Genomic DNA, 115,343 nt, shown 5'->3' with positions numbered 1-115,343 from the left:
GGCGTTGGCGGCGGTGGTGTATTTCGGCGTGTGGCAGGAATCGCAGCCGGCCTGGAAAAACAGGTTCTTGCCGGCGATGACGTCAGCATCGTTAACGCCACGGCGTGCAGGCACGGCGAGGTTGCGGCTGTAGAACAGCACCAGACGCAGGATGTTATCGCTGACTTCCGGTTCGCCGTTCGGACCATTGCCGTTCGGCGCCTGCTTGCAGGCGGTTTGCGCGTCGGTGCAGTCATCGAAGGGTCTCAGGCTGGTGGTGAGGCCCATATCACCCGAAAACGCGTGAACATTCTGTTGATTGAGGTTCGGTTGCCCGGCTTTCCAGCCAAATCTGCCCATGACGGTTTTTTGCAGCGCGTCATCCCAGACCTGATTGGGCCGCCCATGGATGCCGTTTTTCGCTTTGGCTTGCGCAGCGGCGTTGGCGAGGATGGCTTCTTCGGGGATCGCTTCGAGCAGGCCCAGACCGATCATTGGCGGGGCTACTCGGGCTGAGAAACGCGTGTCCGGGTGCATCGGGCCGTAACCGAGTTGAGTGATCTGCAACAGCGGTTTGCGCAGTTCGACTTCGGTGCCGTCCTTGAAGCGCACGGGCACTGGTGTGTACTCCACGCGCACTTTTCCTTCCGGCGTGACACCGGGCACCGCCATGTCCTGGAACTGACCGCCGTACACCGGCTCCGGCACCACGCCGACCTGTTCAATGACTTTGGCAAACTCCGGCGCATCGGGAATCGACAGACGCACCAGCATCGACACGGCGTTGGGCGCATCCGGCGGTGGCGGATGACCGCGACCGTCCTTGATGTGGCAGCCCTGACAGGCGTTGGTGTTGAACAGCGGCCCGAGACCATCGCGTGCGGTAGTCGTCGACGGGGCGATCACCCACGGGCTGCGAAAGAAGCTGTTGCCGACGCTGAAATCCACCCGCCGCGATGGCGGCAGGTTGGCAGAGGGCAGGGAGAATGCATTCTGATCGGTCTTGCGCACGGTCGCCGCACCGCCGGAACGTGCTTCACCGGGCTCGGCCTTGGTGAAACGCGGGGCGTCATCGCAGGCACTCAGGCCCAAGGCCAGAAACAGTGCGGACAAGCGAAGAGGCAGCGAGGGCATCAGACATCCTGCGGACGGGCGAAAATAAAGGCGCAAAGTCTAACAGGGCGAGGGGGTTTGAATAAGAGGAATTATCGTTTGCTTGATACAGCGCAAATCTGAAGAGCAATGCAAAACCCCTGTAGGAGTGAGCCTGCTCGCGATAGCGGAGTGTCAGTCGACTAACTTCTGGCTGACACTCCGCTATCGCGAGCAGGCTCACTCCTACAAAGGGCTGTGTTTGGCAGGTATGAAAAAGGCGACCCGAAGGTCGCCTTTTTTAACGCGGACGCTGTGATCAGAACTCGTGATCAGCGTTGTCCGGGTTCAGGTCGCTGATGCCCAGTTTGCCGGCAGCGGCTTCGATCGAACCGGTCTGCTTGACCAAGGACGCGATCGCGTCGCGAACGATCTGGTTGCCAGCGGTGTTGCCGGCTGCGATCAACTGGTCGTAGTGCTCACCCTTGTTGGCGTGATCGACCATGACCTGGATCTTCGCTTCGGTGGCAGCCAGATCGGCTTTCAGCGCGGTGTCGGCAGCCGGGTCAGCCTTGGCCACCAGCGACGACAGGCTGGCGCCGGTCATCTTGGTGCCGTCAACACGGGTGTACTCGCCCAGGTAGACGTTACGAATGCCTTTGGCATCGTAGAAGTGCGAGTTGTGCGTGTTGTCGCTGAAGCAGTCCTGCTCGTCTTCAGGGGAGTTGGCTTCCAGGGAAACCTTCATGCGCTCGCCCGCCAGTTCGCCAAGGGACAGGCTGCCCATGCCGAAGAGCATTTTGCGCAGACCGGTTTCGCCCGGTTCGGCTTCCAGGGTGGCGCGGTAGTTGTCAGCCACGTTCGGCTTCCAGTTGCCGACCATTTCTTCCAGGTCGCTGACCAGCAGTTGGGTCACCGACTTCAGGTAGGCACGACGACGATCGTTGTGACCGCCAGTGGCGCCGGCGCCTTCGAGGTAGTCCGAAGCAGGACGGTTGCCAGCGCCAGGGCCGGTACCGTTGAGGTCCTGGCCCCAGAGCAGGAATTCGATGGCGTGGTAGCCGGTGGCGACGTTGGCTTCGGAACCGCCCAGCTCGTTGAGGCTGGCGAGTTTTTCCGGGGTGATGTCTTTGACGTCGACCTTGTCTTCGCCGACCTGAACTTCGGTGTTGGCGATGATGTTGGCGGTAGCGCCCGGGTTACCCAGTGCGTGCTCGTAGGATTTGTCGACGTAGTCGATCAGACCCTCGTCCAGTGGCCAGGCGTTAACCTGACCTTCCCAATCGTCGATGATGGTGTTGCCGAAGCGGAACACTTCACTCTGCAGGTACGGAACGCGCGCGGCGACCCAGGCAGCCTTGGCAGCTTTCAGGGTGTCGGCGTTCGGCTTGGCGAGGAATGCGTCGACGGCGGTCTGCAGGGTTTTCGCGGTGGATTCGGCATCGCTGTAAACCGCGAAGACGATGTCGGCGTAGTGCGCGACCACAGCCTTGGCGGCGGCTTCGTCGACTTTACCGGCAGCGGCAGGCGCCGCCGCTGGTGCGGTGGTGCTGGCGGCTGGCGTCGGTGCGGCCGGAGCGGCGGCCTTGTCTTTGCCTTCGCCGCAACCGGCGAGGGAAATAGCGATGGCCAGCAGACTGGCGGTAGCCAGAGGCATACGAATCATGGCGAACATCCTGCTTCGGTGGTTTATAGGACAGGCGCGGGGGTGCGCAAAACTGCGACATAATGCAAATCTTTCGCATTATGTGTAAAGGGTTGTGGCTGGAAATATTTCTTATTTACGCCGGTGTGATGGCACCGATCATAAGATCGCAGCCTCGTTGCACTCGACAGCTCCTACAGGGGAATGCGATTCATGTAGGAGCTGCCGCAGGCTGCGATCTTTTGACCTTCTAGAGAATGGCCGCGTTAGTGCGTTGCGCCTGCTTGAGATAGGCACTCAACTCGCGCGCCGGCAACGGCTTGCTGTAGTGGTAACCCTGACCTTCATGACAGCCCTCGGAGATGATGTAGCTTTCCTGCTCGGCGGTTTCCACCCCCTCGGCAATCACCTGCATGCCCAGGCTTTTACCCAGTTGAATGATCGCGCGAACGATGGTCGCATCGTCGTCGTCATCGAGCAGATCCTGAACGAAGCTCTTGTCGATCTTGATCTTGTCCAGCGGCAGGCTTTTCAGATAACTCAGCGACGAATAGCCCGTACCGAAGTCGTCGATGGCAATCAGTGCGCCGGAGCGACGCAGGCTCAGCAAGTGCTGGGCGGCGGTGCTGATGTCTTCCATCAGGCCGGTTTCGGTGACTTCCAGCTCCAGGCTGCGTGGCGGCAGGCGGTACATCTGCATCAGGTTGTTGACCACCCGTGGCAACTCGGCATGGTGCAGTTGTACGGTCGACAGGTTCACCGCCATGCGCAGATCGGCGAAGCCCTGATCGTGCCAGTCACGCAATTGCTTGCAGGCCTGATCGAGCACCCATTCGCCGATGGCGATGATCGTGCCGTTTTGTTCCGCCAGCGGGATGAACAGATCCGGCGGCACCAGACCGTGCTCCGGGTGTTGCCAGCGAATCAGCGCCTCGACGCCCACTACGCGGTGGTCGCGATAGCTGATCTGCGGCTGATAGACGAGGTAGAACTGGTCGCGCAGCAAGGCATCGCGCAAATCTTTTTCCAGTTCGCGGCGGCGACGCATCTCGCTGTCGACGCTGGCGATGTAGAACTGATAGCGGTTGCGCGAGCGAGTCTTGGCCAGAGTCATGGTCTGTTCGGCTTTCTGCAGCAACTTCTCGGTGCTGTCACCATCCTCCGGGAACAGGGTGATGCCGATGGTCGCACGCAGGCGGATTTCCTGATTCTCGAGGGCGAACGGCGCTTCCAGGTCATCGAGAATGCTTTGTGCCAGTTCTGCCGCTTCGTAAGGCTGTTCGATATCGGCCTGCACCAAGGCGAACTGGTCGCCACCCAGACGGGCGAGGGCACCGAGGCGGCCGCTATGGGCGCGCAGGCGATCAGCCAGCGCCAACAGCAACTGGTCGCCGGTCTGGTAGCTGAATTGTTCGTTGATGCCCTTGAAATCATCCAGCCCTACACATAACACCGCGACCCGGCGCTGCAGCTTGCCGGCGTCGACCAGAATCTTGTCCAGTTGTTGCTGCAATTGCTGGCGATTCGGCAGGCCGGTGAGGAAGTCGTACTGAGCCATGCGCAGCAGGCTGTTTTCCGCTTCGTGGCGTAGATGGGTGTTGCGTTCGATCGATTCGAGAAGCTGATTGGCGGTGTTGATCCAGATACCCAGTTCGTTTTTCTCGTGGCCCTTGAGCTGCGGAATCTTGTGTTCGCTGGGGCGATCGGGATTGATCTCGGTGAGATGTTCGATGATCCGCGACAGCGGTTTGGTCAGCAGCCAGTGATAGACCAGATACAACACCAGGCCCATGGCCAGTGCGCGCAATACGCCAGAAATGAAAATGATCACCGAACTGACGATAAAACCCTCGCCATAGGTGGCGGTGTCGAGGGTGATGCTCAAGTCACCGTAATATTCGCTGTACGGGCCGCGTCCCACCAATTGCGTGGTGAAAGTGCGCTCCTGGCCGAGGATCAGGTCGGTCAGCCAGCGGCTGTTGGAGTGCTGCAGGTCGCGGGATTTCTGCGCGAGCATGGCTTCGTTGGGGTGGCCGATGGAAGCCTGACGCACGGCGTCGTCCTGGAACAAGCCTTCAATCACCTGCATGCCCATCTCCCGGTCCAGGCTATACACGGCCTGGGTGGACGGATCGCGGAACATGTCGAGGATTCGTTCAGCGTCGCCGGCGACCGCCTGACGGGTTTTATAGGCATCGAAAACAATCTGCGCGCAGCTCAAGACCACACCGACGATCAATGCCGACAGGAGCACGACCCGGAGCAACTTCACCGACAAGCTGTTCTTGAGTTCCAGCTTCAAAGGGTTATTCCTTGTTCCGTGCGGGTAGCGTCAGTTTGCCATGAGTATTGGCAATCCCGAGTTGGCAGTCAAAGGGACAATCAGGCCCAGGATAATTTGCCTGTGGCTCTGGTCGAAATGCTGCTGTCTGGAGTATTAGCCCTAATTTGTACTATGTCGGTAGTTTCGCCCCTCAACTTGAGCGGTTCGCAGCATTTTTTCCGCTGTTTTGATGTTAGCCCTCCGCGCCAAGGCAGCAAGCCACATCAACAGGAAATCCCCCAATCCCATGTAGGAGCTGCCGCAGGCTGCGATCTTTTGATCCTGGCCTTGTAAAAACAAGATCAAAAGATCGCAGCCTGCGGCAGCTCCTACAGGAAATCAAAAGGGTTGAGCACACAAATCACAGGCATAAAAAAACCCGGCAAAAGCCGGGTTTTTTGACTGGCGCGCAGCTTAAGCGGTGAAGGTTTTGCCTTCGAACTGCTCAGCGACGAACTTCCAGTTGACCAGGTTCCAGAACGCTTCGACATACTTAGGACGAACGTTGCGGTAGTCGATGTAGTAAGCGTGTTCCCAGACGTCGCAGGTCAGCAGCGGGGTGTCGCCGCTGGTCAGCGGGTTGCCGGCGCCGATGGTGCTGGCCAGAGCCAGGGAACCGTCAGCCTTTTTCACCAGCCAGCCCCAGCCGGAACCGAAGGTGCCGATCGAGGTTTTGCTGAACTCTTCCTTGAACTTGTCGAACGAACCGAACGCTGCGTTGATGGCTTCAGCCAGCGCGCCGGTTGGTTGACCGCCGGCGTTTGGCGCCAGGCAGTTCCAATAGAAGGTGTGGTTCCAGACCTGAGCGGCGTTGTTGAAGATACCGCCCGAGGAAGTCTTGACGATTTCTTCCAGGGTCTTGCCTTCGAACTCGGTGCCTGGCACCAGGTTGTTCAGGTTCACGACATAGGTGTTGTGGTGCTTGTCGTGGTGGTATTCCAGGGTTTCCTTGGAAATGTGCGGCTGCAGGGCATCGTGTGCGTAAGGCAGCGGCGGCAATTCGAAAGCCATGATGATTCTCCTAATCAGGTCTGTTGCGGTGAGCGCAAGGCCGATCACGGGCGGCCAGAAATGCACCGGCGAGTTTTTACTCTTTGCGGCGCAGGGTTTCGATCATAGCACCGGGGTTGCGCCATAACCACGCAACAACTGTGTGGGATAGAGGTTCAAGGGGATGCCCTCACTAAATGACGGATCGCGTTGGAACTGTGATCGTGCCAAGCAAGGCGCGGGACGAAGAGGATGCTTTTTGCCTCTTCGAGTCCTGCAACGCCGCTTGGCACGATCACAGCTCCAACCCGAAGGGCCGCCGCCCCGTAAAGCGCAATCCGTCGTTGTTCGTCGCTCATTTGGCCCGCCAAACCACGCTCCTCACGCCTAGTCTTGCGCTTTACGGGGCGGCGGCGCGACCGTCATTTAGTGAGGGCATCCCCTTAGCTGTTTGGAATAAATCAGCTCGCGATTATCAACTGCCCCGCGACCGTGAACATCATCAACGCCACCACCAGATCAAGGATCCGCCAGGTACTTGGCCGTGCCAGCCACGGCGCCAACCAGGCAGCGCCCAACGCCAAGGTGAAAAACCACAACAGCGAAGCACTCGCAGCACCGACCACATAAGCGCCCGGTACCGATTGCTGCGCGCCGAGCGAACCGATGAGCAACACCGTATCCAGATAAACGTGCGGGTTGAGCAGTGTCACTGCCAGCGCACTGAGCATCACCGCGCGCAGCGAGCGCACGGTCTGGTTTTCACCTTGACCCATGCTTTGTTTCGAACAAGCTCGGCGCAGCGCCTGGCTGCCGTACCAGATCAAAAATGTCGCGCCGCCCCAGCGGGCAACCGCCAACAACGTCGGGTTCTGCGCCAGGATCGTCGCCAGCCCGAACACGCCAGCGGCGACCAGCAGCGCATCGCACACCACGCATAGCGCCGCTACCGGCAAATGGTGTTCACGGCGCAGGCTCTGTGCCAATACAAAGGCGTTCTGCGTGCCGATCGCCATGATCAGCCCGAACGCGACCAGCAAGCCGTTCACATAGCTTTGCCACATAAGAATTACTCCGCGTTGGCTGCCAGATCGCGCAGCACTTGCATGGCGCGTTCGGCGTCGGCCTGACCGACAAACAAATGGTCGTGGTAATAGCCGGCGATCACGTTGCAACTGATCCCGGCCTTGCCCAATGCCGTGGCGAAGGCGGCGGTGAGGCCAACGGCTTCCAGCGCCGAATGCACGTTGAGGGTGATCCACGCGGCCACGTAGTCGAAGCTGAAACCGGCCTGTTCGGCGTGGGAACGTTCGAGAATCACCGTCAAGCCTTCCTCTTCGCGGAAGCTGCCAATGATTTGCACACCGCTCGGCAATTGGCCGACGGGCAGGGTGCAGAACACATATTCACCAGCGTTGAGTTGCGGGCTCATGCTGCGCAACAGGGTCGTGAGTGAGGTTTCGCCAGCCATTGCAGTGTTCCTTGAGAAAGAGTGCTTGCTGGCTATTCTCCGATCGAAACCTGTATAAGAAAAACCAATATTGCTGATCGCTCATTAGGAAAACTGATGTTCGACTACAAATTGCTTTCCGCTCTGGCCGCCGTGGTCGAGCAGGCCGGATTCGAACGGGCCGCGCAGGTGCTGGGTTTGTCACAATCGGCGATTTCGCAGCGGATCAAACTGCTTGAAGCACGGGTCGGCCAACCGGTGCTGGTGCGCGGTACGCCGCCGTCGCCAACCGAGATTGGCCGGCGGCTGCTTAACCACGTGCAGCAGGTGCGTTTGCTTGAGCGCGACTTGCAGACCCTGGTCCCAGCCCTGGATGAAGAGGGTTTGCCGGAGCGCCTGCGCATTGCGCTTAACGCTGACAGCCTCGCCACATGGTGGGCACAAGCGGTGGGCGACTTCTGCGCCGAACAACATTTGTTGCTCGATCTGATCGTCGAAGACCAGACCGTCGGCCTCAAACGCATGCGCGCAGGAGAAGTGGCCGCGTGCCTTTGTGCCAGTGAACGACCGGTGGCCGGCGCGCGGAGTGTGCTGCTCGGCGCGATGCGTTATCGCGCACTGGCCAGCCCGGTATTCATCGAACGGCATTTCCCGAATGGCGTGCGTGCCGAGCAGTTGCCGCGCACCCCGGCGCTGGTGTTCGGCCCGGACGACTTCCTCCAGCATCGCTACCTCGCATCGCTAGGGGTCGATGGTGGTTTCGAACACCATTTATGCCCGTCCTCGGAAGGTTTTATCCGCCTGACCGAAGCCGGACTCGGCTGGGGCCTGGTCCCGGAACTGCAAGTGCGCGAGCAGTTGCAACGCGGCGAATTGCGCGAACTGTTGCCAGATAAACCGATCGACGTGCCGTTGTACTGGCATCATTGGCGCAATGGCGGTCAGTTGCTGGGCTTGCTGACCGAGCAATTGGTGCGCGCTTCAGCGCAATGGCTGGTGCCTTGGAAACAGCCATGAGCGTCAAGCTGCAGCGGCAAGTCTAGCGCCGCTCACCGTTTTAAACTTGCAGCTCGAAGCTTGAAGCTCGCAGCTGGTTTCATTGGAGCTTTACATGAAAATTCTGGTCACCGGCGCAAGCGGCTTCATTGGCGGACGCTTTGCGCGTTTCGCCCTGGAGCAGGGCCTGGATGTGCGGGTCAACGGTCGCCGGGCCGAAAGCGTCGAGCATCTGGTGCGCCGGGGTGCCGAGTTTGTACCTGGCGATCTGACCGATCCTGATTTAGTGCGCGAACTGTGTTCCGACGTCGAAGCCGTGGTGCATTGTGCTGGCGCCGTCGGACTGTGGGGCCGTTATCAGGACTTTCTTCAGGGCAACGTGCAGGTCACCGAAAACGTCGTTGAGGCCTGCCTCAAGCAGCGCGTCCGCCGCTTGGTGCATCTTTCGTCGCCATCGATCTACTTTGACGGCCGCGATCATTTGGGCCTGACCGAAGAGCAAGTGCCCAAGCGCTTCAAACATCACTACGCTGCGACCAAATACCTGGCTGAGCAAAAGGTCTTCGGCGCGCAGGAGTTCGGTCTTGAAACCATCGCCCTGCGCCCGCGCTTCGTCACCGGTGCCGGTGACATGAGCATCTTCCCGCGTCTGCTCAGGATGCAGCGCAAGGGCCGTCTGGCGATCATCGGCAATGGCCTCAACAAGGTCGATTTCACCAGTGTGCAGAACCTCAACGAAGCCATGCTCAGCAGTCTGCTGGCCGCCGGCTCCGCGTTGGGCAAGGCCTACAACATCAGCAACGGTGCGCCGGTGCCGCTGTGGGATGTGGTCAATTACGTGATGCGCAGGATGGAAGTCCCACAGGTCACCAAGTACCGTTCCTATGGTCTGGCCTACAGTGTCGCGGCGCTCAACGAAGGTGTATGCAAACTCTGGCCGGGCCGGCCGGAACCTACGCTGTCGCGCCTGGGCATGCAGGTGATGAAAAAAAATTTCACCCTCGACATCAGTCGCGCCCGGCATTATCTGGACTACGATCCGAAAGTCAGCCTGTGGTCGGCGCTGGATGAGTTCTGCGCCTGGTGGAAAGCGCAGGAGATTCACTGAAACTCGTTGAAACGAATCGGCCAGCCGGCAATGAACCGCACCGCAGGTTGAGGGTCAATGCCTGCGGCTGCGCCGGTTATACTTCGCAGCATTTAGCCATTACCGCGTTTCACAAAGGTTGCCTCAATGTCCATGCGTAATGATGCCCACGACGATTTCGATGATGTCCCGAGCCTGCGTGCCGATACCTTCGACGACGATGACATTCCGACCACCGCGCGCACTTCCGTGCATTCGCGTACACCGCCTGTGGTCAAGGTCAAGGCGGCGAGCACCGGGCCATTGTGGGCACTGGTCGGTGCCTTGTTTTTCGCCTTTATCGGCCTGGCATGGTGGAGTTTCCAGCAGATTTCACTGATGGAGCAGCAACTGGTTGCGACCCAGGAAAGTTTTGCCCGCATCAGCGAAGAGGCGGCCGGACGCCTGCAGGATATTTCCGGCAAGGTGGTGGCCAGTCAGAGCAACGTCACCAGCGACAGCGAAGCCTTGAAGCTGCAGATCAAACAACTTGAAGGCAAGTTGCTCGATCAGAGCAAGGAGCAGCAGGGCGTGGCCGGTCAGGCCAGCGATCTCGACAAGCGTCTGGCACAGATGAGCGCGCAGACCACCGAGCAGCAGAACGCCAATACCCAGTTGCAGGCGCAGGTCAAAGCCTTGACCGCAGAGCTGGCGACGGTGAAAAGCACCCCGGCCGATACCAGTAAGGTCGACGCCCAGCTCAAGGCTTTCGACGCGCAATTCAAGAGCCTCGGCGCTGACATTGCCGCACTGAAAAAACAGGGCAATCCAGGCGCGGCCATCGACCGTCTGGAGCAGGACATCGTTGTCCTCAAAAGCCAGCAGGACAATCGTCCGGCAACGCCTCAGGGGGGCGCCACCAATACTGCTGAGTTTGATGCGTTTCGCGCTCAGATGACTCGCAACCTCAACACCTTGCAGGCGCAGATCCAGAACCTGCAGCAGCAAATCAACGCGCGTCCCTGAACGTCGGCAGCGGTGGTGAAGGATTCTCTCGCCACCGCAACTCCCGACACTTTCAGAAACCCTCTGAATATCCATGCATCAGCCCAAGCCGTCTACGCTCTTGAAACACCAACAAGAACGAGGGATGCGTCATGGGGTTTGTGCATAAATTCGCCTGTCTCTGTTTGCTGTTATTGGCCAGCCTCGGCCAGGCCAGCGCCGCCACCAAAGACGACAGCCAGGCCGCCATCGCCCTGCTGGAAAAAGCGCTGGCCTATTACCACGACAACGGCGACAAGGCATTTGCCGCCTTCAGCCGCCAGGGCGAATTTGTCGACAAGGATCGTTATGTGTTCGTGGTCGACACCAAAGGTGTGATGCTCGCCAGCGGTGGGCCTTCTTCGGCCCTGATTGGCCGCGATGTCAGCGAAGTGCTCGGGCCGGATTTGCAGAAAGCGTTCAAGCAAGCCTTGATGGTGCCGGAAGGCAACGGTATTCAGCAGGCTGAATACCGTTGGCAGAACTGGGCCGATGGCAAGGTCGAGCGCAAGCACGTGTTCTATCAGCGCATCGGTCAGCGCATTCTGGCGGTCGGTTACTACTTGCCGCGGGCTTCGGCCGAGCAGGCCAAAAACCTGCTGGATAAGGCGTCGGCTGATCTGGGCAAAGACGAGAAAGGCACGCTCACGGCGATCAATTCGCTCAAGGGTGGCTACCTGCAGGACGACTTGTATGTATTCGTGGTCGACCTGAACACCCAGCGCTACGTCGCCCATGGTACCAACCTGCGCCTGATCAATACCGACTTCGGCAAGATCAGTGACCCGGAAGGCAAACCGGTGGGTGAGCCGATTCTGGCGCTGATCGGCAAGCAGGATGAGGGTGAATATGAATACCGCTGGAAGAACCCGGTGACCGGCAAGGTCGAAGACAAACATGCCTACTTGAAGAAGGTCGGCCATTTCCTCGTGGCGGTGGGTTACTACAGCCCTTGAATCCCAGCGCTGATCGTTCCCACGCTCCGCGTGGGAACGCCTCAATGGACGCTCTGCGTTCGGCTTTGGATGGGACGCAGAGCGTCCCGGGCTGCATTCCCACGCCGAGCGTGGGAACGATCGTGTGAAAGGATTATTTGGCGCCGTGCTCACGCCCGCGCAGCAAGTTGTTCGGCATCGCAATCGCCGCCGCCAACCCGAGCAACGACACCGCCGCGCTTACCCACAACAAATGCCGGAACGTGACCAGCAACTCCGCGCGCAAGGCGTTTTGCGCATCCCCCGGTGCCGCGTTCAGACCATCGAGCAACACATTGCCGCTATGCCCTTCGCTCATCAGCGAACTGCTCGCCAGATGGGCGAAATTCGAATCCTGCAGCAGCGCCAGCAGCAGCGCCGACATCAACGCCACGCCCACCGCGCCGCCCAGTGAGCGGAACAGGTTGGTGGTGCTGGTCGCTACGCCGATGTCGCGTTGTTCCACCGAATTCTGTGTGCCGACCAGCGAAGTCGGGAACTGCATGCCGCTGGAAATACCGCAGAACAACATGAACAAACCGCTGAGCAATGTCGCTTCTGGCGGGCTGAAGGCCATGCCGAGAATCGAGATCGGCATCAGCACCGCGCCAGTCAGGATTTGTGGCTTGTAACGCCCGGTGATCGAGGTGCGACGGCCCGCGAAGTAAGCGCCAATGGGCAGGCCCATGGCCAATGGCAGCAAGTGCAACGCTGCGCTGTCGGCGCCGGCACCGGTGACCGTCTGAAAGCGCAGCGGCATCAGCACGATCAGCGAAATCGCCTGGAAACTGGTGAAGAAAATCGTGCACCAGCACAGCAACGCATTGCGGTTGGCGAACAGATGCATCGGCAGCAATGGTTCCCGTGCCCGACGCTCATGCCAGACAAACACCGCCAGCACCACCACCGCGCAAGCGAACAAGCCGAGCACTTCGCTGCTGCGCCAGGAATGGCCTTGGCCGACTTGAGTAATGCCCAAGAGCAGCGCGGTCAGGCCGATGATCATCAACAGCGTGCCGAGGTAGTCGATGATCGGTTTGCGTTGCGGAATCGGCAGCCCGCGCAGGTTGCGCCGCGCCACCCACCAGGCACCGAGACCCAGTGGCAGGTTGATCAGAAACACCCAGCGCCACGACAGGTATTCGGTCATGTAACCACCCAGCACCGGGCCGGCGACGCTGGCCACCGCGTACATGCTGCTGAAGTAACCCTGATAACGGCCGCGCTCACGCGGCGGAACGATGTCGCCGATAATCGCCTGACTCACCGAAATCATCCCGCCAGCGCCGATGCCCTGAAGGATCCGCGCCAGCACCAGTTGCTCCATGCTTTGCGCCATGCCACAGAACAGCGAAGCGAGGGTGAACAGGCCCATGCCGAACAGCATCAGTTTGCGCCGTCCGTACAAGTCGCCGAGCTTGCCGTAGATCGGCACGGCCACGGTCATCGCCACCATGTACCCGGAAATCACCCAGGCCAGCAGGCTGACATCCTTGAACTGGGCGGAAATTGCCGGCATCGACACGGCGACGATGGTCTGATCCAGCGCACCGAGAAAGATCGCCATCATCAGCGCGACCAGCACGCTGCGAATGGCCGGTTTGGGCGTTTCGGGGTGATTGAGATTGGTCACGGGCAAAACCTGCGGGCAGTGAGAGTCCCGCAGATCGTCTGGCGAGCGGGGATGCTCGCCAGTGTAAGTCGGTAGCAGGCTATTCGATAGCCTCATAAGGAAGTCCGACGTAATTTTCTGCAATGGTTTTTCGCCCCGCTTCTGAACTGACAAAATAGTCCAGTTCCGAGGCGCTGATGCGCTGGCTGAACGCATCGTGATCGTCGAAGCGGTGCAGCATCGAGGTCATCCACCAGGAAAAGCGCTCGGCTTTCCACACTCGGCGCAGGCAGATTTCCGAGTACTTCTCCAGCAGATCGGTACGCCCGTCGCGGTAAACCTTCAGCAGAATATTGAACAGCGTGCTGACGTCACTCGCGGCCAGATTCAACCCCTTGGCGCCGGTGGGCGGCACGATGTGCGCGGCGTCGCCAACCAGAAACATCCGCCCGTACTGCATCGGCTCGACGACAAAACTGCGCAGCGGCGCGATGCTTTTTTCGATCGATGGCCCGGTGACCAATTTTTCCGCAAGCTGCGCAGGCAGGCGGTTTTTCAGCTCGTCCCAGAAACGCTGATCGCTCCAGTCATCGACGTTTTCATCCGCCGGCACTTGCAGGTAATAGCGGGTGCGCGTCGCCGAACGCATGCTGCACAAGGCAAAGCCGCGCTCATGTCGGGCGTAGACCAGCTCCTCATGCACCGGCGGCGTATCGGCCAGAATGCCCAGCCAGCCAAACGGATATACCCGCTCGAACACTTTCAGACAATCGTCCGGAATCGACTGGCGAGCCACACCGTGGAAACCGTCGCACCCGGCGATGTAGTCGCAATCGACGCGCCATGTTTCGCCGTCCTTTTCGAAGGTGACAAAAACTTCGTCGCTTTTCATGCCATGAGGAACGACATTGCTCGCTGAATAAATCGTTGTTGCTCCGGCCTCCCGACGAGCGGCCATCAGTTCGCGGGTGACTTCGGTCTGGCCGTAGATCATCACGGTCTTGCCGCCGGTCAGCCCGTGAAGGTCGATGTGCACCTGACGTCCGTTCAGCGCCAGATCGAAACCGCCATGCACCAGCCCTTCGGCGTCCATGCGCTGACTCACGCCAGCCTGACGCAACAGCTCTACCATGCCTTGTTCAAGCACGCCGGCACGGATGCGCCCGAGCACATAGTCAGGGGTTTGACGTTCGAGGATGAGGGTGTCGATGCCGGCGTTGTGCAGCAACTGGCCGAGCAGTAGACCGGACGGACCGGCGCCGATGATGACGACTTGGGTTTTCAGCGTTTTCATTGTTTTTATGACTCGCAAGCTTCACGCGGCAAATGCCGGCGAATGTTTTTATGGATCGAGTGCTTGCATTTTTCCCTCGCGGGTCTGTCAATTGAAGGTGAAAACTGAGCCGATACCTGTACATTCTGCCAATCGGTGCGATTATCGCCCCACAACCCCGAGGCTGGATTGAAGTGATGAACAAGCCTGAGCTGTCCTCGATTCCGGTGTTCAAGCTCTACGGTGAAAGCCTGGACTGGCCGACCCCTGACTTGCTGCACTGTGAAACCATTTCCTCACGCAGCCGCGAACATCAATGGGAAATCAAACCCCACCGCCACGCTGATTTGTGCCAGTTGCTCTTCGTCTTCAAAGGTCAGGCAGAGCTTGAGATCGAAGGTCAGCGCACGCAACTCCAAACACCCGCGATTCAAGTCCTGCCGCCGTTGTCGGTGCATGGCTTTCGTTTTTCCGAAGACGTTGAAGGCTTTATCGTTACCCTCGCCACGCCGCTGATCAGCCACTTGCAGGCGCAATTGGGCGAATCGGTGCAGGCACTGGCCTGCGCGGAAAGTTACCCGGCCGGACAGGACGGCGATTATCTGAACAGTCTGTTCATGGCGTTGCAGGCTGAATACAACGGCCATCAACCGGCGCGGGAAATGCTCATGCATTCGCTGGTCAGCGTGATCATGGTCTGGGTCAGTCGCCAAGCCATCGTGCGCCACAAGGCCAGTCAGCGCCCGCAGCGCCAGCGCGAATACCTCAACGGTTTTATACAGTTGGTAGAAGAGACTTATCGCCAGCATGTGAAGGTCGAGGATCTGGCGCATCGCCTGGGCATTTCGGTATCGCACCTCAACGGCACGTGCCGTGAACTGGCGGGGCAGCCGGCGTTGCAGATCATGCATGAACGTCAGTTACTGGAAGCCAAGCGTTTGCTGACCTACACCAGCATGACCATTTACGAGATGTCGGAGTTGTTGGGATTTTCCGATCCGACCAACTTCACGCGCCTGTTTCGGCGCCGGGTGGGGATATCGCCAAAGGCGTTCCGCGACCGCCTCAAGGCCGAACAGTAGTCCATTGACACCGCAGCCCCCTGTAGGAGTGAGCCTGCTCGCGATAGCGGTGTATCAGTCAAAATCTATCTGACTGACACACCGCTATCGCGAGCAGGCTCACTCCTGCAAGGTCAGCGCAACGCGTTAAGCGTGGCGTTATGCGGAATGCAGCGCTCGAAATTGCAGCTCGCGTATTCGCGGGGCAGCTGTCGCAGTTGTTCGACCCGCCAGGCAGCGGTGCCGTACAGCGCCAGCGTGGCGGCGCAGGTGATGAAAATCGCGAAGTACCTTCTTGTTTTGATGTTCATGGCGTAGACCTCTGAACGCATACCCTGCGGTATTACTTTCAGCATAGAACAAGATCAAAAGATCGCAGCCTTTGGCAGCTCCTACACCGATCCATGTAGGAGCTGCCAAAGGCTGCGATCTTTTGACTTTTAAAATCCCACGTCCCATTGCGGATTTTCAGGAAAGCGCTCTACCAGAAAATCCAGCATGCTGCGCAGCGCCGCCGGCATGTGTTTGCGCGAGGCGTAGACCGCGTAGATGTTCAACTGCCGCGGCTCGGCATGGGGTAGCAGGCGCACCAGTTCACCGCTGTGAATCTGCACCCCGGCCTGATAGGTCGGCAGCATTGCCACCCCGGCGCCAGCCAGCGTTGCACGCAACAACGTGCTGGCTTCGTTGGCGCTGATGTTGCCCTGCACCGGCACCGAAACCGGGTCGCCATCCTCTTCGAAATGCCACAGGCTTTTGCCGAAATACGAGTGAGTCAGACAGTTGTGTCGGCTCAGATCTTCTGCCCGTAAAGGCATCGGCTGTTCTTGCAGATAAGCCGGGGCAGCGCAGACAACTGAGCGACAAACGGTCAGGCGCCGGGCGATCAGGTTTGGATCGAGATCATTGCTGGTGCGAATCGCCAGATCGATGCGTTCATCCACCAGGTTCACCGTGCGATCGAGCATTTGCATATCGATGCTCACCCCCGGATAGCGTTTTACATAGGCGGCCATTGCATCGGCCAATTGTGCCTGACCGAACGAGGTGCTGACGCTGATGCGCAGAAGGCCGCGCGGCGTATCGTGGGGTTCGCTGACGGCAGCCTGCATGTCGCTCGACAGTTCGATCATCTGCCGGCAGCGCGGGAGAATTTCACTGCCGGCGGCGGTCAGGCTCAATTTACGCGTGGTGCGGTGCATCAACCGCGCGCCGACCCAGTCTTCCAGCTCCGCCAGATAACGCGAAACCACCGGTCGCGACAGGTCCAGGTGATCCGCTGCGGCTGACTGGCTGCCCAGATCCATCACGGTGACAAAGACCCGCATTGCTTGGAGACGATCCATGATTTGCCCGCTTTCAGAAACAAACTATGTTCAAGCATCGCATTTTTTGTACCGAGCCAGGCAACTAAGCTCTGTTCCATCGCCAAGCAGGCATTCGGACACCGGAGCAACAGATGATCGGCTTCACCTTGATCAAACGCGTTTTACTCGCCAGCACTGCACTGGGTTTTGCAGCACATGCCGCCGCAGCCAACCTGACCCTCGATGTCTACAACCCTGGCACTGATGCGATATTCCCGGTCACGTCGGTGCTGGTCAGCGGCGAGAAGGACGCAATCCTCGTCGATGCGCAGTTCGGCAAATCCCAGGCCGAGCAAGTCGTGGAAAAGATCCGCGCCAGCGGCAAGCATCTGACCACCATTTACATCAGCCATGGTGACCCGGATTACTACTTCGGCCTCGACACCCTGACCCAGGCGTTTCCTGACGCCAAGGTGCTGGCCTCGCAGCCAACGGTCGATCACATCAACAAAACCGTCGCCGGCAAACTGGCTTTCTGGGGCCCGAAAATGGGCGCCGACGTACCAGCAAAGACCATCGTGCCGGGTGTGCTCAAGGGCGACAGCCTGATGCTCGAAGGGCAGAAATTGCAGGTGGTCGGCCTTGACGGCAAGCAACCGGATCGCAGTTTCGTATGGATTCCTTCGCTCAAGGCTGTGGTCGGTGGCGTGGTGGTCGCCGAGAACATCCATGTGTGGATGGCCGACACCCAAACCGCGCAATCCCACGCCGACTGGCTGCAAACCCTGCACTCGATCGAAACCCTGAAGCCGAACACCGTGGTGCCAGGTCATTACCTCGGCAACAGCAGCCGTTCGCTGGCCAGCGTGAAATTCACCGCCGACTACATTAAGACGTTCGACGCTGAAACCGCCAAGGCCGAAGACTCTGCCGCACTGATTGCAGCGATGAAAAAACGCTACCCGAAACTGGGTGAGGAAAGCTCGCTGGAACTGAGCGCGAAAGTCGCCAAGGGCGAAATGCAGTGGTAAGCCGAACCTGAAATCGCAGCACTCTCAAGCCAACTGGAGAATGTCATGAGCAAGATCGCAATCATTGGGGCCACCGGTCGTGCCGGTAGCCAGTTGCTGGAAGAAGCTCTGCGTCGTGGTCATAGCGTTACCGCTATTGCCCGCGACACCTCAAAGATCGGCGCGCGTGCCGGTGTGGTCAGCAAGAATGTCGATGTGCTGGATTCGGCCGAATTGCAAGACGCGGTGGCCGGTCACGATGTGGTGATCACCGCCGCGCATTTCGCCACCGTGCCAGCGGCGGCGATTGTCGGGCCGGTGAAGCAGGCCGGGGTGAAGCGTTTGCTGGTGGTCGGCGGTGCCGGTTCGCTGTTGCTGCCGGACGATACGCGAGTGATCGACAGTGCGGGTTTCCCGGCGGAGTACAAAGCTGAAGCCAGTGCGGGTGCGGCGTTTCTTGAGGCGTTGCGTCAGGAGCAGGATCTGGACTGGACCTTTCTGTCGCCGTCGGCAGAGTTTGTTGAAGGGGAGCGCAGTGGCAAGTTTCGTGTCGGCCAGGATCACTTGCTGGTGAGCGCTGAAGGGCGTAGCTGGATTACCTTTGCCGATTACGCGATTGCGTTGATCGACGAAGTGGAAACGCCGAAGCATTCGCGTCAGCGGTTTACTGTTGGGTATTGAGTGAAACCTCGCCCCTCACCCCAGCCCTCTCCCGAAGGAGAGGGAGCCGACCGAGGTGTCTGGCGCTGTACATCGACATGAAAAATCCAGTCGATTATGGATTCAAAGGCAATCGTTCAGGTCGCTGAACCTCTTCAATATCCCCCGGTCAGTCCCCTCTCCCTCTGGGAGAGGGCTAGGGTGAGGGGAAAGGCCTCACCGCAAATGTGCCTGCTCAACCAACCAGATCATCAATTCTTCCAGCTGCGGCGAAGGCTCGGTTCCCGCAGGCAACACCACGTAATACGCCAGCCCCGTCTTCACCTTCAAATCAAACGGCATCACCAGCCGCCCCGCACGCAGGTCATCACCAATCAACGACCAATCGCCGATCGCCACCCCCGTTCCGTGGGACGCCATCGACATCGCCTGATCCAGCGTTTCGAAATGCTGGCCGCTGCCGATGTTGTTCAGCCGCAGCTCAGCGGCGTTGAGCCACACCGACCAATCCTGAATATCGTGAGTGGGGTGCAGCAGCAGATGCTGTTGTAGATCTGTCGGTGAATTCAGCGCTGGCGAACCCTTGAGCAGCAGCGGCGAGCAGACCGGCGTCAGTTGCTCGTCGAACAGGTGCAAGGCGCCCGGCGAGTTATCGGGTGGCGCGCCGTAGATCACCGCCGCATCGAACGGTTCGCGCTGAAAATCCACGCCGTGTTGCAGCGAAGCGGTGAGTTTCACCGGCACGTCCGGGCGTTCTTTCTGCCATTGCAGCAGGCGCGGCAGCAGCCAGCGCATCACGCAGCTCGGCGCTTTGAGTTGCAGGGTTTCACGCTGCAGGCCGATCTGCTCGGTCGCTTCGCCGATCAGGCCGAAGATTTTTTCCACGCGCGGTAGCCATTCCCGTCCCTCGGCGGTCAGTGCCAGGCCACGGGCCAGGCGGATGAACAGCGGATAACCGAGATGCTCTTCCAGCCCGGCGACCTGCCGGCTCACCGCGCCTTGGGTGATGTGCAACTGCTCGGCGGCGCGGGTGAAGTTGCAGCACTGCGCGGTGATCAGAAAGGTGTGCAGGGCGGGCAGGGGAGGTAGTCGTTTCATGGGGAACCAAGGTATGACGTGAGGACATGGCTAGTATGACTTTTAATCGATTGTTGCGGCTACCTGCCGACCGTTCAATGAAGCCATGAAGGGCCTTTATGTAGGAGTGAGCCTGCTCGCGATAGCGGTGAATCAGTCACCGCAATGGTGAATGAGAAGACGCCATCGCGAGCAGGCTCACTCCTACATAGGAGCCTTGTGTCTTCAGCGAACAAGAAGGGCAATCGACATGGCGACGTGTGGCGAAGTACTGGTCAAGTTACTCGAAGGTTATGGGGTCGAGCAGGTGTTCGGCATTCCCGGGGTGCACACCGTGGAGCTGTATCGCGGGCTGGCGCGTTCGAGCATTCGCCACGTCACGCCTCGGCATGAGCAGGGCGCCGGTTTCATGGCCGACGGCTACGCGCGCACCGCTGGCAAACCGGGCGTGTGTTTCATCATCACCGGCCCGGGCATGACCAACATCACCACCGCCATGGGCCAGGCGTACGCCGATTCGATCCCGATGCTGGTGATCTCCAGTGTGCAATCGCGCAGTCAGTTGGGCGGCGGGCGCGGCAAGCTGCATGAATTGCCGAACCAGAGCGCATTGGTTTCCGGTGTTGCGGCGTTCTCGCACACCTTGATGTCCGCCGCTGAATTGCCGGTGGTGCTGGCGCGTGCGTTTGCGTTGTTCCAGGCTGGCCGTCCACGTCCGGTGCACATCGAAATTCCGTTGGACGTACTGGTCGAAAACGCCGATGACCTGCTTGCCAGCGTGCCGGTCAATATCGACCGCGCCGGTGCGGCGCCAAGTGCGGTCAAACGCATGAGCGATTGGCTTGCCGGGGCCAAGCGCCCGCTGATTCTCGCCGGTGGCGGTGCCATCGACGCAGCGCCGGAACTGACCCGACTTGCCGAGTTGCTCGACGCGCCGGTAGCGCTGACGATCAATGCCAAAGGCATGCTGCCGGGCAATCATCCGCTGCTGATCGGTTCGACCCAGACGCTGGTCGCCACCCGCGCGCTGGTCGCCGATGCTGACGTGGTATTGGCCATCGGCACCGAACTGGCCGAGACCGATTACGACGTCACCTTCGCCGGTGGTTTCGAGATCCCCGGCAAACTGCTGCGCATCGATATCGACGCCGATCAGACCGTGCGCAATTATCCGCCACAGGTGGCGCTGGTGGCCGATGCGCGCAACGCTGCGCAAGCCTTGCTGAACGCGCTGTCGCAGGAAAAACTCGCCGAGCGCAGCAGCGATTGGGGCCACGCCCGTGCCGGCAAACTGCGCGCTGAACTGGCCGCGAGCTGGGATGCGCCGACCCTCGCGCAAACGCGTTTCCTCGACACCGTGCTCGATGAATTACCGAACGCGGTGTTCGTCGGCGACTCGACGCAACCGGTGTACACCGGCAACCTCACGTTCAACCCGGATCACCCGCGCCGCTGGTTCAATGCATCGACCGGTTACGGCACTCTCGGCTATGCCTTGCCGGCGGCGATTGGCGCCTGGCTCGGCGGCCAACTCGACCAAGGTGCGCGCCCTCCGGTGGTGTGCCTGATCGGCGATGGCGGCCTGCAATTCACCCTGCCGGAACTGGCCAGCGCCGTCGAAGCACGGGTGCCGGTGATCGTCCTGTTGTGGAATAACCAGGGCTACGAAGAGATCAAAAAGTACATGGTCAACCGCGCCATCGAGCCCGTCGGCGTGGACATCTACACCCCGGATTTCGTCGCTGTGGCCAAGGGGCTCGGCTGCGCGGCCGAAGCGATCAGCAGCATCGAACAATTGCGCAGCGCGTTGCGTAGTGCAAGCGATCGTCAGGGTCCGACCCTGATTGAAATCGATCAGACCCAATGGATGAAGGCGGTGGCGCAATGATCAGTTTCCCAACCACACTTGATGGTCTCTACATCAACGGCCAATGGTCCGCCGGCCGCGAACATCTGCGGGTGATCAACCCGGCCACCGAAGCGCTGCTGACCACGGTCAATGGCGGTGACGAGCACGCGGTCGATCAAGCCGTCGCCGCTGCCAGCGAAGCGTTCAAGAGCTGGTCGCAAACCACTGGGGCCGAGCGTGGCGCGATCCTGCGCAACATCGCCAACGGTGTGCGCAATGGTCGCGAGCACTTGATGAACCTGCAATCGAGCAACAACGGCAAACCGCAGTTCGAAGCGGCCATCGACGTCGATGACGTGATCGCCACGTTCGAGTATTACGCCGAACTCGCCGAAGGCCTCGACGCAAAACAGGACAGCGACGTGCCGCTGCCCAGCGATGATTTCAGCGCACGCCTGCGTCGCGAGCCGTGTGGTGTGGTCGGGTTGATCGTGCCGTGGAATTTCCCGATGGTCACCACGGCATGGAAGCTTGCACCTGCGCTGGCGGCCGGTTGCTGCGTGGTGCTCAAGCCTTCGGAAGTGACGCCGCTGCCGGAGCTGGAACTGGCGGCGATCATCGCGGAGTCGGGGCTGCCGAATGGCGTGTTCAATCTGGTTTGCGGCACGGGTTTGGCAGTCGGTGCGCCGTTGTCGGCGGATCCGCGCATTGCCAGGATTTCCTTTACCGGCAGCAATGCGGTCGGCGTGCAAGTGATGCAGCGTGCGGCGGAAACGGTGAAGGGTGTCAGCCTGGAACTGGGCGGCAAATCCTCGCTGCTGGTGTTGGCGGATGCTGATATCGACTTGGCGGTTGAACTGGCCTGTGGCGGTGCGTTTTTCAACGCCGGGCAGATGTGTTCGGCCACCAGTCGCGTGCTGGTTGCTGAGGAACTGGAGGAGCAATTCCTGACTCGTTTGCAGAAACGTGCGCAGGCCATTCGTGTGGCCGATCCGTTCGATGCAGAGGTGGAAATGGGCGCGCTGGTCAATCAGGCGCAGTATCAGCGAGTGCTTGGGCATATCGATCGTGGCTTGAGCGCGGGTGCGCGATTGATCTGCGGCGGCAATCGTCCGGCGGACCTGCCGCGCGGCTATTTCTTGCAGCCGACAGTGTTTACCGATGTGCCGCTGGACAGCGCGCTGTGGTGTGAAGAAATTTTTGGGCCGGTGCTGTGCGTGCGCAGTTTCAGCAGTGAAGCCGAGGCGGTTGCGCTGGCCAATGACACGCCGTTTGGTTTGGTAGCCAGTGTGGTGACGAACGATGCCGCAGCGGCGGACCGCGTGGCCAATGCCTTGCAGGCGGGGATGGTGTGGATCGATGCGCCGCAAGTAATTTTCCCGCAGGCGGCGTGGGGTGGGTACAAGCAGAGCAGCGTTGGCCGCGAATTGGGGCCATGGGGCCTGGCCGCGTTTCAGGAAATCAAGCATGTGATTCGGGCAGCCTGATCACAGAGGCGTATTGGCTGGCCTGGCCTCATCGCGGGCAAGCCCGCTCCCACAGGTTTATGGTTGTACACAAAATTTATGCACGGCATTGATTCCTGTGGGAGCGGGCTTGCCCGCGATGAGGCCAGCCGCCACACCGTGGCTTCCGAATCAGACCGAAAGCCGCAACCGCGCCAAATCCCTTAACGGCGGTGCACCGAACAATCGACTATATTCGCGGCTGAACTGCGACGGACTTTCATACCCCACCCGATACCCCGCCGCCGAAGCCTCCAGCCCTTCGGCCAGCATCAACCGCCGCGCCTCCTGCAAACGCAGCTGCTTCTGATACTGCAACGGGCTCATCGCCGTCATCGCTTTGAAGCGGTGATGCAAGGTCGAGACGCTGAGGTTCACTTCCTTGGCCAGATCATCAATGCGCAATGGCTGCTCGAAGTTGCCGTTCAACCATTTGATCGCCTGGCTGATGCGATGGCTCTGACTGTTGGCAATCGCAATCTCATACAAACGATGGCCCTGCGGGCTGCGCAACAGGCGATAGAGGATCTCCCGGCGAATCAGCGGCGCGAGCATGGCGATGTCTTTCGGCGCATCGAGCAAACGTGCCAGACGCAGCACCGCATCAAGCATCGAACTGTCGATCTGCTCGACATACAAACCACGCCCGGTCGGTCGGGTGGGTACGCCCATCGGGCCGGCGTCGGCGATCAGTGCGGTGATTTCTGTCGGGTCGATATCCAGGCGCACGGCGAGGATCGGATCCTCGGGCGAGACATTGACCACGCGCCCGCTCAGCGGCATCGAAACCGACACCACCAGGTAATTCAACGGGTCGTAATTGAAGAACTCGTCCGCCAGCCGCACCTCTTTACGTCCCTGCGCCATGATGCACAGCGCCGGTTGCGCGAGCACCGGGGCAAAGTCGTGGGATTTTGTGTGGCGCGACATGTACAGCGAACCGATGGCGGTCTCGTAGCTGCCATCGTCGGTGGTGTTGCGGCGGATGATCGCCGCCAGTTCCGCGCGCTGCTTTTCCATGTCAGCGGTGGGTTCGGCTTGAAAACGATCGAATGACGTCATGCACGGCATCCTCGGCAGGGGAGGTGGAATGGAGCAGAGCATATGTTTGTGCAAGCGACAGCGGTAGACACATCCTGCGAAATGCTTGCCTGATTCTGCACAGCGCTATTGCTCAACACCGACGCGACGCCGGACTGTAGGAGCTGCCGAAGGCTGCGATCTTTTGATTGTTGTCTTTAAGGTCAAAAGATCGCAGCCTGCGGCAGCTCCTACAGGGGATGTATGTGAACTCAGGTTCAGACAAGTCTCGCAGGATTGTGCAACGCGGCGGCAGGAATCGACTAACGGCGTCTGGGGCGTGGCCCTTAACCTTTGATCCTGTCGCAGCCCGCCCCCGGCTGCCACGCGACTCCCTGGGAGGGTTGAACATGTCCAAGCAGATTCCCGTCAGTCATATGGCCTTCGTTCGAGCGCGCGCCGGGCGTTCGGCGGAACTCGGTGTGCGCCTGAGCGCGTTGATCGAGCCATCCCGCGCCGCCCCCGGTTGCCTGAGCTTTGCCTTGCAGCATTCACAGTGTGATCCCCAGTTGTGGCTGGTCTGCGGGTTCTGGAGCAGTCAGCAAATGATGACCAACTATTTCAACAGCCCGTCGATGCAAATCTTCGCCGAGCTGGTGCAGGAGCTGGTGGTCAACAGCCTCGACTTCCATACCTTCAAGGACGTGTCGGCGGCGCAAGCCCTCGGTCAATGTCCGGCGCCGGTACACAAACTCGTCGGTTGAGGGTTTAATGTCCGGCTTATTTGTCTGAGCCGGGATGTGTGACATGGCACGTAAAGAGTTCGAACACTTCGAAGCAGTCTCCGCAGTCGTCCCCGTCGAATTGGGCGGCAACAAGGGCTATCACGCGGCAATCGCGGTCAAGGCCCTGGTCGATGGCGGTGCACCACGCTTTCATAAACTGCTGAATGATCAGGTCTTCCCCGGCGCCATTGCCGCCGACGAGGCCGCCATCAATGAGCTGGATAACCTCAAAGGCGTCACTGACGACGCCGAGTTGATCTGGTAGACGCGTTACTGGTTGGCGCCCGGACGCCACATCTTGAACAGGGCCTCAGGCCCCAACTGGAAGTAATCCGCCGGCCCGCCGCCGCGCAGAATCGGTTCTGCTGCGGCGGTGTCGTAGATGCCGTCCTTCAACAGCCACTTGGCGATATGCACGGCGACCACTTCGCCGAGGATCAGCCAGCTCGGCACGGTTTCGCCATCGGCACGCTGCAACTGAATGATCTGGGTGACCTTGCATTCGAAGGACACCGGGCTTTCGGCGACCCGTGGCACCGAAATCACTTTTGACGCCACGGTCGTCAACCCTGCCAATTCAAACTCGTTGACCTCGGGCGCAACCATCGCGCAGCTCTGGTTCATCTGCTCGGCCAGCGGGCGGGTAGCGAGGTTCCAGACGAACTCACCGGTCTGCTCGATGTTGTTCAGGCTGTCTTTGCGTCCGACGCTGGAAAAACCAATGATCGGCGGAATGTAGTTGAAGGCGTTGAAGAAGCTGTACGGAGCGAGGTTCAACTGGCCGTTGGCATCCTGCGAGGAAATCCAGCCGATGGGACGCGGGCCGACGATGGCGTTGAACGGATCGTGGGGCAGGCCGTGGCCGTTGGCGGGTTCGTAGAAGTGGATGTCATCGGGCATGGTGGGTGAATTCCTGAGGCTGCGTTTCGGATGCAGCCATAGTGCAAGGACGCCCCGCATATTTCCAGCCAGACGCAAAACCCCGTGTAGGAGTGAGCCTGCTCGCGAAAGCGGTGTGTCAGTTGATAGAAGTTTGACTGACCCACCGCTTTCGCGAGCAGGCTCACTCCTACAAGGGGGTTGTGTGGAACTAAGAAATCTTCATCCCCCAGAAATGACTAAGCCCGGCCAAGGCCGGGCTGTGGAGGAACTGCGCTGTGTTAGCTGATGGCAGCAGCAGTGCCGGTTTTATCGAAGCCGTCAGCAGCGACCGTTTTACCCAGATTGGTTTTATCAAAACCATCAGCAGCGTAAGTGCCGGTGTGGCTGGTTTCGATAGCAGCGCTGGCGCCGTTGATGAAGTCGGCGGATTTGGTTCTGTCCGAACCGTCGGCGGCGAAGGTGTTGGCGGCCAGTACGGACAAGGTCAGGGCGATGATCAGTTTGGTTTTCATGTCGGTTACTCCAGATTCGTTGGCGGGTATGTCTTGCATGGGTTTCATGCTACGCCAACTAAATTGATTAAAAAGCGCAAATTAATGCTAAAAACAATCGATTAACTTGATATTAAGGGCGGCGTGTTTAAATCGCTTTGGTCGTCGGAGCGAGCGTCGCGCAGGTCATCGATCAGGTGATTGCAGAGTGAGGGGGCAGGATTAATTAGTGATTAATCGCTTGGCGGCGGATGTGAGGAATTATTCATGCAGGGCTGGATAACGTGGTGACCCCAATCGCGAGCAGGCTCACTCCTACATTTGGAATGTTTTCCCCTGTAGGAGTGAGCCTGCTCGCGATTGGGCCAGAACAGCCACCATTGCAGTGGCTGTGAACACCTGATCAGTCAGTAACGATACGCGAATGCTTCTGGGTGTCCTTCATGGTCACATACACCAGCAGCGACACCGCGATGCACGCCGTCACATACCAGTAGTAACCGGTTTCCATGCCGATACTCTTGAACCACAGCGCGATGTATTCAGCGGTGCCGCCGAAGATCGATACGGTCAATGCATACGGCAGACCGACGCCCAGGGCGCGGATTTCAGTCGGGAACAGTTCGGCTTTCACCACGGCGTTGATCGAGGTGTAGCCGCTGACGATGATCAGCGCCGCCATGATCAGGAAGAACGCGCCCCACCAGGTTTGAATGGTGTGCAGGGTCATCAGGATCGGCACGGTGAAGATCGTCCCCAGCACGCCGAAGGCGATCAGGATCGGACGACGGCCGATCTTGTCCGAGAGGCCGCCGATGATCGGCTGCAGGCACATGAACAGGAACAGCGTGGCGGCGGAAATGGTGGTCGAGTCGGAGATGCTCATGCCGACGGTGTTCACCAGATACTTCTGCATGTAAGTGGTGTAGGTGTAGAACGCCAGGGTGCCGCCCATGGTCAGGCCGACCACGGTCAACAGCTCTTTCGGATGGCGCATCAAGGTGCGCATCGCGCTTTCCTTGGACTTCTCCTTCTTGGTGAACGACTCGGTTTCTTCCATGCCGCGACGCAGGTACAACGCAACCACTGCGCACAGTGCGCCGATGGCGAACGGAATACGCCAGCCCCACGCGTACAGCTGTTCGGTGGTCAGCACGTTTTGCAGGACGATCAGTACGCCCAGCGCGATGAGCTGACCGGAAATCAGCGTCACGTACTGGAAGCTGGAGAAGAAGCCGCGACGTTCCTTGGTCGCCATCTCCGAGAGATAGGTCGCCGAGGTGCCGTATTCGCCACCCACCGACAGGCCTTGCAGCAGTCGCGCAAACACCAGCAGGATCGGCGCGCCGATGCCGATGGTTTCGTAGTTCGGGCTGAGGGCGATCAAAAGCGAGCCGAAGCACATCAGGTAGACCGAGGCCATCAGGGCTTTCTTGCGTCCGACCTTGTCGGCGTACAGACCCATCAGCCAGCCACCGATCGGACGCATCAGAAAGCCGACGGCGAAGATCGCGGCAGTGTTCATCAATTGTGCGGTGGAGGAGCCGGCGGGGAAGAAGGTTTTCGCGAAGTACAGGGAGAAGGCGGCATACACGTACCAGTCGTACCACTCGACCATGTTGCCGACGGAACCGCTGAAGATCGATTTGATCCGGCTGGCGGTGGTTCTTTCTTTGGCGGGCGCGGCAGCCGACCCAAGAGGCAGGGCGTTGGAGTTATCCATTGAAGGATCCTTCATTTAATTGTTTTTGTGGAGCGCGTTGAAACGCAGCCTGCGGGGGCTATAGCAGGAGCTGTGCCAACGGGGAGAGGGCCGGTTTAGAGGGGGGGATGGGATTGGGTGAGCGAGATATCGCCGAAGGATTTGGTTTGATGAGCGGATTTCCGCTTATTGGGGCGAAGATCAAAAGCCCCTCACCCTAACCCTCTCCCGGGGGGAGAGGGGACTGACCGAGTGGATTGTTCGAGTTACACCGACCTGAAATACCGAGTCGAACTCAGGTTTTGAAAAGCATGGAGATCGGCTCCCTTCCCCCTCGCCCCCCTGGGGGGAGAGGGCTGGGGTGAGGGGGAAAGATCTCAGCCACACCGAAAATCCCAAGCCCGCCTCACTCGCTCAGAAACATCTCCCGACTCAACCCATGCCGCTGCAGCTTTTCATTGAACGTGCGGCGCGGCAGTTGCAGTTCTTCAAGCACCGCTTTCACATCACCCTTGTGCCGGGTCAGCGCGGCACGCAAACACTGCGCCTCAAACGCCTCCTGCTGCGCCGCCAGCGATTGTCCCGGATCAATCCCCGGTGCCGGCTCATCCAGCCCCAGCACCTGGCGTTCAGCAACGTTGGCCAGTTCGCGCACGTTGCCCGGCCAGTCGTGGCTGAGCAGATGACTCAACTGTGCGCCGTTGAGCGGCGGAAAGGTCCGGCCCAGGCGTTGGGCGGCACTCTGCGCAAAGGTTTCGAACAACAATGGAATGTCCTCGCGACGATCGCGCAACGGCGGCAAGCGCAGTTCGGCGACGTTCAGGCGATACGCCAGATCCTCGCGAAAACGTCCGGCCCGTGCTTCGTCGAGCAAGTCGGGTTTGGTTGCTGCAACGATGCGCAAGTCGACGCGAATGCTCTGGTTCGAACCCAGGCGTTCAAGCTTCTGCTCCTGCAACACCCGCAGCAATTTCACCTGCTGGGCGAGCGGCATGCTTTCGATTTCATCGAGAAACAGCGTGCCGCCATCGGCGTACTCAAGTTTGCCGATACGCTTGCCGGAGGCGCCGGTGAATGCACCACTCTCATGTCCGAACAACTCGGCCTCGAACAACTGCTCGGGGATCGCTGCACAGTTCAGCGCCACGAACGGCTTGTCGGCACGCGGGCCGAAATCGTGCAGGCAACGTGCAACCAGCTCTTTGCCGCTGCCGGTTTCGCCACGAATCAACACATTGACCGGCAGCGCCGCCAGATCCAGCACCTGCCGACGCAACGTCTGCAAGCCTCGAGACACGCCGAGCAGGGTCGCATCGAGCTTCGCACGGTGATCCGCCTGTTCGTGCAGCGCGCGATTTTCGAGGACCAGACGTCGTTTATCCAAGGCCCGGCGCAAACTGCCGAGCAGGCTTTCCGGGCTGAACGGCTTTTCGAGGAAGTCGTAGGCGCCGTCGCGCATCGCTTCGACCGCCATCGGTACATCGCCATGGCCGGTGAGGAGGATCACCGGCAGATCGGCATCACGTTTCTGCACTTCGGCCAATAACGCCAGGCCGCCCATGCCGGGCATGCGCACGTCGCTGAGGATCACTCCGGCAAAGTGTACGGGCAGGGCGGCAAGGCATTCTTCTGCGCGACTGAATAGCTGTACGTCGAACCCGGACAGGCTCAACCACTGTTCAACGGCGCTGCGAATGCTGCTTTCATCATCGACCAGCATTACCGAATTGAGCATCAGATGTGTGCCTCCAGATCGATCGGCAGAGTCAGGCTGAACACTGCGCCGCTGTCGTCATTCTCGGCGCTCAAACGACCGCCGGATTCATGCACGATGGCGAAGGATACTGCCAGCCCGAGGCCAAGGCCGTCACCCACAGGTTTGGTCGTGAAGAATGGATCGAAAACCTGGCCAAGATGTTCTTCGGCGATACCGCCGCCATTGTCGCTCACGCTCAGGTGCCACAATTGCTGATCGGCCTCCAGGCGGATTTGCAGACGCTTGCAGGGTTTGCCCTGCATCGCATCGAGGGCGTTGCGCAGCAGATTGATCAGTACCTGTTCGAGGCGAATCGCATCGCCACGCACCCAGGCCGGACGCGTCAGATGCAGCACCAGACTGACCTGTTCGTCGCGCAGTCGCGCATCCAGCAACTGCAGGGACTGATCGACCACCGTCGCCAGATCCAGCCGCTCACGCAAACCGCTGGGGCTTTTGCGCGCGAAGGTCTTGAGGTGGCCGGTCAGGGCCGCCATGCGCGTGAGCATTTCGTCGACCGGTTTCAAAGCTTTATAGGCATCGTCGACGCGACCATGGTCGAGCAGCAGGCGCAATGTCGCCAGTTGCATGCGCTGAGCGGTCAGTGGCTGATTGATTTCGTGAGCCAGCGCGGCCGACATCTGCCCGAGCGCGGCGAGTTTCGCCGACTGCACCAGACCATCCTGTGCCGTGCGCAGGTCGCGGGTACGTTCTTCCACCAACTGTTCCAGTTCTTCGCGGTTGCGCTGGCGGATCTTCGACAGGCGCCAGCGCTGGTTGAGAAACAGCAGCAGAAACACCAGCGCCAGCCACACTCCGGCGGCGGCAAGGCCGGCGTTGCGCAGATCTTCGAAGGCCACTTGCGGGTGGCGCAGCAGGTGCAGGGTCCAGCCTTCGGCGGTGAGCGGCATCGATTCCCATAGATAGTCTGCTGTGCCCTCGGGGCCCTCGACGCGGCGCAGATCGCTGTTGTCGTCGAAGCTGCGCAGCGACAAATGGGTCAAGGGTTGCAGTGATTGTTTGTCGTACTGTCGCGTGGCCTTGATCTCGGCCATGTCGCTGGCGCTCAGCGGCCGCAACGCGCGATAGCGCCAGCCGGGCTGGTTGGCGATGAAGATGATCCCGCGCGCATCGCTGACCAGCAGCGTGTCGTTACCCTGGCCCCACTCCCGTTCCAGTTCCGGGAACTCCAGCTTGACCACCATGGCTCCGAGGAACTCGTGGTTGTCGCCGAGTACCGCGCTGGACAAAAAGTAGCCGGGAATGCCACTGGTTACGCCCACCGCATAAAAACGGCCGGTGCCCTGGGTGCGAGTCTGGCTGAAGTAGGGACGGAAACCGTAGTTGTGGCCGACGTAGCTGCTGGGCAAGCGCCAGTTGCTCGCGGCCACGGCGAGGCCGGTGTTATCGAGCAGTTCAAGAGTCGACGACTGCGCCGCACCGTTGATCTTTTCCAGTTTCAGGTTAAGCGTGGTCTGTTCTTCTGCATCGACCGGGCCGGCCAGTGCCGAGCGCAATTGCGGATCCAGGGCCAGCACGGCGGGCAGCGCACGGTAGCGATCGATCAGGGTGTGCAGGGAATTGGCATACAACGCCAGTTGCTGGTTGGCGCGGGCCGCGTCTTCCTCCAACGCCTGACGTTCGGCGTGGCGGATCGCAAGCGTTGCGGCAAGCGCCGCACCGGCGACAATCAGCAGGGTATACAACGACAGACGCAGGGTACGGGAAGTCGGCAGCATGCTGGGCTAATGGATAAAGGGACGGGCCGGCACGATAGCATGGGGCCGGCGATCCTTCCCGAATGACTCGTTAGCCGATCAGACCTGAGCGAATTTTCGCGAGTGGGAACGCAGCATCGTTCGCGCGTAGGTCAGTTCGCTGATCACCGAGCGAGTCGCCTGGGTCAGGCTTTCGACCGAATCGCCAGCGCTCTCGCCGAAGAAACTGAAGGTGTTCATGGCGCTGACGCCTGTCGTGGCAAATTGCGAGGTAATCTCGGCCAGATTGCTATTCAACGCGCCGATCAGGTTTGTCAGGTTACGATCGCCCTTGGCGATTTTCTCTGCCGAAAGTTCACCACTGCCCCCTGCCATTTCATGGAATATTTCCACGGCGCCGAGCACGGTACTGGCAGTCGCGCTGATTTCACTCGCTGCGTTGGGCGCTAATGATTTGGCTGCCAGACCGATGGCCGTGCCGGTTGCTTCCTTGAGACCCTTCAATCCGCCTTTTCGAGTGTCGGGCAGCATTTTTGAATATTTCTGCTGGATGTAATCGATGGCTGACATGGTTTTGTATTCGGCTTTCAGGATGATTTTTTCCATCGACACGCGGCTGGCCTTGAACTTGATCGAGGCACTGGCTCCGGTGCGTTCCGCCGCATAATCCCATAGGGCACTGACGATTTTTTTCGCGCCGAATCCCATGGCGATCCCCACCACATTTCCCGCCCCCGGAGCGACAGCCCCCAAGGCCTGGGCGCCGATGCCGACGGCAATTCCGGCACCATAGGAAACGACTTGTCCGGTGAGGTGTACAGCGCCCCGACGCAAGGACGAAACCGCGAAGTCGGCGCTCGAGCGGTGATTGAGAATCTGCTGTTGCGCATCGACGCCACGCCGCAGCGAGATGGCGAGGATATTCAGGTGTCGATCGATCGCTTTTGAAAGTGATTGTCTGGCCCGGCCGGGGGCGTTGCGCTGGCGCCGGCGTTCATCGCCTTCGAGACTCGAGGCGGCCATTTTGCGCAGCCCTTCATCCAGTGCCGCCTTGCTTGGCCACCTGCTGGTTCCTTCAAGGTCAATGTTGCCGATCGGATCGTTGCCCACGAACGCATAAAAATTCAGTCCGTCGACATCTCCCGCCGGGTCGGCACTGATCCAGCGCTGCAGCCAGGGGGCGTAATAGCGCCTGCCGTAGTAATACAGGCCGCTGACGTCCATTTCCTTGCCGCTGTAGCGCACAGTCTTGTAGTCCACCAGCGTGCTTGAAACGGGTAGCCAAAGCGCCGTACCGCCGAACGGATAGTAGGTTTCGCGGCTGATGAGCCGGCCGAGTTGGTCAACCTCGATCATGCTTGAACCGAGATGATCGTCGAGGCTGTAACGCAGCTGATTGTTTTCGACACTGGCGGGGGGGTTTTTCCGCCCGTGCAGACAGCGCACGTTGCCGGGCAGGGAAATGACATGCAGTTCTTCGCCGTTATCGCGGGTACGAATTTCCAGGCCTGGCAGGTAACGCACCTGAAGATAATGCGTTGCACGGGCGGTATGGGTTTCGTGGCGTTTGCCGACGCGCTCGCCCTGACTGTAGACATAGACTTCACAATCATCCGCCAGTCCATTGGCATGTTCGAGCAGTGTCACCTGGCATAACTGGTCTTGCGTGTTCCAGAGCAGAGCAGCACCGTGCTGGAGTTTTCGCTGGTTGCCGTGGGCGTCGAAAAACGTGGCGAAATCGGGGGGTGGATCTGCTTCTTTCCAACGCAGGGCACGGTTGCTCGCAGGATCGATGAGCATCTGCCGCGTGTAGCCGCCGACTTCGCGCGCGTGCACCAGTCGAGTCAGGTTATTGCCTTGATCGTAATCAAAGTGCTGGGTGTAATTGCGCAGGTTTTGCGGGTCGCTTGGCAGCGGACGACCGGGCAGTTCGCTGGCCGGGGAGGCATCATGGCCGCTGGCGCGGATCAAGCGGTAGAGTGAGTCATATTCGAAATGCCGCTCGCCGTCGATGAGTTGGTTGGCGAAGTACACGGGCTGAAAGGTCAGATCCTTGATGTGCAATACGTTTCCGGCAGGGTCATAGGCATACGCCAGATGTTGCCGCGCAGCCTGTCCGGGAATCGAAGCGTGTGAGCGGTTCAGCCGTCCATCGCGCGGGTCGTAATGCCAGCAACTGAGCATGTCACTGGCGGCGCGCTGTTCGATGAGCTGTCCGGCCGCGTTGTACTGCATATCCAGCCAGACTGGCTGCAGCTCGCTTTCACCGTGGCGCAAAAGCGTCACCTGCCTGAGGTACCCGGCAAGGTCATAGTGCAGGTTTTGTCGATGACCACCGGCATCGGTTTGCGTCAGTGTCTGGTTCAGTGGGCCGTAAGTCTCTGCGCTGCAATACCCGATGCCATCGTCGAAGGTCCTGATCTGCACCTGCGGTTGGCCGAGCAGACTGAAACTCGGCCAGGTCGACAGGCCGCAAGGTTCCTGCAATGTCAGCAATTGCCCACGCAGATTATGTGCGGCGTTGGCGTTGTGATCGCCATAGGTGAATTGTTCACGTTGGATTTTTCCGTTCTCGATCACTTCAACCGGCCGCAGCAACGCGTCGTAGCGGTAGCGCCAGTGGTTGCCGCGCTGATCCCAGCTTTGCAGTACTTCATCTGCCAGCCCGGGAAGGCTCACGCGCCAGCCGGCATCGACGCTGTCGATTTTCAGCGGGCTGCCGGCCAGCCCATGAACGGTGTGGATGTTGGCTTTCGACGCGATGCCGAACAGACGCGGATCCCACTGTGCCGATATCCGTGAGTTGAGGTCATGCACTTGGCGAGTGATGAGCGATTGACTGGTTTTGCCTGCCGCAGTGCGCAAGTACTCCACGATACGCACTGGCAAGCCGCGGTTGTCGATGACGTGCAATCGCGGAGTACGCCAGTGGGGGCTGGCGCTCATGTCAGACGCCCCATGCCCGGCGGGCATCAGCACTGTGCAAGTCATTTGCCCCGATACCGATTACGAATGGCGGGGACTTTCGTCTGATACAGGCTCAGCAGATCTCGAGCGCCCCCAACGCTATCGCGGGCGTTTCCCGCAATCCGTGCCGCGTCAGACTGGCGTAATGTTCTCGCCTTTGCCGTGCCGATCCGGTTCAGTGCCAGATCGATCATGTAGTCGCGCATTGCGTGTTGTTCATCGTAAAACTCGTTGATCCCCAATTCGGCAAACGCGGTGTTGGTGGTTACGGTCAATCGCGTGACCATCGCATCGAGTTCATCAAGGGTGCTGCGGATTTTCGCCAGTTTCAGCGATGACAAGCCTTCCTCGGCCTCATTGAAGTTGAGCTGTCCGGCAACGTCGTAACGCAGTTGCGTGCTTCGCCAATGGTTGCCGCGCTCATCCCAACGCTCAAGTGCCTCACCGGCCAGCCCGGGCAATGTCAGGCGCCTGCCAGCATCGACGCTTCGGACATCGAGCGGTTCGCCATTCAAGTCATGCTGGCGACGCGAAACCAGCACTTCGGCCGTGTCACCGGCAAACGTACGCAAGTAAGCAATCTGTCGCACCGGCAAGCCGCAGCCATCACTGACGATGAGTGATGGCGTACGCCAGGCGACACTGGCGATCATGCGTCCGACCCGTCGGTGTCGTTGAAGTCTTCACTGGTCTGATACCAGGGATGATAGGTCTCACGGGAAAAATCGCCCTTGGCATTGATCAGTTTGACCGGCCGGCCCATGGGGTCGTAGAACTGCTGATCGAAATAGCCGTGCTCGCGCAGGGAAACATCGTTGACGTAGCCATGGGTATCGGCAAAGAACGGCCGGAATTGCCGCACTGCCAGGCCTTTGTTGTTGTATTCGACCCGTTCGCTGATGCGCCAGCGCGACTCGGCAAAGACCTCGCGCAGCTCACCGCGATCAAGTGTCAGCGCGCCCTCGTCGGTCACCTCATACGCCTGGCCAGGAGCGACAAGCTGCTGGGTTTGCAGCGCGCGGCCGAAACCGTCCACACAAGCCTTGATGATCTGTATCTGTGCCGGGACGTCGTCATGGGGATAGCGGTCGGCACTCAGCAAAACGCTGTGCACCGGTTCACGGCGAGCACTGGCAACGAGCTGGCTCAAGACTTGTTCTGCGCGGGAAAGGCCTGCGCCGTGTTGCAGGCGCTGGCGCGCGCTGGCACGAATATGTCCACTGGGCAGAATGTAACCTTGCGCAATCCATTGGCTTGCCTCTTCTGTATCAGGCGGGAGCTGGCCCATCCAGCTGAACAGATCCTTGCGCAAAGTGCTGGCGGCTTTTTGCACGGCCGCCGCCGGGTTCTCGATTGCTGCGTCCGGGCGATAATCCACCGGGCGCTGGTATTCGCTCAGGGAATGGAAACCAACGGCAATGCCGTTTTCGGTGCCGTGAAAACTGGTGGCCAGCGGTTGGCCGAACGGTTCGTAAAGCGCTTCCTGAAGGTTTTCATTGGCATCGACGATGCAGGTTGGCTGTAACGCGTGATAGTCATAGATGATCCGGGTCGTGCACTTGTCCGGCAGTTCGACGCGGTTGATTGCCAGGCAGTAGTCATCATATTGCGCCGTCGTCCAGCCGTGGCTGAGGGTTTCACGGTACTTGAGGACTTTATAGAAACTGTCGGGACCTGCGTATTGCGCGTAGCCGTAATGCGAGGACCAGAGATTCTCTTCTGCCTCCGGCAGGGGCGCAGGTTCGAACAGGGGCGTCATCGCCGTGTAGCCGATTTCCTTCAACGCCGCCCGAATGTCGAAGTCTGGCAGATCGCCGTAAGCGTCCAGGGCGGTCCTGTCCATCTGTGCCAGTTCCAGCGGCGCGACCAGCGCTTCGAAATCACTCTGCCCCTCGGGCAGCGGCGACATGTCTGCACTCTTGAGATAACGCTGTATTGACTGCATCGTCAGTACTCGCCCGGTATTCCAGTGGACTGAGTCCAGATGCGCGTTCAACGCCTCGTAACCGATCTGTTGCGGGTTCAGGCCTGTGGGGAGCTCCCCTTTGGGCAATACCAGGGCATTGTTGCGTTGCTGCCACGGCATCCCCAACCGCCATTGCTGCGGGTTTGCATCGAGGTCGATGTAGCGTGCGCGGGCCTCGCTCAGGTAGTAAGACTGCTGGGCCTGATCATGCGCATCGAGCCACCATTGCTGTTCATCCGGGTCAGTAAAGGGCGGCGTATCCGTCGGGTCGCGGCGGCGTGCATAACTGACCGTGAGAGCATGAGTCGGCAGGCCGTAACGGTTACGACGCAAGGTGATCTCGTGCCGGCATTGTGGGTCGTTGATGAAGCGATCGTAGGCATAACTGATGTGTTCCAGTGCCAGTGGCAACAGCACGGCTGCGGGATCATGCTCACCTCGGGGGCGTACTTCACGCACCAGATAGCGATGCTCTTGGACTGTATATGGCAGGAGCGAATCATCGTCGGCGGCATAGGTTTCGCTGCGGATGATCGACCCCGCCAGTGCCCGGGCAATTTCATATTCGGTATCGGCGTCGGGCGGGGTCACCGGCTCATCGTATTCATCGCCGTGGTGATAGCGGCTGTACAAGGTGCCACCCAGTGCCACGGCCTCGGAATCTTCCGTGAAGTAGCCTTCGCGGGGTGCGGTCATGGATTGCCCGGTGTGAAACCAGGTACACACCCGGACCGGTGCGGTGAAGCCGACCTCATCATTTCCCGTCGCGCTTTCGCTGTCGGTGTGCTGGATCCGGCCGAAGCCGCGAAACTCGCGCTCCCGACCGTCATAGACGCCGTGACGGTATTCGGTCATTTGCATTGTGCGGTTGCCGGTGACCTCGTCTTCCTGCAATTGCTGATTGACCACCTGCACGGGAAAAGGCAGGTAGCAGGCAGGAGCGACAAGCGGTTGTTTTGCCAGTCGTTCGCTTTTTTCATCAAGCCATGCCTGTGCGGAACTGCGATAGCTGACACGAGTGCTGCAGCCCATGTTGTTATTGGTGGCATTGAGCAGATAAGGCTTGGCTGCGACAAAGTCATAACGCCAGTGCTGCGGTTCAATGTGCGTAACGCTCAGAATCAGACTGGCGCAGCCCAGGCCCTGTGCATCAGCCAGCGTCACTCGGGACAACGGGTCGTAACGAATGCCTTCCGGCCACGGAACAATCACCGGTGTTTGCTCCAGGCCATTACCACCGTGATTGCGGTAAATCTCGAAAGCGTCGGATTTCAGGTAGATCAGAGCCGGTGCGCCAGACCCGTCGAGATCGGCTATTCGCACCTGCGCCGCATTGAACCCGGCATACGTAAAGGGCAGGGCGCTGATCACCTGGCCTTTGCCGAACTTGCCGTGTCCAAGGTTGGGCCAGCATTTGATTTCGTTGTAGCGAATCCGGCACAGCTCGCTCATGTCACTGCCGAGCATGTTGCCCAGAAACACCAGCTCCGTGGCTGAGTTACTGAACACTGGCAGACGGTCGTCATCGATTTCATGGGCGACGTCTTCGGCACGGGCAAAGCCGTCCTCACGTTGATTGGCATACAGGCGCACGGCGCGTGGGCCTATCAGCGCCAGTGAGCTGAGTCCGTCGCCGACCAGATCGCCCAACTGCGCAAGGGTATGGGTAAGCTCCACTGGCACCGTTGTGAATGTGCTGAACGGCGCCCATTTGCGCTCGGCGCTCAATGTGAAAAAGCCGCTGTTGCCCGGTTGCGCGCTGATCCAGTCCAGACGTCCATCACCGGTCAGATCGGTCAGCCATTGCTGCACCGGCTGCCTGCGATTGGCGACAGGCACTGCCGGCAGCGCTGTCCAAGGGCCATAATCGATGGCTTCCGGGCTTGACTCGCCGCGTTGTGGTTCGCGGTAGTACCAGCACTGGTCAAACCGTGCGAGAAACCCCGGAACGCCTTCGCCGTACAGGTCGACACATTGATAGTTAGCGCCATCATCGATGCCAGGCATGGTGTCCGTTGCAAACAGGCGTGTCGCGGTCTTGTTGATCTCGAACGCTGTGTAATCGAATTCGACCGGTGGGGTATTTTCCACTCTGCCATCGGCATCCCAGGCCTGATAGTGAGCGGCGCTGATCTGGCTGTAGGTCCATCCCGGTTCGACGTTGCGGTACTCCAGCAACAAGCGTCGGACGAGTGTCGGGGGGGAGCCGGTTTCTTGCGTGAAGTGATGAAACATCAAAACTTGTTGGCAAGTCCTGCGGGTGCCGATTTCAAATCCCTGGCCGTATGTCGAGAACGGATCACCGCGTTGCAGCCAGGGTTGCAATTCGATGCCGTCATACACGGGTTTTTCGCTCAGGTCGCGACTGCGCTCGCCGTAATCGAACAACAGGTGAAAATGCCAGTGCAAGTCAGCAGGATTGTCGTTGCTCCACGCGTACAAGTCTGCACTGGCGCTGGCGTTACCGTAGAACACCCGGTGCAGATAGCGCTGGGCGCGGTAGTCATGCACTGGGTCGGCGTTATCATCGTCGCTCAGGTATTCAAAGCAGATGTGCTCGCCGCGCGCATTCATGCTTTCGCAGAGTAACCAACTGCTGACTCGCAGTGCTTTGTCGGGGGCCGGGTCCGGGTCCGCACGGCGGCTGGCCGCGGTTTTTCCATAAACATGCAATGAGCCGTCAGCGCCGTGTATCAACCAGAACGGCGGCAGATCTGGATCCGCTTGCCAGCGTTCGCGCAGAGCGAAGTCGCTTTCGACCCGAGGCCAGTAACGCACGACCGTGTGCGGGCCGACGTCGACCCCGTTGTAACTCGACTCGGTGCGCGACTTCAGTTCGCCTGCAGCGTCCAGTTCGGGCATCCACACTTCGCCGTCGTGACCGATGATTTCGTCGTGATCGGTATAACGCGGCACACCTTTATGGGTGCGACGGCTGATCTGGCCAATGCCCAGATTCCAGCCGATACCGAAGGGTCCGTTACCGGCCTGGCTGCTGTAGGTCAATGACAGTTGTGGGTCCCAACCACGCCCGGCGGACGCAGGGATAGGCAGCTCAAACGACGCCGCACCGGTCGGACCTACCGCGCCCCAGCTTTTTCCGATGGTGGCGATCGTCGAACTCTTCTCGATCGATGGGGTAACGATGCTCAACTCTTGATCGGCCATGATCTGATCCAATGCACAATGCGGGGGCGCAGGTGGATAGACGCTATCAAGATAAGGGGAGTTGGTAACCTGTCAGATCTGACAGGTGCTTTATGCTGGGATCTATGAATTCCAGCAGCATTGATTGGCGGTTTTTTTGCCGATGCGAATACAAAAAAGGCCAGCCTGTCGCGTGACAGGCTGGCCTCTCAAAACGGCGAAACGCTTACTGCACTTCTACCGCCAGGCTTTCGCTGATCTTCTGTTGCCAGATCGCAGGACCGGTGATGTGCACCGACTCACCTTTGCTGTCCACCGCAACGGTGACCGGCATGTCCTTGACCTCGAACTCGTAGATCGCTTCCATGCCCAGTTCGGCAAACGCCAGCACTTGCGACTTCTTGATCGCTTGAGCCACCAGGTAAGCAGCGCCGCCGACAGCCATCAGGTACACGGCTTTGTTGTCCTTGATCGCTTCGATCGCGGTCGGGCCGCGCTCGGACTTGCCGATCATGCCCAACAGGCCGGTCTGCTCAAGGATCTGCCGGGTGAACTTGTCCATCCGCGTTGCGGTGGTCGGGCCAGCCGGGCCAACCACTTCGTCACCGACCGGATCAACCGGGCCGACGTAGTAGATGAAGCGGCCTTTCAGATCCACTGGCAGGGTTTCACCCTTGTTGAGCATCTCGACCATGCGCTTGTGCGCGGCGTCGCGACCGGTGAGCATTTTGCCGTTGAGCAGGACGGTTTCGCCCGGCTTCCAGCTCTGCACGTCTTCCGGGGTCAGGGTGTCGAGATTAACGCGACGGGCCGAAGGGCCGGCTTCCCAGACGATTTCCGGGTAGGCGTTCAGCGGTGGCGCTTCCAGCGAGGCTGGACCTGTACCGTCGAGCACGAAGTGCGCGTGACGGGTGGCAGCGCAGTTCGGGATCATGCACACCGGCAGCGAGGCGGCGTGGGTCGGGTAGTCCATGATTTTCACGTCGAGCACGGTGGTCAGGCCACCGAGGCCCTGGGCGCCGATGCCCAACTGGTTGACCTTCTCGAACAGCTCCAGACGCATTTCTTCGATGCGGTTCTGTGGGCCACGGGCTTTCAGCTCGTGGATGTCGATGGATTCCATCAACACTTCCTTGGCCATCACAGCGGCTTTCTCGGCGGTGCCGCCGATGCCGATGCCGAGCATGCCCGGTGGGCACCAGCCGGCGCCCATGGTCGGAACGGTCTTCAATACCCAGTCAACGATCGAGTCGGACGGGTTGAGCATGGCCATTTTCGACTTGTTCTCGGAACCGCCGCCCTTGGCCGCCACGTCCACTTCCACGGTGTTGCCCGGGACGATGGAGTAGTGAATCACGGCAGGGGTGTTGTCCTTGGTGTTTTTCCGAGCGCCCGCCGGGTCGGCGAGGATCGAGGCACGCAGGACGTTTTCCGGCAGTTTGTAGGCGCGACGTACGCCTTCGTTGATCATGTCGTCCAGGCCCATGGTGGCGCCATCCCAACGCACGTCCATGCCGACGCGCACGAACACAGTGACGATACCGGTGTCCTGGCAGATCGGGCGGTGGCCGGTGGCGCACATGCGCGAGTTGATCAGGATTTGCGCCATCGAGTCACGGGCCGCTGGCGATTCTTCGCGCAGGTAGGCTTCGTGCATCGCCTGGATGAAATCCACGGGGTGGTAATAGGAAATGAACTGCAGGGCGTCGGCAACGCTCTGAATCAGGTCGTCTTGCTTGATCACGGTCATGAGTCGCGCTCCTCTAAAAGACGGGAACATTCAATAAGGTGCCTGCGGCTTGGGTACATCGGTCGGTCGCAAGCACCTTTCAAGGCACGCCGGGGCTGCTGGCGCGACGCTAAAAAGGCGCGGCAGTATACCCCGCCTCGATGGGGCGTACACGCGCCGGCAGTCATTCGTTGGTCGCATGGGTGGGCGAATATCGGACAGCGGGTTTGCACTTCAAGATCTACCCCCTCACCCCAACCCTCTCCCCCAAAGGGGGCGAGGGGGAAAGGGAGCCGATCTTCATGTTGTTCAAACTTGAGTTCGACTCGAGAAAGGGAGCTGATCTTCGTGCTGTTCAAACCTGAGTTCAGCTCGGGAAAGGGAGCCGATCTTATGTTGTTCTAACCTGAGTTCGGCTCGGTATTTCAGGTCGGCGTATTGCCAGCAAACAACTCGGTCAGTCCCCTCTCTCTCTGGGAGAGGGCTAGGGTGAGGGGCTTTTGGCGGTATACGCAGGCCACACTTTTGACGTCAAATTTCGAGCCCGAAAATCGGTGGTCATTTATCGACTACGCCTCTAAAGTGGCAGCCGGTCTGTAGAGTAGGACACTCAGTCAGCCTCCTATCGCACGGTGAGTCAACGATTGACCCATAACGCCATTCAACGTCTTTTACTAAAACGTTTTGCCCTCGCTGCAGCCACCTACGGATTGGCTTTGCTGCTGCTGTGGCTGGCGTTTTTTACCGGGCATTACGACCAGACCCTCAGTTCCGTGGCCATTGGCAGCGCCTTGGTGGTGAGCAGCCAGGCGACCCTGTTCGTGCTGTTCTGGACCGGACGTAACCAACGCTTCGCCGACCCCAGCCTGACCGAAGTGCAAGTCCTCCTCGGGCTTGGCTGGCAGACCTGGCTGATCGCCCATCTGGATGAAGCGCGCGGGGCGTTTCTGGTCTTCTATGTTTTGATTCTGCTGTTCGGCCTGTTCCACCTCACTCGGCGTGCATTCATTCGCTGTGCGCTGCTGGTGTTCTTCAGCTTTTGCGCGATCACCCTGTGGGACGGTTATCACTTTCTGTTGCCGGAGCCTGCGCTCGCGGCGTTGCAGGTGTGCATTCTGGCGATGGTGCTGGCATGGCTGGTGCTTTATGCGCGCTTCGTGCAGGTCTCGCGGCAACGCCAGCGCCAGCGTCGTTTTGCCTTGCAGGCGCATCAGGACACCCTGCGCGGAATGATGCGCCAACTCGAAGACCTGGTGGCCACCGACGAGTTGACCGGGCTGTTCAACCGTCGGCATTTCCTGCGTCTGGCTTCACGCGAACTGAATGCGATGGACAACGGTGTGGCTCATGGTCTGGCGCTGATCGACCTCGACCACTTCAAACGCATCAACGATCTGCACGGGCATGCCGCTGGCGACCAAGTGTTGCAGGCTTTCGCCGGTGTCGCCGGCGCCTGCCTGCGCGACGGCGATGTCCTGGCGCGCTATGGTGGTGAGGAATTCGTGGTGCTGCTGCCCGATTGCGATGCCGACCGATTGACCGCGTGTTGCGAGCGTCTGCGCATTGCCTTTACCGATGTCGAACTGGTGGGTCTGAATGTGCGCAACCTTAGCCTGTCCGCCGGCATGACCCTGCTGGAACTGGGCGATGACCTGGACGATGCCTTGCAGCGCGCCGATCAGGCGCTGTACCGGGCCAAGCGTGACGGTCGCAATCGCTGTGCGGCGGCGTGGGAGAACATCGATGCCTGAACTTCGTGTCGGTGATCGGTACTGGTCAGTGGTATCGGGCACCAATCTGCTCGATACGCTGAATCAGAACGGTGTCGCCGTCCCCTACAGTTGCCGCGCCGGCAGTTGTCATGCCTGTCTGGTGCAATGTGTGCAAGGTTCGCCCGCCGACAGTCGCCCGGATGCCTTGAGCGCGGAGCAGCGCCAGGACGGTTGGCGCCTGGCGTGCCAGTGTCAGGTCATCGAAGACCTGCAGCTGCATACCTTCGACCCGCTCACCGACGGTCGCCCGGCAACCGTCGAAGCGCTGGACTGGCTCAGCGACAACGTCCTGCGTTTGCGCCTGACGCCGCAGCGGCCATTGCGCTACAGCGCCGGGCAACATCTGGTGCTGTGGATCGATCACATCGCCCGGCCGTATTCGCTGGCGAGCCTGCCGGAAGAAGACCGCTTTCTCGAGTTCCACCTCGATTGCCGACTGCCCGGCGAATTCAGCGATGCCGCGCGGCGCTTGCAGATTGGCGATCCGATCCGCCTCGGCGAGCTGCGTGGCGGCGCACTGCATTACGATCCCGACTGGCACACGCGACCGCTGTGGCTGCTGGCCGCCGGCACCGGACTGGGCCCCTTGTTCGGCGTATTGCGCGAAGCCTTGCGGCAGGATCACCAAGGCGCGATCCGCGTCATTCACCTGGCTCATGACGAGCGCGAGCACTATCTGGCCAAACCCCTTGCCGCGCTGGCCGCGCAGCGCGAAAACCTCAGCGTCGAGCTGTGGACGACGGCAGAGTCAGCCGCCGCTTTGGCGCAACTGCGCCTTGTTTCCCGGCAAACCCTGGCCTTAGTCTGCGGCTCGACCGCCAGTGTCGATGCCTTCGCCCGACGTCTGTATCTGGCTGGATTACCGCGTAATCAACTGCTGGCCGACGTCTTTCTCAGCCGTGGTTGAGCGCTGAACTTGCGATGCGAGAGCCACCATGACTGACGCCATCCTGCTTGAACGCGAACGCGGTCTGCTGACCCTGCGCCTCAACCGCCCGGACAAGAAAAACGCCCTGACCCGTGCGATGTACAGCCTTCTCGCCGAAGCCCTGCAACAGGCCGACAGCGACCCCGCCATCAACGCCGTGCAGATCACCGGCAGCGCCGAGTGCTTCACCGCTGGCAACGATATCGCCGACTTCGTCCAGCAACCACCGAGCGACCTCGACAGCCCGGTGTTTCACTTCATGCTCAGTCTGCTTGAGTGCCGCAAACCGGTGGTTGCCGCTGTGGCGGGCGCTGCCGTGGGTATCGGCACCACGCTGTTGCTGCATTGCGATCTGGTCTACGTCAGCCGCGATGCGCGCTTGCGTATGCCGTTCGTCAATCTTGGTTTGTGCCCGGAATTTGGCTCCAGCTTGATCCTGCCGCGTTTGCTCGGGCAGGCCAAAGCGGCGGAGTTGTTGTTGCTCGGCGAAGGCTTTAGCGGTGAACAGGCCGCGCAGTGGGGGATTGCCACCGAGGCGTTGGGCAGTGGTGATGCGGCGTTGCGCAAGGCACGGGAAGTGGCGCTGCGTTTCGATGAGTTACCGGCCGAAGCGGTGCGCATCAGCAAGCAATTGATGAGGGCGCCGGATCGCGAGTTGATTCGTAAGGTGATCGAGGAGGAGGGCGCATTGTTCACTCAAAGACTGCGCTCGCCGGAAGCGTTGGCGGCGTTGACCGGGTTTATCAAACGGCATTGATAGGTTCGCTGACTGGATTGACGCCATCGCGAGCAGGCTCACTCCTACAGGAGAATGCATTTCAACTGTAGGAGTGAGCCTGCTCGCGATGGCGTCGGATCAGTCGACACATCTCCTGGATCAGAAAACAAAAAGCCCCGGCACTCACATGCCGGGGCTCTTGTTTTTCAGCGCGTCACTCAGACCTGCGGGTCGCCCACGTGCAGGATCTTCATGCCGTTGGTACCGCCGGTGGTGTGGTAGCTGTCGCCCTTGGTCAGGATGACCCAGTCGCCTTTTTCCACAACGCCACGCTTGACCAGCTCGTCGATCGCCTTCTGGCTGACTTCGTGCGGTTCCAGCGAAGCCGGGTCGAACGGTACGGTGTACACGCCACGGAACATCGCTGCACGCGCCTGAGTTTCACGGTGCGGCGAGAACGCGTAGATCGGCACCGATGAACGGATGCGCGACATGATCAGCGGGGTGTAGCCACTTTCGGTCAGCGCGATGATCGCTTTAACGCCCGGGAAGTGGTTGGCGGTGTACATGGTCGCCAGTGCGATGCTTTCGTCGCAACGGGTGAATTCCTTGCCGATGCGGTGGCTGGAAGTCTTGCCGGTCGGGTGCTTTTCAGCGCCGACGCAGATGCGCGCCATCGCCTGCACAGCTTCCAGCGGGTACAGACCTGCAGCGGATTCGGCAGACAACATCACGGCGTCGGTGTAGTCGAGCACGGCGTTGGCCACGTCGGACACTTCAGCGCGGGTCGGCATCGGGTTCTGGATCATCGACTCCATCATCTGCGTCGCTACGATCACAGCCTTGTTGTGGCGGCGTGCGTGCAGAATGATTTTCTTCTGAATGCCCACCAGCTCGGCGTCGCCGATTTCCACACCCAAGTCACCGCGTGCAACCATCACCGCGTCGGACGCCTTGATCAGGCCGTCGAGGGTTTCGTCGTCGGCCACGGCTTCGGCACGTTCGATCTTCGCCACCAGCCAGGCAGTACCGCCGGCTTCGTCGCGCAGTTGACGGGCGTATTCCATGTCGGCGGCGTCACGCGGGAAGGACACCGCGAGGTAGTCGACTTCCATTTCCGCGGCGAGCTTGATGTCGGCCTTGTCTTTTTCAGTCAGGGCCGGCGCAGTCAGGCCGCCACCGCGACGGTTGATACCTTTGTGATCGGACAGCGGGCCGCCGATGGTCACGGTGCAATGCAATGCGTCGTCAGTCTGGGTATCAACGCGCATGACCACGCGGCCGTCGTCGAGCAGCAGCTCGTCGCCCACGCCGCAGTCCTTGACCAGATCCGGGTAGTCGATGCCGACCACTTGCTGGTTGCCTTCGGTCAGAGGATGGCTGGTGGAGAAGGTGAACTGGTCACCGATCTTCAGCTCGATCTTCTTGTTGGCGAATTTGGCGATACGGATTTTCGGGCCTTGCAGGTCACCGAGCAGGGCGACGAAGCGGCCGTGCTTGGCGGCCAGGTCACGCACCAGCTTCGCGCGAGCCTTGTGCTCGTCGGGGGTGCCGTGGGAGAAGTTCAGACGGGCAACGTCCAGACCAGCCAGAATCAGCTGTTCGAGAACTTCCGGCGAGTTACTGGCCGGGCCAAGGGTAGCGACGATTTTGGTACGACGGACGGACATGCAAAGACTCCTGAGTTCAAGCGCTAGCGAAGGCTACTATGCTCTTGGGGTGTAGTCATTGTTCGAATGCACTACTTAATACTTTCTTTATTGAACGCGACAACTTTGGGACAAACGCGCCTGAAGATTTCCGACCCTGGGTCGATACATTGCTCAAGACAGGAGAACCCTCATGCGATTCGTACCCATTGCCGCCCTTGCCCTCAGCGTCCTCGCCGTCACGGGCTGCACCCGTTGGTCGATGAACCATCATTTGAACAACGCCTACAGCGCCTATGATCGCGGCAATTGCGAACAGGTCATGCTCGAGCTGTCCAAGGTCGAACGCGCCAGCCGCGCCCGCCCGTACGTGTGGCCGGAAGTGTCGATGATGCGCGGCCAGTGCCTGGAACGGCAAAAGATGTTTGTCGATGCGGCGCAGACCTATCAGTTCATCATGGCCTCTTACCCGAACAGCGAATACGCCTACCGCGCCCGGGCCCGTCTGGAAACCCTGGAAAGCCTGGGCCATTACCCGACCCGCAGTGCAGCCGCCGTGGTACGCCCGACGCGTTTCTGATGACAGATGTCATACAAACTCTGGCCGACTGTACAGGCTGAGCTATAGTCGAATGATCCGGTTTCAGCGCATTGGCGCTGATCCGGGGCAACACCTGCGACTGGCAAGTGGTCAAGTGACGGCGACGTAGCGACCGGCACACCGGAAGCGGGGAGAGCGAGGCTGCCCACAGGCTCGTTCCGAAGCACAGCGCGGCTCTGTGATGGAGCCTTGCATGGCGAACTGCGCATGTTTACCGACCGCCGGATCGAACGGCATCAATTGCCGTATTTCCTCAGAGTGTTCAACAGCGTCACCGACAAACCCATCGGTTTCATCGGCAACGTGTCCGAAGACGGACTGATGCTGATCAGTCAGTTGCCGATGATGATTGGTGTTGATTTCAAGCTGCGCCTGAAAATCCCCATGGGCGATGGCTGTCAACAGGTCATCGACCTTACGGCATGTTGCCTCTGGTGCCATGAGGACGCGACCCCGCAACACTACGACGCCGGTTTCAGCCTGCATCGACCGCCTGCCGAATATGCGCAACTGGTCAGGGCGTTGAAGCAGTATTTCAGCTTCCAGCCATTGCCGGCCTCGGCCTGACACAACACAGGCAAAGATCGCAACCTGCTCTCCGGTAGGAGCTGCCGCAGGCTGCGATCTCTTGATCTTCATCCGCTCAGCGCGTTTGGCCGCTCACTCGCCAATCTCTTCTGCGCCGTTAAGCCCCTCCCTTTCGATTGACAGATCGCCATCACCCGATGCTGGATTCTTAGGACTATGCAGGCAAAAGGCATAAGGCTTCGTAGCCTCTTGGCGTGTCGGGAAAACAACGCGAAATACACCTCAGTGAAATTCGACCGTTCGTCAGGACTGTCAGATTTTACAGGTAGACGGAGATTGGTGACCGGGAGTCAACTGGCACTCATTACTCCTCTGCGCGAGATTCGATCATGGCTGATGAAACCCTTTCAATCACATTGCCTGAGCCTGTAGAAACGGCAGACCAGCTCGACTCTGAAGGCGAAGCAAAAGCCGTGATTGTTGAGTTCGAGGTTCCCGGAAGGGGATATGTAGTTCCGCGTGGTGCGCAGTTCAGATCAACGACTTTTGTAGAAAATCTCGTTGCCGCCGAGCTGGAGTACTACGACACAAACAGTCATAAATATATGAAGTCGGATTATCAAGGGGATGTAAATCCATTGGTGTTCACGCCAGGGAGCAGCTTGCGCAGAAGTCGAAACGCAATCCATTACAGGCTCTACGGCAATGGCAAATGGAGCGGCTGGATGGACACTGGGTGGTTTCATGTGGCGGAGCCGGTGGAGATTACTGCTCCTCCCTCTGGCAGCATTTTCACAACTACGCCCTCATTCAGTGGGACAGGTGATTCGGGGCATTCGGGATGGGTAGAAATTCGACGGGCCAGCGATAACGCCAGACTGGGCGACAGGATAAACGTGCCCGGTAACGATCGATGGAGCTTGTCGCTGTATGACTCGTTATCTACCGGGTTTTACGAAGTTTATGCTGCGGGAGGAGGGCCATACTGGCAGGTCGAGTCTCGCAGCCTGCCACGGACGATTATTATTTTGCGGGCACCCACGGTAACTTCGCCCACTCTCAACACCGTCGTGGCGCAAACCTTCACCCTGACCGGCAAGGCTCTTCCCGGCGCGCGGGTCGACCTAGCTCATCCGGGGGGAGTGTCCGTCAAACTGGACATTCCCGTCGACGGCAACGGTAACTGGACGACCACTCTCGAACGCAGCAATGCACAAGCTAACGCTGAGTTGGTCTTTAGTGCCTGGCAGCGTTATGGAACCGGCACTTCAAACTGGTTGGCGCCAGACCACAAATTGTTGGTCCTCGGTGCGCCGTCCATTACCAGCCACAACCAGAATCAAGAAGTAGAGATGCAAATCACCGTCGGAGGGACGGTCAATGCACTGTTCAAAGGGGGCACCATCCAGATAAGAAGGGATGTCGCCGGCACAGTCCTGGGGACGGGCTCGGTAAACTCCATCACTGGAACCTGGGAAGTGCCGCTTAACGTGAGTTTGATACCAGGCAGTTATTCATTGACCGCGGTGCATGTCTTTTCCGGTGTGACCTCAGTCGGTGCGTCAACGTTGCGACTTAGGGTGCGGCCGTCCCAGGCTACGATCAGATCAACGCTCAACGGCGAAACCGTCACGCTTTCCGGCACCGGCTATAACGGCGCTGATGTACGCATGGACATACATTTCAGCGGAGACCCCACACCGTACCTCGACGCAATTGTCTCAGGGGGCAACTGGTCGAAGGTAATTCCAGCAGATCTGCTGCCTGGCAATTACCGCTTCGGCGGCCGGCAAAGCGTCTCCGATGGTGGCAGCGGGCGGATCTACAGCTCAGACTGGATACTGCGTGAAATTACAGTCAACATTCCGACCCCGATACCCACATCAGTCACCGTCTCGGTCAGCGGGCAACGAGCTACTTTCAGGGGCCGGGGTAATCAATGGAGGACGAATGCAGTTGAAGTCTCCATCTTCAGCAACGGTGAAATCCTTGCGAATGTGCCCAAGGCCAATGTGCAGACCAGCCTGAACTGGGAAACCTCTGCCACCGCTGACCTTCCTCCAGGCAATTACGCCCAACTGACGGCCCGGCAACGGGTGAACAATCAGTGGTCTGCCAACAGCACCGTGTTCTCCATGACGGTGGCGTGTCCGCCCCCGTCGTTTTTCGAACCGGTTACGCCCTCCGGGCAGCGTCCACGAATCAGTGGTACGGCCTGGCCCGGTTCGCAAGTCATTTTGAGGATTCCGGGCAAACCCGATGTGCCACTGACAGCCAATAATAGTGGGAACTTCGAAAGGAACGCCGCTGAAGAGTGGGCGCCTGCCACGTACACACTCACCGCAACGGCAGCCTTTGGCGGGCGGACCTCGACGGTCGCCAGCCGGACGTTCACGGTGAAAACTCCGCAGCCGGGCATCACCACCGCCGCCAATGCCGAAGTCGATCTGGTCCCGATCATCGAGGGCACGGGGTATCCAGGCTGCTGGGTGGTGATTTATTCAAACACTACTCACCAGTCGATAGGCGCCGGCGCCGTAAACCAGGACAAGAAATGGCAGGTCACACTGGTAGACCAGGTGCCGGGGAATCTGTCTTTCTACGCTGTCCAGCAAGAAACTCGGGACAGCAACAACCATTCTGACCGGACGACTCCACGCACGGTCAAGGTACGGGTGCCAAAGCCGCGGATCACGGTGCCGGTGCAAAACGGTAGACCGGCGCGCGTGTCGCAGTTTTCCGGTGAGGGCCAGTTTCCCGGTTTCGTCGAGTTGTCGATCAAGGGGCAGAACACGCCGTTACTCAAGGATATCGAAGTGAAAGCCGACGGTACCTGGCAGGTGCAGGTGACGCTGCCGGCGGGCGGGCCCGTGACGCTGGAGGCGAGGCAGCGGCAGCGCGGCTACGCCCGTGATGCGCTTGAGCGTGTGGGGACTGTGGGGCCCGCCATACCTTCGGTCGACACACCGCGGGCAGGTGAGAATCTGGGGCGTGAGTTGCGAATTTCCGGATTCGGATTTGCAGGAGACACGATACTCATCTATCGGCGCGGGAGTGTGTCGAGTACGTTGACGCAGACCCCGGTATTGGCAGATGGAACGTGGTCGGCAACGGTTGCTCACAACTTGCTCGCTACGGACGGCATCAATGTGTTGGCCTCTGCCGGTCAAGGTCTGAATTCTGCCCTTTCGCCGGTCGTCACTTACACTTTGCTAGGCACTCGTCCGTCCCTCACCGAACCACTGTCCGGCGACTGGGTTGGCGTACGCCCACTTTTCAGCGGCCTGGCAACACCCGGGGCCACCATCACTGTGGCCTCATGGTCTAACGCCGCTGACGTGCTGGCCCCGGCGGCGATTGCGGATACCGATGGACGCTGGTCGGTTGTCGGTAACAAGGATCTACCTGAAGGCCCCATGCGTGTGGTGGTAAGTCAGAACTTTAACGGTGTCCGATCGGAAGGGTTCGAGAGTGCCCGCTTCATTGTGGAGCGCAAGACGGCCGGATTCGAGGCGCCCAGTGTGAATTACCCGCTCGCCGGCCAGTCGGTCGGGCGCTATCCGATGTTTTCAGGTTCCGGAGAACCGGGCGCTGAAGTCTTGATCGTCAAGGAAGGTTCGGTGGCAACTGAACTCGGCAGGACCCGGGTTGGTCGCGACGGGCGCTGGGCCCTGCACTCGCAGATCCAGTTGCCGGTTTCCGCTACGCCCTATGCCTATTCGGTGCGTCAGTCACGCGATGGTGCCCATTCGGCCTGGTTGTTACCGCATCGAAGTCTGGTAGTGACACAGGTTGGTGCCGAATTCGAAAAACCATTTATCGACGAACCGACAGATGATGGCAATCAGATATTGGAGAGCCAACCGCTGCTCGCTGGCAGGGGAGTACCGGGCGCGGGCATCTATTTCAAATATGATGATGAAGAAACCCAGTTGGCAGCTACACAAGTGAATGCCGATGGCAAGTGGTCGGTTCGCACCCGAGTCCCTTTACTTCCACGCGAGGCGCCATACCGAATCTCGGCCAGGCATGGCATGGATGGTCAGGTGTCGCAATGGTCATCCACGACCAGCTTCAAAGTCGATGACAGGCTGGCGCTATTCGTGGTCAGTAGCCCCCAGCGCGGGGCGGGAGTATCGCCGCGTGCGGTGTTTCGCGGTACGGCAATGCCAGGTGGCGAAGTGCGCCTGTATCAATGGGGATACCCCGCCAGGATATGGGGGCGGGGCATCGCTGATGCACAAGGACAATGGGTGATTGTGACTGAAGCCTTGCCGCTGGGGCGTTTCGTGATGGGGGGGCGCCTTTACAAGGGCACCGTTGTCTCCCCAGCGCTTCCCGAGTTCGAGTTGAACGTCATCGACGCCGGTTGATTGTTCGCAGTCTGTTCACAGGCCCTGACGAGGGGCCTGTGTTGCCGGCCTATTCATTCGCACTTTACGACCGACGGTCAAAAAAACTGTCAGATATGACAGTGGTGCGTTTCGCGCATCCAGCGCTAAATCGACGTAACGCCAGCCATCGGCCATCGCGCCGGGCGAGTCGTTGCAGGTGTTTTTTGCCAAGGGGAAATACAGCTATGCATGCATCTGACGATCGCCCGGTCGATATATTGGTCAGGGCTGTGCTGGGTGAGAAAGACCCGAGCGTGCCCCGTCCCCTTGATGACTACCTCGACCGGCATCCCAGCGTATTCGAACTGATCAAGCTGCGGCCGGCGCAATTGCACGACCTCGGCCTGACACGCAAAGAAACACGCACATTGCTGGCCCGTGGCAACGCTCTGGCGTTGTACATGGCCCGGCTGTTTCGCGAGCAAAGCCTGCGTCCGCAACCGGCGCTGCCTGTGGCAGATACTCTGGTGCCCTTGCCTTCCTACATGGATATGTTCCAGCCGGATGTCGATGGCGCCGCGCCGCCAGGCAGTCCCGAACACAGCGCTTCGACCACCGCCTACATGGTGGCGTTACGTGAATGGATACGCGACAACATCGAGCCATACGGTGACAAGGCGCAGACCATCAAGTTGCCCGAGCGGCGACCTGATGTGGATGAGTTGTTGATTGATGAAATGGCAATTGCCCGCGTGCAATCGCGTCTGGAAATTGCCAACTCGGTGCTGGAAGCACAGATTCTGGCCAGCCCGATCGGACCTTTTCCCGACGTCAAATCGTACCTGCGCACGATACGCTTTCATAACAGCCTGCCTTACGACCATGACTGGGCGAGCATTGCCCATGTCGTCGGTACCGCGCTTAAGGATGGCGCTCTGGGCGGCATCATTCGCCGGGTCGATGTCGATTATCCGTATTTCAAGAATGACGGCGCCCGGGGGGCGCGTGCCGATGTCGCGATGCAGCTCGACAGCGACATCGGGCCACTGCATCTGTCGTTATTGCTGGAAGATCCGTACTTCCCGCTCAATGCGGAAATGGCCGCGGCGCCCCTGCGCAGAGTGGATCCGTTGACGCGGCGTGTCGATCCACATCCACTGCGTTCTGCGGAGGATTTTTATCCTGCCAACTTTGGCAGTCTGGCGAACTTCCTCGATAGCCTGCGCATACTATGGATCTTCAGGGATGCAACGCGTCTGGATCAGCATGAGGTCGATTGTCTGCTGGGGCGCGGCGTCTTCACGCCGAAATTGTCGGCCAACGCGCCCGCGCTGGGTGACCCGGATACGCCGCTGACGGGAGAGGTGGCCGGCGCCCGATATATCCATGGCGCAGAATCGCCGGCTATCGGACTGGTGCCTGCGGATATCGGTGGGAAATTTGAACTGGTACATGTGGGGGAGACCAAGTTCGAAAAGTTGGAACACCGTATGGACCGGATCAATCGCAAGTGTCGACTGGACCGCATGCTGGGACTGCCCGCACATCACGTCGATCAGTTGCTCAGCGCCGCGATGCGCGCCGAACATCGTGGCACTGGCGAGCCGTCTGTGTGGATCCGCCCCAATACCTTGCGCTGTCTTGGCCTGTACAAGGATCTCAATCGTGCTTACGGGTGCAAGGCCGAAGAGTTTGCGGCGCTGATCGACGTGCTGTCGGTCTACGGTCAGGACGGGCAACTGTCGCACTATGACCGCGTGTACAACCGTGCAGCGTTATATGAAGAGCCGCTGCGCATCGACAACGGCGAGTTTGCAATCGTGCCACTCACCTCGGCCGAACAACAAACGGTGCATCAGATCTGCAGCGCGCTGGAGATCAACTTCGAAACCTATCGTTATCTGGCCACGGTGATCGCCGAGGCATTTGGTCTGAAAACACATTTGAGCCGCAGCCTGGAGATTCTCTCGAGTTTCTGGCGCCTGGTGTTCCTCGGTCGAATGTTCGACCTGACGCCGATCGAGTCGACGGCGCTGCTGCAGACCTTGAGCGCGGGAGAAGGCCTGGCGGCGCAACTGGCGGGCAAACCGCAAGTATCCAGTTACGGCTCGACGGATGGTGCCGACGCCCTCAGTGCCATCCGCGGTTTGATGACCTGCACCCAATGGTGCCAAGAGCAGGATCTGTCGCCGCTGTGGCTGGTGCGGAACGTCAATCCGGTCTACGTACCGACGGTCTGGAGCGAATCCCAGGAACAGTTGCTGCGTCAGATGCGCAGCAAGGTACAGGCAGTGCGGCTGGAGCCGGCGACACTGCTCGAGGAAGGTGCGCCGCAGCGCGATGACAGGCAACAGCTCATCGACTGGCCAGCGGCGCTGGAAAACCTGGTGGACAGCGATGGCCTGGTGATCGGCCGTATTGGCGAAACCCAGGCCGAGTACCTGGAACGCGCCACTTTTCTGATCAAGGATGTCGTGCAGACGATCTATTCAAGACCCGATAATCAGCTGCTGCGTGAACCGTTGGAAACCCTTCTGCTCACGATTGTGCTGCGTATTCGCGACGAGCAACGGGTTGTGGTGGAGAGCGCTCTCTCGGTCTATTTGAAGCTCGACGCGTTACTGACCGTGCAAGTGCTGGCGTGGGCTCAAGGCCAGGCCTATGACTTCCTGAAAGAAGCCATGAGCCTGCCGAACCTGAAAAAATCGCGGGTACTGGAGCAGCCGGATTCATTTCTGCAAATGCTCGCCGAGCTTGAACGGCGCGGGCGGATTGCGGAAAAACTGCAACTGACGCCAACCCTGCTCGCGACGTTGCTTGCGGGTGAGCAGTATGAATGGTTCAGCCTGGAGAACCCGTACCAGATTTCGATCCGTGTGGTGTATTACCTGACGTTCTATCGGCGCCTGGTATCGCGGGCCCGACAGCCTGAAGAAAAAATCCTCGATTACCTTACCCAGGTCAATCAATTGCCCGCTGACATGAGTGAAGACGGCCTGCGCCTGGCGCGTGACGCGGCGGCCGACAAACTGGCCAGCTACCTGGGCTGCGGTATCCGTCACGTACTCGAGTGCGCCGGGCACATCAGTCATGAGAGCGAAGACAACGGCAATCCGGCCTGGCCGATCCTGCGCAATCTGGCGCAGCTGGATTTGCTTGACCGCACGTTCGACCTGGCTCGAAGCGGAATGGACATCACCGCCGCCCTCAGGCTGGGATCGTTGAACCCGCTGGATCCGGAGGCGCTGTACGCAGAGGCGGCGCAAAATGCCCTGGAAAGTCTGGCCCGGTTCAACACCACGGGTATGTCGCACGATTCGGCGGAAGTCGGCCAGAGTTTCACTTCTCGCTGTGTAGTGGACAATCCGCAACTGATTGCCAATCTGTCACAGGAGGTCGCGGAGTTCGAAATTACCCTGCTCGATCTCTACGGCGAACCACTCAAGGGGGTGGTTCTCGATGTGGCAACCGACCTGGGCGCGGTGCTCACGCCAGTTATCCGCACGGATGACATGGGGCGCGCCCGGGCGCAATTGCAGGCAGGGGCCCGGGTCGACACCGCGCATCTGCATTACAGAGTGCTGATGTACAAACCGGTGCACGCCCCGTCGGTGACCATCGACTGTGATGAGGCGACGCTGAAGTTCAACTCCGAGTTGAGCGATTTGCCGCCACGTGATCCGGTTCCGGCCGGACGCCTGTGGGAGCAGCCGATATACGCGGTGCTGATCGACGATTACGGCAACCGCGGCGCTCATCGGCAAGTGGCATGGTCGACGACGCTTGGCGACATTCGTCCGAGCCAGACCTACACCGACAAGGATGGCCTGAGTCGGGTGTGGATCTCCAGCCTGAGCCCGGGGAATGCATCCATTACAGTCGGCAATGTCGAGGGCAATCACAGTTTCACCTTCAGTCGGCCGATCGTGTTTGCCGATAAGCCGCGGATTTTCAGCGCTCCGGTCATCTCTGGGGTGGCGTTGGTCAATCGTGCATTGCCGGTACGCTGCCGGGTGGTCGCGCTGGACGATGCACCTCTCGACGGTGAGAAGGTGATGTGGTGGACCAGCGCGGCGGCGGACAAGGTTGAGGTGCCGAGTGACGGGGACGGCTACTCGGTGTTTTCCGTGGCGCAACCGCCGGTGGGTGCATTAACGGTCTATGCGCAGTTGGGCAGCGACCCGGTGGTCGAAGTCAGCGTGTGGGTGGCCAGTGATGCACTGATCCACGACTTCTCGCAGGTGATTCGCTACCCGATCGCCAATGCTTCGCGCCCGACTTTGCTCTGGGTCGATGTGAAGGAGTCCGCAGCAGCGAACGCGCAGCCGGTGCCCAATTATCCGGTGCAGTGGAAGGTCAACAGCAACCCTGCGCAGGAACTGACGATTGTCACCGATGCTCAGGGGCGTTCGGTGTTCCCGTTCAATTCAGCAAGCGCAGGCGACTTCATTGTGACCGCCGACTTGACGCTGCATGCCGGGAAACAACAGGCATTCACGCTGAAGGTACTGCGAGCGTTTCAATGGAAGGTGGAGCTGGTCGTCATCGAGGCCGGTGGGGAAACCCGCACGCCGATCATCCCGGGAAGCGACGAACTCACCCTGTTCAGGGAAAGTCATTATCGCCTTGAGATTTCTCCGCTCGACACCTCGCAACTCAGGGGCAGCGAGGGGGCGATGGGCTGGAGTTCCGAGTACACCAGCCAGGCACTGGGCATGACCTTCACGCCACCGCTGGCGACGCGTTTCACCTTCGCAGACAGCCCTTATCAGGTGGATATCCGCACCGCCAACATCCGCAATGGCCGCTTTCAACTGAGTCTTTTCAGTGATCGCCTGAACGAGGCGCTGGTACTGGAAGGCACGCTGGGCAAACGCCCCGTCACCCGCCTAACCCGCAATCGCGTCGAGACAGGGAGATAACCATGCAAAACCTGCAGATCAATGAACTGACAGAACGCTACACGGCGGCCATGGTGGAAGCGGTGCTGGGACAGAAACTCTGGTCCGGTGCAGTGACGTTGAAAACCGCCGATGATTTGAGCCGCTATCTGATGCTCGACACCCGTGACAGCGCGCAGCTGCAAGCTACCCGGACATCCTCGACCGTGCGCTGCCTGCAAGAGCATATCCAGTCGGTATACAGCGGCATGGAAAAGGGTTACGAAGGCAGCCATTTCGAAGACGACGACTTGCAGTACTGGTATCAGTTTCTCAGCCACTACAGCACCTGGTCGGCCAATGTGCTGCTCAAGGATCAGGCGGAAAACTACATCGTGCCTTCGCTGCGTCTGAAAAAAACCACCTTGTTCCGTGCCCTTGAAAACAGCCTGAACCAGATGCGTTTGACGAGTGCGTCGGTGCAACAGGGCTTGATGGAGTACACCCAGGCTTTCCAGCGCCTGTGCGATCTGGATGTGCTCAGCGGCTACATCGATGGCGAGAATGTTCAGGACGCCCGCTATTACCTGGTGGGCCAGGAGCGGACGGCGCCATTCGCCTATTTCCTGCGAAGTGTGAAGGTCGAGCTGGACAAAGACAGCCGCAAGATCAACCCCGCCGCCTGGGGCGAGTGGCAGAAGGTCGAACTTGCCACAACCGGTAGCGTCGTCGATATCCGCTGTGTGAACTGGCTCGGGCTGCCGGTAATGGTCTGGTGCGAGTGGCGTGATCGTCAGATCGACAGTAACGGTGTGGTGCAGACCCCGTGGTCGCTGGAGATCAAACTTGCGTTCAGCGCCCTGAACGGCCAATGGTCAGCGCCGCTGTCGCTGCATAAACGCGATTGCGAGTACGACGTGTCCAACGGACGGCTGACGGTCGTGTCGCTGGGCGACGGTGATCCCCGAGATGATCGACTGGCTGTCTGTTACACCAATCGGCACAGCCTGGACGGGCAGATGCCGCGGCACGACATCGAGATCCATGAAACCCGCGACGCGCTGTTTCGTAAGGTCAACGATGATACGGCGACTTTGCTGGCAATGACATTCGGGCGTTTCAGTGATGTGGCCAGCCTGCAACAAAAGGTGGTGCCGGCCGACTACTCGACAGTCAAGGTCAGCAGCACAGTGGAAACGCCCGGCAGCATCAACGGTAACCTTGAGATCGACGCGATCTATACCCGCGAGCGTGCAACGGACGGTAACTTTTATGAAGTGCTCCGAGTGCGCGGGCGCTGCGATGCGGTCAGGGAGCAGGGGCGAGTGCTTGAACGCCTGTCGCTCGGTTGGCGAGCGACCACAGCCAATACCTCCTTCGACATCCGCATCGTCGAGGCCGGCGAGCAGCAACTGCGGATCAGCCTGACCACTCGCCGGATGCCGGTAGAGGCTCACACCGTTGAGTTGATGGCGGGTTCGGAGAGGGAAAATGTCCACTCTTTTGCCATCGCTGATTTCGTTGAGACGACACCCGGCGACGGCATTTGGCTGGCCGAGGCCGTCGCCCCCCTGACCAATGAATTGCTCGCGGTCCTGCTGAACAGAACCCAGGACGAAGTGCGCGCCGGCGCCGGTTTTTCCATCACCGGTCTGGGCGATGCGGTTTTGAATGAGCAGAACCAACTGCTGCCCAGGATCCTTTATACCCCGGTGATGTTCAGCCTGGTGTTCGGTGCCCGGACTCAGGACGATCCTGCGGACTGGGTTTCGACCGGCGTTCTGGATGGTCACTATGCGACAGCTTGGCGTACCTATCGTCGTCAAGCGCCATCGCTGGGCATCAACAATTTTCCGATCGACACGCCGATCGAATTTGCTTTCGGTGAGGTGGCGGAAGGGCAAAAAGGTCATGGCCGCAGCAAGTTTGCCGTCACGCTCAAGGAGCGGCCGCGGTTGTACCTGACGCCTTCCATCGACAAGAGCAGCAGCGAGGGCGCGCAGTTCCTGAGTTTCAACAACAGTGCTCAGGCGCTCAGGTTTTCGCGCTTGAACTCCACGTTCGGCCCGGTGCTGACCAGTCGCGCGGCGGTCTCGGTGGATGCGCTGCTCGCCTGGGATACCCAGCATGTCGAGGAGCCGCGCATGCCTGATGGCAGTATCGAGGAGAATGGGCCGTTCGATGGCTGCAACGGTTTGTACTTCTGGGAGCTGTTCTTTCATACGCCGGATCTGGTCGGTGCGCGCTTGTCGGCAGAAGATCGCCAGCGCGAGGCGCAAGGCTGGTACGAATACGTGTTCGACCCGCTGGCGCGCAAGGTGGTGGCTAGTGTAAGTCCTGACCCCGAAACCCCTCCGATGATCCCGGCACCGGCCTATTGGCGCTGCCGCCCCCTGCAGAACGAAAACATCGAGTGTTCGTATGAAAGCGCGGCGCCTTCAGACCCGGATGCCATTGGCTATTGCGCGCCGGTGCATTTCAAGATCGCGATTTTCCTGCGTTATGTGGAAAACCTGATCGCGTGGGGCGATGCGCTTTATCGCCATCTGGATTACGACAGCATGGTGCATGCGGGGCTCAATTACAGCAGAGCGTTGACCTTGCTCGGTGAGGAGCCGATCACACGCACAGCGAGCAAATGGCAGGCGAAAAAGCTCCGTGACGTCCTGAGTCTGGTCAGCCGGCGCGATCCGCTCAAGGCATTTGAAGCGAGCCTTGCACTCACTCCGGCCGATGTACCGTCGTCGATGCCGATCACGCCTTATTTCGATCTGCTGGGCTCGGGGGCATTTCGTCCCGGGATCAATGAAAGGCCCAAAGCGCTGTGGAATCTGCTCAACTCGCGGCAGCACAACTTGCGCAACAATCGTTCGATCGATGGCCAGCCCCTGTCGATCCCCTTGTTCAGCCGGACGATGGATCCGCTGGAGCTGTTGCGCGCTCAGGCCAATGGCGGTCAGGGCGTGGCGCGTAATCCGGGAGGCCAGGTGCAGGTGGTGCCGTACAAATGGCGAGCCGTTTATAACCTGGCGCTACAGGGCGTGGAATTTCTGATCCAGCAGGAAGATCAGTTGCGTACCTGGCTGGAATTGCGCGATCGCGGTGAGCTGGAAACGCTGCAGCAAAGTCATCTTATCGAGCTGGCCGATTACACCATGGCGATCCATGAATCGACGATTGCCCAGATCGAGGCGACTGCCGCGTCGTTGCGCCAAAGCGAGAGCATGGTCAACGCCCGCGCGCAGCACTATGAGACGCTGGCCAGGGAAGGGGTTTCCGAGGCCGAGAATCTTGTTCTGCAAAAAAGCCGATCGGCCCGGGACTGGGCGGTAGGTGTCCAGTCCAGCCGGATATTGGGGGGGGCACTGGATACGCTGCCCAATATTGCCGGGGCCTCTTTCGGCGGCTACCGTCTTGCCGGCCCGTTCTATGCGTTGGCCGATAGCTTTCAGATCGGTGCAGACAACTTGCGCGGCGAGGCCGAAGAACTCGGCGTCATCGAGCAGTACCGACGCCGCCAGCAGGAATGGGAGTTGGCCCGGGATCAATCGTTGGCCGAATTGCGGGTGCTGCGCGAACAGTTGCTGGCGCAGGAACATAGCCTCGATGCGGCCCGTGCCGGTTTGCAGCAGAGCCAGATCGTCAACAAACAGGTCTTGGCTGTATATGCGTTCTATCAGAGTCGCGCGACGGGCCCAGCGCTGACCAACTGGGTGGTCGGCCAGGTCAAGACCTTGATTTATCAGGTCTACGATGTCGTCGCCGGTCTGTGCCTGTGCGCTGAAACCTGTTGGCAGTATGAATTGGGCGATTACCAGAGCCGGTTCGTCCGACCCGATGTATGGATGGACGCCTGCCACGGATTCACCACCGGCCAGTCGCTGAAACTCGATTTGCTGCGCATGGCCGCGGCGCGCATCAAACGTGACGAACACCGGCTGCAACTGGTCAAGACGATATCCCTGCGCACACTGGATTCGGCCGCTTGGGCGGACTTCAAAACATCGGGGACGCTGGCAATCAAGCTCAATGAAAAACTCTTCAACGAAGACTATCCGGGGCATTACTGCCGGCAGGTCATAGGTTTGTCTCTGACTTTTCCCGGTCTCCTGGGGCCGTATCAGAATATCTGCGCGACGTTCGTACAAATCACCAGTTCCACCTTGCTGGAACCAGACCTTGAGGCGGTCAAGTATCTGCATGACCCGGCCAGCGGCAATCCTGCGCCCGGCACGCTGGTGCAGAACCTGCGGCCTTACCAGCAGATCGGTCTGTCCCTGGGGCTGGACGACAACGGTATCGCCATGCGGATCGACGATGAGCGTTACCTGCCTTTCGAAGGCACCGGCGTGCACGCCGAATATGTACTAACCCTGCCGCGCCATGACCAACTCGCTCAAGCAAGCCTTCTGGGTTCATTGACAGACGTCATTCTGACGCTGGTGTATCAGGCGCGCGATGGTGGGCAGGCGTTCGCTGCTCAGGTCGAAGAGTTACTCCAATCCAGCCCCGTCAACTATCCGCCCGCTACGGCCATGCGCGCCCAACGGGCAGGGAAGCAACTGCCATGAGTGAACACACTATCCACGCCCGCCACAACTTCATCGTTAACGGCGATTTCATCCAGGACCTGAGTGACTGGAAGATCAATGACGAACGTAAGGTCAGCCGCCAGGAAGGTTTGTGGCAGGGCCAAACGATCGGCTTCATGAACGCCACGAACATGGGTGAAGGCTTGCAGTCCATCTCACTGGCAACGCGGCCGCGCCCTACACCGCGCAGGGCCGAATACAAATTGCTGTTTTCCTACGAGGCAGTCCAGGGCGCGGAAGGTACGTTGCGGATCAATCCCGGACTCGGCGGGGAGGTGGATCTGCGGCTGGTGCCTTCACGCCAGAGGGCGACTGAGTTGCAAGTCAGCCCTGACGGCCTGCTGCTGGATCTTAACCTGGTCGAATATTCGCACACGCTTGCCCTGGAGACTGAAGAGCAGACCGTCACCTTCACCGTTATGAGTCCGGACAATGGCGGGCCGGGTCGCCCGGGTGCGGTACGTTTCACCTCGGCGCGCGTCGAGTTGTTTCTTGAAGACTTGCGACTGGACAGTGTGTCAATCGACGGTGTCGCACAACCGTCCGACGACAGGCTGCACCTGTGCTTCGGTGCCGTGCATGAGATGACTCTGCAACTGGCCAGCGACAGTGTCTGGATCGATACGCGGGCGGGACTGCTCGTCGACAATGCGGAGCAGGATCCCGAGAATATTCTGACTGCCGGTCCGCTCTGGGGGCGGGAGCATCCTGTGACCGATCCCTGGGCGATCAACTGCGCCGGGATTACTCAGGACACAGAAATCGAGCGCACCCTGGGCGTGCGAAGTGAGTACACCGCTGACACCTATGCGTTGCCGGTGGTTTGCGGGCATTTCCAGCTCGACGTCATCGCGTTGCAGGAACCCGAGTGGTATCCGGTGATCGACCTCGCGCAGCACATGGAACTTTCAGTCCGTGTGCAAGCGCATTACACCGAAACAGCGCTGGCCAACCGTGAGGTCACCTGGACGCTCAAGGGCACCAATGGTGAGGATGATGTCGTGTTGGCCGTTCAGCCTTCGGATCCGAACGGCGAGTCGCGTTTGATCTGGACGCCCGACATTGCTGGTGAGTGGCTGATCGAAGCGTCGGTCGACAGTTATTACGCAAAGGAAGAAGCCCGGCATGTGTTTGCGGTCCGGGTACTGAAAGAGGATCCCTGGGTGAGCGCCCGGTTTGCCCTCGACGGGCCTCCACGCGATGGGATCTGGGGCAGCGCGACGGCCCATCCTTGCCGAGGCGCGAACCATGCGGTGTCGCTGGCATTTGCAGAGAAGCACTTCCTGGCCGACACCGAACTGGCGTTGCATTGGGCTGGGGAGGACACTCCGGACGGACTGGGCATGAACTTTATGCCGCTGCTGGACGACGGCAACCCGCTGCAGGAGCCAGGACAGGTATGGACGATGGCGTGTGGCAATCTGCGCGACAGCTTTTTCACATTCAATGTCAGTTGTTCGAAGTTGCTGCAGCCTTCGCCCCCGCAGGCGCTGGCACTGGCGCATAACTGGCTGGAACTGGGGGAAGTGAAGCTGCCGACCCGCTTTCCTTCGGTGGGTGGGGCGGCGTTGCCGGTGCAGATTCAGGTGCTGTCGAGGGTTCCGGGTGTAGGGGCCGTTAGCGGCGTCGGTGTACAGTGGTTTCTTGACGGCACGCTGGACCAGACGCTGTCGACGGGCGCCGACGGTTGGTCGCAGTACGCCTTCAACCCCCAGGAAGAAGGCTCGTCTACCGTTACAGCGAGGATTGTCAGTCACTATGACCAGCAAACCCTCGAATACCGGTTCGAGATCACCGTGTTGCCGGAAAATCCGCTAGCGCAATTGACCGCGGTGACGTTGGCAGGCGAGGCCGCCGGGACGGTTGGCTTGCTGTGTGCGCGCAATGCCGAACCGGTCGAATTGCTGGTCAAACCGGTGGGAGAGACTCTGGTTGGCGAGCCGTTTTATCTGGAGCTGATAGGTGAGGACGGCTCCGTTGTGGATTTTCAGGTTGAGCCTGATCCGGGTATTCCCCGACTTTTGCCGAAAGAAGGTTTGTCCTGGCAGGTCAGTTCTACGTCCAGTACCAGTGGCCGTTTTCTGTTGTACCTGTGTCATGAAGAGATCACGCCTTATGAATTGGCGGGTAGATTGTTCTCCTCGGTTCTGCAAGACGAGGGGATATTCAGCTTTGATGAACGACCGCTGGACGGCACCAGTACTTCCTATCCCTGTCTGGGCGGTCAACATCGCCTGCAATTCCTGCCCAATCCCGAAAGCGTGTTGACTGGCCTGGATGTCACTGCCCGATGGGTGAATGACGCGAACCTATCGCTCAATGCCACGCTTGCTCCTGACTATGCGCGCGAGTTGCCCAGCAATGGCCTGGACTGGACGCTGGATGCAGTCAACAGTACTGAACGCGCAGAGTCGGCGCTGGCGGTGACCCTGCCGCAGGCGCACTTCGACTATCCGCCAATGAAGATGTTGCTGGACCATAACCGGCTCGAAATCGCCGAAGTGCGCGGGCCGACGTTTGACCTGTTTATCGGTGAAAGCACTTTTCTGGAAGTCAGGAGTCGCTCTTTCTACACCGGTCGCGCCGTACCGGGAACGGAAGTCAGCTTTGCCTATCAGGGGGCTGCAACCCCCGTGCGGACTGAAGATAATGGCTGGGCCCGTTTTGCATTTACCGCCACGCAACCGGGCAGCATTACGGTAGTTGCCACGGTGCCGAGCCTGTACAACGAAACAGACGTCGCACCTTCATTCACCTTCGAGTTCTCGGTGCTGGCGGCGGTCGTTGCACCGGATACCGCAACGGCGCTGCCGCCCTTGAACCCTCTTGAGGAAATTGTGGATACAGCGCGAGACCAACAGCCCAAGTCCGTGAGGGCCGAGATTGCCGAGGTACGCGAACCTACGTTCGACCCGCAAGTAGGGGAAAGCGTAGTAATGGGCCTGAAGATTCGCTTGTCGGACACTCGCCAGGCGGCCTCCGGTGTTGAAGTGATTTTCTGGACCGGGCAAAGCACTGTTCGGGTGGTGACGGACAGCGAAGGCTGGGCGTTTTTTTCCTGGCAGGTGGCCGCGGCGGGAGACAACGAAGTGCTCGCAATGCTGGACAACTTCGATGAGACGCTGAATCCGGCTCGCTCCCATCTGTTCAAATTCACATCAATGAATGCCAATGTCTGGGACGATGCACTGATTCAGTTGAACGATGTCGGAAAAACGGTCTGGGGCGAGAAAACCCTGTTTCCCCGAACTCAGCAGGTACACACCATCTGGTTATCGGTCGACAACGCCACCAGTCACCTGCTCAATCGCGACATCTGTCTTGGATTGAAAGGCTACTCAACGGCTCTGGAACTTGGGTTGACCAGCGTGCAACCGGCATTGGGCACGTATCGCCGATTGACCAGTGCGGGTTTGAGTTGGCAATGCACGGGAACCATTGGTGGGGCTTATGCCCTGCAACTGGAAGCTTCGCGCCTGCTCAAGCGATCGCCGCTCAATCCGATGTCTTTGGGGCCGGCGCCGTCGGCCGGGCAGAGTGAGGACTAGAACAGCGCTGCTTTTTTCAAGCTCAGGTATTGCGTCACCAGACCCGGCCCGAACGCCTCGGGCCGGGTTTGCAGGACCGAAATGCCATGCGCGATCAATTGCTCTCGGCATTGCGCACTGGCATTCAGGTAGTCGACCGTGGCGCAATAGGTCAACGCTTCATCGAGGCTTTGCACCGGCTGCTGACGCAACTGGTCCAGCACCTCCTCCTGAAGACTGGCAACCAGCACCCGGTGCTGGCTGCTCAATCGTTTGACCGTGTCCAGCAGCTCTTCATCATCGACATCACGCAGATTGGTGACCAGTATCACCAATGCCCGACGTTTTTGCCTGGCCAGCAACTGGCTGGCCGCTGCCCGGTAGTCGGCCGGCCGTTGGCCGCTGTCGAGATCGTAGACCGAGTTGAGCAGGTCGGTGAGTTGTCTCGAGCCTTTGGCTGGCGCCAGATAACGCACTTGATCGCCGGCAAATGTACACAGGCCCACAGCATCGCCCTGACGCAAGGCCACGTAACTCAGCAGCAGGCAGGCGTTGAGCGCATGGTCGAAGTGCGACAGCTCGCCATCCTGACTGCGCATGCGTTGGCCACAGTCGAGCAGAAAAATGATCTGCTGGTCGCGTTCGTCCTCGTATTCCCGGGTAATCGGAGTGCGCTGGCGGGCAGTGGCTTTCCAGTCGATCTGGCGCAGGCTGTCGCCTTCGCGAAATTCGCGCAGTTGATGAAATTCCTGGCCCTGGCCGCGACGCTGACGCTGACGCACGCCGAGGCGGTTGAGCCAGTTATCCCCCGCGAGCAACTCACCGCCGTAAAGCCGGGCGAAATCCGGGTAGACGCGGGTGTGGTCGGTGAGGCCAACCAGGCGTTTTGCCGTCCACAGGCCAAAGGGGCTGGGCAGGCTGATTTCGCAGTGTTCGAAGGTGAAGTGACCGCGCTTGAGCGGGCGCAGGCGATAGCCAGCCTGGCAGCACTGGCCCGGTTGCAGTTCGACTGACAGCGGCAGGTTTTCGCTGGCCAGGCCTTCCGGCACATGGTCAAACAGTTCGATGCGCAATGGCTCGGCAAAGTCGTGTTCGATACCGAGGTGTATTTCACCCCAGCGCCCCAGCGCCAGGCTGCCGGGGACTTGCCGGTCGAGCCGTGGCGAGGGCCGGCGATACAGCCGCACCGCATCGAAAATTGCCAAGGTCAGCAACGCCAGCAGCAAGCCCCAGTTGATCGACAGGATGCTGGCGGGCACCTCGATGGCGAGAGCTCGCAGCGTGCCTGTCAGCACGCCGATGACGCACAGAACCGCGAGCCAGATGAGCAAAAGGCGCGAGGGTTTCATGGCGCGGTACCGCAAAGATCAGCGCCCGCGACAGCTCCTGCACCGGTCACGATGCCCCGCAGGAGCAGCCGACGGCGATGATCTTTTGAGCTTGCAAAGATAGTCACAGGCGCGGCGCCGGCGTCTGGTCGAGTAATTGCTGCAGCACCTGATCGACCTGCAAACCTTCAATATCCAGCTCCGGCGCAATGCGCACACGGTGCCGCAGCACCGCCAGTGCACAACCCTTGATGTCGTCCGGAATCACAAATTCACCACCGCGCAATAACGCACGAGCCCGGGCACAGCGCACCAGCGCGATAGACGCCCGAGGCCCGGCACCCAGAGTCAGGCCGGGCCAGCTGCGGGTGCTGCGCGCAAGGCGCACGGCATAGTCGAGCACCTGATCGTCTAGCGGCAAATCACTGGCAATGCGCTGCAGGGCCTGCACGTCCTTGGCTTGCAACACCGTGCGCAACGGCTGCACATCGAGCATGTCGGCGCGGGTCGAGCGGCTGACCTGACGCACCATGTTCAGTTCCTGATCGGCGTCCGGGTAATCCATGCGAACCTTGAGCATGAAGCGATCGAGTTCGGCTTCCGGCAGCGGATAGGTGCCTTCCTGTTCGATCGGGTTTTGCGTGGCGAGCACCATGAACGGCTGAGCGATGGGCAGCGCCCGACCTTCGAGGGTGACCTGGCGTTCCTGCATCGCTTCAAGCAGTGCCGCCTGGGTTTTCGCTGGCGCACGGTTGATCTCGTCGGCCAGCAGCAGGTTGGTGAACAGCGGTCCCTTGCGCAGCTTGAACTGCTCGGTGTGCAGGTCGTACACCGCATGACCAGTGACGTCGCTGGGCATCAGGTCGGGGGTGAACTGGATGCGCGCGAACTCACCGCCGAAGCAACGCGCCAACGCCCGCACCAGCAAGGTCTTGCCCAAACCGGGCACGCCTTCGAGCAACACATGACCGCCGGCAATCAGCGCGGTCAGCACATCATCGATCACCGCCTCCTGCCCGATCACGGCCTTGTGCAATTCGTTGCGCACTGCTTGCGCCAACTGGCTGGCACGCTGGCGTTGCTGGGCGACGTGACCGGCGCTGCCGGGCTCGATGTGTTCACTCATAGCGTGTTCCTCAAGGTTTGCAGGTGGGCGACCTGGCGGCTGAAGTCAGCGGCGGACAAGCGCTGTTTCGGCGCTGGGCTCAGGGCCTGACTGATAGCGCGGGTCGGTTGCCGGGTCAGGCGCGACAGCACCAGCCATTGCTCGGCAACGTTCAATTGGTCGAAGCCGGGATGCCGGCGCCGCGCGCGGCGCAGTACATCCTGTTGCAAGGCTTGCAACAGCGTGTGCTGGCCGTTGTGGCGCAGGATGAAATCGGCACTGGCGCGCAGGTGTTCCCGTAACTGTCGACGACCTGCCGGGGCCGGCGCCTGAACGGGCCCGTGGCGGACAGCGACGTGCCAGAGCCACAGGCCGATCAGCGCCAGCAGGGCGACGATAGCCTGCGGAAAATAACGCCAAAGCAGGCTCGGCAGGCCCTCGTGTTCTGTGTTGTAGATGAGGGTGACGGCAGTGTCGGCGCTCAGATACCAGAGCAGCCAGGCGTTGTCGTATTTGGCAATCGACGGGGTTTTCCACAGGTCGGCATCGGTGACCACGGTGACGGTGCCGAGGCCGTAGGCCAGTTGCATCATGTGGGTGGCCTTGGCGCTATTGGCCCAGGCCTGCGCGAGATTGTTCGGGTCTTCGAGGTGAAAATCGGTGTCGAAACCGGCGTAGGCCGGTGCGTCTTCGTCCTCCAGATACAGCTTGGTCAGTTGCGCAAAGCGGTCTTTTTCCTGATCTTCGGGTGGATCCTTCAAGTCCTTGCTCAGGAACTGATGCAACTGCACCCGATCGAGCAGCAAATCATTGCTCTGTTTGCTGCGCTCATCCCACAGCGATTCGGCGACAAACACCAGTCGACCACCCGCGCGGGTCCAGTTGAGGACTTGATCGATCTCGCGTGGCGGCATCTTCGAGCGCTCACCGAACAGCAGCAGCGTGTTGCTATGCGGGTCGATATCGGCAAGTACCGACGGGCTTTGGGCATGACTGACGTTGAGGCCACGATCCCGCAGGAACATTTCTGCCGCCAGATAAGGATTGGCCTGCGCGGCTGGCGAGGGGCCGTGATCGACGACTTCCTGATAAGGCCGGGCCTTGATGAACAAATAGATGCTCAACGTGCCCAGCAGCACGACGATCAAAGCGCCGGTCAGCCACAGAGAACGCCGGTTCAACGGGCCATTTCCTGATCGAACAGGGCGCGCCAGCCACTGCACAACTCTTGTTGCAGGTGTGCCGGTGGAATCCGGTGCCCGTAGGCCATGTTCTGCCAGTGCCGGGTCAGATTGTGGCTGTAGAGAAGCAGTTCGGGGCGTTGCAATTGTTCGATGCGGGCCAGTACCTGGTTTTCCGTGTCGGCGGGTTTCAGTGTCAGGGCAAAATCGTGTACCAGTTGGCTGAGCAGGCCTCGATAGAGCAGTCCCAATGCTGCACGCGGATCGCTCAGCCAGAGTTGTTCGGCGCTGCCGGCAATGTCGCCGGGCAGGGTTTCCCGGTTCAGGTCCAGGCCGAAGGCTTGTTGTGGCAGCGGGCGTTTGATGCGCGTTGGCAGAATCGGCTGGCGACTGACGAAGGTGCGCAGAAACTCGCGATAGCGCCAGATCAGCCAGCCGAGTGCTGCAATCAGCGTGGCCCACAACACTACTTCAATGACCTTGGCGAGAACGTTGAAATGCTGACCGTCGAGCCAGCCCAGCAAGGTTTTCAGCCACTGTGGAGCTTCACCGGGTTTGTTCTCCGTGGCCGGTGCGGCCGGGTCGTCGCCAAACCGGTAACGGGTGACGGACTCCTTGTTCTTGAACGGTGCCTGCTCCAGCAGCGCCTTGATGCTGTCGTGCGAGGCCTGGCTGGTCAGTGGCTGATTGAGCAGGCGAGGAGCGCTCGGGGCATCGTCAGTATTGGTGGTTTCAGCGGCCCATGCCGGTTGCAGATTCGGCAGAACCAGACAGATCACCAGCAGCAGACCGAGCGCACCGTTGTTCAGGCGTTGGCGCAAGCGACGAAACACCAGTTCAATGTCCCAGGCTTCCAGCTGCGTGCGGCGGTTGAGGTAAAGGCTGAAGCCGCAGGCGACATAGATCGGTTCCCAGAGCACGAGGATCAGCGCGTAAAAAGCGTTGGTCAGATGTTCCAGCCAGCGCCATTGATGATCGGCGGAGAGGATCAGGGTCTGCCAGTCCCAATCGGTTTCGATCTGCTGTGGCAGCAGCATGTAGAACAGCACCATCAAGCCGATCCACAGCGCGGTTTCCAGGTGCACGCCAATGATGGTCAGCCATTGCGCGGCGCCCGCATTGCGTTGCAACAACACTTGCAGGCGTTGTTGACGAGCAGTGCCGTCGAGGCCCTCGAGTTGCATCACCGGCATCGAAAAGCTGCGGCTCAGACTCAGGCGTCGCCAGGTCAGGCTGGCCAGCAGTTGTGGCTTGAGCAGGCGCGGCCATTCGCGCAGGGCTTGTTTAAGTGTGGGTGTTTCGCCGAACAGCGCTTTCGACAGGATGTACAGCGGCAGGCGTTCATAGGCAGGTTTCAGCCACCAGAAAATGAAGATCGCTAGCGACGGCGAGTCCCACAGCAGCAGACTCAGCAGGACAAACAGCGGCAGGGTGACGATCGCCCAACTGCTCATCAGCAGGCGTCGATGGCGCTGGCTCATGAGCACGCCGAGGTCCATGGCTTCCCAGGTGGTGCGCGGGCGGATCACTACGGTGGCGTCACTCAGGCGCATGGCGGGTCCTTCCGGCGAACAGCAGGTACATCGCCACCAACGCCCAAAGCGCTGCGCCAACGGCATATTTGGTCAGCGGCGTGACAGTTGTTTTCGCCGACCAATAGGCCTCGATGAAGGCCGCAATCAGCAGGAACAGCATGACCCCGCAGATCAGCAACACGCTTTTGCGCGCGGCCAGTCGCAGTGCTTCGCCGCGTGTCAGGCGTCCCGGCGCTATCAATGCCCAACCCAGTTTCAAGCCGGCGGCACCGGCAAGGGCAATGGCGCTGAGTTCAAAGGCCCCATGGCCGATCACAAACGGCCAGAATGTCTGGCCGAAACCGATTTCGCTCAGGTGACCGGCCACGGCGCCGATCACCAGACCGTTGTAGAACAGAAAGAACGCACTGCCGACACCGGCGAGCAATCCGCTGGCGAAGGTCTGAAAAGCGATGCCGATGTTGTGCATCACGTAGTAACCGAACATCACCCAGTCTTCGCTGGCCGCACGTTCGGTGGTTCGCCCGAGGTGCCCGGCGACCGGGTCGTACATACCTTGCATCTCGCGCACCTGATCGGCGGGAATCAGGTTGTAGACCAGTTCGGGAAACGCATGAACCAGCACGCCGACACCGATCAGGCTGCCGAAAAACAACAGGCCGGCAACCAGCACGAAGGGCCATTCGCTGCGAACCAGTCGCGGGAAATCAGCGAGGATAAAACTGAGCAGATTGGCGCCGAGTCGACTGCGATGGCGATAAAGCTGCTGATGGCCGCGCAACGCCTGTTGCTGCAATGAGTCGATCAGAAAACTGCTGTAGCCACGCTCCTGCGCCAGTGCCAGGTGCTGGCAAAGCCTGCGATACGCTTTGGGGAAACCGCTGACCTGCGAGGTTTGCTTGCCGCGCTCAAGGCGTTCGAGTGCCAGTGCAAAGCGCTCCCATTCGGCCTTGTGACGACTCTCGAAAAGGCTCTGTTTCATATCGGGCCCAATAAGCCGCGAGCGATGCCGTTGAGTTCCGTAACCGCTTTCGGTGCGCTGATATGCAGGGGCTGGGCGAGCAGTGCCGCCAGCTCATTGACCCTTGCCGGTGATAACTCTCCCTGACGCTCGGCAAAACCGAGTACCGCGCGTTGTTCGTTGAGGGTCAGCGGGACCGGTGCACGCCGAGGTTCGGCGCCGGGTAATTGTGGACGGTTGAGCGCTCGTTCGGTGTAAACCACCAGCGTGCCGGCGGCGATGTCGCCGAGGCGTTTGAAGCTCGGGTGCTGCAGGCAACTGATGGCGCCGAAGAAATAGCCGAATGGCAGCAAGTCGACAAATCGCAGGAGGTTGCGCAGCAGCGAGGCTGACCAGCCGATCGGTGTGCCGTCATCGTGGACCACTCGCAGACCCATCCACTGCTTGCCCGGCGAGCGTCCCTGGCGCAGTACTTCGAACAGCACCATGTACCACCAGCTCACGGCAAACAGCAGCAGCGAGCCGAGGCCCATGCCGAGTTTGCCAAGGAAGGCGAGGACGATGAACAGGACGCCGATGATCACCCCGCGCAAGCCCAGGTCGATCGTGAAAGCCACTGCACGCACCATCAACCCGGCCGGACGCAATGGCAGGTCGATGCCTTCCGGCGTTTCGACCTGGTGCCGCGTATCCAGCGGCGGGGTCAGCGGTGCTTTCCTTGGCGGTGCTGTGGGCTCGAGCATGGGCTACCTGATGTTCGCCTGTTCGGGGTGCAAGTGGGGCCGATGCTAGCAGCCTCTCGGGGGAAAACGACATAACTATGTATTGCACATCGTGTGGCACAAGGTGCTTGAATGACGCGAGGCTGGCCGCGACCGCGGTTGAACGCCTAGACTTCGCCGATCTTCAGTTCAGGAACCGCCCGTGACTTCCATCTTCTGGTACGACTACGAAACCACTGGCATCAATCCCCGTAGCGCCCGCCCGTTGCAGGTCGCCGGGATTCGCACCGACCACGACCTCAACGAAATCGACGAGCCGGTCAATCTCTATTGCCAGCCCAGCGAAGACATCCTGCCGCATCCGGCGGCGTGCGCGATTACCGGCATCACCCCGAGCCAGCTCGCCGACAAGGGTTTGAGCGAAGCCGATTTCATGACCCGGGTGCATGCGCAACTGGCGGCGCCCGGTACCTGTGGCGCCGGTTACAACACCCTGCGTTTCGACGACGAGATGACCCGTTACAGCCTGTATCGAAATTTTTTCGATCCCTACGCCCGTGAGTGGCAGGGTGGCAACAGTCGTTGGGACCTGATCGACGTGGTGCGAGCCGCCTACGCATTACGCCCCGACGGGCTGGTCTGGCCGACCGATGACGAAGGCCGCGTCACCCTCAAACTCGAACGCCTGACCGCCGCCAACAATATTGACCATGGCCATGCCCACGAAGCGTTGTCGGACGTACGCGCAACCATCGCACTGGCGCGGCTGATCCGCGAGAAACAACCCAAGTTGTATGACTGGCTGTTTCAGTTGCGCAGCAAACAGAAAGTCATGGACCAGATTCGTCTGTTGCAGCCGATGGTGCATGTTTCCGGGCGCTTTTCGGCAGCCCGCCATTACATCGGTGTGGTGCTGCCACTGGCCTGGCACCCGAAAAATCGTAATGCCTTGATCGTCTGCGACCTGCACCTCGACCCGCAGGGTTTGCTCGACCTGGACGCACAAACCCTGCGCCAGCGCCTGTACACCCGCCGCGATGACTTGCTTGAAGGTGAGTTGCCGGTGCCGCTGAAGCTGATTCACGTCAACCGTTGCCCGGTGGTGGCGCCGCTTGCGGTGTTGCGTCCGGCAGATCAGCAACGCATGGGCCTGGACATGGCGCTTTATCAGGAACGGGCACTGCGGCTAACTGACGCACAACTAGTCTGGAAAGATAAAGTTGCGACTATTTATGCCAGCGAAGACTTCACCCCGAGCGAGGATCCGGAACAACAGTTGTACGACGGATTTATCGGTGACCGTGATCGACGTCTATGTGAGCAAGTGAGAACCGCCGACCCTGCGCAATTAGCGCAAGAGCAGTGGCCTTTCGATGATGAACGTTTGCCTGAGTTGCTCTTTCGATATCGAGCACGCAACTTTCCCGATACGTTGAGTTTTGAAGAGCAGGAACGCTGGCGAATATTTTGTCAGCAGCGTTTGTGCCAAGCCGAAATGGGTGCACCCAATACCCTCGATTCTTTTACGCAGGCGCTGGAGCAATGGATGCTTAATGCTGCGCCGATGCAAAGCCAGGTACTCGGTGAATGGCAGAATTATGTCGAAGCATTGCGCAAACGTTTGAATCTTTGAAATCGAACATGTCCGCCCGACAATAGCGGGAATAAAAAAACGCCAGCGCAAGCTGGCGTTTGTTTTTATCGCAGAACGTTCTGCGAAGGCATTGCGGCTTAGCCCAGCAGGGTAGCCCAGCCTTCAACCACGTCACCGCCCCACTTGGCTTTCCACTCTTTCAGAGTTTTGTGGTTGCCACCTTTGGTTTCGATGACTTCGCCATTGTGCGGGTTTTTGTATTGCTTAACTTTGCGTGCACGCTTGGTGCCGGTAGTTTTTACTGCACCGCCACGTGGAGCTTTGGATTTTGCATCCGGATCCAGCAGGGCAATGATGTCACGCAGGGACTTGGAGTATTCGCCCATCAGGGTGCGCAGTTTGCCTTCGAATTCCAGCTCGGCTTGCAGTTTGTCGTCTTGCGACAGGTTCTTCAAACGGGCTTGCAGCTCTTTGATAGCTTCTTCGGTGGCGCGATATTCGTTGATCAAGGACATGATTACTACCTTAGTAGGATGCTGAATGGCAGGGGACAGTGGCGCAATAATAGTCAGGGTGTTTCATCAAGTAAACATTTAACCGGAGTTTTTATTTGAATTAGTTGCAGGGTATTAGCGACAAACTGAATATTCAGTTAAATAGTGTGATGCAGTCATCACAGATATTCACACTTGTCTGATCAAACGGTGCTGTCGGCGCGCCATCATGCTGACGATTATCCCCGTGAAAACGTCGTACGCCGTGGCCGCGCCCACGCCAGCACTCATCGATACTGCAGTTTTCCTGCGCAGTCGCTAGAATGGCGGCCTTTGCGAAGTTCTGGAGTTTTCCCCTCATGCGCACTTTTCGGCTGGTGATATCTTGCCCGGACCGCGTTGGCATCGTTGCCAAAGTCAGTAATTTTCTGGCAGCCCACAATGGCTGGATCACCGAAGCGAGCCACCACTCGGATAATCAGGTCGGCTGGTTCTTCATGCGTCACGAAATTCGTGCCGATTCGCTGCCATTCGGTATTGAAGTATTGCGCGAGAAGTTTGCGCCAATCGCCGAAGAGTTTTCGATGGACTGGCGTATTACCGATACCGAGCAGAAAAAACGCGTCGTGCTGATGGCCAGCCGCGAATCTCACTGCCTCGCCGACTTGCTGCACCGCTGGCACAGCGACGAACTGGACTGTGAGATCTCCTGCGTGATTTCCAACCACGATGACCTGCGCAGCATGGTCGAGTGGCACGGCATTCCTTATTACCATGTCCCGGTCAATCCGCAGGACAAGCAACCGGCCTTCGACGAAGTGTCGCGTCTGGTCAAACAGCACGATGCCGAAGTGGTCGTGCTGGCGCGCTACATGCAGATCCTGCCGCCGGACATGTGCCGTGAATACGCGCACAAGGTGATCAACATTCACCACAGCTTCCTGCCATCGTTCGTTGGCGCGAAGCCGTACCACCAGGCTTCCCTGCGTGGCGTGAAACTGATCGGCGCGACCTGCCACTATGTGACCGAAGAGCTGGACGCCGGCCCGATCATCGAGCAGGACGTGGTACGCGTCAGCCACAGTGACAGCATCGAAGACATGGTGCGTTTCGGCCGTGACGTCGAGAAGATGGTGTTGGCCCGTGGCCTGCGTTATCACCTCGAAGATCGCGTGCTGGTGCACGGCAACAAGACTGTGGTGTTCTGATCGAGCGCCCGCAGGCTTGAAAAACCAAGGGTCTGGGCGTTCAATCGTCCAGACCCTTTGTCATTTCTGCTTTGAGGAAAAGCCATGACCGATCCACTGGACAAAGCCACTTCCAAAGCACCGGCGACGTTGGGCGAGGGTTGTTTGAGTCGCTACGACCCGGAGGACATGAGCTCGGAGGATGGCACCGAGTTTCCCGGTGCGGCTGAATTGTGGGAGCAGGTAAAACCAGAGTCGGACGATCTTTTAAGCTTGACGCACTTTCATCAGTTTCCTCAGCAACGGCCGCCCCAGCATCAACAAAAACACCGGGCCACCCACCAGCAGATAAAAGTAATACGTCACCACCCGCCAGATCAGAATCGCCGCTGCTGCCGTCGATTTCCCCACCATCGGCGCCAACAGCGCCGCCGAGGTCAATTCCGCCGCCCCCGCGCCACCTGGCAACAGACTGAACTGCCCGGCGCCGAGCGAAAGCATCTGCACCAGGAAACTCCAGGCCCACTGCAAGTCCGCGCCAAGCCCGCGCAACGCCAGATACAACACGCTGTAGCGCAGCAACCAATGCACGCAGGTCAGGGCAAAGACTTTGACCAGTGTCTGCCATGGCAACTTCAAGGTGTCGGTGAATGCCGCGAGAAAGTGCAGCAACTTGCGCGCCCAGCGCCGTCGAGTAATGGCGCTGACGTTCATCCTGGCCAACAAGCGGCCGCTGAGGCGAATCAATACGCGGTGATAACGCGCCACCAGCACGCAACTGAACAAGCCACCCAACAACGAAACCGCACTGACCATCAGCAGCCATTCCAGGCGATCACTGAGGTGCTGAAACAGCGCGTAAATCAGAATCCCGCTTAGCGCACAAAGAAAGAACAGCAGGTCACTCAGTTGATCCATGGCGAACACAGCGCTGCCCCGCGCCGGGCGCACGCCGCTGCGAGCGAGCAGGGCCATGATCGTCAACGGCCCGCCGCTGCCGCCGGGTGTGGCGCAATAGGCGAATTCGGCGGCCATCACCACGCCGAGACTTCTCATTGGCGTGACCCGGTCGCGTTGATCGCCGAGCAACAGACGCAAGCGCAGGGTGTTGATGCCCCAGCAGAGCAGAATCATGCCGAACATGATCAACAACCACAGCAGCGGAAAACTTTGCAGGCGCGCCCAGGTGTCGCCACCGCCAAGCACGACCGGAATCAGCACGGCCGCGAGCAGGCCGATCAGCAACAAAATACTGCGGCTCATGCGGCGTGTTCCCGTTGACCGCGCTGTCGGGCGAGCCAGTTGATTTTGGTCATCGGTTTGCGTCCTTCGGCGAGCACACGTTCAAGGGTGTGCAGCCAGTAATCACGGGAAAAACCGTGGCGCATGTCCACGGGGTGCAAGCCTAGCCGAATCACCGGTGCCTGACGCCAGCGCTGCTGACGCTGCTCGCTGACTATTTTTGACAAGCCCCGACGCCAGGCGCTGCGGGCGCTCCAGACCAGCCCCGGCGCGTCGATGGCGGTGAAATCCGGTAATCGATAAAGATGCTGCGGATCACTGGTGTAGCTCAGCGGCAATTCGCGCAGTGCCTGACGGGTGCCATCGCTCATCAACCACGCCGGGGCGACGAAGCCGTGCAGTGGCCAGTCATGGCGCTGGAACACTTCGATACCGGCGCGCACACGGGCGAGGGCGGCTTCACGGGACAAACGATAGAACTCCCCTTCATGGGTGTAAACACGGCGCATGAACCAGTCGCGCGGCGTGGTCGGGGCAGGCTCTTGGTCGTCGTGGAAATACCCGTGCAACGCCAACTCATCGCCACGGGCGACACGCTTATCGAGCATTCGACAAAACGCCGGATGATCGTCGAGGGCCTCGTGCCGGTGGAAATCGGGCACCACCAGCCAGGTCAGCGGCACATTGCCCAGTGCATCGACCGCCTCGACAAAGGCCTGATAGTCCGCCCACGTCGACGGCGCCACGTCATGCAGCACCAGCAATACGGCGGGCGCACGCGGGGACTCAAGCATTGGCCACCCGTGGCAAGGTGTGGCCGAGGGCGGCGTGATAATGACTGAGCAGGCTGTCGACGACGGTGTCCCAGGCGTAATAGCGTTCGACGTGCTGACGCGCTTGCTGGCCGAGGTTTGCGCAGCCGCGGCTGTACAACTCGCGCACGGCATTGGCCATGGCCTGCGGATTGTTTGGTGTGCACAGCAGACCGCAGGATTCGTCGACGATTTCTTCGAACGCTCCGGCAGCGACGGCGACCACCGGAATGCCGCACGCCATCGCTTCGAGGATCACCAGACCAAAGGTTTCCTGATCACCGGCATGCAACAGCGCATCGGCACTGGCCATCAGGCGTGCGACCTTCGGCGCCGGGCAGAATTCGTCGATCACCGTCACGTTGTCCGGCACCAGCGCCGGCATTGATGAGCCGACCAGCAGCAGGTGATAGCGCGGGCCGAGGCGCTGCATGCACTTGAGCAGCACCGGCAGGTTTTTCTCCTTCGAACCACGCCCGGCGAAAATCAGCAGACGCGTGTCTTCGGCCAGACCCAGTTCTGCGCGCAGACCAAGGTCACGAGCCTCGGGGTGGAAGGTTTGCAGATCCACACCCAATGGTTGAACGTAGACATTGCGCACGCCCAGGCCAATCAGTTTGTCGGCCATCGCCTGGCTTGGCGCGAGCACGCGGTCGAAGTTGCCGTAAAGCCTGGTGACATAAGCCTCGACATTCGGCGTGACCCAATGGCCCATGCGATTGCTGACCAGCAACGGCAGGTCCGAGTGATAGAAGCCGATGACCGGCACGTCCAGCGTCCGCCGTGCATCCAGAGCGGCCCAAGCCGTAAGGTAGGGATCGCCGACTTCAATCAGATCCGGCTGCAAATCCTCCAGGACATTTCGCCAAGGAGCCAGACGCAGCGGAAAACGGTAACCCTTGCCGAAGGGCAGGGCCGGGGCAGGCACCGTGTAGAGGCCGTCGTGTTCGCCGAAGTCGGCGCCGGGGATCAGCAGGCTGTGGCGAATGCCGGGCCTGACGCCCAACCGGCGGTGTTTGGCATCCAGATAAGTCCGCACGCCACCGCTGGCCGGGGCGTAGAACATGGTGATGTCGGCGATGTGCACGGTGATCAACCCTCCGCTGCGTGGTTCTCCCTTGGTTGACCTTTATCAAGAATAGATGTTCGGTCGGGATTGCGCGGTAGAGCTGAAGAGCTTCAGAGCGGAAGAGCCCCTCACCCTAACCCTCTCCCGGAGGGAGAGGGGACTGACCGAGGTGTCTGGGCTTGATTCATCGACCTGAACGTCTTCAGTCGAACTCAGGTTTTGAACAGCATGAAGATCGGCTCCCTTTCCCCCTCGCCCCCCTGGGGAAGAGGGCTGGGGTGAGGGGGTAGGCTTTTGATCTTAAATCCGGAAACTACCCACAAGCTGTTTCAACCGCGAAGCCTGCTGCTCCAGATCCGAGCAAGCCCGCAACGTCGCCTGCAGGTTCTCCACGCCTTCCTGGTTCAGCGTGTTGATCTCGGTGATGTCGACGTTGATCGACTCGACCACAGCGGTCTGCTCCTCGGTCGCGGTCGCCACCGACTGGTTCATCCCGTCGATCTCGCCAATACGCTGGGTCACGCTGTTCAAACGCTCCCCGGCGAGGTTGGCAATTTCCACGCTGTCCTGGCTGTGGCGCTGGCTGTCACTCATGGTGCTCACCGATTCACGGGCGCCGACTTGCAGCTCCTCGATCATCGTTTGCACTTGCTGCGCCGATTCCTGGGTGCGATGCGCCAGATTGCGCACTTCATCCGCCACCACGGCGAAACCACGGCCGGCCTCACCGGCACGCGCAGCTTCGATCGCGGCATTGAGCGCCAGCAGGTTGGTCTGCTGGGAAATGCTGGTGATCACTTCAAGAATCTGGCCGATGTTCACGGTTTTGCTGTTCAGCGATTCGATATTGCTGCTCGACGCGCTGAGCATGCTCGACAGCTGATTCATCGCCTTGATGCTGCGATCCACCACTTGCTGGCCATCTTCCGCCAGACCGCGAGCATCGCTGGCCTGGTTCGAGGCCTGCGCAGCGTTGCGGGCGATTTCCTGTGCCGCAGCGCCGAGCTGGTTGATCGCTGCAGCCACGCTGCTGGTACGCGAGGCCTGTTGATCAGAGTTGTACATCGACGAGTTCGACGCAGCGACCACGCGCAGGGCGACTTCGTTGACTTGCCCGGTGGCCGACGACACTTCGCGGATCGAGCCGTGGATACGCTCGACGAAGCGGTTGAATGCGGTACCCAGAACACCGAACTCATCGTTATTGACGATGGTCAGGCGTTTGGTCAGGTCGCCTTCGCCGTCGGCAATGTCTTCCATGGCGCGGGTCATGACGTGCAGCGGCTGGATCAGGATGCGAATCAGCATGCCAAGCAGAGCAAGGATGATCGCCACGGCAATCACCGTGGCAATCACCGCCGACGTACGGAACTCGCTGAGCATCGCGAACGCCTGATCCTTGTCCACCGACAGACCGATGTACCAGTTCACTGACGGCAAGCCTTTGATCGGCGCGAAGGTGACGATGCGGGTTTTGCCATCAACGGTGACTTCACTGAAGTCGCTGCTGATGCGCGGGGTGTCCTGTGGATAGGCTTCCTTTAGTGATTTCATCACCAGGGCTTTGTCCGGGTGGACGAGGATCTTGCCGTCGGCGCTGACCAGGAATACATAACCCATGCCGTCGAAGTCGCGGGCGGCGAGGGTGTCGACCAGCGATTGCAGGCTCAAGTCGCCGCCTACCACGCCGACGCTCTGGCCGGCCTTTTTCGAGGCGGTAGCAATCGAGATGATCAACTGGCCGGTAGCCGCGTCGATATACGGTTCGGTCAGCGTCGAAGTGCTGCTGCTCTCGGCACCTTTATACCAAGGGCGCACGCGTGGATCGAAACCGTCCGGCATCTTCGTGTCCGGGCGGATAGTGAAATGCCCGGTGGCATCGCCCAGATAAGTGGCCATGAACGTCGAGGTCAGGGTCTTCTGTTCGAGCAGGATGGCGACGTTGGCGGGTTCGGGATTGATCGAAATGTTCTGGGCGGCGTTCTCGATCAGCAGAATGCGACCGTTGAGCCAGGTCTGGATGCTGCCGGCCGTGACCTCGCCCATTTCGTTGAGATAGTTGTTCAGGTCATCGCGGATCGCATTGCGCTGTAGCCAGTCGTTGTACAAGGTAAACGAGGCGAAGGCGGCAATGACGATGAGGGCGGCGGCAAGCAAGATTTTATGGCTGAAGCGCAGATTTTTGTTCATGGCTTGGGGTTCCGCTAAGGTCTTAGTGTCCAGGGCGTGCTTTTATAGAGGCGCGCGAAATGGGCAACGGTGAAAACAAGCTGATATTTCCGTCTCTCCTTAGGGAAATGTCCGGCCCGACTTATGGTCGGGCTCTCACCTTTGTGTATCGGCCATGCAGAATCAAAGATTAACCATTGGGTGACAAAATGCCTGACTCATCGCAACTCGTTATCGGCGCCGACCTCGCGGGGCAACAGCTTGGTCAGGCCATGCGCCTGGCGAACCGCCACGGGCTGGTCGCCGGCGCCACCGGTACCGGTAAAACCGTTACCTTGCAACGTCTGGCCGAAGCGTTCAGTGACGCCGGGGTCGCGGTGTTTGCCGCTGACATCAAGGGCGATCTGTGTGGCCTCGGTGCTGCCGGCAACCCGCAGGGCAAGGTTGCCGAGCGCATTGGCGGGATGCCGTGGCTCAACTACAAGGCGCAGGCTTATCCGGTGACCTTGTGGGATATCCACGGCGAATCCGGTCATCCGTTGCGCACTACGTTGAGTGAAATGGGCCCGTTGTTGATCGGCAGCCTGCTGGAACTGACCGACAGTCAGCAGGCGGCGCTCTACGCAGCGTTCAAGGTCGCTGATCGTGAAGGCCTGTTGCTGCTGGACCTGAAGGACCTGAAAGCGCTGCTCAATCACCTCAAGGACAACCCGCAACTGTTGGGCGAAGACGCTGCATTGATGACCACCGGTTCCAGCCAGGCGCTGTTGCGCCGCCTGGCGACACTGGAACAGCAGGGCGCCGAAGCCTTGTTTGGCGAGCCGGCGCTGCAACTCGAAGACATTCTGCAACCGGCGGCTGATGGCCGTGGGCGCATTCATCTATTGGACGCCAGTCGTCTGGTGCATGAGGCGCCGAAAGTCTACGCGACGTTCCTGTTGTGGCTGCTGGCTGAGCTGTTTGAGCAACTGCCCGAACGCGGCGATGCCGACAAACCGCTGCTGGCGTTGTTTTTCGATGAGGCGCATTTGTTGTTCGGCGATACGCCCAAGGCTTTGCAGGCGCGTCTGGAACAAGTGGTGCGGCTGATTCGCTCGAAAGGCGTTGGTGTGTATTTCGTCACCCAGTCGCCTGCGGACTTGCCCGATGATGTGCTGGCCCAGCTTGGCCTGCGAATCCAGCATGGCTTGCGCGCCTTCACCGCCAGGGAGCAGAAATCCCTGCGCGCGGTGGCAGATGGCTTCCGGCCGAATCCGGCGTTCGATACGTTGTCGGTGTTGACGGAGTTGGGGATCGGCGAAGCGTTGGTCGGAACCCTTGCCGAGAAGGGCACGCCGGAAATGGTCCAGCGTGTGCTGGTGGCGCCACCGCAATCGCGAATCGGGCCGCTGACCGAGACCGAACGAACCGTGCTGATTGCCGGATCGCCGTTCAAGGGCCGCTATGACAAGCCGATCGATCGTGAGTCGGCGTATGAGATTCTCATGGGGCGTAAAGGCTTGGCGCCTGACGCCGAGGCACCCGCCGGCAAGCCTGCGGTTGAAGAACCAAGCCTCGCCGACAGGGCCGGAGAGTTTCTCGGCACCGCTGCCGGGCAAGCGCTGAAATCCGCCATGCGCCAGGCGGCCAACAATCTGGGCAAACAACTGGTACGCGGCCTTATGGGCTCTTTACTCGGTGGCAGCAAACGCCGCTGATCCAATGTAGGAGTGAGCCTGCTCGCGATTGCGGTATGCCAGTCACGACAATGTCGACTGTTTCACCGCTATCGCGAGCAGGCTCACTCCTGCAATTATTGATAGCTGTCAGGTTTTGTCTTTCGCGTGCGCCGCCAGGCGTTCCAGCGCCGCGCGCAACCCCGGATCACTGATCCCGTCTGCTGTCGCCTGAATCGTCGCCGCCGCATCCGTCGACAAATCCATGGTATGCCCGGTCGCTCCGCGCTGCACCGTCGGCGGCTGCACCTTGAACAGAATCCGCGTCAAACTGGCGAACTCATCGAACATCTGCAGTTGCCGCTGCAAACGCTTTTGCTGGTAGCGCAAGCGTGTGGCCCAATGGCCATCGGTGACAATCAGCAGCAAACTGCCCTCGCGCCACGACGCCACATGGCAGTGTTCGCGGGCGGCGGGTTGCAGTTGACTTTCGAGCAGGCGCTGCAAATGGCCCAGTCGCTGGGCATGGCCGAGGATGGCCTTGAGCGGCTTGGCTTCGCGCAAGAGAACGGCGGGTGCTCTGGCCGTAAGAGGGCGAAATGCCATGATCGAACACCTGAAGTAACAGAATCGCCATGGTAGCAGAAAGGCCGAACTCACTCGCCCATTGCTTTTGCCCCCGCTTTACCCATTAAATCAACGACTAACTTCTGCCTTGTATGACTTGAAGTTGAGCAAAACGCCCCTATTTTAAGTGAGCCCCGTCAAAGCGCAGTGCCAGCATCGTGGAATATCGCCACTTTCCTCACTTCCGTTTCCGGGTAGAATGCTCGTTCGCATGCGGCCATGAGGGCTGCACGGGCGACGCTCACGGGGCCGCCCTCCATCCCTTTAGTGTGGAAGATCCTGCCGATATGTTTGCGCCTTTGTTAAAGAAACTTTTTGGAAGCAAGAACGAGCGTGAAGTCAAACGCATGCTCAAGACGGTGCAGCTCGTCAATGCCTTCGAAGAGCAAATGGTGGCCCTTTCGGACGATCAATTGCGCGCCAAGACCAATGAGTTCAAGGCCCGCATCGCCAAAGGGGAAACCCTCGACAAGCTGTTGCCAGAAGCTTTTGCGGTCGCCCGCGAAGCCGGCAAGCGCATCATGGGTATGCGTCACTTCGACGTGCAGCTCGTCGGTGGCATGACCTTGCACGAAGGCAAGATCGCCGAAATGCGCACCGGTGAGGGTAAAACCCTCGTAGCGACCCTGGGTGTTTACCTCAACGCATTGTCCGGCAAGGGCGTGCACGTTGTGACAGTGAACGACTACCTGGCGCGTCGTGACGCCAACTGGATGCGCCCGCTGTATGAATTCCTCGGCCTGACCGTCGGCGTCGTGACGCCGTTCCAGCCGCCGGAAGAGAAGCGTCTGGCCTACGCCGCCGACATCACCTACGGCACCAACAACGAATTCGGTTTCGACTACCTGCGCGACAACATGGCGTTCAGCATGGAAGAAAAATTCCAGCGCGAACTCAACTTTGCCGTGATCGACGAAGTCGACTCCATCCTCATCGACGAAGCGCGTACCCCGCTGATCATTTCCGGTCAGGCCGAGGATAGCTCCAAGCTGTACATGGAGATCAATAAACTGATCCCGCAGCTGGAACTGCACGTTGAAGAAGTCGAAGGCGAAGTCACCAAGGCTGGCCACTACACCGTTGACGAGAAGACCCGTCAGGTCGAACTCAACGAAGCCGGTCACCAGTTCATCGAAGACATGCTCACCCGCGTCGGCCTGCTGGCTGAAGGCGAGAGCCTGTACTCGGCACATAACCTGGGCCTGCTGACCCACGTGTATGCCGGTCTGCGTGCGCACAAGCTGTTCAACCGCAACATCGAATACATCGTGCAGGACGGCCAGGTCGTACTGGTCGACGAACACACCGGCCGTACCATGCCGGGTCGTCGTCTGTCCGAAGGCCTGCACCAGGCCATCGAGGCCAAGGAAGGTCTGAACATCCAGGCCGAGAGCCAGACGCTGGCATCGACCACGTTCCAGAACTACTTCCGTCTGTACACCAAGCTGTCCGGCATGACCGGTACCGCCGACACCGAAGCGTTCGAATTCCACCAGATCTATGGTCTGGAAGTGATGGTCATTCCGCCGAACAAACCATTGGCGCGTAAAGACTTCAACGATCTGGTGTTCCTCACCGCCGAAGAGAAGTACGCGGCAATCGTTGCCGACATCAAGGAAAGCATGGCGGCCGGTCGTCCGGTGCTGGTGGGTACTGCCACCATCGAAACCTCCGAGCACATGTCCGCATTGCTCGTGAAGGAAGGCATCGAGCACAAGGTTCTCAACGCCAAGTTCCACGAAAAAGAAGCCGAGATCATCGCGCAGGCCGGTCGTCCGGGCGCTCTGACCATCGCCACCAACATGGCCGGTCGTGGTACCGACATCCTGTTGGGCGGTAACTGGGAAGTTGAAGTAGCGTCGCTGGAAAACCCGACCCCTGAGCAGATTGCCCAGATCAAGGCCGACTGGCAGAAGCGTCACCAGCAAGTGCTCGAATCCGGCGGTCTGCAGGTGATTGCGTCCGAGCGTCACGAATCGCGTCGTATCGACAACCAGCTGCGTGGCCGTGCCGGTCGTCAGGGCGATGCCGGTTCGAGCCGCTTCTACCTGTCGCTGGAAGACAGCCTGATGCGCATTTTCGCCTCTGACCGGGTGAAGAACTTCATGAAAGCCCTGGGCATGCAGCCGGGCGAAGCGATCGAGCACCGCATGGTGACCAACGCAATCGAGAAGGCGCAGCGCAAGGTTGAAGGCCGCAACTTCGACATTCGCAAGCAACTGCTCGAGTTCGACGACGTCAACAACGAACAGCGTAAAGTGATCTATCACATGCGTAACACGTTGCTGGCCGCTGACAACATCGGTGAAACCATCGCCGATTTCCGTCAGGACGTGCTCAACGCGACCGTCAGTGCGCACATTCCACCGCAATCGCTGCCAGAGCAGTGGGACGTGGCCGGTCTGGAAGCTTCGATTGCCAGCGACTTTGGCGTGACATTGCCGATCCAGCAATGGCTCGATGAAGACGATCACCTGTACGAAGAAACCCTGCGCGAGAAGCTCATGACCGAGCTGATGGCGGCGTACAACGAGAAAGAAGATCAGGCTGGTGCGGAAGCACTGCGCTCCTTCGAGAAGCAAATCGTTCTGCGCGTGCTGGACGATCTGTGGAAAGACCACCTGTCGACCATGGATCACCTGCGTCACGGTATCCACCTGCGTGGCTATGCCCAGAAGAACCCGAAGCAGGAGTACAAGCGCGAGTCGTTCACGCTGTTCTCCGAGCTGCTCGATTCGATCAAGCGCGACTCGATCCGTGTGCTGTCGCACGTTCAGGTTCGCCGCGAAGATCCGGAAGCCGAAGAGCAACGTCTGCGTCAGGAAGCCGAAGCACTGGCCGCCCGCATGCAGTTCGAACACGCTGAAGCCCCGGGCCTGGAGCAACCGGAAATACTCGGTGAAGAGGTCGATGTGGCCCTCGCCACTGCGCCGGTTCGCAACGAGCAGAAGCTGGGCCGCAACGAACTGTGCTACTGCGGTTCGGGCAAGAAATTCAAGCATTGCCACGGGCAGATCCAGTAAAACCCGTTTCAATCGCTGAAATACCCGCGCCGCGACCGGCTCCTGCCGTCGCGGCGTTTTGCCATTCAAACCACCGTCGCCGCGAGTGACGGTGCTGACTTCATTGAGTAAGGAGCGCATTCATGGCTGTTGGTCTTGGTCCTTTGCCAACGTTGCACCCGGTTGCCGGTTTTGAACTCGGTATCGCCTCGGCCGGCATCAAGCGCCCCGGGCGCAAGGATGTCGTTGTGATGCGCTGCGCCGAAGGCTCGACCGTTGCGGGCGTGTTCACCTTGAACGCGTTTTGCGCGGCACCGGTGATCCTGGCGAAAAAACGCGTGCAGAATGCTGTGCGCTATCTGCTGACCAACACTGGCAATGCCAACGCTGGGACCGGTGAACCTGGCCTGGCCGCCGCTGAACGCACCACTGCGAAGCTGGCTGAGCTGACCGGCGTTGATGCCAGCCAGATCCTGCCGTACTCCACCGGTGTGATCGGTGAGCCACTGCCAGTCGAGAAGATCGAAGGCGCGCTGCAAGCCGCGCTGGACGACTTGTCGGAAAACAACTGGGAAGCCGCCGCCACCGGCATCATGACCACCGACACCCTGCCGAAGGGCGCCAGCCGTCAGTTCGAACATGACGGCGTGACCATCACCGTTACCGGCATCAGCAAAGGCGCGGGCATGATCCGTCCGAACATGGCGACCATGCTCGGATACATTGCCACTGACGCCAAAGTCTCCCGCGAAGTCCTGCACAATTTGATGCTCGACGGCGCCAACAAGTCGTTCAACCGCATCACCATCGACGGCGACACCTCGACCAACGACTGCTGCATGCTGATCGCTACAGGCAAGGCTGCACTGCCGGAAATCACCCGCGCTGAAGGCGAGTTGTTCGCCAAACTGAAGCAAGCGGTATTCGAAGTGTGCATGGAAGTCGCCCAGGCCATCGTGCGTGACGGCGAAGGCGCGACCAAGTTCGTCACCGTTGAAGTGAATGGCGGCGGCAACCATCAGGAATGCCTGGACGTTGGCTACACCGTGGCGCACTCGCCGCTGATCAAGACCGCGCTATTCGCCTCTGACCCGAACTGGGGTCGCATCCTGGCGGCCGTCGGTCGTGCCGGCGTGCCGGATCTGGACGTGAGCAAGATCGACGTGTTCCTCGGCGCCGTGTGCATTGCCAGCCGTGGCGCCCGCGCGGCGACCTACACTGAAGCGCAGGGTTCGGCGGTGATGCAGCAGGAAGAAATCACCATCCGTATCGAACTGGGTCGCGGCGATTGCAGCGAAACCATCTGGACCACTGACCTGTCGCATGAGTACGTGAAGATCAACGCCGAATACCGCACTTGATCCAACCTGAGACCGAGTCGCCTGCATCGCGAGCAGGCTCACTCCCACAGAGATCTGTGTTGTTCACAAATCCCCTGTAGGAGTGAGCCTGCTCGCGATGGCGACCTGTCAGGCACCAAAGATTCTGGACTGTTCCTCCTGATGAAAGGCACCCAACCATGTCCCTGCACCTGATCATCGGCGACAAACTGCTTTCCTCCTGGTCCCTGCGCGCCGCCCTGGCGCTCGAACTGACCGGCGCACCCTACAGCGAAGAACTGATCAAGCTCGGCAAGCCCGACACCCGCGAACTGCTGCTCAAGCATTCGCCGACCGCCAAAGTCCCGCTGCTGCAAACAGCGCGTGGCACCATTGCCGACTCACTGGCCATTGCCGAGTACCTCGCCGAGACATTCCCGTCCGAGCAACTCTGGCCGACGGATATTTTCGCCCGCGCTCAGGCCCGATCCGCCTGCGCCCAAATGCACAGCGGCTTCTTCGCCATGCGCAATCACATGCCATTCAACCTCAACCATGACGCGCCGCTGAACCCGGTACCGCCAGAAGTGAAGGTCGACATCGAACGCATGCTCGCGCTGTGGGCCGAGTGCCGCGCCGCCGCCACCGAGAGCGGACCTTATCTGTTTGGCCGCGTCAGTCTGGCCGATGCCTTCTTCGCGCCGATTGCCGTGCGCCTGCGCACCTATCAGGTGCAACTGCCGGCCGCCGACGAAGCCTATGTTGAAGCCGTCTACCAATGGCCCGCCTTCAAGGCGTGGCAGAAGGCCGGACTGGAGGAATTGAATCCGTGAAACGTGTACACGTCGCCGCCGCCGTCATCCGTGACGACAGCGGCAAAATCCTCATCGCCCGCCGCGCCGACTCTCAGCATCAGGGTGGTCTGTGGGAGTTTCCCGGCGGCAAGGTCGAGGTGGATGAGACAGTTGAAAGCGCACTGGCCCGTGAGCTGCACGAGGAGTTGGGCATCGTCGTTGTTGCTGCCCGGCCGTTGATCAAGGTGCGTCACGACTACCCCGACAAGCAGGTGCTGCTGGATGTCTGGGAAGTCTCGGCATTCACCGGCGAACCTCACGGTGCCGAAGGTCAGCCATTGGCCTGGGTCGCGGCGAAGGAGTTGGTGAACTACGAGTTTCCCGCGGCCAACCAGCCGATCGTAGCGGCGGCGCGTTTGCCGGCTGAATACCTGATCACCCCGGAAGACCTGGAAACCCCGGCGTTACTGCGCGGTATCCAGAAGGCGATTGCCGGTGGGATCAAGTTGATTCAGCTGCGCGCGCCAAATGGCTATGACCCCAAGTATCGCGATTTGGCGGTCGATGCGGCCGGCCTGTGTGCGGGCAAGGCGCAGTTGATGATCAAGGGGCCGTTCGAATGGCTTGGCGATTTCCCGTCGGCCGGTTGGCACATCACCGCTGCGCAATTGCGTAAGTACGCGGCGGCGGGGCGTCCGTTGCCGGCGGAGCGCTGGTTGGCGGCGTCGTGTCACAACGCTGAAGAGTTGGCGCTGGCCGAGCAGATGGGTGTGGACTTTGTGACCTTGTCACCGGTGCAGCCGACGCTGACTCACCCGGATGCGCAGCCGTTGGGCTGGGATCAGGCTGCGGCGTTGATCGAGGGATTCGGTAAGCCGGTGTTTCTGTTGGGTGGGGTAGGCCCGGTGGAGCGCGAAAAAGCCTGGGGCGTTGGTGCACAGGGTGTGGCGGGGATTCGCGCGTTCTGGCCTGATTCTCTGTAAAGGCAGCAGGCCTCATCGCTGGCAAGCCAGCTCCCACAAGGTTTTGTGTCGTTCACAAATGTTGTGTACAACTCGAAACCTGTGGGAGCTGGCTTGCCAGCGATGGCGGCCGGTCAGGCGCTACATCTCTATCTCTGTCGGTTTTGGGGCCGGTTGCCAGAGAATCTCCGCAATCCCCTGCCGCCGCGCAATCAACCGCGCCGCCACAAACAACAAATCCGACAACCGATTGATATACGCCAGCCCGACCCCGGCCAATGGCTCGATCGCATTCAAGTGCTGACACCGCCGCTCGGCACTCCTCGCCAGGCTGCGACACACATGCGCCTGTGCAATCAGCATCGATCCACCCGGCAAAATGAAATTCTCCAGCGGCCCCAGCTCTTCATTCCAGACATCGATCGCTGCCTCCAGCCGTTCGATTTCCGCCGCGTTCAACGCCTGATACTCCGGCATCGCCAGCTCGCCACCGAGATCGAACAGCCGATGCTGACAAGGCGTAAGCACCTCGATCAATTCGTTCAGCCCTGGAAACGCCTCCCGCTCGGCAATCAATCCTGCCAGCAGCACGCCGACCTGACTGTTCAGTGTATCGACCTCGCCAATTGCCTCGATGCGCGGGTGATCCTTTGGCACGCGACGGCCGTCGCCCAGGCCGGTTTCGCCTTTGTCGCCAGTGCGGGTGTAGATCTTCGACAAGCGAAAGCCCATGGGTTACCTCGGTAGTTGACTGGTTTCGGCGCCGATGGCTGCAGGCGGCGTCAACGGCAGACGCAAGGTGAAGCAGGTGCCCTGACCGGGCGCGGACTGCACTTCCATCTGGCCTTTGTGATTGTTGGTGATGATGAAGTACGACACCGACAAGCCAAGTCCGGTGCCCTGACCAATTTCCTTGGTGGTGAAGAACGGCTCGAAGGTGCGTTTGCGCCCGTTCTCGCTCATGCCGATGCCATTGTCTTCGACTTGAATTTCAGCCCACGGCGGATTGAGTCGAGTGCGCAGAATGATCCGCCCCGGCTCGCTGTCGTCTTCGCGCTGGTGAATCGCCTGCGCAGCGTTTTTCAGAAGGTTGAGCAGCACCTGTTCCAGTTCGTTGGCCGTGCCCGGAACCGGGCCGAGTGCCGGGTCGAACTGGCGAATGATCGCCTGCCCCTTGAAGTCGAAACCGATGGCCAGATCGAAGTCGTTGCCAGCGATCTCTACCGCTTGATCGATCAGCGCCGGCAGATCGCACGGCGCCATCTGGCGGGTGCTGCGGCGACGGAAACTGAGCATGTGCGTGACGATTTTCGCCGCCCGTGCGCCGGCCTGCTGAATGCCGTCGAGCAGTTGCGGTACTTCGCGGCCTTGCAGATAACGGTTGACCGTTTCGATTTCAATACCGAGTTGCTCAGCGGTTTCGAGGTTCTTCGGCAGGTCGGCCGACAGCCGCCGGCGAATGTTTTGCACGTTATGCAAGATTGCGCCCAGCGGGTTGTTGATCTCGTGGGCCATACCGGCGGCGAGCCCACCGACCGAGAGCATTTTCTCCGACTGCACCATCATTTCCTCCAGCGACAGGCGCTGGGTAATGTCGTCGATGCGGATAACCACACCGCGTCCGGCACCGCCCATCAGCGGATAAAACGTCAGCGCATAATGCTTGGGCTCATCGTCCTTGAACCACGTTACCCGCTCGATCTTCGCCACAGTGTGCTGTTCGACGGTCTGCTTGAGCTGTGGCAAAAACGGCTTCAACGGTTCGAAGGCGAGGAAAATCGGCTGATTCAGTGCCTCGTCCAGTCGCGTGCCCGAGAGGGCGCTGGCTTCCTGGTTCCATTGGGTGACGTAGAGCTGCTCGTCGAGGGCGATCAGCGCCGAAGGCATCGAGTCGATAATGCTGTTGAGGTAGTTCTGAAAGCCGGTGAGTTTCTTCTCGATCTTGCTGCGCACCTGGACCTCCAGCTCCAGTTTGCGATTGGTGTGACGCGTTTCCTCGGCCAGTCCCTGTGCCTGATCATAAGCCGCTTGCGAGTCGTCGCGGGCGCGCTTGAGCTGTTGCTCGCGGGCTTCGATGCGCGAGAGCATGGTGTTGAACGCCTCGGCGAGGCTGCCGATTTCGTCGTGGTTGCCGCGCGAGGCGCGCAGGGCGTAGTTCTCTTCGCGGGTGACCTGACGCGAGAGTTCTTCCAGTTGATGGATCGGCCGGGTGATCAGGCGTTTGATCTGGCGGGCAATCACCAGCCACAACAGCACGCTGAAGATCAGGATGCCGAGACTGGCGGTCAGGGTGCCGGTGTAGAACGCCATCGGCAGTTCGCTGCTCGCCACCAACAGCAGATGGCCGGGCGCGGTGCCGGGGCGGGGCAGGGTGATCAACTGGTTGCTGCGAAACTCGGTGAGTTGCCAGGCTTCGATGTGCCGATAGCGTTCCGGCAATTTCAGTTTGTCGCCGCGCTGCACCTGCGCGAGGCGTTCGCCTTTGCCGTCATATATCGCAGCGGCGCGTAATGGCGAATAGCTGTCGAGCTCCTTGAGCAGGCGTTCGGCGCTCTCCGGCGATTGCAGGGACTCGCTGACCAGGCTCGGGTTGGCGATCAGTCGGCCGATGGTCTGCAACGCCTGCGGCGCCATGCTCTCCTGAGAGATGTAGTAGGCGGCGCTGATAAAGGTCAGGTTGGCGACCAGCAAAACCGTGGTCAACAACACCAGCAGGGCGGCCAGCAGTTTCTGGCCGACCGGCAGGTTTTCGAGGCGCTGGCGCAATGGCATCAGGTTTATCGCAGCAAAGGAACAAGTGGCCAGCGTAGCCGCTGCTCAGTCGCTGGGCAATCCAAGGCTGCGCAGATGCGCGACGAGGCGCTGCTGCAATTGGTTGAGGTGCGGCAGATTCATTTGATGGCGGGTGGCAACTTTGCAGGCATGGCCCAATAGATAGCTGATTTCGGTGCGGCGCTGGTTGGCCACGTCTTGGTACATCGAGGAGTAATTGGCCGCCGTCGCCTGAATCACCCGTTCGACTTCTTGCTGCAGGTTCTCAGCGGCAGCGGGTTGGCCGCAGTGCTGCAACAACTCGGCGAGTTCGGCGCACAGCGTGGCGACTTCGCAGTGATGATCCTGCAAACCACCGTTGCGGCAGTGGTGCAGCACGGTCAGTGGATTGATCGCGCAGTTGAGCGCCAGTTTGCGCCACAACCGCGTGAGGATATCGGTACTCCACTCGTGGGGAATGTTCGCGGCTTGCAGATCCTCCAGCCAGATCGGCGCGACCGGATGAGTGACATCACCCAGCCAAGTGAAGCCGTGGCCGGCAAACACTACACGCCAGTCGCCATCGCGAAAGGCGCCTTCGGTGCTGGAAGCGCTGATGCAGCGAGCCTGGGGTATCAGGGTGGCGACGGCGTCCTGACTGCCGAGGCCGTTTTGCAGCAGGATCAGATCGGCATCCTCTGTCAGGCGTGGGGCGAGGCGGGCAACAGCGCTTTCGGCGTCATAGGCTTTGCAGGCGACCAGCAAGCGCCGAATCGCCGAGGGGCTGTCTGGCGTTTCGCCCGGCACCGCATAGGTACCGGCCTGGCCTTGTTCAACCAGGGTCAAGCCGCCGGCGGCTTCATAGCTGCGCAGGCGCTCGGTGTTCCGCAGGATCAGTCGGACCGGCAAGCCGGCACGGGCCAGGCGTGTAGCCCACAGCGTGCCGAGACTGCCGGCGCCGAGAATGTGCCAGGTGGTCGACATCAGTTTTTTGCTCGATTGCGTACAGGCATGTGCGGCTCGCCGTGTTCGTAGGAAAAGACCCGTTATAATGAGCCCGATTTTAACCGCAAGCCAAGCGCGCTCCATCCACATCGAGCGCGCCTTTTTATTGGAGAGATTACATGCCGTCGTTCGACGTGGTATCCGAACTGGACAAACACGAACTCACCAACGCGGTCGAGAACGCCGTGAAGGAACTCGATCGTCGTTATGACCTGAAAGGCAAAGGCAGCTTCGAGTTCAAGGAAAAGGACCTGACCGTGAGCCTGACCGCTGAAGCCGGGTTCCAGCTCGAAGCGATGATCGAAATCCTCAAGCTGGCGCTGGTCAAGCGCAAGATCGACGTGCAGTGCCTTGAGGTCAAGGACGCTTACGCTTCGGGCAAGCTGATGAAGCAGGATGCCCTGCTCAAGGAAGGCATCGACAAAGAGCTGGCGAAGAAGATCGTCGGCCACATCAAGGACGCCAAGCTCAAGGTCCAGGCTGCCATTCAAGGCGAGCAGGTTCGTGTGACCGGCAAGAAGCGTGATGACCTGCAGGAAGCCATCGCTGCACTGCGTGCCAAGGAATTCGGCATGCCGCTACAGTTCAACAACTTCCGCGACTAAGCTTTCCGGTCGGGGGAACCTCTCGGCGTTTTCAGCGTCCGAGGCCCAAGCAGCGGCAGAAACGATTGAGCCCAGCAGGTTCGGTCTTTCTGCCGTTTATTTTTTAAGCCCGGGTAGCCGGAAATCAGGAGATAGAACATGGATTTGAATGCTGAGGTGGACAACCTGGTCAAGGCGTCCCAGGCGTGGATCCCGATGATCATGGAGTATGGCAGTCGTGTGCTGCTGGCGGTGATTACCCTGGCCATCGGTTGGTGGCTGATCAACAAGGTCACACAGAAACTCGGTGGTCTGTTGGCCCTGCGCAATGCCGATCTGGCGCTGCAAGGCTTCATCAGCAGCCTGGCCAACATCATTCTCAAAGTGCTGCTGATTGTCAGCGTTGCTTCGATGATCGGTGTCGAGACCACCTCCTTTGTGGCTGCCATCGGTGCTGCCGGTCTGGCCATCGGTCTGGCATTGCAGGGCAGCCTGGCGAACTTCGCTGGCGGCGTGTTGATTCTGCTGTTCCGTCCATTCCGTATCGGTGACTGGATCGAAGCGCAAGGCGTGTCGGGTACGGTCGACAGCATCCAGATTTTCCACACCGTGCTGCGTACTGGCGACAACAAGACCATCATCGTGCCTAACGGTAATCTGTCGAACGGCATCATCACCAACACCAATCGTCAGCCGACCCGTAAGGTCGTGTTCGATGTCGGTGTCGATTACGAAGCCGATCTGCAGAAGGCCCGTCAGGTTCTGCTGGATCTGGCCAAGGATGATCGCGTATTGCAGGATCCGGCACCCCAGGCCGTCATTTCGACTTTGGGCGACAGCTCGATCACTGTTTCCCTGCGTGTGTGGGTTAAAACCGCAGACTATTGGGATGTAATGTTCATGTTTAACGAACAGTCGCGTGATCGTTTAAAGACTGCCGGTATTGATATTCCTTTTCCACAGCGCGTGATTCGCGTGGTGCAGGAGTCGGCAACACAATGATAGGTTGCTAATTAATTGCCTGACTTATCGGTCAGGCAGTTAATTGAAGTCACAGGCAATAAAAAAGGCCCATCCGAAGATGGGCCTTTTTTTATGCTTCCAAACTAACCACTGACAATTACAAGATGTTCAGTGGGTATTCGGTGATCAGGCGGAACTCTTTGACGTCGCCTTCGCCCTGGTCGGCGTTGGCAGTGTGCCAGGCCTGACGAATGCGGAAGGACAGATCTTTCGCCGGGCCAGACTGCACAACATATTTGGCTTCGAAGTTGGTTTCGTGGTGTTTGCCATCTTCACCGTACAGGCCGGCGTAAGCGCTGCCAGCCGGGGTGTTGGTACCGTCGATGTCCCAACCTTTAACGTAACGAACCATGAAGCTCAGGCCTGGAACGCCGTACTCGGCCATTTTCAGGTCGTAACGGGCTTGCACGGATTTCTCGCCAGGACCGTTGAAGTCAGAGTACTGGATGGAGTTGGCGAGGAAGATCGAGTCGCCACCACGGTTGTTTTTACCCACACCGATGTAGTCGAACGGGGTGTCGCCGTTGACCTTCTGGAAACCCAGGGTGAAGGTATGAGCCTTCAGGAACGACAGTGCAGTTGCCAGGGAGAAGGTCGTGTTGCTGATGTCACCTGCCTCCTTGTCACCGGTGTCGGTGGTGCGGTAGATGTTGAAATCAGTGTTCAGCGAGGTGTCGCCACCGAACGGGGTGGTCAGGTTCACGTTCGCGTAGTACTGGTTCCAGATATCTTCCAGCTTGGCACCGTAGAGCGATGCGCTCAGGTTTTCGGTGATGCCGTACTTGCCGCCGAAGTAATCGATCGTGTTGGCTTCCACGCCCGCATAGTTGGCGTACAGGCCGCCATCACGTGCGTTTTTGTCCTGGCTGGAGCCGGAGTAGAAGTGACCGGCTTCGAGGTCAAGGTCTTTGACTTCGCTGCTCTGCAACTGGAAGCCAGTGGCGGTTTGCGGCAGGATGCGGGAACCGCCTACAGCGAACACTGGAGAAGTGCTTGGCTGCATGTCGCCGAATTTCAGTTCGGTTTTGGAAACGCGGAATTTGATCGACGCGCCGGCTTTGCCCTGGCTGTCGTTAACGTCGCGGGCACCGTTGTTCGGGTTAACGGTGTCGCTACGGCTCATGTTGCCTGAACCGGAAGTACCATCACCGCCATCCAGTTTCAAGGCCAGGTAACCGTATGCATCGATACCTACGCCAACAGTACCTTGGGTGTAACCGGAGGTGAAGTTACCGAGGAAGCCCTGAGTCCAGTCTTTCTGGTCGTTGCCGCCGTTCTTGTTGTCGCGGTTGAAGTAGTAGTTCTTCAACGTCTCGGTGAGTGTCGCGTCCTCAACAAAGCCTTTGGCTTCTGCCTGGTCACTTACAAACGGGGCGGCCGTAGCCAACTGAGAACTGGCGGCTGCAGCAACTGCCAGTGCGATCATGCTCCACTTCATCACGCGCATCGTGATTTGCTCCTTTGGTTTTAGAAGAGTACTGCCGTCCCACCTGTTTTATTATCTGGGCGGCTCTTTCTTTTTGTGTCGGCGCAAACTTATATCACGCCGACAATGTTGGCGATACTTGCTATTCCAACCTTTCAGCTTCTTTACGACGTTGTCGCAAATGGCGTGGTGGATGTCGCAAATTCACAGTACCGACGCAGCCGGACTGACAACTTTCTCGCTGTTTATGGGCCTTTTTGCATCGGTAAAAAAGAGTCCCTGGCAAAACACTTGAATCTCCATCGGGCAACCCTGCCACTGTTCTTATGGGGCTTAAGGCATCCACTTCCAGTGGTGCGCTTATAGTCCATATGGGTACGAATGCAACAAGCGTGCACAAACCGCATTTCTGTTGCGGTTATTTTTTTGATCACTCGCCTGTGCCTGTAAAAGCCTCATGAATACTGGGCGCCAAGCCCCTTTTTATCAGGGCTTGACGCCATTCTTGCTATGGTGTTGCCGCGCCGAAGATCGCGCGTGACAACCAAAAACGTTACCGGTTCACCCCGTCAGTGAGTATTCGGCGGATGCCCGACGCAGTGAGCGTAGACGCGCTGTGCGGTTTTGGTGCAAAAAATTTTACAGCTGTCCAGTATTCATACACTTCGCGCGGGGCGCTAAAAAGAACGCGAGCCGCAATATCGGTCATTTCTTCGGTTTTTCAGCCAGCGCCGGTTCCGTAGTGGTGCGCGCGGCAGATAAATGCCATATCTCGGGGCGTCGACAGCACAAGGGTATCGGCACTGGCAACCGTGAAGGCTGCTTCATTCGCAGGTATGCTGCCGTCCTGTCGCTTGGTGCGCCGCCGAAATGGATGGCCCGCTAAGCTGAATAATGTAGATCAGCCGGGAGTGCGCGCAGTGTTTGCTTTAGATCCACGACTTCAACAGGACACCCTGGTCATCGGCGATTTCCCGCTCAGTCGACTGCTGCTGTCCAACGATGCCAACTATCCTTGGTTCATCCTGGTGCCTCGTCGCGACGATATCAGCGAGTTGTTTCAGTTGGATGTCGTCGACCAGCAGCAACTGTGGCAAGAAACCACTGCGCTGGCCGAGTTGCTCAAGGATTTGTTCGATGCTGACAAAATGAATGTCGCGACCCTGGGTAATGTCGTCAGTCAGTTGCACATGCATGTGATCGTGCGCAAACGCGAAGACGCGGCCTGGCCTGCGCCGGTGTGGGGCAAAGTAGCGGCCAAGCCGTACAGTGACGAGCAGGTCGCCGCGATTCGCGAACGGTTGCGTGCGGTCCTGACCGAGCATTTCACCTTTGTGGAGGGCTGAGTCATGAGTCTGGAAGATCGCGTGACAGATCTGGAAAGCCGTCTGGCGTTTCAGGATGACACCATTCAGGCATTGAACGACGTGCTGGTCGCCCAGCAGCGCGTGGTCGAGCGCCTGCAGTTGCAGATGGCGGCGTTGCTCAAGCGCCAGGAAGAGATGGTCGGCCAGTTCGGCTCTTTCGAGGAAGATGCACCGCCGCCGCATTACTGAGTCTTTTCTTCAGGCATAAAAAAACCGCGAACAGCCAGGCTGCTCGCGGTTTTTTTAAGCCTGGAATCAGCGACGCGGCAATGCGGCGATGACGTCCTCGGCTTGCAGGCCTTTGTCCCGGTTCATCACCGAGAACTCAACGCGCTGGCCTTCGACCAGAACGCGATGGCCCTCGCCACGGATCGCACGAAAGTGCACGAAAATATCATCGCCGGAATCCCGGGAGATAAAGCCGAAGCCTTTGGAGGTGTTGAACCACTTGACGGTACCGGTATCGCGGTTGGTCATGTCATAGCTGGTTGGCGCGGTAGCCGGTGACGAACGATAAAAGCTGACAGCCAGGTGCAGGATGACGGCGACCAGAGCGATGACCAGGCTGAACAGCACGGCTGGCTGGCCGGCGATGACAGGCATTGGAGCGATCAGGGTCAAGGTTTGCAGGACGACAGTCAGCACCAGAAGTGCGCTGACCAGATTTTGCAGATGCTGGCGCGGGCCTTTGTTCCAGTAAGGAATCACTGGAGCGATGACCAGGTTCAGCAGGCCGAAAAAGGCCAGGTAAAGTGCATCGGGTTGTTGCAGGTAGGGAACGGCTTCGGATTTCAAGCTGGGTATGAACGACAGCAGCAATGCCGCTGCGCCCATTAGCAGGTGGACGATTTTCAACATTTTGATTGGCTCACGTTATGACGGCTCACAAGGAAGAGCTGAAGGTGGACGGTTCGCTTCGGAACAAAAATAAGAGGCGGTAGACACGTACACAGCATCAGCCTATGCGCAACGCCCCGGAAAATGGGGCATGGCGACACACTGCCTATTTAACAGCAAAGCCTGCGGCTACTCAAATCAGCCCGGCCAGTGGCATCGATGCGGTCGATTTGTCGCAGTGTGTAGGGCCGATCAGGGCTGCGGGGCGGTGTCAGGCTTGCTAGAGTGGGGTGGCACCTGCTGGATAAATTCAATCGCCGTTAGGGGGTAAGCATGGCAATCGATATCGGTATCAGTGAAGAAGACCGCAAGTCCATCGTCGAAGGGCTGTCCCGTCTGCTGTCGGACACCTATGTGCTGTATCTGAAAACCCATAACTTCCACTGGAACGTCACCGGTCCGATGTTTCGTACGCTGCACCTGATGTTCGAAGAGCAATACAACGAATTGGCACTGGCCGTGGACTCGATCGCCGAACGTATTCGGGCCTTGGGGTTTCCGGCGCCGGGCGCTTACGCGACCTATGCGCGTCTTTCTTCTATCAAGGAGGAGGAGGGTGTGCCGAGTGCCGAAGACATGATCAAACAACTGGTTGCCGGTCAGGAAGCGGTGACGCGTACCGCGCGCGGTATCTTTCCGTTGCTGGACAAAGTCAGCGACGAACCCACCGCCGACCTGCTGACCCAGCGCATGCAGGTGCACGAGAAGACCGCGTGGATGCTGCGAGCACTGCTGGAAGGGTGATCAGCGCGAGGCGCGGGTGTTTGTGGAGGGCCAATACCCGCGTGCTTCCGAAGTCTTACTTTTGATGTCGGCTTATCCTACGCAGATGGGCAAATAGTCATCTGGATATAACTTTGCGTCTGCGCTTTTATGAGGGCACAGGATGTTGTCTTTATAAATAGCAGCGATGACAAGGGAGTGTCAGCGATATGGTCGATGGAGACAGGCAAACCGAATGCTTCGGTTCACGGCAAGAGGGAAAGGTCGATCCGCTGGTCAGCGAGTTCGACATTGCATTGATTCAGCCATTGTCCAGGTCTGTGCGCCTGAATGGTTTTGCCACTTGCCTGAGGCTCGAACAGGTCTACTGGAACATCCTTGGGCGCATGGCCGAGGATTGCGGTTGTTCGATCAGTACGTTGCTGTCCCATGTGGATCGGCAAGTGCACTTGCGCCACGGTGGGGTAAAAAACTTCAGCGGTCTGGTACGGGTGGTCTGCGTGATGAATGGCCTCAAGGAAGTCCCGCAGGCCATTACGCTCTGACGGGCAGTTGAAATGACGTCGCGGCTTGTGCTGTCTTCCGGCTGCACAGGCCGCATTTAATGGATATAATCCCGCTCTTTCGCCGCAAAGCCCTGCACGCGGTGGCAATCTGATCGCCGAGACACCCCCATGCCGATGTACGATTACCAATGTGCTTCCTGTGGTCATCAGTTGGAAGCCATTCAAAAGATCAGCGAGGCACCGTTGGTCGACTGCCCTGCCTGCCAGGCACCGGAGCTCAAGAAACAGCTGTCCATGCCTGGCTTTCGCCTCAGTGGCGGTGGTTGGTACGAGACCGATTTCAAGACCGGCGCCAAGAAGAATCTGGCCGGTGGCGACAAATCTGACTAGGGTTCAAACCCAGGTTGAACGAACACGCGTGAGATTCCGGGTCGCTTCTGAGCGCCGGGATCTCCACCGAATATCGAATGACGAGAAGCGAACCATTATCATGATGCGCAGCCACTATTGCGGCCAACTGAACGAAAGCCTGGAAGGCCAGGAAATTACCCTTTGCGGATGGGTTCACCGTCGCCGCGACCACGGCGGGGTGATTTTCCTCGATATCCGTGATCGTGACGGTCTGGCCCAAGTGGTATTCGATCCGGATCGCGCCGAGAGCTTCGCCGCCGCCGATCGCGTGCGCAGCGAATACGTCGTGAAGATCACCGGCAAGGTACGTCTGCGTCCGGCCGGTGCGACCAACGCCAACATGGCATCCGGCATGATCGAAGTGCTGGGTTACGAACTGGAAGTGCTGAACGAGTCGGAAACCCCGCCGTTCCCGCTGAACGAGTTCTCCGACGTCGGCGAAGAAACCCGTCTGCGCTATCGCTTCCTCGACCTGCGTCGTCCGGAAATGGCCGAGAAGCTGCGTCTGCGTTCGCGCATGACCACCAGCATCCGTCGCTTCCTCGACGAGAACGGCTTCCTCGATGTCGAAACGCCGATCCTGACCCGTGCCACCCCTGAAGGTGCGCGTGACTATCTGGTGCCGAGCCGTACTCACGCCGGTTCGTTCTTCGCCCTGCCGCAATCGCCGCAGCTGTTCAAGCAACTGCTGATGGTCGCCGGTTTCGACCGTTACTACCAGATCGCCAAGTGCTTCCGCGACGAAGACCTGCGCGCTGACCGTCAGCCAGAATTCACCCAGATCGACATCGAGACCAGCTTCCTCGATGAAAAAGAGATCATGGGCCTGACCGAAGAAATGATCCGCAACCTGTTCAAGGAAGTGCTGGGTCTGGAATTCGGCGATTTCCCGCACATGACCTTCGAAGAAGCCATGCGCCGTTACGGTTCCGACAAGCCAGACCTGCGTAACCCGCTGGAACTGGTCGACGTTGCCGATCAACTGAAAGAAGTCGATTTCAAAGTGTTCAGCGGCCCGGCCAACGATCCGAAATGCCGTATCGCCGCACTGCGCGTTCCAGGCGGGGCGAGCATGCCGCGCAAGCAGATTGACGACTACACCAAGTTCGTCGGCATCTACGGTGCCAAGGGCCTGGCGTACATCAAGGTCAACGAGCGCGCTGCCGGTGTTGAAGGTCTGCAATCGCCGATCGTGAAGAACATTCCGCTGGAAAACCTCAACGCCATCCTCGATCGCGTGGGTGCTGTTGACGGCGACATCGTGTTCTTCGGCGCCGACAAGGCCAAGATCGTCAGCGAAGCCTTGGGCGCACTGCGCATCAAGCTCGGTCACGACCTCAAGCTGCTGACCTGCGAGTGGGCGCCAATGTGGGTCGTCGACTTCCCGATGTTCGAAGAAAACGACGATGGCAGCTTCTCCGCGTTGCACCACCCGTTCACCGCACCGAAGTGCACGCCGCAAGAGCTTGAAGCCAACCCGGCTGGCGCTCTGTCCCGCGCGTACGACATGGTGCTGAACGGCACCGAACTGGGTGGCGGTTCGATCCGTATTCACCGCAAAGAGATGCAACAGTCGGTCTTCCGTCTGCTGGGCATCAACGAAGCGGAACAGGAAGAGAAGTTCGGCTTCCTGCTCGACGCCCTGAAGTACGGTGCACCGCCACACGGTGGTCTGGCTTTCGGTCTCGACCGTCTGGTGATGCTGATGACCGGCGCCCAGTCGATCCGTGAAGTGATCGCTTTCCCGAAAACCCAGAGTGCTGCCGACGTGATGACGCAAGCGCCGGGTGTGGTGGATGCCAAGGCACTGCGCGAATTGCACATTCGTTTGCGCGAAACGCCAAAGGCTGAGTAAGACGAGCCTGAAGGCGCATCTTCGGATGCGCCTTTTTTCTATCTATAGAGAGCAGGTCGAGATTTTTTGTGTGCTGGCCGCTGCATGAGCAGGGCGAGCAACGTTTCAAAGAGAATTCGGAGCGAGTTATGGCAGGTCATTCCAAGTGGGCGAACATCAAGCACCGCAAAGAACGTCAGGATGCCAAAAGAGGCAAGATCTTCACCAAGTGGATCCGTGAACTGACTGTTGCGGCCCGTCAGGGTGGCGGTGATCCGGGCTCCAACCCGCGTCTGCGTCTGGCGCTGGATAAAGCGCTGAGCGCGAACATGAGCCGCGACATCATCGACCGCGCCGTGGCGCGCGGTGCTGGTGCGACCGAAGCGGACAACGTTGAAGAGTTGACTTACGAAGGCTACGGCCCGGGCGGTGTAGCGGTGTTGGTCGAGTGCATGACCGACAACCGCAACCGCACCGCCGCAGCCGTGCGTCACGCGTTCAGCAAGTGCGGTGGCAACCTCGGCACCGACGGTTCGGTGGCATACCTCTTCGAGCGCAAAGGCCAGATCAGCTTCGCGCCGGGCGTTGATGAAGACGCGCTGACCGAAGCGGCGCTGGAAGCCGATGCCGATGACGTGGTCGCTCACGAAGACGGTTCGATCGACGTGTTCACCTCGTTCACCAGTTTCTATGCGGTGCGTAACGCGCTGGAAGCAGCCGGGTTCAAGGGCGATGACGCGGAAATCGTCATGCAGCCGACCACCAGCGCCGAGCTGGATCTGGAAGGCGCGGAGAAGGTGCTCAAGCTGATCGACATGCTTGAGGATCTGGATGACGTGCAGAACGTCTACTCCAACGCGGATATTCCGGAAGACGTGGCCGCTCAGCTCGGTTAAGAGCGGCTACGATTCAATGTGGGAGCGAGCCTGCTCGCGAAGGCGGATTTTCAGGCAACATCGTTGCCGTTGATGAAACCGCTTTCGCGAGCAGGCTCGCTCCCACATTTGTTATGGGTTGATTTGAAAATCGTGCTTTTACCGAATCTGCAGGCGTTATGACTTTAATTCTTGGTATCGACCCCGGTTCGCGTATCACCGGTTACGGGATTGTTCGCGATACCGGGCGTGGTGGCTGCATTTATGTCGCTTCGGGCTGCATCCGCACCGGCGCGGGCGAATTGCACGAGCGTCTGCAAATCGTCTATCGCGGCGTACGCGAGATCATCCAGACCTACGGCCCGGTGACGATGGGCATCGAAAAGGTGTTCATGGCGAAAAACGCCGATTCGGCGCTGAAACTCGGGCAGGCTCGCGGTGCAGCGATTGTCGCTGGCGCTGAAGAATGCCTGGAGATCGCCGAGTACACGGCCACTCAGGTCAAACAGGCGGTTGTTGGCACAGGCGCCGCCAATAAAGAACAAGTGCAGATGATGGTCATGCACATGCTCAAGCTGACCGCCAAACCGCAAATCGATGCCTCGGATGCATTGGCCATCGCCATTTGCCATGCGCATACCCGCTCCAGTCTGCTGCCGCACGGCTTGGGAGCGGCACGCAGTCGTGGCGGGCGCCTGCGTCTCTGATAGCATCAGCATCAATTTTCCTGAAAGCGGATGTTTGCGCCTGGGTCGTCGGCCCGACAATCTGCCTTTCGACAGTCGCCAGCCCATGGCTGGCCAATGCTCAAGGATCTGAAACGTGATTGGACGCTTGCGCGGCACTCTGGCTGAGAAACAGCCGCCGCACCTGATTCTGGATGTAAACGGCCTCGGGTATGAGCTGGAAGTGCCCATGACCACGCTTTATCGCCTGCCGTCGGTCGGTGAACCGCTGACCCTGCACACCCATTTGGTCGTACGTGAAGACGCCCAGTTACTCTATGGTTTCGCTGGCAAGCGTGAGCGAGACTTTTTTCGCGAGTTGATCCGTCTCAATGGTGTCGGGCCAAAATTGGCGCTGGCGCTGATGTCGAGCCTGGAGGTCGATGAGCTGATCCGTTGCGTGCAATCCCAGGACACTTCGGCCCTGACCAAGGTCCCGGGCGTTGGCAAAAAACCCGCTGAGCGCCTGTTGGTCGAACGGAAAGATCGCTTCAAGGCCTGGGAAACTTCGCCAGCGATGTTTGCTCTTGTGCCGAATCAGCCAGACGGCCCGGCGCCGGTCAACACCGCCGAGAACGATGCAGTCAGCGCGCTGATTTCCCTCGGCTACAAGCCGCAGGAAGCGAGCAAGGCTATTACCGCCATCAAGGACAAGAATTTGAGCAGTGAAGATCTGATCCGCCGCGCCCTGAAGGGAATGATTTAAGTGATTGAAGCTGATCGTCTGATCGCCGCCGCGCATAGCCCGCGCGAGCGCGAAGAAGTCCAGGATCGAGCCATCCGCCCGGTCAGCCTGGCTGACTACATTGGCCAGCCGACCGTGCGCGAGCAGATGGAACTGTTTATCCAGGCTGCCCGTGGCCGTAGCGAATCCCTCGACCATACGCTGATCTTCGGTCCGCCGGGTCTGGGCAAGACCACACTGGCCAACATCATCGCCCAGGAAATGGGCGTGTCGATCAAGAGCACGTCCGGGCCGGTGCTGGAGCGTCCGGGTGATCTGGCGGCGCTGCTGACCAACCTGGAACCGCACGATGTGCTGTTCATCGACGAAATCCATCGTCTGTCGCCGATCGTTGAAGAAGTGCTGTATCCGGCCATGGAGGACTTCCAGCTCGACATCATGATCGGTGAAGGGCCGGCCGCGCGTTCGATCAAGCTCGATCTGCCGCCGTTCACCCTCGTGGGTGCGACCACTCGCGCTGGCATGCTGACCAATCCGCTCCGTGACCGTTTCGGTATCGTCCAGCGTCTTGAGTTCTACAGCACAGCTGATCTGGCGACGATTGTCAGTCGATCCGCAGCCATTCTCGGTCTGCCGCTGGATCCCGAAGGTTCGTTCGAAATCGCACGGCGCGCCCGCGGCACGCCGCGGATCGCCAACCGTCTGCTGCGACGGGTGCGCGACTTTGCCGAAGTTCGTGCCAAGGGCCACATCACCAAAGCGGTGGCGGATCTGGCGCTGAACCTGCTCGACGTCGATGAGCATGGCTTTGATCATCAGGACCGGCGTCTGCTGCTGACCATGATCGAGAAGTTCGATGGCGGACCGGTCGGCATCGACAGTCTGGCGGCGGCGATCAGCGAAGAGCGTCATACCATTGAGGACGTGCTGGAGCCGTACCTGATTCAGCAGGGTTACATCATGCGCACGCCGCGGGGCCGGGTAGTGACACGGCATGCGTATCTGCATTTCGGATTAAACATTCCGTCACGAATGGGCGAGATGCCCGTGGTAGACGAGTTTCTCGATGCCGTGGACGATTAATACACATTTGTTGTCGATTTATTCAGGGTTTGTATGGTCAGAGGACGGTACTTTTGCAGTAAAGCCTCGAAACCATGAAAAACAGTTGCCTGGCCGGATTGGCAACCTGAGGAGTAAGCACTAGAGTATGCGCGCGCAAAACGGGCTTGAGCCGTTCGCACATCGTTGTCGCGTTTATTACGAGGACACCGATGCGGGCGGCATCGTGTATTACGTTAATTACCTCAAGTTTATGGAACGGGCTCGAACCGAGCGGCTCCGCGAACTGGGCTTTGCCCAATCGCAGCTGGCAGGAGAGGACCTGTTGTTCGTCGTGCATTCCAGCGAAGCGCGTTATCACGCGCCGGCGCGACTGGACGACGAACTGCTGGTAAGCGCTGAAGTAATCGAATTGAACCGGGTCAGCCTGCGCTTCAAACAGCAGGTCAGGCGGGCAACGGATAATGTGCTGCTCTGTGAGGGGCAGTTTTTGGTGGCCTGTGTGCGCACTAACAGTTTGAAACCCCGGGCCCTTCCCGAAGACTTGCGTGCGGCCTTCGCCGACGCGGTCGGCCCGGGTACACACTCAAAGCAGGAGATAAAGCGTGGAAGCTAACGTCGTCGACCATTCCTCCATGTGGAGCCTGGTCAGCAATGCCAGCATCGTGGTGCAGTTGGTAATGTTGACCCTGGTGGCCGCATCGGTGACCTCATGGATCATGATCTTTCAGCGCAGCAATCTGCTGCGTGCCGGTCGACGCGCCCTGGAGAGCTTCGAAGAGCGCTTCTGGTCGGGTATCGACCTGTCCAAGCTGTACCGTCAAGCGGGCAGCAACCCGGATCCTGATTCGGGTGTGGAACAGATTTTCCGTGCCGGTTTCAAAGAGTTCTCGCGTCTGCGTCAGCAGCCTGGTGTCGATCCTGAAGCAGTGATGGAAGGTGTGGCCCGGGCCATGCGCGTCGCCATCTCCCGCGAAGAAGAGAAGCTGGAGCAGAGCCTGCCGTTCCTCGCCACTGTCGGTTCGGTCAGCCCGTACATCGGCCTGTTCGGTACTGTGTGGGGCATCATGAACTCCTTCCGCGGTCTGGCCAGCGCCCAGCAAGCGACCCTGGCCACCGTGGCCCCGGGTATCGCCGAAGCCCTGATCGCCACCGCGATCGGTCTGTTCGCTGCGATCCCTGCGGTTATCGCTTACAACCGTTTCGCCGCTCGCAGTGAAACCTTGCTGGGCCGCTACTACACCTTCGCCGATGAATTCCAGGCGATCCTGCACCGCAAAGTGCACACCAGCGAAGAATAAGCAGGTAATTTCCAATGGCTTTAATCGCTCGAGCTCGCAAAAAGCGCAAGCCGGTCGCCGAAATGAACGTAGTGCCTTACATCGACGTGATGCTGGTACTGCTGGTCATTTTCATGGTGACCGCGCCGATGCTCAATCAGGGCGTGAAAGTTGATCTGCCCAAGGTTTCCAGCGAAGCCTTGCCGCAGGACAACAACACTCAGGTCCTGACCATTTCGATCAAGGCTGACAAGACCTATTACTGGAACCTTGGCAGCGAAGTCGATACCGAGAAGCAACAGGACAGGGCGATGACCCTGCCACAGATGACTGATGCGGTGACCAAGATCATTCGCGCCGGCACCGAAGGCGGCAAGCGTACCCAGGTCTTTATCCGCGGTGACAAGACCGTCGACTACGGTTCGGTCATGGGCGCCATGGGCGGGTTGCAGAAAGCCGGGGTCGGTAACGTTGGTCTGATCACCGAGGCCCCCTGATGCAGCAACAGAGAGAGCCGTCCGCCTCGGAAAGCTTCTTCTGGCCTAGTGTCTGGGCGATCGTCTTGCACGTGCTGGTATTCGGCATGCTGTTCGTCAGTTTCGCCTTCACACCGGAGCTGCCGCCGGCCAAGCCGATTGTCCAGGCGACCCTGTACCAGCTGAAATCGAAAAGTCAGGCAACCACCCAGACCAATCAGAAGATTGCGGGTGAGGCGAAGAAATCCGCCGCGCGCCAGACCGAAGTCGAGCAGATGGAACAGAAAAAGGTCGAGCAGGAAGCGGTGAAAGCTGCGGAACAAAAGAAAGAAGAAGCGGCTCAAAAGGCCGAGGAAGCCAAGAAGGCCGATGAGGCTAAAAAAGCGGACGAAGCGAAAAAGGCCGATGACGCCAAAAAAGCCGACGACGCGAAGAAAGCCGAAGCCAAGAAGGCCGAAGAGAAACAATTGGCTGATATAGCCAAGAAGAAAGCCGAAGAAGAGGCCAAAGAAGAGGCCAAGAAAGAGGCCGCTGAAGAAGCCAAGAAGAAAATCGTCGAAGACGCGAAGAAGAAAGCCGCCGAAGACGCCAAGAAAAAAGCTGAAGCTGAAGAGGCGAAGAAGAAAATCGCCGAAGATGCGAAGAAGAAAGCTGCTGCCGATGCTGCGAAGAAGAAAGCGCAGGATGCGGCGCGCAAGTCTGTAGAAGAGAAGAAAGCGCAGGCTCTGGCTGACTTGCTTTCCGACAAGACCGAGCGTCAGCAGGCTATGGCGGATGAAGTGGGTGATGAAACCGCAGGTAACTTCGATGATCTGATTCGTTCACGGGCATCGGAAGGTTGGGCGCAGCCGCCATCGGCCCGTAAGGGCATGAAGGTGGTCCTGCAAATCAACATGCTGCCTGACGGGACGATCTCCGGTGTTTCGGTGGCTAATTCCAGCGGCGACGTGCCTTTCGACAGTTCTGCAGTCGCGGCAGTAAAAAATATTGGTCGGTTGACCGAAATGCAGGGTTTGAAGCCAGCTGATTTCGCTCCCTACCGTTCATTCAAGATGACATTCACACCTGAGGATCTAGCCTTGTGAGAAACCTTCTTCGAGGATTGCTCGTCGTCATGGTCTGCTTTGCAGGCCTGGCTACAGCGGACGAAAAAAATATCCTGGTCAGCAGTGGCAGCTCCCAAGCGACTCCAATTGCCGTAGTGCCATTTGGTGTTCAGGGCGGTGCGGTGCTGCCGGACGACATCGCTGAAATCATTGGTAACGATTTGCGTAACTCGGGTTATTACGCGCCGATTCCAAAGCAGAACATGATCAGTCAGCCAAGCCAGCCGAGCGAAATCATCTTCCGTGACTGGAAGGCGGTAAATGCTCAATTCATCATGGTTGGCAGCATTGCCCCCGCAGGTGGCCGCCTGCAGGTGCAATGGGCACTGTTCAACGTTGCCACCGAGCAGAAAGTAGCTGACGGCAATGTTTCCGGTACGCCAGAGCAACTGCGTGACATGGCGCACTTCATCTCCGATCAGTCGTTCCAGAAGCTGACCGGTATCGAGGGTGCGTTTTCGACTCGCCTGCTGTATGTGACGGCTGAACGCTTCTCCGAGAAGAATACCCGTTACACCCTGCAGCGCTCGGACTATGACGGCGCTCGCGCCGTGACTTTGCTGCAATCACGTGAGCCGATCCTGTCGCCACGCTTTGCACCGGATGGCAAGCGCATCGCCTACGTGTCGTTCGAGCAGAAGCGTCCGCGTATCTTCATGCAGAATATCGACACTGGTCGCCGTGAGCAGATCACCAACTTCGAAGGCCTGAACGGCGCGCCAGCCTGGTCGCCGAACGGCGATCGCCTGGCGTTCGTACTGTCCAAAGACGGTAACCCGGACATCTACGTGATGAACCTGGCTTCGCGCCAGATCACCCGTGTGACCGCCGGTCCCGGCATCAACACCGAGCCGTACTGGGGCAAGGATGGTTCGACCATCTACTTCACCTCGGACCGTGGCGGCAAGCCGCAGATCTACAAAACCAGCGCCAGTGGCGGTGGTGCCGAACGTGTGACGTTTGTGGGCAACTACAACGCCAACCCGAAACTGTCGGCGGATGAAAAGACTTTGGTGATGATCCATCGTCAGGATGGCTTCACCAATTTCAAGGTGGCAGCCCAGGATTTGCAGCGAGGTAGTGTAAAGATCCTCACTGATAGCACTCTGGACGAGTCACCTACTGTTGCGCCCAACGGCACCATGGTAATCTACGCCACCCGCCAACAGGGCCGGGGAGTCTTGATGCTCGTGTCCATTAATGGACGCGTTAGGCTCCCGCTTCCTACCGCTCAAGGCGAAGTCAGAGAACCGTCCTGGTCCCCTTACCTGAAGTGAGCGGGCGCTACACGTTTTACTTAACACACTGGGGTTCATTAGGAGTTTCACGATGGAAATGCTGAAGTTTGGTAAATTTGCTGCGCTGGCTCTGGCCATGGCTGTAGCTGTAGGTTGCTCGTCCAAAGGCGGCGACAACGCCGGTGAAGGCGCTGTTGATCCAAACGCTGGTTACGGCGCAAACACTGGTGCCGTTGACGGTTCCCTGAGCGAAGAAGCTGCTCTGCGCGCAATCACCACCTTCTACTTCGAATACGACAGCTCGGACCTGAAGCCAGAAGCCATGCGCGCTCTGGACGTTCACGCCAAAGACCTGAAAGCAAACGGCGCTCGCGTTGTTCTGGAAGGCAACACCGACGAACGTGGTACTCGTGAGTACAACATGGCACTGGGCGAGCGTCGTGCGAAAGCCGTTCAGCGCTACCTGGTACTGCAAGGTGTTTCCCCAGCTCAGCTGGAACTGGTTTCCTACGGCGAAGAGCGTCCAGTTGCTACCGGCAACGACGAGCAGTCCTGGGCTCAAAACCGTCGCGTCGAACTGCGTAAGTAATTCGATATGCGAACGTGCCGTCGTGCTGTAACTGTTCTGGCTCTCAGCCTCGCGCCGCTTGCGGCGTGGGCTGCGGTTCCTGTGGTCGATGACAACTCCGGTTATAACAATAGCGGGAGCAGTTATCCGCCTGCAGGTTACGGTACGAACGGCGCCTATGCCGGGGGAGCGGCTTCGGCCCCTGCCTCGGCACAAGGCATGCTGTTCAACCAATTGCAACAGATGCAGGATCAGATTTCGCGCCAGCAAGGCGTGATTGAAGAACTGCAAAATCAGGTTGCGCGCATGAAGCAGGAATCCCTGGAGCGATACCAGGATCTTGATCGGCGCATAGGATCCGGCGTTACACCTGCCGCGACTCCCGAGAATTCTTCTGCCGGTGGCGACGCAAGCGCTGCTGCCGGTGCTGCCGCTGGTGCAGGGGCTGCTGCAGCAACCCAGGCTCCGGCTGCGGGTAGCGAACCGGCTGATCCGGCCAAGGAAAAGCTGTATTACGATGCCGCTTTCGACCTGATCAAAGCCAAGGATTTCGACAAGGCCAGCCAGGCTTTTGCCGCTTTCCTGCGCAAATACCCGAACAGCCAATACGCGGGCAACGCCCAGTACTGGTTGGGCGAAGTGAACCTGGCCAAGGGCGATCTGCAAGGTGCAGGTCAGGCTTTTGCCAAGGTTTCGCAGCTGTATCCCAAGCACGCCAAAGTGCCGGATTCGCTGTACAAGCTGGCTGACGTAGAGCGCCGCCTCGGTCATACCGATAAGGTCAAAGGCATTCTTCAGCAGGTGGTGGCCCAATATCCGGGTACCTCTGCCGCTCAGCTGGCTCAACGCGATCTGCAACGCATGTAAGGTCGTGTTACCCGTTTAGAAGAAACCCGCGCTTGTCGCGGGTTTTTTCGTTAGAATTCACGCCCTTTTTCTGAAACACGCTTCTTGCGGTCTGCGCGTTGGCGGGATTGCCTGAAGTGCCTGACGGAGGCGGACAGCCTGTTTAGCTGTTACGCCCGTGGCGACTATGCAAGACACATTGAGAATCACCGAAGTTTTCTACTCTTTGCAGGGGGAAACGCGGACTGCCGGGCTGCCCACTGTTTTTGTGCGCCTGACCGGTTGCCCTTTGCGTTGCCAATACTGCGACAGCGCCTATGCCTTCAGTGGCGGCACCGTGCGGACCCTCGACGACATCCTCGAGCAAGTGGCCGGATTTCGTCCGCGCTATGTCTGCGTCACCGGCGGTGAGCCGCTGGCTCAGCCGAACGCCATTCCTTTGCTCAAACAGTTGTGTGATGCCGGTTACGAGGTCTCGCTGGAAACCAGCGGCGCCCTCGACGTCTCGGCGGTCGATCCGCGCGTCAGTCGCGTTGTCGACCTGAAAACGCCGGGTTCGAAAGAAGCCCATCGCAACCGTTACGAGAACATCGAACTGCTGACTCCCAACGATCAGGTGAAATTTGTCATCTGCTCGCGGGAAGACTATGACTGGGCGGTATCGAAGCTGATCCAGTACGGGCTTGATCGACGTGCGGGTGAAGTGCTGTTCTCCCCAAGTCATCATGACCTCAATGCCAGGGATCTGGCGGATTGGGTGGTGGCAGACAACTTGCCAGTGCGGTTGCAACTGCAACTGCATAAATATCTATGGAATGATGAGCCGGGGCGCTGATATGACTGAACAACTGAACACCAACGAAAAACGTGCGGTAATCCTGCTGTCTGGAGGTCTTGACTCGGCCACCGTCGTGGCAATGGCCCGTGCTGAAGGCTACGCCTGCTACACCATGAGCTTCGACTACGGTCAGCGCTCCCACGCCGAACTGCATGCGGCTGCACGCGTCGCTCGCGACCTGGGCGTGGTCGAGCACAAAGTGATCGGCCTGAACCTCAACGGCATGGGCGGCTCGGCCCTGACCGACACCAGCATCGACATTCCCGAAGAACTCGGTGAAGGCATTCCGGTGACTTACGTGCCGGCGCGCAATACCGTGTTCCTGTCGCTGGCGCTGGGTTGGGCAGAAGTGCTCGGCGCGCGCGACATCTTTATTGGTGTGAACGCAGTCGATTATTCCGGTTACCCGGATTGCCGTCCCGAGTTCATCGAGTCGTTCGAGCGCATGGCCAATCTGGCGACCAAGGCCGGTGTTGAAGGCAACGGCTTCCGCATTCAGGCGCCGTTGCAGAACCTGAGCAAGGCGCAGATCGTTCAGGCGGGCGTGAAGCTCGGCGTTGATTATGGCCTCACTGTTTCCTGCTATCAGGCCGACGATGACGGCCGTGCGTGCGCCAAATGCGACAGCTGCCGCCTGCGCGCAGAAGGCTTCGCGGCCGCTGGTGTGGACGACCCAACACCTTATTTTTGATTATTTTCAAAAAGGTGTTGAATAGTCCTTAAAAATCAGTATTATACGCGCCACCACACAGCGGGTCGTTAGCTCAGTTGGTAGAGCAGTTGGCTTTTAACCAATTGGTCGTAGGTTCGAATCCCACACGACCCACCATATTTGGCGGTTTAGAAAATCCGGAAGGCCCACGAAAGTGAGGATTTCCGGGTTTTTTTTTGCCTGCATTTCCGCTATGCGTTAATTCAATACCCGCAGCGCTGACGCAGGTCAGAATCATCTTTTGTATCAACGGGATATTCTGTAGCCTTGCGCAGCTTCAATGCTGTCCGTGCCTGATAATACTCACTCTCCCGGCGGTACCCTCTAGCGGTCCGGAGCCGGGTGTATACTCGACTTTCGCGCGAAAGCGCCTGCAGGTCTTGCGAACATGACGCAGATTTCCGAACGCCTTCTGGTTCAAGCCCACCTCGACGCCAAACAGCCCAAACCGCTGACCGCTGAGGAAGAGGCTTATTACCGTGCCGCCATCGCCGCCGAGCTCAAGGCTCAGGATGCGGTGCTGGTGGCCCACTTTTATTGCGATCCGGTGATTCAGGCTCTGGCCGAAGAAACCGGCGGTTGCGTATCCGACTCCCTGGAAATGGCCCGCTTCGGCAACGCCCACCCGGCGAAGACTGTGGTGGTTGCCGGCGTGAAGTTCATGGGCGAGACCGCGAAGATTCTCAATCCGGAAAAGCGTGTGCTGATGCCGACCCTCGATGCGACCTGCTCGCTCGACCTGGGTTGCCCGGTCGACGAGTTCTCGGCGTTCTGCGATCAGCACCCGGAGCGCACGGTGGTGGTTTATGCCAACACCTCTGCAGCGGTCAAAGCTCGTGCTGACTGGGTGGTGACATCGAGTTGTGCGCTGGAGATCGTCGAAAGCCTGATGGACAACGGCGAGACAATCATCTGGGGGCCGGACAAGCACCTGGGCACCTACATTCAGCGTAAGACCGGCGCCGACATGCTGCTCTGGGACGGTGCCTGCATCGTTCACGAAGAGTTCAAGTCCAAGCAGCTCGAAGACATGAAAGCGCTGTATCCGGACGCCGCGATTCTGGTGCACCCGGAGTCGCCGACGTCGGTGATCGAACTGGCAGATGCCGTTGGCTCGACCAGTCAGCTGATTGCCGCTGCACAGTCGTTGCCGAACAAGACGCTGATCGTGGCGACCGACCGCGGCATCTTCTACAAGATGCAGCAGTTGTGCCCGGACAAGGTCTTTATCGAGGCGCCAACTGCCGGTAACGGCGCAGCATGCCGCAGTTGCGCGCATTGCCCGTGGATGGCCATGAACACCCTTGAGCGCACGCTCAAGAGCTTGAAGGAAGGCACGAACGAGATCTTTGTGGATCCGGCGTTGATTCCGCAGGCGATCCGTCCATTGAAGCGCATGCTCGACTTTACTCAAGCTGCACGGATGAAACTGGCCGGGAACGCCTAAGCTCTTTCGGGCAACGAATAAAGCTGTAGGAGTGAGCCTGCTCGCGATAGCGGTGTGTCAGATAACAATTATGTTGACTGACACACCGCTATCGCGAGCAGGCTCACTCCTACAGTGGTATTTGGCGTCTGGAAGTTATTTGGTCTTTTTCGGAATTCGCACGAGGCGAGTATCGGAGTAGATGTCATGCCACGTGCGCTTCTGATTGTCGTACAGCGACCAGAAGAACCCCAGCCCGACGCACAACCACGATGCAATCGACACCATGAACCGCAACAGCGCCTGCCACAGGCTGATCGCGGTGCCATTGGCGTTCTGCACGCGAATCCCCCACACTTGCATGCCCAGTGTTTGCCCGCCATGGGTCCAGAACTTGGCAAAGAATGCGAACAGCACCAACAGCAGCACGGTGGAGTAGAGCGGATCGCCGTCGAGCTTGCCGGCATCGGTCATCACTCGTAGACGCTCTTCGCCAATGATCGCTGCCTGAATCAACTTGTAAACGAAACCGGTGACGATCAGCAGCGCGGTACAGAGCAAGAAGTCATAAAACATCGCTGCCAGGCGGCGACCAAGACCAGCGGGAGGAAAATCCCCTTGGGGCGTGAGCAGGTTTTTCGACATGGCAGCCTCTGGACGCAAAGTGAAGCGCCATTTTACGGAATCGCGCGCACAAAAAAGCCCCTGATATCAATATCAGGGGCTTTTTCGTAACAGAAATCAGGCTTCTGCTTGTACTTCGTCAGCCTGCATGCCTTTCTGGCCTTGCACAGCAACGAAGGTCACTTTCTGGCCTTCTTTCAGGCTTTTGAAGCCGTTGCCCTGAATGGCGCGGAAATGCACGAACAGATCCGGACCGCTTTCTGGAGTGATAAAACCAAAACCTTTCTCGTCGTTAAACCACTTGACGGTACCGCTCTGACGTGTGGACATTTCTTATTTCCTTTGACGCATAAATTGATGACAGTCTCTTTCTCATGAAAGAGTACTGGGGCTGGTTGCAGGAGAGTAAGAAGACGTCGAACGGGATGTAGCTAACTTGTAGGCTACTGCCCAGGTCACGATTCCAAGCTGACCCATGCAAACACAGTGGACAAACTCTACGCCAACTACGGGAGAAAAAACAAGCCCTGTGAAGACCCCGGTTTTACTGCGCTTGCTGGCAGTTTGTCAGTCCACTAGTGCAGCCTTAGACGAATCGCTTGTTCAATTGTTTTCGAAGGTTATAAGCAAAGTTCATATTCGAAACGGTTGTTGGAAAATGCACTTTTTTGTGGCGATTGCGTTACACATTAGTGCACGCATTACGCAATCGCGTTACTTATAGAAACAGTCAATCAACCGCGATAGTAGCGTTGTGGAACAAATGGCATTTTGCTTACAAGCATTGGCACCTTTTTCCCACGTACGATGGCCCAAACGGTTGTATTGAGGGTGACATAAGCGCTGTCGAGGTAACCCATTGCCAGCGGACCGCCGAGGGTTGGTCCGAAACCACCGCTGCATACGGTGCCGATGATTTCGCCCGCTTCATTGACGATTTCCGCGCCTTCACGGACTGGGGTGCGTTCTTGCGGCAGTAGCCCGACACGTTTGCGCGCAATCCCATTGTGTTGCTGGGCGAAAATGTTTTCTGCCCCCGGGAAGCCGCCAGCGCGTGCGCCGTCAGCACGGCGGGGCTTGGAAATCGCCCACAGCAGGCTGGCCTCGATCGGCGTGGTTTCTGTGTTCATGTCGTGGCCGTACAGGCACAGGCCGGCTTCCAGGCGCAGCGAGTCGCGGGCACCGAGGCCGATGGCCTGGACTTGCGGTTCAGCCAGCAGAGCGCGAGCCAGTTTTTCGGCATCGGCGGCCGGCACCGAGATTTCGAAACCGTCCTCACCGGTATAGCCCGAACGACTGACGAAGCAATCCACGCCCAGCAGATTCACGCGAGCGAATTGCATAAAGGTCATTTTCGCAACGTCGGGAGCCAGTCGCGCCAGCACGGTAACAGCAGCCGGACCTTGCAGCGCCAGCAGCGCACGTTCTTCGAACAGCGCCGTAATGGTGCATTGATCGCCGATGTATTGTTGCAGGTGAGCCAGATCCTGATCCTTGCACGCGGCGTTGACCACCAGGAACAGTTCGTCGTTGCCGAGGTTGGCGACCATCAGGTCATCGAGAATGCCGCCGGTCTCGTTGGTGAACATCGCGTAACGCTGCATGCCCACCGGCAGGTCGATGATGTCCACCGGCACCAGGGTTTCCAGAGCTTTGGCGGCGTTGGCGCCGGTCAGGCGGATCTGGCCCATGTGCGAGACGTCGAACAGCCCGGCCTGTTCACGGGTGTGCTGGTGTTCTTTCATCACGCCGAGCGGGTATTGCACCGGCATGTCGTAGCCGGCGAACGGCACCATGCGGGCGCCGAGTTCGATGTGCAGAGCGTGCAGCGGGGTTTTCGACAGTTGTTCGGTGGACATGCGTGGCTCCTGAAAGTTTGAGTTGGGGGCAAGAGGCAAGATCAAGATCAAAAGCCCCTCACCCCAGCCCTCTCCCGGAGGGAAGGGAGTTAGGTACGTTTCTCTCCCGGGGGAGAGGGGGGCTAATTACGTT

Annotated in this window: 91 protein-coding genes, 1 tRNA gene and 2 pseudogenes (1 of these 94 only partly in view); 51 read left to right on the top strand and 43 right to left on the bottom strand. The window is 59.4% G+C overall.

Going from position 1 to position 115,343, the window contains the following annotated elements; translation table 11 throughout:
- The 6 genes from AK821_RS22895 to AK821_RS22870 all read right to left on the bottom strand — a co-directional run.
- Positions 1-1,113, bottom strand: the 5' portion of a protein-coding gene (locus AK821_RS22895; RefSeq protein WP_064391903.1) for a di-heme oxidoreductase family protein. The gene continues 315 nt to the left of window position 1, outside the view; only the first 1,113 of its 1,428 coding nucleotides appear in the window; it begins with the start codon at positions 1,111-1,113; its stop codon lies off the left edge, out of view.
- Positions 1,114-1,390: 277 nt separating this feature from the next.
- A complete protein-coding gene (locus AK821_RS22890) occupies positions 1,391-2,737 on the bottom strand; it encodes an imelysin family protein (RefSeq protein WP_064391901.1) in 1,347 nt (448 codons plus the stop codon).
- Between the two features lie 229 nt (positions 2,738-2,966).
- Positions 2,967-5,018: a putative bifunctional diguanylate cyclase/phosphodiesterase gene (locus tag AK821_RS22885; protein ID WP_064391900.1), complete on the bottom strand. Its 2,052-nt coding sequence runs from the start codon at positions 5,016-5,018 to the stop codon at positions 2,967-2,969.
- A 435-nt stretch (positions 5,019-5,453) separates the two neighbouring features.
- Entirely contained in the window at positions 5,454-6,050 is a 597-nt protein-coding gene (locus tag AK821_RS22880; protein WP_007918933.1) for a superoxide dismutase, read from the bottom strand.
- A 440-nt stretch (positions 6,051-6,490) separates the two neighbouring features.
- On the bottom strand, positions 6,491-7,093 hold the full coding sequence (locus AK821_RS22875; protein ID WP_064391898.1) for a LysE/ArgO family amino acid transporter: 603 nt from the start codon (positions 7,091-7,093) through the stop codon (positions 6,491-6,493).
- Positions 7,094-7,098: 5 nt separating this feature from the next.
- Positions 7,099-7,500 (bottom strand): ACT domain-containing protein, encoded by a 402-nt coding sequence (locus AK821_RS22870; protein ID WP_064391897.1) that lies wholly within the window; start codon positions 7,498-7,500, stop codon positions 7,099-7,101.
- A 96-nt stretch (positions 7,501-7,596) separates the two neighbouring features.
- Between AK821_RS22870 and AK821_RS22865 the strand changes: the two genes are divergently transcribed.
- From AK821_RS22865 to AK821_RS22850, 4 genes are all read left to right on the top strand, one after another.
- Complete coding sequence (locus AK821_RS22865) at positions 7,597-8,496, top strand: LysR family transcriptional regulator ArgP (RefSeq protein WP_064391895.1); 900 nt, start codon at positions 7,597-7,599, stop codon at positions 8,494-8,496.
- Positions 8,497-8,590: 94 nt separating this feature from the next.
- On the top strand, positions 8,591-9,583 hold the full coding sequence (locus AK821_RS22860; protein WP_064391892.1) for an NAD-dependent epimerase/dehydratase family protein: 993 nt from the start codon (positions 8,591-8,593) through the stop codon (positions 9,581-9,583).
- Between the two features lie 126 nt (positions 9,584-9,709).
- On the top strand, positions 9,710-10,567 hold the full coding sequence (locus AK821_RS22855) for an ATPase (protein ID WP_064391890.1): 858 nt from the start codon (positions 9,710-9,712) through the stop codon (positions 10,565-10,567).
- Between the two features lie 131 nt (positions 10,568-10,698).
- A complete protein-coding gene (locus tag AK821_RS22850) occupies positions 10,699-11,541 on the top strand; it encodes a cache domain-containing protein (protein WP_064391888.1) in 843 nt (280 codons plus the stop codon).
- A 133-nt stretch (positions 11,542-11,674) separates the two neighbouring features.
- Here AK821_RS22850 and AK821_RS22845 read toward each other — a convergent pair whose 3' ends face one another.
- Together AK821_RS22845 and pobA are read right to left on the bottom strand one after the other, a co-directional pair.
- Positions 11,675-13,192, bottom strand: a complete 1,518-nt coding sequence (locus AK821_RS22845; RefSeq protein ID WP_064391886.1) for an MDR family MFS transporter — start codon at positions 13,190-13,192, stop codon at positions 11,675-11,677.
- A gap of 79 nt (positions 13,193-13,271) precedes the next feature.
- Positions 13,272-14,465, bottom strand: a complete 1,194-nt coding sequence (gene pobA / locus AK821_RS22840; protein ID WP_064391884.1) for a 4-hydroxybenzoate 3-monooxygenase — start codon at positions 14,463-14,465, stop codon at positions 13,272-13,274.
- A 176-nt stretch (positions 14,466-14,641) separates the two neighbouring features.
- Between pobA and AK821_RS22835 the strand changes: the two genes are divergently transcribed.
- On the top strand, positions 14,642-15,526 hold the full coding sequence (locus AK821_RS22835) for a helix-turn-helix domain-containing protein (RefSeq protein ID WP_064391883.1): 885 nt from the start codon (positions 14,642-14,644) through the stop codon (positions 15,524-15,526).
- A gap of 113 nt (positions 15,527-15,639) precedes the next feature.
- On the opposite strand, the gene AK821_RS30960 is transcribed toward AK821_RS22835, so the two are convergent.
- Both AK821_RS30960 and AK821_RS22825 read right to left on the bottom strand, forming a co-directional pair.
- Positions 15,640-15,816 (bottom strand): hypothetical protein, encoded by a 177-nt coding sequence (locus AK821_RS30960; RefSeq protein WP_008085463.1) that lies wholly within the window; start codon positions 15,814-15,816, stop codon positions 15,640-15,642.
- A gap of 129 nt (positions 15,817-15,945) precedes the next feature.
- Positions 15,946-16,851, bottom strand: coding sequence for a LysR family transcriptional regulator (locus tag AK821_RS22825; protein WP_201783042.1), 906 nt, complete (start codon positions 16,849-16,851; stop codon positions 15,946-15,948).
- A 113-nt stretch (positions 16,852-16,964) separates the two neighbouring features.
- Between AK821_RS22825 and AK821_RS22820 the strand changes: the two genes are divergently transcribed.
- Together AK821_RS22820 and AK821_RS22815 are read left to right on the top strand one after the other, a co-directional pair.
- The gene (locus AK821_RS22820) at positions 16,965-17,843 is read left to right on the top strand and encodes an MBL fold metallo-hydrolase (protein ID WP_064391878.1); all 879 of its coding nucleotides are present in this window, start codon (positions 16,965-16,967) and stop codon (positions 17,841-17,843) included.
- Between the two features lie 45 nt (positions 17,844-17,888).
- Entirely contained in the window at positions 17,889-18,503 is a 615-nt protein-coding gene (locus AK821_RS22815) for an NAD(P)-dependent oxidoreductase (RefSeq protein ID WP_064391875.1), read from the top strand.
- Positions 18,504-18,698: 195 nt separating this feature from the next.
- Here the strand turns inward: AK821_RS22815 and AK821_RS22810 are convergent, their stop codons facing one another.
- Complete coding sequence (locus tag AK821_RS22810) at positions 18,699-19,580, bottom strand: LysR substrate-binding domain-containing protein (protein ID WP_064391874.1); 882 nt, start codon at positions 19,578-19,580, stop codon at positions 18,699-18,701.
- A 229-nt stretch (positions 19,581-19,809) separates the two neighbouring features.
- On the opposite strand from AK821_RS22810, the gene AK821_RS22805 reads away from it, so the two are divergent.
- Entirely contained in the window at positions 19,810-21,447 is a 1,638-nt protein-coding gene (locus AK821_RS22805; RefSeq protein ID WP_064391872.1) for a 5-guanidino-2-oxopentanoate decarboxylase, read from the top strand.
- Positions 21,447-22,895: an aldehyde dehydrogenase family protein gene (locus tag AK821_RS22800; protein WP_177330978.1), complete on the top strand. Its 1,449-nt coding sequence runs from the start codon at positions 21,447-21,449 to the stop codon at positions 22,893-22,895. Before AK821_RS22805 ends, AK821_RS22800 begins: the two co-directional genes overlap by 1 nt.
- Before the next feature lie 150 nt (positions 22,896-23,045).
- Here the strand turns inward: AK821_RS22800 and AK821_RS22795 are convergent, their stop codons facing one another.
- A complete protein-coding gene (locus AK821_RS22795; protein ID WP_064391870.1) occupies positions 23,046-23,975 on the bottom strand; it encodes an AraC family transcriptional regulator in 930 nt (309 codons plus the stop codon).
- 368 nt (positions 23,976-24,343) lie between these two features.
- Between AK821_RS22795 and AK821_RS22790 the strand changes: the two genes are divergently transcribed.
- Together AK821_RS22790 and AK821_RS22785 are read left to right on the top strand one after the other, a co-directional pair.
- A complete protein-coding gene (locus tag AK821_RS22790) occupies positions 24,344-24,697 on the top strand; it encodes a putative quinol monooxygenase (protein WP_064391869.1) in 354 nt (117 codons plus the stop codon).
- Between the two features lie 43 nt (positions 24,698-24,740).
- Entirely contained in the window at positions 24,741-24,983 is a 243-nt protein-coding gene (locus AK821_RS22785) for a hypothetical protein (protein WP_016985292.1), read from the top strand.
- Between the two features lie 5 nt (positions 24,984-24,988).
- Here AK821_RS22785 and AK821_RS22780 read toward each other — a convergent pair whose 3' ends face one another.
- From AK821_RS22780 to AK821_RS22740, 9 genes are all read right to left on the bottom strand, one after another.
- Positions 24,989-25,618 (bottom strand): flavin reductase family protein, encoded by a 630-nt coding sequence (locus AK821_RS22780; protein ID WP_064391867.1) that lies wholly within the window; start codon positions 25,616-25,618, stop codon positions 24,989-24,991.
- Positions 25,619-25,878: 260 nt separating this feature from the next.
- A complete protein-coding gene (locus tag AK821_RS22775) occupies positions 25,879-26,112 on the bottom strand; it encodes a hypothetical protein (RefSeq protein WP_064391864.1) in 234 nt (77 codons plus the stop codon).
- 382 nt (positions 26,113-26,494) lie between these two features.
- On the bottom strand, positions 26,495-27,814 hold the full coding sequence (locus tag AK821_RS22770; protein ID WP_064391862.1) for an MFS transporter: 1,320 nt from the start codon (positions 27,812-27,814) through the stop codon (positions 26,495-26,497).
- Between the two features lie 385 nt (positions 27,815-28,199).
- Complete coding sequence (locus AK821_RS22765) at positions 28,200-29,528, bottom strand: sigma-54-dependent transcriptional regulator (RefSeq protein WP_064391860.1); 1,329 nt, start codon at positions 29,526-29,528, stop codon at positions 28,200-28,202.
- Positions 29,528-31,288: an ATP-binding protein gene (locus tag AK821_RS22760; RefSeq protein ID WP_064391859.1), complete on the bottom strand. Its 1,761-nt coding sequence runs from the start codon at positions 31,286-31,288 to the stop codon at positions 29,528-29,530. Before AK821_RS22760 ends, AK821_RS22765 begins: the two co-directional genes overlap by 1 nt.
- 78 nt (positions 31,289-31,366) lie before the next feature.
- Positions 31,367-34,213 (bottom strand): RHS repeat domain-containing protein, encoded by a 2,847-nt coding sequence (locus AK821_RS22755; protein WP_064391857.1) that lies wholly within the window; start codon positions 34,211-34,213, stop codon positions 31,367-31,369.
- A gap of 41 nt (positions 34,214-34,254) precedes the next feature.
- Positions 34,255-34,887 (bottom strand): hypothetical protein, encoded by a 633-nt coding sequence (locus AK821_RS22750; protein WP_064391855.1) that lies wholly within the window; start codon positions 34,885-34,887, stop codon positions 34,255-34,257.
- A complete protein-coding gene (locus AK821_RS22745; RefSeq protein WP_064391853.1) occupies positions 34,884-39,368 on the bottom strand; it encodes a SpvB/TcaC N-terminal domain-containing protein in 4,485 nt (1,494 codons plus the stop codon). Before AK821_RS22745 ends, AK821_RS22750 begins: the two co-directional genes overlap by 4 nt.
- 205 nt (positions 39,369-39,573) lie before the next feature.
- Positions 39,574-41,097: a fumarate hydratase gene (locus tag AK821_RS22740; protein ID WP_064391851.1), complete on the bottom strand. Its 1,524-nt coding sequence runs from the start codon at positions 41,095-41,097 to the stop codon at positions 39,574-39,576.
- Positions 41,098-41,720: 623 nt separating this feature from the next.
- Here AK821_RS22740 and AK821_RS22730 point away from each other — a divergent pair.
- From AK821_RS22730 to AK821_RS22720, 3 genes are read left to right on the top strand one after another with little or no spacing between them, the layout of a single operon-like run.
- Complete coding sequence (locus AK821_RS22730; RefSeq protein WP_064391847.1) at positions 41,721-42,827, top strand: GGDEF domain-containing protein; 1,107 nt, start codon at positions 41,721-41,723, stop codon at positions 42,825-42,827.
- On the top strand, positions 42,820-43,755 hold the full coding sequence (locus AK821_RS22725) for an iron-sulfur-binding ferredoxin reductase (protein WP_064391845.1): 936 nt from the start codon (positions 42,820-42,822) through the stop codon (positions 43,753-43,755). Before AK821_RS22730 ends, AK821_RS22725 begins: the two co-directional genes overlap by 8 nt.
- 28 nt (positions 43,756-43,783) lie before the next feature.
- Positions 43,784-44,533: an enoyl-CoA hydratase-related protein gene (locus AK821_RS22720; RefSeq protein ID WP_064391843.1), complete on the top strand. Its 750-nt coding sequence runs from the start codon at positions 43,784-43,786 to the stop codon at positions 44,531-44,533.
- A gap of 179 nt (positions 44,534-44,712) precedes the next feature.
- On the opposite strand, the gene pyk is transcribed toward AK821_RS22720, so the two are convergent.
- Positions 44,713-46,164 carry a pyruvate kinase gene (gene pyk / locus AK821_RS22715; protein ID WP_034153448.1) on the bottom strand — a complete coding sequence of 484 codons (1,452 nt, stop codon included), beginning with the start codon at positions 46,162-46,164 and terminating at the stop codon, positions 44,713-44,715.
- A 172-nt stretch (positions 46,165-46,336) separates the two neighbouring features.
- Here pyk and AK821_RS22710 point away from each other — a divergent pair, with 172 nt between their 5' ends.
- The 6 genes from AK821_RS22710 (at position 46,337) to AK821_RS30955 (ending at position 64,626) form a co-directional block, all read left to right on the top strand.
- Positions 46,337-46,723, top strand: a complete 387-nt coding sequence (locus AK821_RS22710) for a tetratricopeptide repeat protein (protein WP_064391841.1) — start codon at positions 46,337-46,339, stop codon at positions 46,721-46,723.
- A gap of 228 nt (positions 46,724-46,951) precedes the next feature.
- Entirely contained in the window at positions 46,952-47,311 is a 360-nt protein-coding gene (locus AK821_RS22705; RefSeq protein ID WP_064392150.1) for a PilZ domain-containing protein, read from the top strand.
- Between the two features lie 350 nt (positions 47,312-47,661).
- The gene (locus tag AK821_RS22700; RefSeq protein ID WP_064391840.1) at positions 47,662-51,645 is read left to right on the top strand and encodes an Ig-like domain-containing protein; all 3,984 of its coding nucleotides are present in this window, start codon (positions 47,662-47,664) and stop codon (positions 51,643-51,645) included.
- Positions 51,646-51,920: 275 nt separating this feature from the next.
- On the top strand, positions 51,921-56,528 hold the full coding sequence (locus tag AK821_RS22695) for a Tc toxin subunit A (protein ID WP_236708334.1): 4,608 nt from the start codon (positions 51,921-51,923) through the stop codon (positions 56,526-56,528).
- A gap of 2 nt (positions 56,529-56,530) precedes the next feature.
- The gene (locus AK821_RS22690; protein ID WP_064391836.1) at positions 56,531-61,057 is read left to right on the top strand and encodes a neuraminidase-like domain-containing protein; all 4,527 of its coding nucleotides are present in this window, start codon (positions 56,531-56,533) and stop codon (positions 61,055-61,057) included.
- The gene (locus tag AK821_RS30955) at positions 61,054-64,626 is read left to right on the top strand and encodes an Ig-like domain-containing protein (RefSeq protein ID WP_177330974.1); all 3,573 of its coding nucleotides are present in this window, start codon (positions 61,054-61,056) and stop codon (positions 64,624-64,626) included. The genes AK821_RS22690 and AK821_RS30955 overlap by 4 nt, the downstream gene beginning before the upstream one ends.
- Here AK821_RS30955 and AK821_RS22680 read toward each other — a convergent pair.
- From AK821_RS22680 to AK821_RS22655, 6 genes are all read right to left on the bottom strand, one after another.
- Positions 64,623-65,954: a DUF58 domain-containing protein gene (locus tag AK821_RS22680; RefSeq protein ID WP_064391834.1), complete on the bottom strand. Its 1,332-nt coding sequence runs from the start codon at positions 65,952-65,954 to the stop codon at positions 64,623-64,625. The two genes, AK821_RS30955 and AK821_RS22680, sit on opposite strands and share 4 nt — an antisense overlap.
- Before the next feature lie 103 nt (positions 65,955-66,057).
- On the bottom strand, positions 66,058-67,059 hold the full coding sequence (locus tag AK821_RS22675) for an AAA family ATPase (protein WP_064391832.1): 1,002 nt from the start codon (positions 67,057-67,059) through the stop codon (positions 66,058-66,060).
- The gene (locus AK821_RS22670) at positions 67,056-68,219 is read right to left on the bottom strand and encodes a DUF4350 domain-containing protein (protein WP_064391830.1); all 1,164 of its coding nucleotides are present in this window, start codon (positions 68,217-68,219) and stop codon (positions 67,056-67,058) included. Before AK821_RS22670 ends, AK821_RS22675 begins: the two co-directional genes overlap by 4 nt.
- Positions 68,216-69,772, bottom strand: a complete 1,557-nt coding sequence (locus tag AK821_RS22665; protein WP_064391828.1) for a hypothetical protein — start codon at positions 69,770-69,772, stop codon at positions 68,216-68,218. Before AK821_RS22665 ends, AK821_RS22670 begins: the two co-directional genes overlap by 4 nt.
- Positions 69,759-70,736, bottom strand: coding sequence for a stage II sporulation protein M (locus AK821_RS22660; protein WP_064392145.1), 978 nt, complete (start codon positions 70,734-70,736; stop codon positions 69,759-69,761). Before AK821_RS22660 ends, AK821_RS22665 begins: the two co-directional genes overlap by 14 nt.
- Entirely contained in the window at positions 70,733-71,458 is a 726-nt protein-coding gene (locus AK821_RS22655) for an RDD family protein (protein ID WP_064391825.1), read from the bottom strand. Before AK821_RS22655 ends, AK821_RS22660 begins: the two co-directional genes overlap by 4 nt.
- A gap of 181 nt (positions 71,459-71,639) precedes the next feature.
- On the opposite strand from AK821_RS22655, the gene sbcB reads away from it, so the two are divergent.
- Complete coding sequence (sbcB, locus tag AK821_RS22650) at positions 71,640-73,070, top strand: exodeoxyribonuclease I (RefSeq protein WP_064391822.1); 1,431 nt, start codon at positions 71,640-71,642, stop codon at positions 73,068-73,070.
- 98 nt (positions 73,071-73,168) lie between these two features.
- Here sbcB and mvaT read toward each other — a convergent pair whose 3' ends face one another.
- The gene (mvaT, locus tag AK821_RS22645) at positions 73,169-73,546 is read right to left on the bottom strand and encodes a histone-like nucleoid-structuring protein MvaT (protein ID WP_064391821.1); all 378 of its coding nucleotides are present in this window, start codon (positions 73,544-73,546) and stop codon (positions 73,169-73,171) included.
- 338 nt (positions 73,547-73,884) lie between these two features.
- On the opposite strand from mvaT, the gene purU reads away from it, so the two are divergent.
- On the top strand, positions 73,885-74,733 hold the full coding sequence (purU, locus tag AK821_RS22640; RefSeq protein ID WP_007912774.1) for a formyltetrahydrofolate deformylase: 849 nt from the start codon (positions 73,885-73,887) through the stop codon (positions 74,731-74,733).
- Between the two features lie 84 nt (positions 74,734-74,817).
- Positions 74,818-74,976 (top strand): annotated as a pseudogene (locus AK821_RS31465) (hypothetical protein); the annotation flags it as partial.
- A gap of 3 nt (positions 74,977-74,979) precedes the next feature.
- Here AK821_RS31465 and AK821_RS22635 read toward each other — a convergent pair.
- The 5 genes and pseudogenes from AK821_RS22635 to AK821_RS31455 form a co-directional block, all read right to left on the bottom strand.
- Positions 74,980-75,975 carry a lysylphosphatidylglycerol synthase transmembrane domain-containing protein gene (locus AK821_RS22635; protein ID WP_064391818.1) on the bottom strand — a complete coding sequence of 332 codons (996 nt, stop codon included), beginning with the start codon at positions 75,973-75,975 and terminating at the stop codon, positions 74,980-74,982.
- The gene (locus tag AK821_RS22630) at positions 75,972-76,748 is read right to left on the bottom strand and encodes a DUF2334 domain-containing protein (RefSeq protein WP_064391817.1); all 777 of its coding nucleotides are present in this window, start codon (positions 76,746-76,748) and stop codon (positions 75,972-75,974) included. The genes AK821_RS22635 and AK821_RS22630 overlap by 4 nt, the downstream gene beginning before the upstream one ends.
- Entirely contained in the window at positions 76,741-77,862 is a 1,122-nt protein-coding gene (locus AK821_RS22625) for a glycosyltransferase family 4 protein (RefSeq protein ID WP_236708333.1), read from the bottom strand. Before AK821_RS22625 ends, AK821_RS22630 begins: the two co-directional genes overlap by 8 nt.
- Before the next feature lie 273 nt (positions 77,863-78,135).
- On the bottom strand, positions 78,136-78,900 hold the full coding sequence (locus tag AK821_RS31460; RefSeq protein ID WP_371043227.1) for a methyl-accepting chemotaxis protein: 765 nt from the start codon (positions 78,898-78,900) through the stop codon (positions 78,136-78,138).
- Between the two features lie 93 nt (positions 78,901-78,993).
- Positions 78,994-80,025, bottom strand: a pseudogene (locus AK821_RS31455) (HAMP domain-containing protein); the annotation flags it as partial.
- Positions 80,026-80,213: 188 nt separating this feature from the next.
- On the opposite strand from AK821_RS31455, the gene AK821_RS22615 reads away from it, so the two are divergent.
- A complete protein-coding gene (locus tag AK821_RS22615) occupies positions 80,214-81,701 on the top strand; it encodes a helicase HerA-like domain-containing protein (RefSeq protein WP_064392140.1) in 1,488 nt (495 codons plus the stop codon).
- Between the two features lie 108 nt (positions 81,702-81,809).
- On the opposite strand, the gene AK821_RS22610 is transcribed toward AK821_RS22615, so the two are convergent.
- Entirely contained in the window at positions 81,810-82,265 is a 456-nt protein-coding gene (locus tag AK821_RS22610) for a DUF721 domain-containing protein (protein ID WP_064391811.1), read from the bottom strand.
- Positions 82,266-82,573: 308 nt separating this feature from the next.
- Here AK821_RS22610 and secA point away from each other — a divergent pair, with 308 nt between their 5' ends.
- The 4 genes from secA (at position 82,574) to AK821_RS22590 (ending at position 88,384) form a co-directional block, all read left to right on the top strand.
- Positions 82,574-85,309, top strand: a complete 2,736-nt coding sequence (secA, locus tag AK821_RS22605) for a preprotein translocase subunit SecA (protein WP_064391810.1) — start codon at positions 82,574-82,576, stop codon at positions 85,307-85,309.
- 122 nt (positions 85,310-85,431) lie between these two features.
- Complete coding sequence (argJ, locus tag AK821_RS22600) at positions 85,432-86,649, top strand: bifunctional glutamate N-acetyltransferase/amino-acid acetyltransferase ArgJ (RefSeq protein ID WP_064391808.1); 1,218 nt, start codon at positions 85,432-85,434, stop codon at positions 86,647-86,649.
- Between the two features lie 158 nt (positions 86,650-86,807).
- Positions 86,808-87,440: a glutathione S-transferase family protein gene (locus AK821_RS22595; RefSeq protein ID WP_064391806.1), complete on the top strand. Its 633-nt coding sequence runs from the start codon at positions 86,808-86,810 to the stop codon at positions 87,438-87,440.
- Complete coding sequence (locus tag AK821_RS22590; protein WP_064391804.1) at positions 87,437-88,384, top strand: Nudix family hydrolase; 948 nt, start codon at positions 87,437-87,439, stop codon at positions 88,382-88,384. Before AK821_RS22595 ends, AK821_RS22590 begins: the two co-directional genes overlap by 4 nt.
- Before the next feature lie 120 nt (positions 88,385-88,504).
- Here AK821_RS22590 and AK821_RS22585 read toward each other — a convergent pair whose 3' ends face one another.
- The 3 genes from AK821_RS22585 to AK821_RS22575 are packed head-to-tail and all read right to left on the bottom strand — an operon-like array spanning position 88,505 to position 92,098.
- The gene (locus tag AK821_RS22585; protein ID WP_064391802.1) at positions 88,505-89,095 is read right to left on the bottom strand and encodes a cob(I)yrinic acid a,c-diamide adenosyltransferase; all 591 of its coding nucleotides are present in this window, start codon (positions 89,093-89,095) and stop codon (positions 88,505-88,507) included.
- A gap of 3 nt (positions 89,096-89,098) precedes the next feature.
- Entirely contained in the window at positions 89,099-91,135 is a 2,037-nt protein-coding gene (locus AK821_RS22580; protein ID WP_064391800.1) for a sensor histidine kinase, read from the bottom strand.
- 45 nt (positions 91,136-91,180) lie between these two features.
- A complete protein-coding gene (locus AK821_RS22575; RefSeq protein WP_064391798.1) occupies positions 91,181-92,098 on the bottom strand; it encodes a putative 2-dehydropantoate 2-reductase in 918 nt (305 codons plus the stop codon).
- A gap of 140 nt (positions 92,099-92,238) precedes the next feature.
- Here AK821_RS22575 and AK821_RS22570 point away from each other — a divergent pair, with 140 nt between their 5' ends.
- Together AK821_RS22570 and AK821_RS22565 are read left to right on the top strand one after the other, a co-directional pair.
- Positions 92,239-92,724 carry a YajQ family cyclic di-GMP-binding protein gene (locus AK821_RS22570; RefSeq protein WP_064391796.1) on the top strand — a complete coding sequence of 162 codons (486 nt, stop codon included), beginning with the start codon at positions 92,239-92,241 and terminating at the stop codon, positions 92,722-92,724.
- A gap of 138 nt (positions 92,725-92,862) precedes the next feature.
- Complete coding sequence (locus AK821_RS22565; RefSeq protein ID WP_064391795.1) at positions 92,863-93,705, top strand: mechanosensitive ion channel family protein; 843 nt, start codon at positions 92,863-92,865, stop codon at positions 93,703-93,705.
- Between the two features lie 118 nt (positions 93,706-93,823).
- Here the strand turns inward: AK821_RS22565 and AK821_RS22560 are convergent, their stop codons facing one another.
- Positions 93,824-95,173 carry an OprD family porin gene (locus AK821_RS22560; RefSeq protein ID WP_064391793.1) on the bottom strand — a complete coding sequence of 450 codons (1,350 nt, stop codon included), beginning with the start codon at positions 95,171-95,173 and terminating at the stop codon, positions 93,824-93,826.
- 899 nt (positions 95,174-96,072) lie between these two features.
- On the opposite strand from AK821_RS22560, the gene AK821_RS22555 reads away from it, so the two are divergent.
- A complete protein-coding gene (locus AK821_RS22555; RefSeq protein ID WP_064391792.1) occupies positions 96,073-96,498 on the top strand; it encodes an HIT domain-containing protein in 426 nt (141 codons plus the stop codon).
- A 3-nt stretch (positions 96,499-96,501) separates the two neighbouring features.
- Positions 96,502-96,708 (top strand): SlyX family protein, encoded by a 207-nt coding sequence (locus AK821_RS22550; RefSeq protein ID WP_064391789.1) that lies wholly within the window; start codon positions 96,502-96,504, stop codon positions 96,706-96,708.
- 66 nt (positions 96,709-96,774) lie between these two features.
- On the opposite strand, the gene AK821_RS31200 is transcribed toward AK821_RS22550, so the two are convergent.
- Positions 96,775-97,377, bottom strand: a complete 603-nt coding sequence (locus tag AK821_RS31200) for a cold-shock protein (protein ID WP_064391787.1) — start codon at positions 97,375-97,377, stop codon at positions 96,775-96,777.
- A 312-nt stretch (positions 97,378-97,689) separates the two neighbouring features.
- Here AK821_RS31200 and AK821_RS22540 point away from each other — a divergent pair, with 312 nt between their 5' ends.
- The 19 genes from AK821_RS22540 to nadA all read left to right on the top strand — a co-directional run bounded on the left by AK821_RS22540 (position 97,690) and on the right by nadA (position 112,748).
- Positions 97,690-98,160, top strand: a complete 471-nt coding sequence (locus tag AK821_RS22540) for a Dps family protein (protein ID WP_053123088.1) — start codon at positions 97,690-97,692, stop codon at positions 98,158-98,160.
- Positions 98,161-98,348: 188 nt separating this feature from the next.
- A complete protein-coding gene (locus AK821_RS22535) occupies positions 98,349-98,684 on the top strand; it encodes a ribbon-helix-helix domain-containing protein (RefSeq protein ID WP_064391785.1) in 336 nt (111 codons plus the stop codon).
- Positions 98,685-98,813: 129 nt separating this feature from the next.
- Positions 98,814-99,035, top strand: a complete 222-nt coding sequence (locus tag AK821_RS22530) for an FmdB family zinc ribbon protein (RefSeq protein ID WP_007912741.1) — start codon at positions 98,814-98,816, stop codon at positions 99,033-99,035.
- A 100-nt stretch (positions 99,036-99,135) separates the two neighbouring features.
- Positions 99,136-100,911 (top strand): aspartate--tRNA ligase, encoded by a 1,776-nt coding sequence (aspS, locus tag AK821_RS22525; protein WP_064391781.1) that lies wholly within the window; start codon positions 99,136-99,138, stop codon positions 100,909-100,911.
- A gap of 128 nt (positions 100,912-101,039) precedes the next feature.
- Positions 101,040-101,786, top strand: coding sequence for a YebC/PmpR family DNA-binding transcriptional regulator (locus tag AK821_RS22520; RefSeq protein ID WP_016983823.1), 747 nt, complete (start codon positions 101,040-101,042; stop codon positions 101,784-101,786).
- 158 nt (positions 101,787-101,944) lie between these two features.
- Positions 101,945-102,472, top strand: coding sequence for a crossover junction endodeoxyribonuclease RuvC (gene ruvC / locus AK821_RS22515; protein ID WP_025112787.1), 528 nt, complete (start codon positions 101,945-101,947; stop codon positions 102,470-102,472).
- Positions 102,473-102,587: 115 nt separating this feature from the next.
- A complete protein-coding gene (ruvA, locus tag AK821_RS22510; RefSeq protein ID WP_064391779.1) occupies positions 102,588-103,196 on the top strand; it encodes a Holliday junction branch migration protein RuvA in 609 nt (202 codons plus the stop codon).
- Positions 103,197-104,258, top strand: a complete 1,062-nt coding sequence (ruvB, locus tag AK821_RS22505) for a Holliday junction branch migration DNA helicase RuvB (protein WP_064391777.1) — start codon at positions 103,197-103,199, stop codon at positions 104,256-104,258.
- A gap of 127 nt (positions 104,259-104,385) precedes the next feature.
- A complete protein-coding gene (gene ybgC / locus AK821_RS22500; protein WP_064391775.1) occupies positions 104,386-104,853 on the top strand; it encodes a tol-pal system-associated acyl-CoA thioesterase in 468 nt (155 codons plus the stop codon).
- Positions 104,843-105,538, top strand: coding sequence for a protein TolQ (gene tolQ / locus AK821_RS22495; RefSeq protein ID WP_008080223.1), 696 nt, complete (start codon positions 104,843-104,845; stop codon positions 105,536-105,538). Before ybgC ends, tolQ begins: the two co-directional genes overlap by 11 nt.
- A 23-nt stretch (positions 105,539-105,561) precedes the next feature.
- Positions 105,562-106,014 carry a protein TolR gene (gene tolR / locus AK821_RS22490; protein WP_161806672.1) on the top strand — a complete coding sequence of 151 codons (453 nt, stop codon included), beginning with the start codon at positions 105,562-105,564 and terminating at the stop codon, positions 106,012-106,014.
- Positions 106,014-107,078 carry a cell envelope integrity protein TolA gene (gene tolA, locus AK821_RS22485; RefSeq protein WP_064391773.1) on the top strand — a complete coding sequence of 355 codons (1,065 nt, stop codon included), beginning with the start codon at positions 106,014-106,016 and terminating at the stop codon, positions 107,076-107,078. Before tolR ends, tolA begins: the two co-directional genes overlap by 1 nt.
- Positions 107,075-108,376, top strand: a complete 1,302-nt coding sequence (gene tolB, locus AK821_RS22480; protein WP_064391771.1) for a Tol-Pal system beta propeller repeat protein TolB — start codon at positions 107,075-107,077, stop codon at positions 108,374-108,376. The genes tolA and tolB overlap by 4 nt, the downstream gene beginning before the upstream one ends.
- Positions 108,377-108,428: 52 nt before the next feature.
- The gene (gene pal / locus AK821_RS22475) at positions 108,429-108,926 is read left to right on the top strand and encodes a peptidoglycan-associated lipoprotein Pal (protein WP_003178634.1); all 498 of its coding nucleotides are present in this window, start codon (positions 108,429-108,431) and stop codon (positions 108,924-108,926) included.
- A 6-nt stretch (positions 108,927-108,932) separates the two neighbouring features.
- Positions 108,933-109,772, top strand: coding sequence for a tol-pal system protein YbgF (ybgF, locus tag AK821_RS22470; RefSeq protein ID WP_064391770.1), 840 nt, complete (start codon positions 108,933-108,935; stop codon positions 109,770-109,772).
- A 166-nt stretch (positions 109,773-109,938) separates the two neighbouring features.
- Positions 109,939-110,586, top strand: coding sequence for a 7-carboxy-7-deazaguanine synthase QueE (queE, locus tag AK821_RS22465; protein ID WP_008080230.1), 648 nt, complete (start codon positions 109,939-109,941; stop codon positions 110,584-110,586).
- Position 110,587: 1 nt separating this feature from the next.
- Positions 110,588-111,280, top strand: coding sequence for a 7-cyano-7-deazaguanine synthase QueC (queC, locus tag AK821_RS22460; protein ID WP_064391768.1), 693 nt, complete (start codon positions 110,588-110,590; stop codon positions 111,278-111,280).
- Positions 111,281-111,342: 62 nt separating this feature from the next.
- A tRNA-Lys gene (locus AK821_RS22455) sits at positions 111,343-111,418 on the top strand.
- Between the two features lie 271 nt (positions 111,419-111,689).
- Entirely contained in the window at positions 111,690-112,748 is a 1,059-nt protein-coding gene (gene nadA / locus AK821_RS22450; RefSeq protein ID WP_064391766.1) for a quinolinate synthase NadA, read from the top strand.
- A gap of 135 nt (positions 112,749-112,883) precedes the next feature.
- Here nadA and AK821_RS22445 read toward each other — a convergent pair whose 3' ends face one another.
- From AK821_RS22445 to gcvT, 3 genes are all read right to left on the bottom strand, one after another.
- On the bottom strand, positions 112,884-113,372 hold the full coding sequence (locus tag AK821_RS22445; protein WP_064391764.1) for an RDD family protein: 489 nt from the start codon (positions 113,370-113,372) through the stop codon (positions 112,884-112,886).
- Positions 113,373-113,468: 96 nt separating this feature from the next.
- Positions 113,469-113,681 (bottom strand): cold-shock protein, encoded by a 213-nt coding sequence (locus AK821_RS22440; protein ID WP_003227496.1) that lies wholly within the window; start codon positions 113,679-113,681, stop codon positions 113,469-113,471.
- Between the two features lie 404 nt (positions 113,682-114,085).
- Positions 114,086-115,210 (bottom strand): glycine cleavage system aminomethyltransferase GcvT, encoded by a 1,125-nt coding sequence (gene gcvT, locus AK821_RS22435; RefSeq protein ID WP_064391761.1) that lies wholly within the window; start codon positions 115,208-115,210, stop codon positions 114,086-114,088.
- Positions 115,211-115,343 lie beyond the last annotated feature (133 nt).

Origin of the sequence: Pseudomonas sp. RIT-PI-r, assembly GCF_001297015.1 — a bacterium.
Classification (GTDB): Bacteria; Pseudomonadota; Gammaproteobacteria; order Pseudomonadales; family Pseudomonadaceae; genus Aquipseudomonas.
The sequence above is the reverse complement of the archived record's forward strand: the minus strand, read 5'-3'. Positions and strand labels throughout refer to the sequence as shown.

Excerpts from the sequence above, each read along its gene's own strand:
- ybgC (WP_064391775.1), top strand. The coding sequence starts at position 104,386 with ATGCGCGCGCAAAACGGGCTTGAGCCGTTCGCACATCGTTGTCGCGTT.
- AK821_RS22855 (WP_064391890.1), top strand. The coding sequence starts at position 9,710 with ATGTCCATGCGTAATGATGCCCACGACGATTTCGATGATGTCCCGAGC.
- AK821_RS22675 (WP_064391832.1), bottom strand. The coding sequence starts at position 67,059 with ATGAGTGAACACATCGAGCCCGGCAGCGCCGGTCACGTCGCCCAGCAA.
- AK821_RS22765 (WP_064391860.1), bottom strand. The coding sequence starts at position 29,528 with ATGCTCAATTCGGTAATGCTGGTCGATGATGAAAGCAGCATTCGCAGC.
- AK821_RS22720 (WP_064391843.1), top strand. The coding sequence starts at position 43,784 with ATGACTGACGCCATCCTGCTTGAACGCGAACGCGGTCTGCTGACCCTG.
- secA (WP_064391810.1), top strand. The coding sequence starts at position 82,574 with ATGTTTGCGCCTTTGTTAAAGAAACTTTTTGGAAGCAAGAACGAGCGT.
- gcvT (WP_064391761.1), bottom strand. The coding sequence starts at position 115,210 with ATGTCCACCGAACAACTGTCGAAAACCCCGCTGCACGCTCTGCACATC.
- purU (WP_007912774.1), top strand. The coding sequence starts at position 73,885 with ATGCGCACTTTTCGGCTGGTGATATCTTGCCCGGACCGCGTTGGCATC.
- AK821_RS22865 (WP_064391895.1), top strand. The coding sequence starts at position 7,597 with ATGTTCGACTACAAATTGCTTTCCGCTCTGGCCGCCGTGGTCGAGCAG.
- AK821_RS22575 (WP_064391798.1), bottom strand. The coding sequence starts at position 92,098 with ATGTCGACCACCTGGCACATTCTCGGCGCCGGCAGTCTCGGCACGCTG.
- AK821_RS22770 (WP_064391862.1), bottom strand. The coding sequence starts at position 27,814 with ATGGATAACTCCAACGCCCTGCCTCTTGGGTCGGCTGCCGCGCCCGCC.
- AK821_RS22595 (WP_064391806.1), top strand. The coding sequence starts at position 86,808 with ATGTCCCTGCACCTGATCATCGGCGACAAACTGCTTTCCTCCTGGTCC.
- AK821_RS22535 (WP_064391785.1), top strand. The coding sequence starts at position 98,349 with ATGGTCGATGGAGACAGGCAAACCGAATGCTTCGGTTCACGGCAAGAG.
- AK821_RS22810 (WP_064391874.1), bottom strand. The coding sequence starts at position 19,580 with ATGAAACGACTACCTCCCCTGCCCGCCCTGCACACCTTTCTGATCACC.
- AK821_RS22860 (WP_064391892.1), top strand. The coding sequence starts at position 8,591 with ATGAAAATTCTGGTCACCGGCGCAAGCGGCTTCATTGGCGGACGCTTT.
- AK821_RS22560 (WP_064391793.1), bottom strand. The coding sequence starts at position 95,173 with ATGCGCGTGATGAAGTGGAGCATGATCGCACTGGCAGTTGCTGCAGCC.
- AK821_RS22805 (WP_064391872.1), top strand. The coding sequence starts at position 19,810 with ATGGCGACGTGTGGCGAAGTACTGGTCAAGTTACTCGAAGGTTATGGG.
- AK821_RS22530 (WP_007912741.1), top strand. The coding sequence starts at position 98,814 with ATGCCGATGTACGATTACCAATGTGCTTCCTGTGGTCATCAGTTGGAA.
- AK821_RS22690 (WP_064391836.1), top strand. The coding sequence starts at position 56,531 with ATGCAAAACCTGCAGATCAATGAACTGACAGAACGCTACACGGCGGCC.
- AK821_RS31460 (WP_371043227.1), bottom strand. The coding sequence starts at position 78,900 with ATGTACAACTCTGATCAACAGGCCTCGCGTACCAGCAGCGTGGCTGCA.
- AK821_RS22875 (WP_064391898.1), bottom strand. The coding sequence starts at position 7,093 with ATGTGGCAAAGCTATGTGAACGGCTTGCTGGTCGCGTTCGGGCTGATC.
- AK821_RS22870 (WP_064391897.1), bottom strand. The coding sequence starts at position 7,500 with ATGGCTGGCGAAACCTCACTCACGACCCTGTTGCGCAGCATGAGCCCG.
- ruvC (WP_025112787.1), top strand. The coding sequence starts at position 101,945 with ATGACTTTAATTCTTGGTATCGACCCCGGTTCGCGTATCACCGGTTAC.
- argJ (WP_064391808.1), top strand. The coding sequence starts at position 85,432 with ATGGCTGTTGGTCTTGGTCCTTTGCCAACGTTGCACCCGGTTGCCGGT.
- AK821_RS22710 (WP_064391841.1), top strand. The coding sequence starts at position 46,337 with ATGCGATTCGTACCCATTGCCGCCCTTGCCCTCAGCGTCCTCGCCGTC.
- AK821_RS22635 (WP_064391818.1), bottom strand. The coding sequence starts at position 75,975 with ATGAGCCGCAGTATTTTGTTGCTGATCGGCCTGCTCGCGGCCGTGCTG.
- AK821_RS22755 (WP_064391857.1), bottom strand. The coding sequence starts at position 34,213 with ATGAGCGCCAGCCCCCACTGGCGTACTCCGCGATTGCACGTCATCGAC.
- tolA (WP_064391773.1), top strand. The coding sequence starts at position 106,014 with ATGCAGCAACAGAGAGAGCCGTCCGCCTCGGAAAGCTTCTTCTGGCCT.
- AK821_RS22825 (WP_201783042.1), bottom strand. The coding sequence starts at position 16,851 with ATGGATCGTCTCCAAGCAATGCGGGTCTTTGTCACCGTGATGGATCTG.
- AK821_RS22880 (WP_007918933.1), bottom strand. The coding sequence starts at position 6,050 with ATGGCTTTCGAATTGCCGCCGCTGCCTTACGCACACGATGCCCTGCAG.
- AK821_RS22780 (WP_064391867.1), bottom strand. The coding sequence starts at position 25,618 with ATGCCCGATGACATCCACTTCTACGAACCCGCCAACGGCCACGGCCTG.
- queE (WP_008080230.1), top strand. The coding sequence starts at position 109,939 with ATGCAAGACACATTGAGAATCACCGAAGTTTTCTACTCTTTGCAGGGG.
- AK821_RS22570 (WP_064391796.1), top strand. The coding sequence starts at position 92,239 with ATGCCGTCGTTCGACGTGGTATCCGAACTGGACAAACACGAACTCACC.
- AK821_RS22745 (WP_064391853.1), bottom strand. The coding sequence starts at position 39,368 with ATGGCCGATCAAGAGTTGAGCATCGTTACCCCATCGATCGAGAAGAGT.
- AK821_RS22820 (WP_064391878.1), top strand. The coding sequence starts at position 16,965 with ATGATCGGCTTCACCTTGATCAAACGCGTTTTACTCGCCAGCACTGCA.
- ybgF (WP_064391770.1), top strand. The coding sequence starts at position 108,933 with ATGCGAACGTGCCGTCGTGCTGTAACTGTTCTGGCTCTCAGCCTCGCG.
- AK821_RS22775 (WP_064391864.1), bottom strand. The coding sequence starts at position 26,112 with ATGAAAACCAAACTGATCATCGCCCTGACCTTGTCCGTACTGGCCGCC.
- AK821_RS22835 (WP_064391883.1), top strand. The coding sequence starts at position 14,642 with ATGAACAAGCCTGAGCTGTCCTCGATTCCGGTGTTCAAGCTCTACGGT.
- AK821_RS22655 (WP_064391825.1), bottom strand. The coding sequence starts at position 71,458 with ATGCTCGAGCCCACAGCACCGCCAAGGAAAGCACCGCTGACCCCGCCG.
- aspS (WP_064391781.1), top strand. The coding sequence starts at position 99,136 with ATGATGCGCAGCCACTATTGCGGCCAACTGAACGAAAGCCTGGAAGGC.
- AK821_RS22520 (WP_016983823.1), top strand. The coding sequence starts at position 101,040 with ATGGCAGGTCATTCCAAGTGGGCGAACATCAAGCACCGCAAAGAACGT.
- AK821_RS22790 (WP_064391869.1), top strand. The coding sequence starts at position 24,344 with ATGTCCAAGCAGATTCCCGTCAGTCATATGGCCTTCGTTCGAGCGCGC.
- AK821_RS22665 (WP_064391828.1), bottom strand. The coding sequence starts at position 69,772 with ATGCGCCTGAGTGACGCCACCGTAGTGATCCGCCCGCGCACCACCTGG.
- AK821_RS22680 (WP_064391834.1), bottom strand. The coding sequence starts at position 65,954 with ATGAAACCCTCGCGCCTTTTGCTCATCTGGCTCGCGGTTCTGTGCGTC.
- AK821_RS22890 (WP_064391901.1), bottom strand. The coding sequence starts at position 2,737 with ATGATTCGTATGCCTCTGGCTACCGCCAGTCTGCTGGCCATCGCTATT.
- AK821_RS22760 (WP_064391859.1), bottom strand. The coding sequence starts at position 31,288 with ATGCTGCCGACTTCCCGTACCCTGCGTCTGTCGTTGTATACCCTGCTG.
- AK821_RS22660 (WP_064392145.1), bottom strand. The coding sequence starts at position 70,736 with ATGAAACAGAGCCTTTTCGAGAGTCGTCACAAGGCCGAATGGGAGCGC.
- mvaT (WP_064391821.1), bottom strand. The coding sequence starts at position 73,546 with ATGTCCTTGATCAACGAATATCGCGCCACCGAAGAAGCTATCAAAGAG.
- AK821_RS22630 (WP_064391817.1), bottom strand. The coding sequence starts at position 76,748 with ATGCTTGAGTCCCCGCGTGCGCCCGCCGTATTGCTGGTGCTGCATGAC.
- AK821_RS22725 (WP_064391845.1), top strand. The coding sequence starts at position 42,820 with ATGCCTGAACTTCGTGTCGGTGATCGGTACTGGTCAGTGGTATCGGGC.
- AK821_RS22700 (WP_064391840.1), top strand. The coding sequence starts at position 47,662 with ATGGCTGATGAAACCCTTTCAATCACATTGCCTGAGCCTGTAGAAACG.
- pobA (WP_064391884.1), bottom strand. The coding sequence starts at position 14,465 with ATGAAAACGCTGAAAACCCAAGTCGTCATCATCGGCGCCGGTCCGTCC.
- AK821_RS22850 (WP_064391888.1), top strand. The coding sequence starts at position 10,699 with ATGGGGTTTGTGCATAAATTCGCCTGTCTCTGTTTGCTGTTATTGGCC.
- AK821_RS22445 (WP_064391764.1), bottom strand. The coding sequence starts at position 113,372 with ATGTCGAAAAACCTGCTCACGCCCCAAGGGGATTTTCCTCCCGCTGGT.
- pal (WP_003178634.1), top strand. The coding sequence starts at position 108,429 with ATGGAAATGCTGAAGTTTGGTAAATTTGCTGCGCTGGCTCTGGCCATG.
- queC (WP_064391768.1), top strand. The coding sequence starts at position 110,588 with ATGACTGAACAACTGAACACCAACGAAAAACGTGCGGTAATCCTGCTG.
- pyk (WP_034153448.1), bottom strand. The coding sequence starts at position 46,164 with ATGTCCGTCCGTCGTACCAAAATCGTCGCTACCCTTGGCCCGGCCAGT.
- AK821_RS22585 (WP_064391802.1), bottom strand. The coding sequence starts at position 89,095 with ATGGGCTTTCGCTTGTCGAAGATCTACACCCGCACTGGCGACAAAGGC.
- AK821_RS22540 (WP_053123088.1), top strand. The coding sequence starts at position 97,690 with ATGGCAATCGATATCGGTATCAGTGAAGAAGACCGCAAGTCCATCGTC.
- AK821_RS22705 (WP_064392150.1), top strand. The coding sequence starts at position 46,952 with ATGTTTACCGACCGCCGGATCGAACGGCATCAATTGCCGTATTTCCTC.
- AK821_RS22580 (WP_064391800.1), bottom strand. The coding sequence starts at position 91,135 with ATGCCATTGCGCCAGCGCCTCGAAAACCTGCCGGTCGGCCAGAAACTG.
- AK821_RS22565 (WP_064391795.1), top strand. The coding sequence starts at position 92,863 with ATGGATTTGAATGCTGAGGTGGACAACCTGGTCAAGGCGTCCCAGGCG.
- AK821_RS22815 (WP_064391875.1), top strand. The coding sequence starts at position 17,889 with ATGAGCAAGATCGCAATCATTGGGGCCACCGGTCGTGCCGGTAGCCAG.
- AK821_RS22440 (WP_003227496.1), bottom strand. The coding sequence starts at position 113,681 with ATGTCCACACGTCAGAGCGGTACCGTCAAGTGGTTTAACGACGAGAAA.
- AK821_RS22750 (WP_064391855.1), bottom strand. The coding sequence starts at position 34,887 with ATGATCGCCAGTGTCGCCTGGCGTACGCCATCACTCATCGTCAGTGAT.
- AK821_RS30960 (WP_008085463.1), bottom strand. The coding sequence starts at position 15,816 with ATGAACATCAAAACAAGAAGGTACTTCGCGATTTTCATCACCTGCGCC.
- AK821_RS31200 (WP_064391787.1), bottom strand. The coding sequence starts at position 97,377 with ATGTTGAAAATCGTCCACCTGCTAATGGGCGCAGCGGCATTGCTGCTG.
- AK821_RS22615 (WP_064392140.1), top strand. The coding sequence starts at position 80,214 with ATGCCTGACTCATCGCAACTCGTTATCGGCGCCGACCTCGCGGGGCAA.
- AK821_RS22785 (WP_016985292.1), top strand. The coding sequence starts at position 24,741 with ATGGCACGTAAAGAGTTCGAACACTTCGAAGCAGTCTCCGCAGTCGTC.
- AK821_RS22550 (WP_064391789.1), top strand. The coding sequence starts at position 96,502 with ATGAGTCTGGAAGATCGCGTGACAGATCTGGAAAGCCGTCTGGCGTTT.
- AK821_RS30955 (WP_177330974.1), top strand. The coding sequence starts at position 61,054 with ATGAGTGAACACACTATCCACGCCCGCCACAACTTCATCGTTAACGGC.
- nadA (WP_064391766.1), top strand. The coding sequence starts at position 111,690 with ATGACGCAGATTTCCGAACGCCTTCTGGTTCAAGCCCACCTCGACGCC.
- AK821_RS22610 (WP_064391811.1), bottom strand. The coding sequence starts at position 82,265 with ATGGCATTTCGCCCTCTTACGGCCAGAGCACCCGCCGTTCTCTTGCGC.
- AK821_RS22795 (WP_064391870.1), bottom strand. The coding sequence starts at position 23,975 with ATGACGTCATTCGATCGTTTTCAAGCCGAACCCACCGCTGACATGGAA.
- AK821_RS22740 (WP_064391851.1), bottom strand. The coding sequence starts at position 41,097 with ATGACCGTGATCAAGCAAGACGACCTGATTCAGAGCGTTGCCGACGCC.